At 36.5% G+C, this 115,343-nt stretch carries 108 protein-coding genes, 3 pseudogenes and 2 riboswitches (2 of these 113 cut by a window edge); of the genes and pseudogenes, 80 read left to right on the top strand and 31 right to left on the bottom strand.

From position 1 onward, the window contains the following. The 4 genes from ACIQ2D_RS09820 to ACIQ2D_RS09805 form a co-directional block, all read left to right on the top strand. A protein-coding gene (locus ACIQ2D_RS09820; RefSeq protein WP_402863096.1) for a hypothetical protein crosses the window boundary here: on the top strand, window positions 1-222 show its 3' end. It extends 390 nt beyond the left edge of the window; the window shows 222 of its 612 coding nt (coding positions 391-612); its start codon lies beyond the left edge, outside the window; the stop codon is at window positions 220-222. A 163-nt stretch (window positions 223-385) separates the two neighbouring features. Then, entirely contained in the window at window positions 386-736 is a 351-nt protein-coding gene (locus ACIQ2D_RS09815) for a lipoprotein (protein ID WP_402863093.1), read from the top strand. 163 nt (window positions 737-899) lie between these two features. Then, window positions 900-2,144, top strand: coding sequence for a M1 family metallopeptidase (locus tag ACIQ2D_RS09810; protein WP_402863318.1), 1,245 nt, complete (start codon window positions 900-902; stop codon window positions 2,142-2,144). A gap of 199 nt (window positions 2,145-2,343) precedes the next feature. Next, the gene (locus ACIQ2D_RS09805) at window positions 2,344-3,246 is read left to right on the top strand and encodes a hypothetical protein (protein ID WP_402863090.1); all 903 of its coding nucleotides are present in this window, start codon (window positions 2,344-2,346) and stop codon (window positions 3,244-3,246) included. Between the two features lie 153 nt (window positions 3,247-3,399). On the opposite strand, the gene ACIQ2D_RS09800 is transcribed toward ACIQ2D_RS09805, so the two are convergent. Then, window positions 3,400-3,675 carry a DUF1450 domain-containing protein gene (locus tag ACIQ2D_RS09800; RefSeq protein WP_402863087.1) on the bottom strand — a complete coding sequence of 92 codons (276 nt, stop codon included), beginning with the start codon at window positions 3,673-3,675 and terminating at the stop codon, window positions 3,400-3,402. Window positions 3,676-3,915: 240 nt separating this feature from the next. On the opposite strand from ACIQ2D_RS09800, the gene ACIQ2D_RS09795 reads away from it, so the two are divergent. Together ACIQ2D_RS09795 and ccsB are read left to right on the top strand one after the other, a co-directional pair. After that, complete coding sequence (locus ACIQ2D_RS09795; RefSeq protein ID WP_402863084.1) at window positions 3,916-4,416, top strand: HXXEE domain-containing protein; 501 nt, start codon at window positions 3,916-3,918, stop codon at window positions 4,414-4,416. Between the two features lie 147 nt (window positions 4,417-4,563). Beyond that, complete coding sequence (gene ccsB, locus ACIQ2D_RS09790) at window positions 4,564-5,754, top strand: c-type cytochrome biogenesis protein CcsB (protein ID WP_402863081.1); 1,191 nt, start codon at window positions 4,564-4,566, stop codon at window positions 5,752-5,754. A 562-nt stretch (window positions 5,755-6,316) separates the two neighbouring features. Here ccsB and ACIQ2D_RS09785 read toward each other — a convergent pair. The 4 genes from ACIQ2D_RS09785 to ACIQ2D_RS09770 form a co-directional block, all read right to left on the bottom strand. Next, entirely contained in the window at window positions 6,317-6,517 is a 201-nt protein-coding gene (locus ACIQ2D_RS09785) for a cold-shock protein (protein WP_053583238.1), read from the bottom strand. 852 nt (window positions 6,518-7,369) lie between these two features. Next, complete coding sequence (locus ACIQ2D_RS09780; RefSeq protein WP_402863078.1) at window positions 7,370-7,585, bottom strand: hypothetical protein; 216 nt, start codon at window positions 7,583-7,585, stop codon at window positions 7,370-7,372. A gap of 165 nt (window positions 7,586-7,750) precedes the next feature. Continuing rightward, window positions 7,751-8,377: a response regulator gene (locus tag ACIQ2D_RS09775; protein WP_402863075.1), complete on the bottom strand. Its 627-nt coding sequence runs from the start codon at window positions 8,375-8,377 to the stop codon at window positions 7,751-7,753. Then, window positions 8,370-10,565, bottom strand: coding sequence for a sensor histidine kinase (locus tag ACIQ2D_RS09770; RefSeq protein WP_402863072.1), 2,196 nt, complete (start codon window positions 10,563-10,565; stop codon window positions 8,370-8,372). The genes ACIQ2D_RS09775 and ACIQ2D_RS09770 overlap by 8 nt, the downstream gene beginning before the upstream one ends. A 213-nt stretch (window positions 10,566-10,778) precedes the next feature. Here ACIQ2D_RS09770 and ACIQ2D_RS09765 point away from each other — a divergent pair, with 213 nt between their 5' ends. From ACIQ2D_RS09765 to aspA, 5 genes are all read left to right on the top strand, one after another. Further along, complete coding sequence (locus tag ACIQ2D_RS09765) at window positions 10,779-11,705, top strand: hypothetical protein (protein WP_402863069.1); 927 nt, start codon at window positions 10,779-10,781, stop codon at window positions 11,703-11,705. Window positions 11,706-11,749: 44 nt separating this feature from the next. After that, a complete protein-coding gene (locus ACIQ2D_RS09760; RefSeq protein ID WP_402863066.1) occupies window positions 11,750-12,727 on the top strand; it encodes a thymidylate synthase in 978 nt (325 codons plus the stop codon). A gap of 414 nt (window positions 12,728-13,141) precedes the next feature. Then, window positions 13,142-13,357, top strand: coding sequence for a hypothetical protein (locus ACIQ2D_RS09755; RefSeq protein ID WP_402863063.1), 216 nt, complete (start codon window positions 13,142-13,144; stop codon window positions 13,355-13,357). 44 nt (window positions 13,358-13,401) lie between these two features. Then, window positions 13,402-13,608, top strand: a complete 207-nt coding sequence (locus ACIQ2D_RS09750) for a thymidylate synthase (RefSeq protein WP_402863060.1) — start codon at window positions 13,402-13,404, stop codon at window positions 13,606-13,608. Window positions 13,609-13,921: 313 nt separating this feature from the next. Then, window positions 13,922-15,340, top strand: a complete 1,419-nt coding sequence (gene aspA / locus ACIQ2D_RS09745) for an aspartate ammonia-lyase (protein WP_402863057.1) — start codon at window positions 13,922-13,924, stop codon at window positions 15,338-15,340. Window positions 15,341-15,524: 184 nt separating this feature from the next. On the opposite strand, the gene ACIQ2D_RS09740 is transcribed toward aspA, so the two are convergent. Next, the gene (locus tag ACIQ2D_RS09740) at window positions 15,525-16,907 is read right to left on the bottom strand and encodes a vWA domain-containing protein (RefSeq protein ID WP_402863054.1); all 1,383 of its coding nucleotides are present in this window, start codon (window positions 16,905-16,907) and stop codon (window positions 15,525-15,527) included. A gap of 339 nt (window positions 16,908-17,246) precedes the next feature. Here ACIQ2D_RS09740 and ACIQ2D_RS09735 point away from each other — a divergent pair, with 339 nt between their 5' ends. After that, entirely contained in the window at window positions 17,247-17,489 is a 243-nt protein-coding gene (locus tag ACIQ2D_RS09735; protein WP_402863051.1) for a hypothetical protein, read from the top strand. Beyond that, complete coding sequence (locus tag ACIQ2D_RS09730) at window positions 17,476-17,958, top strand: hypothetical protein (protein ID WP_402863048.1); 483 nt, start codon at window positions 17,476-17,478, stop codon at window positions 17,956-17,958. Before ACIQ2D_RS09735 ends, ACIQ2D_RS09730 begins: the two co-directional genes overlap by 14 nt. A gap of 126 nt (window positions 17,959-18,084) precedes the next feature. On the opposite strand, the gene ACIQ2D_RS09725 is transcribed toward ACIQ2D_RS09730, so the two are convergent. Continuing rightward, window positions 18,085-20,025 carry a GTP-binding protein gene (locus ACIQ2D_RS09725; protein ID WP_402863045.1) on the bottom strand — a complete coding sequence of 647 codons (1,941 nt, stop codon included), beginning with the start codon at window positions 20,023-20,025 and terminating at the stop codon, window positions 18,085-18,087. A gap of 186 nt (window positions 20,026-20,211) precedes the next feature. Next, window positions 20,212-20,398, top strand: a riboswitch (cobalamin riboswitch). Between the two features lie 121 nt (window positions 20,399-20,519). Here ACIQ2D_RS09725 and ACIQ2D_RS09720 point away from each other — a divergent pair. Genes ACIQ2D_RS09720 through ACIQ2D_RS09705 form a run of 4 tightly spaced genes read left to right on the top strand, consistent with a single transcriptional unit; the run spans window position 20,520 to window position 24,139 of the window. Then, window positions 20,520-21,578, top strand: coding sequence for a FecCD family ABC transporter permease (locus tag ACIQ2D_RS09720; RefSeq protein ID WP_402863042.1), 1,059 nt, complete (start codon window positions 20,520-20,522; stop codon window positions 21,576-21,578). Further along, window positions 21,579-22,352, top strand: coding sequence for an ABC transporter ATP-binding protein (locus tag ACIQ2D_RS09715; RefSeq protein WP_402863039.1), 774 nt, complete (start codon window positions 21,579-21,581; stop codon window positions 22,350-22,352). 60 nt (window positions 22,353-22,412) lie between these two features. Beyond that, a complete protein-coding gene (locus ACIQ2D_RS09710; protein WP_402863036.1) occupies window positions 22,413-23,411 on the top strand; it encodes an ABC transporter substrate-binding protein in 999 nt (332 codons plus the stop codon). Window positions 23,412-23,464: 53 nt separating this feature from the next. Continuing rightward, complete coding sequence (locus tag ACIQ2D_RS09705) at window positions 23,465-24,139, top strand: precorrin-3B methylase (protein ID WP_402863033.1); 675 nt, start codon at window positions 23,465-23,467, stop codon at window positions 24,137-24,139. A 267-nt stretch (window positions 24,140-24,406) separates the two neighbouring features. Here the strand turns inward: ACIQ2D_RS09705 and ACIQ2D_RS09700 are convergent, their stop codons facing one another. Together ACIQ2D_RS09700 and ACIQ2D_RS09695 are read right to left on the bottom strand one after the other, a co-directional pair. Further along, on the bottom strand, window positions 24,407-25,603 hold the full coding sequence (locus ACIQ2D_RS09700; protein WP_402863030.1) for a class I SAM-dependent rRNA methyltransferase: 1,197 nt from the start codon (window positions 25,601-25,603) through the stop codon (window positions 24,407-24,409). 126 nt (window positions 25,604-25,729) lie between these two features. Then, window positions 25,730-26,659, bottom strand: coding sequence for an alpha/beta hydrolase (locus tag ACIQ2D_RS09695; RefSeq protein ID WP_402863027.1), 930 nt, complete (start codon window positions 26,657-26,659; stop codon window positions 25,730-25,732). Between the two features lie 171 nt (window positions 26,660-26,830). Here ACIQ2D_RS09695 and ACIQ2D_RS09690 point away from each other — a divergent pair, with 171 nt between their 5' ends. After that, the gene (locus tag ACIQ2D_RS09690; protein WP_402863024.1) at window positions 26,831-27,307 is read left to right on the top strand and encodes a dihydrofolate reductase; all 477 of its coding nucleotides are present in this window, start codon (window positions 26,831-26,833) and stop codon (window positions 27,305-27,307) included. 33 nt (window positions 27,308-27,340) lie between these two features. On the opposite strand, the gene trhA is transcribed toward ACIQ2D_RS09690, so the two are convergent. After that, complete coding sequence (gene trhA / locus ACIQ2D_RS09685) at window positions 27,341-27,976, bottom strand: PAQR family membrane homeostasis protein TrhA (protein WP_402863021.1); 636 nt, start codon at window positions 27,974-27,976, stop codon at window positions 27,341-27,343. Window positions 27,977-28,394: 418 nt separating this feature from the next. On the opposite strand from trhA, the gene ACIQ2D_RS09680 reads away from it, so the two are divergent. Further along, window positions 28,395-28,760, top strand: coding sequence for a cupin domain-containing protein (locus tag ACIQ2D_RS09680; protein WP_402863018.1), 366 nt, complete (start codon window positions 28,395-28,397; stop codon window positions 28,758-28,760). A 1,247-nt stretch (window positions 28,761-30,007) separates the two neighbouring features. On the opposite strand, the gene ACIQ2D_RS09675 is transcribed toward ACIQ2D_RS09680, so the two are convergent. Beyond that, window positions 30,008-30,364, bottom strand: coding sequence for a hypothetical protein (locus tag ACIQ2D_RS09675; protein ID WP_402863015.1), 357 nt, complete (start codon window positions 30,362-30,364; stop codon window positions 30,008-30,010). A gap of 766 nt (window positions 30,365-31,130) precedes the next feature. Continuing rightward, window positions 31,131-31,922, bottom strand: a complete 792-nt coding sequence (locus ACIQ2D_RS09670; protein ID WP_402863012.1) for a metallophosphoesterase family protein — start codon at window positions 31,920-31,922, stop codon at window positions 31,131-31,133. 387 nt (window positions 31,923-32,309) lie between these two features. On the opposite strand from ACIQ2D_RS09670, the gene ACIQ2D_RS09665 reads away from it, so the two are divergent. The 7 genes from ACIQ2D_RS09665 to msrB all read left to right on the top strand — a co-directional run bounded on the left by ACIQ2D_RS09665 (window position 32,310) and on the right by msrB (window position 37,301). Continuing rightward, complete coding sequence (locus ACIQ2D_RS09665) at window positions 32,310-32,738, top strand: hypothetical protein (protein ID WP_402863009.1); 429 nt, start codon at window positions 32,310-32,312, stop codon at window positions 32,736-32,738. Between the two features lie 67 nt (window positions 32,739-32,805). Then, entirely contained in the window at window positions 32,806-33,126 is a 321-nt protein-coding gene (locus ACIQ2D_RS09660; RefSeq protein WP_402863006.1) for a hypothetical protein, read from the top strand. A 680-nt stretch (window positions 33,127-33,806) separates the two neighbouring features. Further along, entirely contained in the window at window positions 33,807-34,649 is an 843-nt protein-coding gene (locus ACIQ2D_RS09655) for a DegV family protein (protein WP_402863003.1), read from the top strand. Window positions 34,650-34,819: 170 nt separating this feature from the next. Then, window positions 34,820-35,749 (top strand): GDSL-type esterase/lipase family protein, encoded by a 930-nt coding sequence (locus ACIQ2D_RS09650; RefSeq protein WP_402863000.1) that lies wholly within the window; start codon window positions 34,820-34,822, stop codon window positions 35,747-35,749. 4 nt (window positions 35,750-35,753) lie between these two features. Further along, window positions 35,754-36,332: a YpmS family protein gene (locus ACIQ2D_RS09645; RefSeq protein ID WP_402862997.1), complete on the top strand. Its 579-nt coding sequence runs from the start codon at window positions 35,754-35,756 to the stop codon at window positions 36,330-36,332. A 13-nt stretch (window positions 36,333-36,345) separates the two neighbouring features. Further along, window positions 36,346-36,876, top strand: coding sequence for a peptide-methionine (S)-S-oxide reductase MsrA (msrA, locus tag ACIQ2D_RS09640; protein ID WP_402862994.1), 531 nt, complete (start codon window positions 36,346-36,348; stop codon window positions 36,874-36,876). Further along, the gene (gene msrB, locus ACIQ2D_RS09635; RefSeq protein WP_402862991.1) at window positions 36,873-37,301 is read left to right on the top strand and encodes a peptide-methionine (R)-S-oxide reductase MsrB; all 429 of its coding nucleotides are present in this window, start codon (window positions 36,873-36,875) and stop codon (window positions 37,299-37,301) included. Before msrA ends, msrB begins: the two co-directional genes overlap by 4 nt. A gap of 106 nt (window positions 37,302-37,407) precedes the next feature. Here msrB and ACIQ2D_RS09630 read toward each other — a convergent pair whose 3' ends face one another. After that, a complete protein-coding gene (locus ACIQ2D_RS09630) occupies window positions 37,408-39,129 on the bottom strand; it encodes a methyl-accepting chemotaxis protein (protein ID WP_402863315.1) in 1,722 nt (573 codons plus the stop codon). 396 nt (window positions 39,130-39,525) lie between these two features. On the opposite strand from ACIQ2D_RS09630, the gene ACIQ2D_RS09625 reads away from it, so the two are divergent. Both ACIQ2D_RS09625 and deoD read left to right on the top strand, forming a co-directional pair. Further along, window positions 39,526-39,753, top strand: coding sequence for a YozE family protein (locus tag ACIQ2D_RS09625; RefSeq protein ID WP_402862988.1), 228 nt, complete (start codon window positions 39,526-39,528; stop codon window positions 39,751-39,753). Between the two features lie 109 nt (window positions 39,754-39,862). Further along, a complete protein-coding gene (gene deoD, locus ACIQ2D_RS09620; protein WP_402862985.1) occupies window positions 39,863-40,570 on the top strand; it encodes a purine-nucleoside phosphorylase in 708 nt (235 codons plus the stop codon). Between the two features lie 420 nt (window positions 40,571-40,990). Here deoD and ACIQ2D_RS09615 read toward each other — a convergent pair whose 3' ends face one another. Then, entirely contained in the window at window positions 40,991-41,230 is a 240-nt protein-coding gene (locus ACIQ2D_RS09615) for a hypothetical protein (RefSeq protein ID WP_402862982.1), read from the bottom strand. Window positions 41,231-41,723: 493 nt separating this feature from the next. Further along, window positions 41,724-42,002: a hypothetical protein gene (locus ACIQ2D_RS09610; protein ID WP_402862979.1), complete on the bottom strand. Its 279-nt coding sequence runs from the start codon at window positions 42,000-42,002 to the stop codon at window positions 41,724-41,726. Window positions 42,003-42,350: 348 nt separating this feature from the next. On the opposite strand from ACIQ2D_RS09610, the gene ACIQ2D_RS09605 reads away from it, so the two are divergent. Both ACIQ2D_RS09605 and ACIQ2D_RS09600 read left to right on the top strand, forming a co-directional pair. After that, a complete protein-coding gene (locus tag ACIQ2D_RS09605; protein WP_402862976.1) occupies window positions 42,351-43,226 on the top strand; it encodes an alpha/beta fold hydrolase in 876 nt (291 codons plus the stop codon). An 88-nt stretch (window positions 43,227-43,314) separates the two neighbouring features. Further along, the gene (locus ACIQ2D_RS09600; protein WP_402862973.1) at window positions 43,315-43,770 is read left to right on the top strand and encodes a GNAT family N-acetyltransferase; all 456 of its coding nucleotides are present in this window, start codon (window positions 43,315-43,317) and stop codon (window positions 43,768-43,770) included. 421 nt (window positions 43,771-44,191) lie between these two features. Here ACIQ2D_RS09600 and ACIQ2D_RS09595 read toward each other — a convergent pair whose 3' ends face one another. Further along, window positions 44,192-44,839, bottom strand: a complete 648-nt coding sequence (locus tag ACIQ2D_RS09595; protein ID WP_402862970.1) for a pentapeptide repeat-containing protein — start codon at window positions 44,837-44,839, stop codon at window positions 44,192-44,194. Window positions 44,840-45,378: 539 nt separating this feature from the next. Here ACIQ2D_RS09595 and ACIQ2D_RS09590 point away from each other — a divergent pair. The 6 genes from ACIQ2D_RS09590 to ACIQ2D_RS09565 all read left to right on the top strand — a co-directional run bounded on the left by ACIQ2D_RS09590 (window position 45,379) and on the right by ACIQ2D_RS09565 (window position 51,784). Further along, on the top strand, window positions 45,379-46,119 hold the full coding sequence (locus ACIQ2D_RS09590) for an N-acetylmuramoyl-L-alanine amidase (protein ID WP_402862967.1): 741 nt from the start codon (window positions 45,379-45,381) through the stop codon (window positions 46,117-46,119). 304 nt (window positions 46,120-46,423) lie between these two features. Then, window positions 46,424-47,950 carry a lmo1851 family serine protease gene (locus ACIQ2D_RS09585; RefSeq protein ID WP_402862964.1) on the top strand — a complete coding sequence of 509 codons (1,527 nt, stop codon included), beginning with the start codon at window positions 46,424-46,426 and terminating at the stop codon, window positions 47,948-47,950. 70 nt (window positions 47,951-48,020) lie between these two features. Next, window positions 48,021-48,923 (top strand): CobW family GTP-binding protein, encoded by a 903-nt coding sequence (locus ACIQ2D_RS09580; RefSeq protein ID WP_402862961.1) that lies wholly within the window; start codon window positions 48,021-48,023, stop codon window positions 48,921-48,923. 64 nt (window positions 48,924-48,987) lie between these two features. Next, window positions 48,988-49,542, top strand: coding sequence for a hypothetical protein (locus tag ACIQ2D_RS09575; RefSeq protein ID WP_402862958.1), 555 nt, complete (start codon window positions 48,988-48,990; stop codon window positions 49,540-49,542). A gap of 205 nt (window positions 49,543-49,747) precedes the next feature. Further along, entirely contained in the window at window positions 49,748-50,338 is a 591-nt protein-coding gene (locus tag ACIQ2D_RS09570; protein ID WP_402862955.1) for a CAP domain-containing protein, read from the top strand. Window positions 50,339-50,857: 519 nt separating this feature from the next. Next, window positions 50,858-51,784, top strand: a complete 927-nt coding sequence (locus ACIQ2D_RS09565; protein WP_402862952.1) for a CAP domain-containing protein — start codon at window positions 50,858-50,860, stop codon at window positions 51,782-51,784. A 67-nt stretch (window positions 51,785-51,851) separates the two neighbouring features. On the opposite strand, the gene ACIQ2D_RS09560 is transcribed toward ACIQ2D_RS09565, so the two are convergent. Further along, window positions 51,852-53,201 (bottom strand): MATE family efflux transporter, encoded by a 1,350-nt coding sequence (locus ACIQ2D_RS09560; protein WP_402862949.1) that lies wholly within the window; start codon window positions 53,199-53,201, stop codon window positions 51,852-51,854. Between the two features lie 266 nt (window positions 53,202-53,467). On the opposite strand from ACIQ2D_RS09560, the gene ACIQ2D_RS09555 reads away from it, so the two are divergent. Continuing rightward, window positions 53,468-54,544 (top strand): undecaprenyldiphospho-muramoylpentapeptide beta-N-acetylglucosaminyltransferase, encoded by a 1,077-nt coding sequence (locus ACIQ2D_RS09555; protein WP_402862946.1) that lies wholly within the window; start codon window positions 53,468-53,470, stop codon window positions 54,542-54,544. An 86-nt stretch (window positions 54,545-54,630) separates the two neighbouring features. On the opposite strand, the gene ACIQ2D_RS09550 is transcribed toward ACIQ2D_RS09555, so the two are convergent. After that, the gene (locus ACIQ2D_RS09550; protein ID WP_402862942.1) at window positions 54,631-55,179 is read right to left on the bottom strand and encodes a GNAT family N-acetyltransferase; all 549 of its coding nucleotides are present in this window, start codon (window positions 55,177-55,179) and stop codon (window positions 54,631-54,633) included. Window positions 55,180-55,770: 591 nt separating this feature from the next. On the opposite strand from ACIQ2D_RS09550, the gene ACIQ2D_RS09545 reads away from it, so the two are divergent. The 9 genes from ACIQ2D_RS09545 (at window position 55,771) to ACIQ2D_RS09505 (ending at window position 68,238) form a co-directional block, all read left to right on the top strand. Next, on the top strand, window positions 55,771-57,795 hold the full coding sequence (locus tag ACIQ2D_RS09545; RefSeq protein ID WP_402862939.1) for a diguanylate cyclase domain-containing protein: 2,025 nt from the start codon (window positions 55,771-55,773) through the stop codon (window positions 57,793-57,795). A gap of 110 nt (window positions 57,796-57,905) precedes the next feature. Next, window positions 57,906-58,580 (top strand): response regulator transcription factor, encoded by a 675-nt coding sequence (locus ACIQ2D_RS09540; RefSeq protein ID WP_402862936.1) that lies wholly within the window; start codon window positions 57,906-57,908, stop codon window positions 58,578-58,580. Further along, window positions 58,577-59,959 (top strand): ATP-binding protein, encoded by a 1,383-nt coding sequence (locus ACIQ2D_RS09535; RefSeq protein ID WP_402862933.1) that lies wholly within the window; start codon window positions 58,577-58,579, stop codon window positions 59,957-59,959. Before ACIQ2D_RS09540 ends, ACIQ2D_RS09535 begins: the two co-directional genes overlap by 4 nt. Window positions 59,960-60,194: 235 nt before the next feature. After that, window positions 60,195-63,002 carry a 2-oxoglutarate dehydrogenase E1 component gene (locus ACIQ2D_RS09530; RefSeq protein WP_402862930.1) on the top strand — a complete coding sequence of 936 codons (2,808 nt, stop codon included), beginning with the start codon at window positions 60,195-60,197 and terminating at the stop codon, window positions 63,000-63,002. Window positions 63,003-63,191: 189 nt separating this feature from the next. Further along, on the top strand, window positions 63,192-64,421 hold the full coding sequence (gene odhB / locus ACIQ2D_RS09525) for a 2-oxoglutarate dehydrogenase complex dihydrolipoyllysine-residue succinyltransferase (RefSeq protein WP_402862927.1): 1,230 nt from the start codon (window positions 63,192-63,194) through the stop codon (window positions 64,419-64,421). A 552-nt stretch (window positions 64,422-64,973) separates the two neighbouring features. Then, window positions 64,974-65,159: riboswitch (Lysine riboswitch) on the top strand. A 118-nt stretch (window positions 65,160-65,277) separates the two neighbouring features. Continuing rightward, a complete protein-coding gene (locus ACIQ2D_RS09520; protein ID WP_402862924.1) occupies window positions 65,278-66,129 on the top strand; it encodes a transporter substrate-binding domain-containing protein in 852 nt (283 codons plus the stop codon). A gap of 81 nt (window positions 66,130-66,210) precedes the next feature. Further along, window positions 66,211-66,936 (top strand): amino acid ABC transporter permease, encoded by a 726-nt coding sequence (locus ACIQ2D_RS09515; RefSeq protein ID WP_402862921.1) that lies wholly within the window; start codon window positions 66,211-66,213, stop codon window positions 66,934-66,936. A gap of 12 nt (window positions 66,937-66,948) precedes the next feature. Further along, window positions 66,949-67,680: an amino acid ABC transporter ATP-binding protein gene (locus ACIQ2D_RS09510; RefSeq protein WP_402862918.1), complete on the top strand. Its 732-nt coding sequence runs from the start codon at window positions 66,949-66,951 to the stop codon at window positions 67,678-67,680. Window positions 67,681-68,040: 360 nt separating this feature from the next. Continuing rightward, window positions 68,041-68,238 (top strand): DUF6501 family protein, encoded by a 198-nt coding sequence (locus tag ACIQ2D_RS09505; RefSeq protein ID WP_402758476.1) that lies wholly within the window; start codon window positions 68,041-68,043, stop codon window positions 68,236-68,238. Between the two features lie 66 nt (window positions 68,239-68,304). Here the strand turns inward: ACIQ2D_RS09505 and ACIQ2D_RS09500 are convergent, their stop codons facing one another. Both ACIQ2D_RS09500 and ACIQ2D_RS09495 read right to left on the bottom strand, forming a co-directional pair. Then, the gene (locus ACIQ2D_RS09500; RefSeq protein WP_402862915.1) at window positions 68,305-69,378 is read right to left on the bottom strand and encodes a toxic anion resistance protein; all 1,074 of its coding nucleotides are present in this window, start codon (window positions 69,376-69,378) and stop codon (window positions 68,305-68,307) included. Beyond that, entirely contained in the window at window positions 69,375-70,025 is a 651-nt protein-coding gene (locus ACIQ2D_RS09495) for a 5-bromo-4-chloroindolyl phosphate hydrolysis family protein (RefSeq protein WP_402862912.1), read from the bottom strand. Before ACIQ2D_RS09495 ends, ACIQ2D_RS09500 begins: the two co-directional genes overlap by 4 nt. Window positions 70,026-70,808: 783 nt before the next feature. On the opposite strand from ACIQ2D_RS09495, the gene ACIQ2D_RS09490 reads away from it, so the two are divergent. The 7 genes and pseudogenes from ACIQ2D_RS09490 to ACIQ2D_RS09460 all read left to right on the top strand — a co-directional run bounded on the left by ACIQ2D_RS09490 (window position 70,809) and on the right by ACIQ2D_RS09460 (window position 77,351). Beyond that, complete coding sequence (locus ACIQ2D_RS09490; RefSeq protein WP_402862909.1) at window positions 70,809-71,243, top strand: DUF6526 family protein; 435 nt, start codon at window positions 70,809-70,811, stop codon at window positions 71,241-71,243. 50 nt (window positions 71,244-71,293) lie between these two features. Next, window positions 71,294-72,571, top strand: a complete 1,278-nt coding sequence (locus ACIQ2D_RS09485) for an MFS transporter (protein ID WP_402862906.1) — start codon at window positions 71,294-71,296, stop codon at window positions 72,569-72,571. A 149-nt stretch (window positions 72,572-72,720) separates the two neighbouring features. Continuing rightward, entirely contained in the window at window positions 72,721-73,095 is a 375-nt protein-coding gene (locus ACIQ2D_RS09480) for a PH domain-containing protein (protein ID WP_402862903.1), read from the top strand. Window positions 73,096-73,646: 551 nt separating this feature from the next. Continuing rightward, window positions 73,647-74,507: a DMT family transporter gene (locus ACIQ2D_RS09475; protein ID WP_402862900.1), complete on the top strand. Its 861-nt coding sequence runs from the start codon at window positions 73,647-73,649 to the stop codon at window positions 74,505-74,507. A 324-nt stretch (window positions 74,508-74,831) separates the two neighbouring features. After that, window positions 74,832-75,487, top strand: a pseudogene (locus ACIQ2D_RS09470) (uridine kinase family protein). Window positions 75,488-75,516: 29 nt separating this feature from the next. Beyond that, window positions 75,517-75,945 carry a hypothetical protein gene (locus tag ACIQ2D_RS09465; RefSeq protein ID WP_402862897.1) on the top strand — a complete coding sequence of 143 codons (429 nt, stop codon included), beginning with the start codon at window positions 75,517-75,519 and terminating at the stop codon, window positions 75,943-75,945. 287 nt (window positions 75,946-76,232) lie between these two features. Then, window positions 76,233-77,351, top strand: a complete 1,119-nt coding sequence (locus ACIQ2D_RS09460; RefSeq protein ID WP_402862894.1) for a serine hydrolase — start codon at window positions 76,233-76,235, stop codon at window positions 77,349-77,351. Between the two features lie 107 nt (window positions 77,352-77,458). Here the strand turns inward: ACIQ2D_RS09460 and ACIQ2D_RS09455 are convergent, their stop codons facing one another. Then, on the bottom strand, window positions 77,459-78,145 hold the full coding sequence (locus ACIQ2D_RS09455; RefSeq protein ID WP_402862891.1) for an ArsR/SmtB family transcription factor: 687 nt from the start codon (window positions 78,143-78,145) through the stop codon (window positions 77,459-77,461). A gap of 569 nt (window positions 78,146-78,714) precedes the next feature. Between ACIQ2D_RS09455 and ACIQ2D_RS09450 the strand changes: the two are divergent. The 4 genes and pseudogenes from ACIQ2D_RS09450 (at window position 78,715) to ACIQ2D_RS09435 (ending at window position 82,627) form a co-directional block, all read left to right on the top strand. Further along, window positions 78,715-80,944, top strand: a pseudogene (locus ACIQ2D_RS09450) (ATP-binding cassette domain-containing protein). A gap of 206 nt (window positions 80,945-81,150) precedes the next feature. Then, window positions 81,151-81,468, top strand: a complete 318-nt coding sequence (locus ACIQ2D_RS09445) for a PadR family transcriptional regulator (RefSeq protein ID WP_402862888.1) — start codon at window positions 81,151-81,153, stop codon at window positions 81,466-81,468. After that, window positions 81,465-82,178 carry a DUF2812 domain-containing protein gene (locus ACIQ2D_RS09440; RefSeq protein ID WP_402862885.1) on the top strand — a complete coding sequence of 238 codons (714 nt, stop codon included), beginning with the start codon at window positions 81,465-81,467 and terminating at the stop codon, window positions 82,176-82,178. The genes ACIQ2D_RS09445 and ACIQ2D_RS09440 overlap by 4 nt, the downstream gene beginning before the upstream one ends. Before the next feature lie 164 nt (window positions 82,179-82,342). Next, window positions 82,343-82,627, top strand: a complete 285-nt coding sequence (locus ACIQ2D_RS09435; RefSeq protein ID WP_402862882.1) for a DNA-binding protein — start codon at window positions 82,343-82,345, stop codon at window positions 82,625-82,627. Window positions 82,628-82,921: 294 nt separating this feature from the next. Here ACIQ2D_RS09435 and ACIQ2D_RS09430 read toward each other — a convergent pair whose 3' ends face one another. Both ACIQ2D_RS09430 and ACIQ2D_RS09425 read right to left on the bottom strand, forming a co-directional pair. Beyond that, window positions 82,922-83,560 (bottom strand): nitrite reductase, encoded by a 639-nt coding sequence (locus ACIQ2D_RS09430; protein ID WP_402862879.1) that lies wholly within the window; start codon window positions 83,558-83,560, stop codon window positions 82,922-82,924. Between the two features lie 130 nt (window positions 83,561-83,690). Beyond that, complete coding sequence (locus ACIQ2D_RS09425) at window positions 83,691-83,912, bottom strand: heavy-metal-associated domain-containing protein (RefSeq protein WP_402862876.1); 222 nt, start codon at window positions 83,910-83,912, stop codon at window positions 83,691-83,693. 443 nt (window positions 83,913-84,355) lie between these two features. On the opposite strand from ACIQ2D_RS09425, the gene ACIQ2D_RS09420 reads away from it, so the two are divergent. The 9 genes from ACIQ2D_RS09420 (at window position 84,356) to ACIQ2D_RS09380 (ending at window position 93,407) form a co-directional block, all read left to right on the top strand. Next, a complete protein-coding gene (locus ACIQ2D_RS09420) occupies window positions 84,356-85,309 on the top strand; it encodes a cation diffusion facilitator family transporter (RefSeq protein ID WP_402862873.1) in 954 nt (317 codons plus the stop codon). Window positions 85,310-85,458: 149 nt separating this feature from the next. Then, on the top strand, window positions 85,459-85,791 hold the full coding sequence (locus tag ACIQ2D_RS09415; protein ID WP_402862870.1) for a metal-sensitive transcriptional regulator: 333 nt from the start codon (window positions 85,459-85,461) through the stop codon (window positions 85,789-85,791). 225 nt (window positions 85,792-86,016) lie between these two features. Beyond that, the gene (locus tag ACIQ2D_RS09410) at window positions 86,017-86,334 is read left to right on the top strand and encodes an ArsR/SmtB family transcription factor (RefSeq protein WP_402862867.1); all 318 of its coding nucleotides are present in this window, start codon (window positions 86,017-86,019) and stop codon (window positions 86,332-86,334) included. A gap of 144 nt (window positions 86,335-86,478) precedes the next feature. After that, window positions 86,479-86,808: a metal-sensing transcriptional repressor gene (locus ACIQ2D_RS09405; protein ID WP_402862864.1), complete on the top strand. Its 330-nt coding sequence runs from the start codon at window positions 86,479-86,481 to the stop codon at window positions 86,806-86,808. A gap of 97 nt (window positions 86,809-86,905) precedes the next feature. Then, complete coding sequence (gene copZ / locus ACIQ2D_RS09400) at window positions 86,906-87,112, top strand: copper chaperone CopZ (RefSeq protein ID WP_402862862.1); 207 nt, start codon at window positions 86,906-86,908, stop codon at window positions 87,110-87,112. Between the two features lie 76 nt (window positions 87,113-87,188). Further along, on the top strand, window positions 87,189-89,600 hold the full coding sequence (locus ACIQ2D_RS09395; RefSeq protein ID WP_402862859.1) for a heavy metal translocating P-type ATPase: 2,412 nt from the start codon (window positions 87,189-87,191) through the stop codon (window positions 89,598-89,600). 522 nt (window positions 89,601-90,122) lie between these two features. Beyond that, a complete protein-coding gene (locus tag ACIQ2D_RS09390; protein ID WP_402862856.1) occupies window positions 90,123-90,860 on the top strand; it encodes an urease accessory protein UreH domain-containing protein in 738 nt (245 codons plus the stop codon). A 73-nt stretch (window positions 90,861-90,933) separates the two neighbouring features. Then, window positions 90,934-91,644 carry a cytochrome c biogenesis CcdA family protein gene (locus ACIQ2D_RS09385; RefSeq protein ID WP_402862853.1) on the top strand — a complete coding sequence of 237 codons (711 nt, stop codon included), beginning with the start codon at window positions 90,934-90,936 and terminating at the stop codon, window positions 91,642-91,644. 260 nt (window positions 91,645-91,904) lie between these two features. Then, window positions 91,905-93,407, top strand: a complete 1,503-nt coding sequence (locus tag ACIQ2D_RS09380; RefSeq protein WP_402862850.1) for a multicopper oxidase family protein — start codon at window positions 91,905-91,907, stop codon at window positions 93,405-93,407. A gap of 212 nt (window positions 93,408-93,619) precedes the next feature. On the opposite strand, the gene ACIQ2D_RS09375 is transcribed toward ACIQ2D_RS09380, so the two are convergent. Together ACIQ2D_RS09375 and ACIQ2D_RS09370 are read right to left on the bottom strand one after the other, a co-directional pair. After that, window positions 93,620-94,219 (bottom strand): DUF2812 domain-containing protein, encoded by a 600-nt coding sequence (locus ACIQ2D_RS09375; protein ID WP_402862847.1) that lies wholly within the window; start codon window positions 94,217-94,219, stop codon window positions 93,620-93,622. Further along, complete coding sequence (locus ACIQ2D_RS09370; protein WP_402862844.1) at window positions 94,206-94,529, bottom strand: PadR family transcriptional regulator; 324 nt, start codon at window positions 94,527-94,529, stop codon at window positions 94,206-94,208. The genes ACIQ2D_RS09375 and ACIQ2D_RS09370 overlap by 14 nt, the downstream gene beginning before the upstream one ends. A gap of 627 nt (window positions 94,530-95,156) precedes the next feature. Between ACIQ2D_RS09370 and ACIQ2D_RS09365 the strand changes: the two genes are divergently transcribed. From ACIQ2D_RS09365 to ACIQ2D_RS09340, 6 genes are read left to right on the top strand one after another with little or no spacing between them, the layout of a single operon-like run. Then, window positions 95,157-96,470, top strand: a complete 1,314-nt coding sequence (locus ACIQ2D_RS09365) for an NtaA/DmoA family FMN-dependent monooxygenase (RefSeq protein ID WP_402862841.1) — start codon at window positions 95,157-95,159, stop codon at window positions 96,468-96,470. Further along, window positions 96,467-97,459: an ABC transporter substrate-binding protein gene (locus tag ACIQ2D_RS09360; RefSeq protein ID WP_402862838.1), complete on the top strand. Its 993-nt coding sequence runs from the start codon at window positions 96,467-96,469 to the stop codon at window positions 97,457-97,459. Before ACIQ2D_RS09365 ends, ACIQ2D_RS09360 begins: the two co-directional genes overlap by 4 nt. 17 nt (window positions 97,460-97,476) lie before the next feature. Then, on the top strand, window positions 97,477-98,478 hold the full coding sequence (locus tag ACIQ2D_RS09355) for a FecCD family ABC transporter permease (protein WP_402863312.1): 1,002 nt from the start codon (window positions 97,477-97,479) through the stop codon (window positions 98,476-98,478). Continuing rightward, window positions 98,471-99,505 carry a FecCD family ABC transporter permease gene (locus tag ACIQ2D_RS09350; protein ID WP_402862835.1) on the top strand — a complete coding sequence of 345 codons (1,035 nt, stop codon included), beginning with the start codon at window positions 98,471-98,473 and terminating at the stop codon, window positions 99,503-99,505. Before ACIQ2D_RS09355 ends, ACIQ2D_RS09350 begins: the two co-directional genes overlap by 8 nt. A 19-nt stretch (window positions 99,506-99,524) precedes the next feature. After that, window positions 99,525-100,301, top strand: a complete 777-nt coding sequence (locus tag ACIQ2D_RS09345; RefSeq protein WP_402862832.1) for an alpha/beta hydrolase — start codon at window positions 99,525-99,527, stop codon at window positions 100,299-100,301. Between the two features lie 41 nt (window positions 100,302-100,342). Continuing rightward, complete coding sequence (locus ACIQ2D_RS09340; RefSeq protein WP_402862829.1) at window positions 100,343-101,134, top strand: ABC transporter ATP-binding protein; 792 nt, start codon at window positions 100,343-100,345, stop codon at window positions 101,132-101,134. 130 nt (window positions 101,135-101,264) lie between these two features. Here the strand turns inward: ACIQ2D_RS09340 and ACIQ2D_RS09335 are convergent, their stop codons facing one another. The 3 genes from ACIQ2D_RS09335 to ACIQ2D_RS09325 are packed head-to-tail and all read right to left on the bottom strand — an operon-like array spanning window position 101,265 to window position 102,348. Then, the gene (locus ACIQ2D_RS09335; protein ID WP_402862826.1) at window positions 101,265-101,612 is read right to left on the bottom strand and encodes a hypothetical protein; all 348 of its coding nucleotides are present in this window, start codon (window positions 101,610-101,612) and stop codon (window positions 101,265-101,267) included. A 47-nt stretch (window positions 101,613-101,659) separates the two neighbouring features. Beyond that, on the bottom strand, window positions 101,660-101,989 hold the full coding sequence (gene crcB, locus ACIQ2D_RS09330) for a fluoride efflux transporter CrcB (protein WP_402862823.1): 330 nt from the start codon (window positions 101,987-101,989) through the stop codon (window positions 101,660-101,662). After that, window positions 101,986-102,348, bottom strand: coding sequence for a fluoride efflux transporter FluC (locus ACIQ2D_RS09325; RefSeq protein WP_402862820.1), 363 nt, complete (start codon window positions 102,346-102,348; stop codon window positions 101,986-101,988). The genes crcB and ACIQ2D_RS09325 overlap by 4 nt, the downstream gene beginning before the upstream one ends. A 742-nt stretch (window positions 102,349-103,090) precedes the next feature. Between ACIQ2D_RS09325 and ACIQ2D_RS09320 the strand changes: the two genes are divergently transcribed. After that, window positions 103,091-104,833, top strand: a complete 1,743-nt coding sequence (locus ACIQ2D_RS09320; RefSeq protein ID WP_402862817.1) for an ABC transporter ATP-binding protein — start codon at window positions 103,091-103,093, stop codon at window positions 104,831-104,833. After that, complete coding sequence (locus ACIQ2D_RS09315; protein WP_402862814.1) at window positions 104,830-106,566, top strand: ABC transporter ATP-binding protein; 1,737 nt, start codon at window positions 104,830-104,832, stop codon at window positions 106,564-106,566. Before ACIQ2D_RS09320 ends, ACIQ2D_RS09315 begins: the two co-directional genes overlap by 4 nt. A gap of 42 nt (window positions 106,567-106,608) precedes the next feature. Here the strand turns inward: ACIQ2D_RS09315 and ACIQ2D_RS09310 are convergent, their stop codons facing one another. Continuing rightward, window positions 106,609-106,986 (bottom strand): hypothetical protein, encoded by a 378-nt coding sequence (locus ACIQ2D_RS09310; RefSeq protein ID WP_402862811.1) that lies wholly within the window; start codon window positions 106,984-106,986, stop codon window positions 106,609-106,611. A gap of 209 nt (window positions 106,987-107,195) precedes the next feature. Between ACIQ2D_RS09310 and dacB the strand changes: the two genes are divergently transcribed. The 6 genes and pseudogenes from dacB to lepB all read left to right on the top strand — a co-directional run bounded on the left by dacB (window position 107,196) and on the right by lepB (window position 113,983). After that, entirely contained in the window at window positions 107,196-108,629 is a 1,434-nt protein-coding gene (gene dacB, locus ACIQ2D_RS09305) for a D-alanyl-D-alanine carboxypeptidase/D-alanyl-D-alanine endopeptidase (RefSeq protein WP_402862808.1), read from the top strand. A 135-nt stretch (window positions 108,630-108,764) separates the two neighbouring features. Beyond that, window positions 108,765-109,444 (top strand): annotated as a pseudogene (locus ACIQ2D_RS09300) (SDR family NAD(P)-dependent oxidoreductase). Between the two features lie 28 nt (window positions 109,445-109,472). Next, complete coding sequence (locus tag ACIQ2D_RS09295) at window positions 109,473-109,913, top strand: MarR family winged helix-turn-helix transcriptional regulator (RefSeq protein ID WP_402862805.1); 441 nt, start codon at window positions 109,473-109,475, stop codon at window positions 109,911-109,913. A gap of 171 nt (window positions 109,914-110,084) precedes the next feature. After that, window positions 110,085-111,782, top strand: a complete 1,698-nt coding sequence (locus tag ACIQ2D_RS09290) for a methyl-accepting chemotaxis protein (RefSeq protein ID WP_402862802.1) — start codon at window positions 110,085-110,087, stop codon at window positions 111,780-111,782. 146 nt (window positions 111,783-111,928) lie between these two features. Beyond that, complete coding sequence (locus ACIQ2D_RS09285) at window positions 111,929-112,861, top strand: LCP family glycopolymer transferase (RefSeq protein WP_402862799.1); 933 nt, start codon at window positions 111,929-111,931, stop codon at window positions 112,859-112,861. 567 nt (window positions 112,862-113,428) lie between these two features. Next, window positions 113,429-113,983 (top strand): signal peptidase I, encoded by a 555-nt coding sequence (gene lepB, locus ACIQ2D_RS09280; protein WP_402862796.1) that lies wholly within the window; start codon window positions 113,429-113,431, stop codon window positions 113,981-113,983. Window positions 113,984-114,035: 52 nt separating this feature from the next. On the opposite strand, the gene ACIQ2D_RS09275 is transcribed toward lepB, so the two are convergent. Further along, the gene (locus tag ACIQ2D_RS09275; RefSeq protein WP_402862793.1) at window positions 114,036-114,275 is read right to left on the bottom strand and encodes a hypothetical protein; all 240 of its coding nucleotides are present in this window, start codon (window positions 114,273-114,275) and stop codon (window positions 114,036-114,038) included. 505 nt (window positions 114,276-114,780) lie between these two features. Beyond that, a protein-coding gene (locus ACIQ2D_RS09270) for a DNA alkylation repair protein (protein ID WP_402862790.1) crosses the window boundary here: on the bottom strand, window positions 114,781-115,343 show its 3' portion. 265 nt of this gene lie beyond the right edge of the window; the window shows 563 of its 828 coding nt (coding positions 266-828); the start codon falls outside the window, past its right edge; the stop codon is at window positions 114,781-114,783.

The raw sequence follows: 115,343 nt of genomic DNA, 5'->3' as shown, positions 1-115,343 counted from the left end.
GTTCACAAATCTTCTCGCAATCATTTTGAACTGTTTTTAGGCGAACAATACGAGTGTCGGAGGGATGGTGGTGGTGGTTCAACCGGGCATGAAAGTACAAACTTTATTGTTTTACCGCCGTTACCTGAAGAAATCTCAGGGCTAAAACTCACTTTTAAAGAATTTAGTGACCATTTTGGAGACGAACCAACCGGTCTAGAAATCATAATGCAGGTGGAATAACTTCATGTCCAGCGTCTAGATAGGGGTATTCATTATAGATATAGATATGTCTAGTTCTTTTAATCATTGGAATGCTATTTTTAAAAAAGTAGTAGGATTTTGCATATGATTCACTTAATAGGAACATTTATTATTTTTTGTTGTTTTTAATGGAGGAAAATGAATGAAAAAAATAACTTTATTACTTTTAATACTTATTGTTCTTGCAGCATGTAATACAGCGAAACAGGAAATACACTATGTGGCGAAAAGTGAGCATTGGAAGGCCGTTTATCATAGCAATACTGATGATGGCTTACAATTAATTTACCTTGATGATATAGAAGAAGCTGGGGATATACAAATCAATATTGAGGGTAAGGAGGATAGTTTGGACATTTCGCATGCACGTGTAAATAAAAAAGGAAAAATCATCATAAAGAAAAAAGATGTTGAAAAAATATTTAATCAGGATCCTTTGCCTATCATTCACATTAAACGGCAAGAGCAAGATGAAACCTTAGTTGTTCAATAGGACGTTATTTTTATGATTTGATCATAAAGTGCAATCAGAATGATTTAACTAGGAGAGTGAATTTTCGATTTAATCTCGTTTGAAAGATTATTTTATCTAACTAACTATGAAACCTTGGTGGTGAGTCTTTATAAAAAAATTGGGTGCTGTCTGTTTGGTGTTGATGATTATTACTTCAATTTGGATAATGGGAAAAGGGGATAATGAAAAAATGCTTAACCCAGAAATGACCTTACAAGATAAGGAAGACTTTCTACCAAGAGCGATTGAAGCCGGAAGTAAAGCAAAGTACGCCATAGATTTAGAAATGGATGAACAAGATAATTTTAACATCCATTCTAAAGCATATATTCAAAACGACTCCACAGATCCGTGGGGGGAGTTAGTTTTTTACTTTATGCCAAATATCTTTACTGAAACACAGTCTCCTCAGTTAAAGAAATCAGCTTTTGTGGAAATTGATAGCATTAAAGTTGACGAGGAAACTGCTGAATATAGTTTAGATGGGGATACGCTATCAATCATGCTAAAAAAAGAAAAGCTACCTAAAGAAGTTATTGCTGTTGATATTAAATATAAATTCACACTTCCTGAAAAGGGTTTTAGATTTTCGAAAAGTAGGGGGAATTACATCTTAGCTCAGTGGTATCCGATGATAGCTACGTATAGAAATCATCAGTGGAATAAAGAAGATTATAGAGTAAAAGGTGAAACGTATCATACTTCATTTAGTGATTATGAAATAACCTATAAGCTACCAGAGGGGCTAACCATTATTTCATCGGGTGAGGATACATTACCGAGCAAACAATCGGGTGTTTTAACTGCGGAAAATATAAAAGAATTTTATATAGCTTTGTTAAAAGAACCTAATATTGTCGAAAAGCAGGTAAATGATATCAATCTTAGAATAATAGGTGTGGATGATCGAACTGCATTACTCAATGAAACGTTAGATGTTGCAGGTGAAGCTTTAACATATTTTCAAAGTAGTATTGGTCCCTATCCTCACAAGCAATTAGACATTATTTTAGACGAAACAGGAATGGAGTATCCTGGTGTTGTCACGGTGGGTGCGAGTGACCACCGGTTGAGTTTACCAAGTACTATCACGCATGAAATAGCGCATCAATGGTTTTATGGTTTGGTTAATAACGATCCTTATCATGATGCGTGGCTAGATGAAGGAATAACAGCGTTTGCGACAAACTTGTTTATTGTACACCAAAAGGATAAAGGGATAAATGTAAAAGGTGATTACCATAAGGACTTTCTTTTGCCGGTTAACTTGTCATTAGATAAATATAAGTTAGAGGAGCAAAGTAGGTATATTTATGGAAAATCATCTGAAATGTTGTGGAATCTTTTTGTGGGGAAAGGAGGAAAAAACAGGCGGAGGATTTTTTAAAACATTATTATGAAATGTACCAATATAAAGAATTAGATACGGATGAATTTGTTCGTTTTTCGAAGTACTATTTAAACTTGGATGATGATGATTTTACTGATTGGTTGCAGTTTGATGTATCTCAATAACTGTAGAAAAATTATATGCGCCTCCCCTGAAAAGGGAATAGTGAACGAGGGAGAAAGGGGAAATATTTAATATGAAGGCAATCAGTTTACTATTTGTTTTATGTTCATTTTTAATAGTTGGATGTGTTGAGGAAAGAGAAACGGATTGGACGCAGTCGCCAACATTTATACACGATGAAATGGTTCTCTATGGAACCGAAGGAAAGTTTGGCATGACTAGAGTGAATGGGGAAGAAAATGAACCGGATTTCCCTGTAGGGCAAGGACGTTTGTATAAAATGTATTTTTTAGACGCCTCCCAAAATAATGACGGTAAAAAGTTTAAAATGACCGCTACTCATCAAGATACAAATGAAACGATTGAACTTTACGAATGGGACATTTGGAGTAACAAAAGTGAAGCGAAATTTGGCTTTAATCAAGAAGGGCTCTGGAAAGTTACAGTAACAATTGAAGATACACTTGTTACAGACTTCATTGTTCGAGCTGAAGAGTTCACCCCGGTGGCTTCGAAAATAGATAGGGATTATGATTTTACGTATCTAGAAGATTTACCAAGTGATAAATTAGAAAAATATCAGGAGTTTTTAGAGAATGAAAAGACTAGTAGTTTAATTGGTTTTACGCCAGAAGAAATAGTGTTAATCCATATGAATTTAGTATTTGAACATAACATTGGTAAACTATACGCCATCATCTATGATGGTGGTCAACTACCGCCTTTGGAGCAATTCAAAAATGAGTATGATCAATATTTATCTCATGATTTTATGGACGATTATTTAATATATAGGTTCTATGATTCCATTACGATTCATCAGGAAACCAGTACTGAAAATATAACAATTGTTCAGATGGATAATAGAATTGGAAGTAGCAAATATGTTAAAGCATTTGCGTTAGTAAAGGAAAATGATATTTGGAAAATAGATGTGTATCCTCTAATTGAAGATTTAAAGAACAAAAAAATTTGAACTGAAAAAGATTTTCATTGATAAGAGCTATAGAGAGTTTAGCTTAAGAGGTGCCTAAAATGGAGCAATGGAATCTTCAACAGAGATTACAATTGAGTGGACAAAAAGGCTCCGTACTTAGTTACAAATAAAGAACGGAGCCTATATTAAAACTTAAAACAATGGATTATTTTTGATTTCTTCGTCAATCGAAGCGACAAGACTTTGTGCATCTTCGCCAGTGATAACTTCTCCGTTCACCACAGCAAATAATTGTTCGACACAGAGCTCACAGTTTGACGTACAGCCGAATTCTTCTACCTCGACATCAGTTCTGTTTAACATTTCGTCATAGGCATCGGAAGAGCCTTGAGCCATATTAGACACGCAAAATTCAATCTGACACTTCATCGGTGCCTGTTCCTTCTTCTTGAAAAATGAAAAAGCCATTTCTTTTCCCCCTATGTATATGTGAGGTCTATATGTAAACGCTTAAAAAACTCACATTTGTTCCATGATAAATATGCTTCTTGTAAGAAAATCACTGTACTTATCTAGTTGCAAATATAATTGTTTTATAGAAAATATGCAAGTGAACAAGTACCGAATGAAAATAAATAGACTAAAATTAGGATTTCTAAAGACTTATAAAGCAATAACATAAACATGACATGAATCAGAGGTGTACATATGTTGTCATCAACGGTGAAAAAGTTAATCTTGTTCTTTCCAGTTATTTTTTTAATTCATGATATAGAGGAAATAGTAACAATCGAACAGGTACAGCTTCCGTTCCAACTGCCATTTACTATTTCAGCTTTGGAGTTCACAGTGGCTTTTATATTTCTATGGCTAATAGTGTCTGTAGGTTGTTTATATGCAGCGAGTGGAAGAAGATTTCTTTGGATCAAACCACTTCCGTTTTTCTCCTTACTTGTTGCAGGGGTGTTTTTAGCTAATGGCATTGGACATGTCCTACAAGCAATAATATTTCAAAAGTATGTGCCAGGTGTCATAACAGCTGTTTTACTTTTGATTCCTTACTGTATAATGGCAGTCAAAAAACTCTACGATGCAAAAGTTCTTACAGTGAAGCAAATAGCAGGGTATTTAATAGCGGGCTTTCTATTACAAACACCAGCAGCATTACTGGCATTGCTTACAGGAAAAAGCGTAGTTGCACTATTTTAGAAGGTGGAATGTGTGGAACTAGCAGTGATATGTCACATATATGTAACAATTCTGAAAAATAAGTGAATTTAATGGTGAAAAATGGCACCTATTTTACTATTCGGCGTTCTGATTATGGAAGACTATTTTTACTGGTTCTTCTAAAAAATGACGTTGGAGGAAATCAAGTTGAGTACAGAGAAGTTATTAAGTATCAGTAGTAATTCATTATTTGTAGCATTTATTTTACTGTTAATCGCTATATTGCCCTTAGGACTTGCGGTGAAGTCAAAAGGCAAGGTGTTTGAGAGACTAGGCCTTGTTCTTACAGGTGGAGCTTTTGTGTTGCAGTTAAGTTATTTCTTCCAAAGATGGAGGGCTGTCGAGCATGCACCGGTGAGTAATATGTACGAGTTTATGACGTTTTTTGGTATTATGCTAATCGGTAGTTTTTTAATTATTCATCTTTTGTACAAGCAAATAGTTGTAGGTCTGTTTGTTATTCCTGTTTCGTTAATCATTATAGGCTATGGCAGCGTGTTTACGAGAGAAGTAACACCTCTTATTCCATCTCTGCAAAGTAACTGGCTGACAATCCATGTTATTACAGTGGCTTTTTCGAGTGCAATCCTATCAATATCATTTGCGACAGGGATTATTTATTTACTTCGAACATTAGATGTAAATAAAAAAACTATTAGTACACGTGCTTTGGAATTTGTTATGTACTGTTTGATTGTCACAATAGGATTCATCGGTGCGTCGACTGTTTTCAATCTTACGACAGAAGAAGTAAGTGTTCAATTTGAAAATGCTCAAGAAGAAGTAGAAAATGCAACTTATACAATGATACCGCTTGTTGTTAATAAAGGGGCTGTAACAGCTGGCGGTGAATCTATTTATGCTTTAGAGATATCTAATTCGATTGATGCCAAGAAGCTCAATTCCATTGTTTGGGCATTTATCGTTGGTACGATATTGTACGGTAGTATTCGACTCTTAACAAGGAAGAAAATAATCGTCTTATTAAAGCCATTGACAACTCGTGTAAATGCTCCGTTAATGGATGAAATATCATACCGAGCGGTTGTCATTGGGTTTCCGTTATTTGCTTTAGGTGGATTATTATTTGCGATGATTTGGGCACAAATTGCTTGGAGTAGATTTTGGGGATGGGATCCAAAAGAAGTATGGGCTCTTATCACGTTTTTATATTATGCAGCATTCCTTCATTTCCGACTTTCAAAAGGATGGGAAGGGGAGAAAACGGCTTGGCTATCCATAATTGGATTCGGCATTATCGTCTTTAATCAAGTTTTCGTGAATTTAGTCATTTCGGGATTACATTCTTATGCTTAATTTCTAGGAGGGGAGAACGGTCATGAAGTGTTCTATATAGCTGAATGTCGTTAGTGTGATTTAAAGTTTTATGCTTTTTGCATCAATTGAGCTTTAGCTGAATTATTACCATATTTGACGGTTTGTGAACTGGGATAGAAAGAAGTTAGAGCTTGTAATGCCAGGAATACAGAGAATTGTATTGATTGCTTTGAGCTTGCTACTCAATTTTCTGTCGAGGAGATGGCAAGTAGGGAAGTGGACACACTATTGGACAATGATTCTTTGGCTATCCGATATGGAGTTACTAATTATGATTTTTGCATATTTATATCCTATTACAGATTGAGGTGATCGACCAACTTCTGTTCAAGGATTGGTAATTATAGCACAGCTTATTTGCTTTCCTTTTCTATTGGTTTCTTGAATCTAATAAGTCAACTTCGACACCGATATAGAAGAATAGAAAAAGCTTAAAGTGGCTTTGCAGATAAAGAATTTTATGATCTATAGTATAATAAAAAGAGACACCCATAAATGGATGTCTCTTTTTTAAAGTTCAAAAATTAATTCAATTTAAGAATTAAAGTTTAACAACGTTAGTAGCTTGTGGGCCACGGTTGCCTTCTTCAACGCCAAATTCAACTTTTTGACCTTCTTCAAGTGATTTGAAACCTTCACCTTGGATAGCTGAGAAGTGTACGAATACGTCATTTCCGCCTTCTACTTCGATGAAACCGAAACCTTTTTCTGCGTTAAACCATTTTACTGTACCTTGTGTCATTTAAACGACCTCCAAAAAAATAAATTAAAAAACTAGTACTACAACAAGTAAAAAAATCACTTATAAAAAATGCTCGTACTAACACGATCACTTTTTTAATAGGTGATTTCATTGTTTACGATTGAAGTATTACATTTATTGTACAACAGAATTTTACACTTGTCTAGTAAAAAAACAAAAATAATGCCAACAATTAGTTCACTCTTATTTGTTGCATATGATTGTATGGGAGTTACTAATGAAATAGTGGCGTTATCGAGAAAAACGGTAATACAGCTGATAACTACAGCTGCTGCTACGGCTTTTTTCAAAAGGTTTTTGGAACTTAATTTTCTATTTGGTCATCATTTTGGTTAGAAGATATGAGTTCATTGGTTCGTGAAGTGAAACTTGGGGGTGAATGAGAAAAAAGGAGTGATGATGAAGAATGGATAGAGGGGGAATCTTCAATTTTGTTCTGAAGATTGTACAATTGAGGAGTAAATTAGAAAAGAAGAGCCGTTTGCAGTAGATTTTTAACTGAAGAAAGCTGCTCAATAATATTTAACCGAGCAGCCTTTTACATAGCGAATTTTATAGATTGATGGTCATGTTTTGGCTATTGATACAATTAAAAGAATACCTTTCTGGATAAATCCGTTTTATCTTTTCCTCTAACAATAATTTCATATCCTTTACCTTCATGTAATAGCAAAGGTAGATTATTTGTAATGATCATTTCATTAGTGATATTCACTAGCATTTCTACCTCTTCACCAGAATGTTCACCATGAAGCGATGTTTTTATAATTATCTCAAAAGGATTGGAAGTGTAGTCGAAAGATATACCTGTATAACAAACACTTACTTCTTTTAGTACTTTATTTCAGGAATAGTCATCCACCAGCTAGATTCGGAATTATCCAATTTTTTTATGGTTATTGAAGGATTGTTGGTATTCCATAAAGTTGGCGCAAATATAAATGTTAAAGAAAACAAAATAGTCATGATGATAATCCAAGATAAATTCTTATTGTTTTTGTATTCTATTTGTTCTCTATATTGTTGTTGAATTCTTCTTTTAGTCATACTCATGCCCCCCTCGTTGCTACCAAATACGATCAAAGTAAAGCAGTATTTACTTTGGTCACTATATACTATAGATTTGGTGAATATTCCGAAATATCCTTCGATTCGCACTGTTTCATTCAACCACTTTTTAAGGGATGGAACTACTAGGGGGTGGGGGCTCAATTAGTCAATCCAAGCATTTTCTTTGGCTACAATGACGGCCTCTGCGCGCGATTCTACATGGAGTCGCACAAAGAGCTTCGATAAATAATTTTCTACGGTGCGCTGCGTTACGCCTAAATAAGAGGCAATGGCTTTATTCGTGCAGCCCTGTGCGACATACTGTAATATTTCCTGTTCTTTGTCACTGAGTAAGACGTCTTGTTTTGCATCCGACCGATGTGTGCGTCGTTGTACAAAATCTAAAAAGTCAGTTGGTAATAAAATTTCCCCACGAAACGCTGCTTGAATCGTATGAATGACCTGCTCTTTAGTGGCAAGTTTAGATAATAACCCATCGACTTTTTTTTCTACGAGTAATTCATAATAGTCTGCTAATTCATAACCTGTATACAATAAAATAATTGCTTCAGATTGTTTCTTTTTAATCATTTCGGCAAGTTGAATACCGTTAATTGGTTTCATATTAATATCGATTAAATAGAGCTGAAATGTTTTTGTTTCCATAAGCGAGAGTACGGAAGGTCCGTCCTGTTCAGTTTCAATATGCACATTCGATAAGCTTTGTAAAAGAGTCTTTGTACCATCTAATACGACAGGGTGATCGTCAACAATAAGTAACTCAATCATATTTGTCCTCACCTTCTTCTTGTATTTGAATATAAATATGCATGCCCTCATGTGGCATTGAACGTATATTCATGTCACCGCTAAAAGCACGTACACGTTCACGAATACCTTTTATGCCCATAGATGTTGTAGATTCCAACATCTCGTCGATATTGCAACCGATTCCGTCATCATTGTACTTTAAGGCAAAGCCACGATCGATAGCGATAAGATGAAGTGTGACCCCAGTAGCTTCAGAATGTTTAATGGCATTATTGAGTAGTTCTTGTACAAGTCGGTACACAACAAGATGAAGTGTTACATCTTGAAAATTAACACGTTCAATTTGTGCATCAAGTAAAAAGTTCGCACGGATTTTCACTTTTTGTATAAGTTTTTTTAATGCAACTTGTAAGCCAAATGTATCTAGCAATGGGGGGCTTAAGTTTTCACAATACTCCCGTAAATCGTGTGATGCATCGAGTAGTTGCTCGCGAATCTCTAAAACTCGTTCTTTCTTTATAATAGGGTTGCTTGCAAGAACATCAAGCTCTCTCGCCAAATGGAGCTGCTCCTGTAAAATCGTGTCATGTAATTCCTGTGCCAGAATTGTTTTTTCTTTTTCGATAATATTCCATAGTAATTTATCTAGCCAAGGAAGTTGTGTATGGCTTGCTACCTTCATGTGATGTATTTCTTCTACTAGATCCTCGATGAGTTTTAAATTTTCTACAAACATGGAGAAATAGAGAGAAAGTAATTCTAGCCATAAAAGCTCCTTTTTTTGGAGTGTGTTTGAAATGGTTAAGACTATCTTTTCGTCTGCAGTATCATGTAAAACTAGCTGAATTACCTTATACTCAATTACCATTTCACCACGTGATAACGGCAAATCATCTTTAATTGTTTCTATCGTAAATGCGGTTGTACCGAGCTTATTGGCAATTTCATGCGTGAAACGGGCTTCTAGTTCCAGCTGATTTTTTGCTTTTCCGATGCGGTTAACTGCCGCATATAAATTATGTACATAGTCGCCGTTAGAAGAAAAAATAATTTTTCGATGTTTAAAATCGAGGTGCTCTTTTACGTAGAATCCTGCTAGAATACCGATGAAAAGTAAGCTGAAAACACCTATTATTTTTGCTGCTGATTCGAGTTCGTTCAATAAGAGTAAAATCCCGATTGTCAATATCAAGGAAATCGAAAAAGCTAGGGCAGAGTAATAACGAAAACGAGATAACTGATACTCAATGTCTAATAATCGTTCATTTACTTGAATAAAGATAAAAGAAAATGGAATGAATAGTAAAAATAATGCGCTAAACTCTCCAGATAGGATAACTGGCCGACCTAAAATTTTTGGTACGACAAACAAAAGTAAAAATGGCATAAACGGTATTATTAATGAAATTGCAATTAATCTTATTTTTGGTGAGTGAGTTTGTAAATAGCTCACCAGTAAAATGCATATGATACATAGGACAAAAATACCGAATAAGCCAAGAACCATATTAGCTGTAATGATACGGACATCAGGATTTAGAACATAGTTGAAATCACTACAAAGTACAATTAAAGGGAAAAAATAGAGCCAGCGAGAATTGATAAATGGCCACTTAATATGTAAATAACTAAAGTATTGTTGCAAAAAATGAATGAGTATGACTAAGCATGAAATAATCAAAAAACCAATTAATAAAATCCCTATACTATTATCTCTACTAGACGCGATACTACTAATATATGCGAGGGAAACTGTTAATAAAAAAAGTATAAGTAATATGGTTAGAAAATTATCTCTATTTTTTTTCCATAAATAGAGTGTTACAAATATTGTTAATACAAAGTAGAGCATTGGGAAGATAATAAAGATAAAAAGCTGAGCTGGCAAATCTCTATGAGTAATAGTTACTGTATGAATGGTTCCGTCTTCTTTTAAAATGCTTAACTCTTTTGCTTCGATAATGTAAGGATATTTTTGAACACCTGGATTTTTAGCAGGGTCCTGCTGATCTATACTCAATAAAATATCGCCTTTTGCAATATTTTGCTGCTGAGCCCATTTTGGATAATAAGGCTTGTTAATGACTAGCTGTCCATTAACTTCATTTAGATCGATGTTGATAAACGGTTTTTGAATGGCTAATGAGAGAAAATAGATACCAAGAACTATGTAAATAGCAAAAATAATTGAGGTTAGTTTACTCATATAAATCTCTTTTCTATAGATAGTAAATAGCAATTAAAATACTTTGTTTTCAATTACATACTTATTCTTATTATCCTTAACTTCTAGTGAATATGGAAGTCCGAAATAGGGACTTTCGGAAAACCACTAGCGTTTTTTCGGAATAACACAATGGTTGTTTCGGTAAGAATTATGCTAGTGTAAAAATAACAATATGCTAGAAAGGGTGCGCACATGTTAAAAAAGAGACTTGTTCGAATTATACTTTTTTGTATATTGCTATTCACTTTGTTTTCGGTTGAGACGATAGCAAAGACTACTGACTCTGTTGAAGTGGATGTTTGTATTATCGGTGGTGACAATCATTTTGTCTATAAAATTCCTAAACAGCTTCATAATTCAACTGCTTATGATGAGATGAAGGTTAATATAGAGCAGTCCCTGTCATCACAATGGGAAATTCAAACGGCGCATTATGAGGTGAATAATTCTGTCGTGGAGTATACTTTTTTCATTGAGGACTTATTTCAGCTGAAGAAAAAAGGGCAGATCCAACTAGAAATTCCGTATAGCATTTTAATTGGTATGTTTGGTGAGGATGAAGCTATTCAATTGCGAATTATGGCGAGTAAGCTGACTGATTGGACGGTCAATGCGAAAGAGTGGGCAACATTTGGCTTTGTACAGCCACTGACTTTTTTTAGTGAAAGTGAGTATGTATATGAGGGTCCAGTGAATGAGCTTTTACAGCAGCGGATTGGCAATTTTGATGGAAGTATTGATAAAGTACAGATGTTGGTGCGAAGTGTCATTTATATTAGTTTCATTTTGTTACAAGTGATGACATGTCTATTTTTAGCAGGACGGTTAAAAAAGAGGCTTTTACAGTGCCCTGAGGAAATGCATCAATATAGAAAACTTAGTTATACGTATCAACTCATTCCAGTATTAATTATTATTGCTCAAATAATCTTTGTCGTAATGTCAGGATTACTTACAGCATTTGGTCTATATTTTAGACCGGGTATAGATCTACTACTAATTGTTACCCCTGTTTTACTTAGTATTATTGTAATGCCAATGGTCTTTGTCGCAACCGAGAATAAGGTTTCAAAGGAATCGTGGGAAAATATGGACGTGATTTCACCGGAGCGTAATTGATGTTATAATGTTCAACAGCATAATTGAAGGAGCTGTTAATTGAGATGACGCATCCAGAAACCGCGTATTTAAATTTACTACAACATATTTTAGACAACGGTGTGAAGAAGGAAGACCGCACCGGAACAGGCACATACAGTGTTTTTGGCTACCAAATGCGCTTTGATCTAAGCAAGGGGTTTCCACTCTTAACGACGAAGCGAGTACCATTTAAACTCGTGGCAAGCGAGTTGCTTTGGTTTATAAAAGGCGATACGAATATTCGCTATCTATTACAAAACAACAATCATATTTGGGATGAATGGGCGTTTAAAAAATGGGTTGAATCTGATGAGTATACAGGCCCTGATATGACAGATTTCGGTCGTCGTTGCCTAGTAGATGAAGAATTTAATGCTTTATATAAAGAGGAATTAGCTGCGTTTTGTAAACGTGTTTTATCAGACGATGTATTTGCAAATAAATATGGTGAGCTCGGCAATGTTTATGGCAAGCAGTGGCGAAATTGGACAACATCAACAGGTGAAAGTTTAGATCAGCTGCAAGATGTGATTGATCAAATTAAAACGAACCCGGATTCTCGTCGTTTAATCGTCAATGCTTGGAACCCTGAGGACGTTATTGATGCAGGGAAAAAGGGCAGTAAGGCTGCATTGCCACCATGTCATGTCATGTTCCAATTTTTTGTTGCGGATGGTAAGTTAAGTTGCCAGTTAATGCAAAGAAGTCTTGATACATTGCTAGGATGTCCATTTAATATTGCGTCGTATGCGCTATTAACACATTTAATCGCCCACGAATGCGGGCTGGAAGTCGGAGAATTTATTCATAGTATTGGCGATGCACATATCTATTCAAACCACGTTGAGCAAGTAAAAGAACAGTTGTCACGTGACCTTAGGGACCTACCAACCTTAAAAATAAATCCAGAAAAAACTTCGATTTTTGATATTGAATTAGAAGACTTGACGATTGAAGGATATAATCCACACCCAGCAATTAAAGCACCAATCGCAGTATAAATATAAAGAACTGCCTCAATATACTGGAGACAATTCTAGCCTGCATTATTAACAGGATTTCATGACTGAAACTATTTTACAAACGTAAAAAGACAGAAGTGAAATTTTGTTTATCAAATTTATGGATCATCGTCAAATTATGTGCTTGATATAGAGGAACCGCCGCAATAGCTAATCTCATGGAACGGAAGGCGGCGGCTCAAGGCTCGCCCCCTGGAAAGCGTCCGCATGTAGTGGAATGTGCAGTCAAGTACAGATTTTAGTGTAGAGCCAAATTTAAAAAAGATATTAGTTCAAAATATTCTTTTTTGAACAATTGGCTAGTTGTGTAATGAGTGAATCCATAAATGTACTATAAATTTTATGTAGTAGCTATAGTACTATTTTCTAATTAAAATGATAGGGGGGATTGTTGTGAGAAGAATGAGGGTATTTCATATGGGTGGAAATAAGAGGCATCTACGTTTGATGGAGAATGATACTGTAGAGATTTCGATGCAACAATTAATTAATATGAGAAAACAACATGACAAATACGCAATCTCGCCTAAGTTATCCAAAGAACAGCTACATCAAATGATGCAAGTTGTTGAGGATATTCGACTTAATAGTAACAAAGAGCTACTATAATGCAAACGCCTTCTAAGCTATAATAGCTTAGGAGGTGTTTTTTTATGAACGTAGTATTTGTCGAAACCTTAACAGGTACAGACCTTTTACAAATGGTCTCACATGATGTAGCGGGCATTTTAGCAGCTGCTCAAGGTGAAAGTGTAACGTTTCCAGTTGGCCATTTTAAATATGAATTTCATAACTTAGATTTTTATGAAGAAAACGGTGAAATTCGCCAAGAACTCGTGATCTATGTCACGAAAATATAAGCTAATTAAGCGTTACAGATTTTTTCGATTGCAGTGAAGGGTGAATTAGAAATCCAGAACATGTAAATGGTCGACTTACTGTAACGTCAAATAAATGGGTATGCAATATTATGGCTTGGTACGTAATGTTGTACCAGGCCTATCATGTATTAGTAGATATCACTAAAAATTGATTTATTTCACATAATTGCCCGAAAAGACGGGAAATACAGCTGTTTTGCTATAAGATTCCTTTGAAAAGTTGCGGAGGTTTACATTACACCTTTAATTAGCTACTATACATAAGGAGTATACATAAAAGGAGATTACATCTATGCCCACACTACGTATTGAAAAAGACTTTTTAGGGGAACGCACATTACCGAAAGAAGCATACTATGGTATTCAAACGCTTCGTGCAACAGAAAACTTCCCAATTACAGGCTACACAATTCATCCTGCATTGATTACAGCAATGGGGGTTGTTAAAAAAGCAGCTGCGCTTGGTAATATGGAAGTAAATCTATTACAAACAGACATCGGTAATGCGATCGTTGAAGCCGCTCAAGAAGTTATTGATGGGAAATGGCATGGACAGTTCATCGTTGACCCAATTCAAGGGGGCGCAGGTACTTCTATTAACATGAATGCAAATGAAGTCATTGCAAATCGTGCACTTGAAATTTTAGGGAAAGAAAAAGGCGACTATCAAACAATTAGTCCAAATAGCCACGTCAATATGTCTCAATCGACGAATGATGCATTCCCGACAGCGATTCACATCGCCGTACTTAACTTAGTAGATGAATTACTGGGTACGATGGAGACAATGCAAGCAGTGTTCCAACAAAAAGCGGAACAATTCGCACACGTTATAAAAATGGGACGTACGCATTTACAAGATGCTGTACCAATCCGTCTTGGGCAAGAATTTGAAGCGTACAGCCGTGTCATTAACCGTGATATCCAGCGCATTCGCCAAACACGTCCGAACCTATACGATGTTAATATGGGCGCAACGGCTGTTGGTACGGGGTTAAACGCATTCCCAGATTACATTAAATCCGTTGACGAACATCTAGCTGAAATTTCTGGATTACCACTAAAAGGCGCTACACATTTAGTTGATGCTACACAAAACACAGACGCATATACAGAAGTATCAGGTGCGCTGAAAATTTGTATGATTAACATGTCTAAAATTGCAAATGATCTTCGTTTAATGGCATCAGGTCCACGTGCAGGTTTAGGTGAAATTGTATTACCAGCCCGTCAGCCAGGATCATCTATTATGCCTGGGAAAGTAAACCCAGTTATGCCTGAAGTATTAAACCAAGTAGCTTTCCAAGTCATTGGTAACGACCAAACAATTTGTCTTGCATCAGAAGCAGGTCAATTAGAGTTAAACGTTATGGAGCCAGTACTTGTCTTTAACCTAATCCAATCACTTAGTATTATGAAAAATGTATTCCATGCGTTTACGGAAAACTGTTTGAAAGATATCGAGGCAAACGAGTCACGCATGAAAGAATACGTTGAGAAGAGTGTAGGGGTATTAACAGCAGTAAATCCACATATCGGATATGAAATTGCAGCACGCATTGCGCGTGAAGCAATACTATCAGGTCGCTCGATTCGAGAGCTTTGTATCGAAGAAGGGGTATTAACAGCTGAGCAATTAGATTTAATCCTAGATCCTTATGAAATGACGCATCCAGGTATTGCTGGTGCAAGCATTATGAAATTTAAATAATTATGATGATGAAAGTGCTTCTGTTTTATACGGAAGCACTTTTGTTTTATATAGATTTGAAATCAAGTGGGGGAGTTTTAGGGAATTCGAACGGAAAGCGTAGGCATTATTATTCTCCAAAAGATGCAGAAAAACTTTTTAGTAGAGAGATATTAGGTTGTTCATTAGCCTATAGGTGGATTATTTATTGGTCCTTAAATTGTTCTTTCCACTCATCGACTTTTGTTTTGATTTCGTCTGCTGCTAAATCCGTTTCATTCTTTTTCGTTTCATAAATGCTCGAAAAATTTTCATGTTTAACTTCATACATATCATTAGTTAGAGTAAGGAGTTGTGTCTTTTGATCAACTGAAATTAACTCTTCCTGATGAAGGATGGAAATAGCGCTATCAATGCGCATTTTTTCCCGTTCAGCGGGATACGTCAAAAGATCTTTGAGGCGAAATAAGCTTTCCAGAACGTCAAGATATTCGCGCCCACTTGGCCCATTGATAAATACGAGCTGGCCAATTGTTGGTTTCCACTTCTTTGTGATGTATGTTTCCAGTTCATCTTTATTTTGGACTGTGACAAAATCGCCGTTTCCAGCATCTGCAACTTTCTTCAATTCTGCCTGACCTTTGTCGTCAACATCGAAGCCGATAATATTTACTTTTGCTTGAATATTAGAAGCTTGTAAGAGCTTGGCAGCATCGATAGGGTTTCCGTCGCATGTTTCGACACCGTCACTGACGATATAAACAATGTTCACGTTTTCATTTTCAGGATATGCTTTTAAAAGGTCATGAGCTTTTTCTATAGCTCCTGCAAGGGGAGTCCAGCCGCTTGCTTGGAAACTATTTAGTGAAGCGGTAAAAGTATTTTCGTCATATGGTTGTAACGAATAGACATCTTCTATTGTTCCACAGGATTTTGTTTTATCCTGATCGGTACCTGCACCAACATGCCCATAGGCAAAGAGGGCGACATTGGCTTCTGGTTTTAATTGTTTGGCAAAGGAGTGAACTGCTTCCTTTGCAAGCTCCATTTTCACTCCGCCAGGTACTTCTGCCTTCATACTTCCACTTGCGTCGAGCAGAAGTATTACGTTCATAGACTTTTCTACAGTTTCAGTGGCATTAGGACCTGTAGGAAGTGCGGGCATTGTGAAACCATGCTGCCAGTTTTGAAGGTCTTCGTAATAGTCGATATACTTTCCAGAACCAAGCAAATAGACGAGATGATCATATAGCTCATCAGTCGTCAACTCTGCTTTATCTTTGAAGTATTTTGGGAGCTCTTCCTTTAAAATAGGTGTGAATTCATTTTGATGAAAGCCCAAATAGCCTAACACATTAATGCCGCGTCCGAGTTCCGTTTCTTTATCGATATATTTATCTGTCCACAGCCCTGATTTTTGATGAATCATTTCATCCAAAGTCCGTGGTGCGCTCGGTATACTGTTGTCAATAGGAGCTGTTATTTCTGATTCATTCGGTTTATTTTTCATATCAGTCGGGGACGAACATCCACTTATTAGAAAACCTGCGCATATGACCAAGTTGAGTACTGAAATTCTTAATTTCATACCGACTTGTCCTCCTTTTATTTCCTCTTCTCCATTTTCCCATTCTTTTCAAATTGTATATATAGGGAAAAAAACCTTTTGATATTTGGTGAATTGGAACTATTCTAATATATAAGTTGATGTATTGAATTTTGTATGTGAACTTACTCTAGGTTGGGTTTCATTCCACTTCACTTCACTTAGTGCGAGGTGGGTATTTTCACTTCATTGAACGTTCCAGCTACTACAAATGGATACTTATTTGATAAATTGCGTTAAACCGTTTCATAGAGGCCCCTTTTTTGTATATCGATGTTGGTTTAGCCGTTTAACATCGTATCAAATCGGGTGTCTTTATTTATGTTTTCACTGGAAACAGACCAAACAAGTAAAAGTATTATGATAAGTGATTTAAAAGAGCAATTTGAATGTGACTTGATTTTAGTGAATTGTAAGGAAACATTAGAGCAAATGCAGATTTTTATCGAAACCAATGGTAAGACAGGTAACAAAAAAGGTGAAGGCAACCATGATGACAATGTAATTGGTCTTGCGTTAGCGGTACAAGCGAGAAAAAGGAATAAGTGGTATGTTTGGGGTTGATATAGTATCATTCTCCATATTAGGAATAATTGGAAGGGGAATTGCAATGAAAAATAAAAAAGATGAGATGAAACTATCTGAAATTTTTAATAAAATTGGTGTCAATAACCCTAATGAGATTATACAGTATGAAACATTTGAAAAGTTAGTTGATAATTTTTCTAAATTACCAAAAGAATCTTTAGAAGATGTTTTGAGAAACATACCTAATTTTCAAGAACTTGTGAAACAATATATGGAGAATCTTAATCTTTCATACAATAAAATCATAGATGATTTAATTGAAGAGAAAAGAAAAGTAGAAATTTTGAATGAAATAAAGTCAATTAGAAAGACAATAATATTGAAAGATACAATCTATAATATACAGAATAATAAAATTCTCCAAATTGGAGCAGGGGTAGTTGTTACTATTGTAGGGGTAGTTGTTACTATTGCAGGGGTACTACTTGCAAAAGGTAAAAGGTAAATTAAATAATATTTTTTTAAAAGCATCCTTTTCTTTTTTGGAGGGCTTATTTTATCTGGTAGTGTTTTATACTACCTAAAAAAACAGACTCAACCCTAAATATTGAGTTAAGTCTGTTTTTTTATTTTAGCGTAAGCAGTGCATGGCCTCTTGTGCTTCTTGCCATGGTACTGAATAGCCCTTGCCCTTAGCGCAAAATATACTAGAGGAAGTATATTCAGTATCGGCATTTTTATCATAGCCAATTTGTGCTAAAATCTCATCTGCATTATGACACACATCATAACCATCAAACTGCAGTGACAGTGAGCCTTTGCCATTTGTGTAAGCGGCAAAACTAGTGCTATAGCTCATGAATGTTGCGACAGGGGCACGACCAGTTAGTATAACGTGCTCCTCTGTCAAAATGGGCGTATCAAAAGTGCCTGCTGCTTGTTGAATATCAGTCATCATACGACCAATAAAATCGTTTGGTGCCTTAAGCTTGAAGCGGTAATACGGTTCAAGCAATACATTTTCAGCTTGTTCGAGTCCTTGACGTAGTGCTCGGAATGTTGCCTCACGAAAATCGCCACCATCTGTATGTTTAATATGCGCCCGTCCGGTAAGTAGGGTAAAACGTATATCTGTGACAGGGTAACCTGTTAATAATCCATGATGCTCGCGCTCAAATAGATGTTTTTCAATAAGTCGTTGATGTCCGACTGATAAGTCATCAGCATGGCATGCATTGACGAATGTATTTCCCGTCCCACGCGTGTTCGGCTCCATCAATAAATGTACCTCGGCATAATGCTTTAACGGTTCAAAATGACCGTAGCCCGTCACAGTCGTCCTAATTGTTTCCATATATAAGATTTTCGGCTCACCAAATGCAATGGCTAGAGAAAAGCGATTAGCTAGCACTTCACAGAGAACCTCAAGTTGAATAACCCCCATAATATGTACGTAAATCTCTTGGAATTTCTCGTGCCACACAACTCGTAACGTAGGCTCCTCCGCTTCAAGCAAACGGAAGATTTTTAAAACATCTTTTATATGCTGCCCGCCATCATATTGCACCTTTGCTTGTAATGTCGGTATAAGTTCAAACGGTTGCGGACTAATTGAACTACCTAGGATATCACCGATTTGAGCCTGGCTTAGTCCTTTAACTGCAAATATTTCCCCAGCACATACTTCTTTTACAGTTTCAAATCGACTACCGTTATATATACGGATTTCTGTTACCTTCTCTGTAAACTCACCAAACGAAAAATCATCACGAACATGTAATGTGCCTTGCAATGCTTTTATAAATGTGAGGCGTTGATGGCCGTCATGACGAATTTTGAATACCTCGCCTTCAAACGGTAACTCATTGTCATAATGTGTAGCGGTAAGTAGGGGGATTTGCGCTATAAACTCCTTGATGCCAATATCTTTTAATGCAGATCCCATAAAGCAAGGAAAGGCTTGTTCTTCTTTAATCATTGCTTGCAAGCTTGAAAGGCAAGTAGGGGCATCTAGTGATTCAGTAAGAAAAGATTCGAGTAGTAGTTCGTCTCGTTCCGCAAGCCATTCGGCAACATGGCTTGATACATAGTCCGAACGAAGTGGCTCCTCTATAAGTAATACGTCATCTGAACATTCCTTCTGAAGCTGAGCCATAACCACTTTTACATCGGCACCTTCACGATCAATTTTATTGATGAAGAAAAATGTAGGGACATGATATTGACGTAGTAGTTGCCACACTGTTTCGGTATGTCCTTGCACTCCTTCAACCGCGCTCACGATAATGATTGCGTAGTCCATGACACGTATAGCACGCTCCATTTCTGGTGAAAAGTCGACGTGACCTGGTGTATCGATAAGTGTGTATGTATCATTACCGATTTGCATGCGACCTTGCTCTGCAAAAATAGTAATACCACGCGCACGTTCGATCGCATGATTATCTAAAAAGGTATCTTGGTGATCGACACGCCCTCTAGCTTGAATACTATTTGTATGGTAAAGAAGCTGCTCGGAGAAAGTTGTTTTTCCTGCATCGACATGAGCGAGCACGCCAATTGTTTTAAACATAAAAATCCTCATTTCTATCTTTCATTGTCTATTATTGTAACAGAAAATTTTCTAAAATTGATTTCTTGTAACATAAATAGGCTTTATGATTAAGTAGTGCTAATATATTAATGATTATTGTTAAATGGATAATTTTGTTTGATTGCTAGAATGAAATAGTTCTGCTATTCTAAATTTTATAACTAAATATGAAATAAATTTATTGGTGCACATGTCTTTGGGCATTTGCTTAAAAGGGAAATCGGTGTAATTCCGATGCTGTCCCGCAACTGTAAATGGGGAGTCTATACATTATGTCACTGTAGCTAAGCTATGGGAAGGCGTTTAGATGTTGAACCTAAGCCAGGATACCTGCCAATAATAGCAACACATTTACATAGAACCACGAGGATGGTTGTAGTGACAGGGAAGAGACGCCCATTATTTCACTATGACATCCTCTTGTAGACAAGGGGATTTTTTTTATGCCCTTTGTTTTAAGAGGGGAGAGCGTTTTGAAGAATCAAACAACAAGAAAGATAGCTCTACTACTAGTAGTACTAATTGGTGTCGTCTTTGTATCGACGACGATAGCAGTCATGGTGGGCTCTGTATCGATCACACCAAGTACAGTGTGGCGAGTAATTTTATCCCATGCGCCTTTCAATATGTTTGGCATTGAAGCGGACTGGAGTCGCTCACAAGAAATTATTATATGGCAAATTCGTACACCACGTGTATTACTAGCTATGATCGTTGGCGCTGGTCTAGCAATATCGGGTGCAGCTATTCAAGCACTAGTTCGTAATTCCATTGCAGATCCATATATTTTAGGCATATCATCAGGTGCATCCGTAGGGGCAACCTCTGTAATTTTACTTGGAGCTTTTTCCTTTTTAGGTATGTATGCGCTGTCATTCGCGGCATTTATTGGGGCGACAATTGCAGTGATAATTGTGTTTTTCCTAGCACGCGTACAGGGGCGAATATCAGTTATCCGTCTATTATTAGCTGGTATTGCTGTGTCACTGGTGCTATCGGCGATGACGAACTTTATGCTCATGATGTCGAAAGAAGAGGGCGGTCTGAAGGCAGTAATGTATTGGATGATGGGCAGCTTGGCTGGTGCAAAATGGGCGAATTTATCAATCCCATTCTTCGTATTTATTGTTGTCTATCTAATTTTACGACTACACTCGCGGCATTTGAATTTACTCTTACTTGGAGAGGAATCTGCAGTTACGCTCGGAGTAAATTTAGATAAATTTCGACTGCTTCTTATTCTATTAATCTCTCTGTTAACTGGTGTGTTAGTGGCAGTAAGCGGGGCAATTGGCTTTATCGGCCTTATCATTCCGCATATCGTACGAATGCTTGTTGGCTCTAATTATAAATTTGTATTACCAGTAAGTGCATTACTTGGTGCGATATTTTTAATATGGGCTGACGCTGTAGCGCGTATTGTCATTGCCCCAGAGGAAATGCCGATTGGGATAATAACGGCTTTATGTGGTTGTCCATTCTTTATTTGGATGCTACGCAAGCAAACATATTCATTCGGGGAGGGCGATTAAATGGTATTCGTTGCACAAAATCTTTCTTTTGCTGTGCAAAAGGCGAAGATATTGGAAAATGTTTCGATGCATATTCATGAGCGAGAGTTTGTTGGTTTAATTGGTCCTAATGGTAGTGGGAAATCCACGCTTTTAAAAAATATGTACCGGATGCTCAAGCCACAAGCAGGAGATGTGTTTTTATTTAATGAAAACATTTATAAGCAATCTGCAAAGGAGATGGCCAAACAGCTTGCTGTTGTAGGGCAGGAAACACCAGTGTTATTTGAGTTTACAGTAAAGGACCTTGTGGCTATGGGGCGTACGCCGCATAAACGACTCATTGAAGGCGATACGAAAGAAGACCATGATATTATTGAGCAATCGATGCGCCAAGCAGGCATTGTTCATTTAAAGGATCGTAATTTTAGCTCCTTATCCGGTGGTGAAAAAAAACGTGTCATTGTCGCAAGGGCATTAGCGCAGCAGGCAAAGGTCATGGTATTAGACGAGCCAACAAATCATTTAGATGTTCAGCATCAGCTACAGCTAATGGATTTAATACGAAGTTTACCTATTACAGTAGTGGCTGCTTTACATGATTTGAATATTGCAGCGACTTACTGTGACAAAATTTATGTGTTGCAAAACGGAGAAATCAGGGCCTACGGGGCACCACAAGATATATTAACACCGGCATTATTAAAAGATGTATTTGGTGTACATGCAGAGGTCAGCGTGCATCCTGTTACGAAAAAACCACATATTTTCTATATACCAGAGCAATTCTTGTAGTTAGCAAAGGGATCATAGATTTCTTTCTATATAATTTTTATCATTAAAGGAGAAATAGACATGAAGACATTAAAAAGAACGTGGCTTGTTCTTACAATTGCAACGTTAAGTATTCTAGCAGCTTGTGGGAACGGTGAAGAGCAGAAACCAGCAACACAAAGTGAACAGTTAGACCCAGCAAAAGCGGCAGCAACAGAGGTAATGATTGAAAATAACGATACGACACAGATTTATACAGAAGCACCTAAAAAAGCGATTAGTTTAAACCAGCATGTCACAGAAATTATGCTTGCATTAGGGTTAGAAGATTCAATGGTCGGAACAGCGTATTTAGATGATGAAATCTATGCACCTCTAAAAGACGTCTATGATAAAGTTCCAGTTTTGGCTGAGCAGTACCCTACAAAAGAGCAGGTGATTGACGCAGAAGCGGATTTTTTATATGCAGGTTGGAAGAGTGGCTTTAGTGAAAAGGGTGTCGGTACACCAGAAGAGCTTGAGGCACTAGGGATTCACACATATTTACATACATCTTCGAGCATCACAAAGCCTTTATTAGAGGATATTTTCACGGATATTCGTAATATCGCAAAAATATTCCAAGTAGAAGAGCACGGGGAAGCATTAATTGAACAGATGTCAAAAGAGGTAGAAGACATTCGAGCGAAGCTACCTCAGAGCGAGGATGAATTACGTGTCCTTATTTTTGATAGTGGTAAGCAAGATGTTACTACAGCAGGGCAAAATTTCATGAATGAGCTTGTCACTGTGGCAGGTGGTAAAAATATTTTTGGTGATGTTGAGTCTGGATGGACAACTGTTTCAAAAGAAGACACAGTAGAGCGCAACCCTGAAGTTATTGTTGTTATTGACTACGGGACTACTAGCGCAGAGGGAAAAATTAATTTCTTGAAAAATGATCCAGCGTTAAAAGAAACAGATGCGGTGATGAACGAGCGTTTTGTTATTTTACCATTATCGGCAGCATCAGAAGGTGTTCGTGCAGCTGAAGCCATTCAAATTTTAGCACAAGGATTTTATCCTAAGAGTTTTCAATAAAGAAGTGGGGCTGGCAATATGCTGGCTCCTTTTTCATAAGGGGAGAGGTAACCATGTCGATAAATGCATTTAAACATAATATTCCTGACAAAACATTTGCAAAGTTAAATACGGAAGGTGAATTTACTCGTCTTGCAGTAAGTCCTGGTATTATCAATAAGCATTATACACCGCTGCAATTTCAAAAAATCGCGGAAGTAATCGGAGAGAATGGGGCGATTAAATATTCTGCGTCCTATAGTATTCTGCTATCCGTGCCAACGATTGAGGTACCGAGAATGAGACAGGAGCTGGAAGAGGCAGGCTTATATATTGCCCAGCAAGGTCATATTGTGTCGATGAAAGCATGTGATTTTTGTGATGGGGATAAGATGGAGGCAGCAATGATTACAGAAGAGCTGTACGAACGGCTAGAAGGTACAGAGGTACCGAAAAGACTGCGCGTCAATATGAACGGTTGTGCATCAGCTTGCTACAATGCAGTTTATGACGAAATAGGGCTTGTTTATCAGAAAGATAGTTTTGATGTTTATTTAGGAGCTGTGCCAATGGGAAGACATGCACAGGCAGGGGAGTTATTTGCCAAAAAAGTACCTGTACAGTTTATTGAACAACTGTTACAGGCAATTATTGCGGGCTATCAAGCATATGCTCGTCAAGACGAACCATTTCACAAATATTATCATCGAACGAAATCTGCTGATTATTGGGAGCGGCTTATACAATAATGGGGCTGTCCTAAAAGAAAATAGTTTGCTGAGAGTATCTATTTTTTGATATACAGATAAAAATCCGCGTATACTCCTGCGGTAACATAATTTGCGACGAAAGCGTGAGTGAACGTAGCGGCAGGAGCACGCACAAGACGTAAGACGCAATAAACCGCTCGTAGCGAGGATTGCGACTTACGCTGTGCCCGCGGAAAGCGAAGCGGATTTTTACCATATAGAAAGCAAATTGTTCTGCTCAAAGGGACTTATTGGATAGCCTCTTTTTTAGTTTAACTTTTGAATGAAAACAACTTTTAGGTAATTAAATTCAGGGAACTCACGTGGTACTCGGAAATCCTTTGGTAGCCCAAATTCCTCAACGATTTTGTAACGTGTATTTGTTTCTTTAAATGCTTGGTCGATAAAGCCTTTGAATTTCTTCATGCCAAAGCTTGCATTGTTTGTTGAAGCGACAATGACACCATTTTTCTCGGTAATAGCGATTGTATCTATTAAAAGCTTTGGATAATCTTTCGCAGTCGAGAACGTCATTTGCTTCGTACGAGCAAAGCTAGGTGGATCTAATACAACCAGGTCAAATTTTAAGTTGTGGCGTTGTGCATATTTGAAATATTGGAACACGTCCATCACTTTGATGTCCTGTGCCTCGTAATCAATTGCGTTGACACTAAACTGTTCAATAGTTTTAGATAAACTGCGCTTTGCAACATCTACACTCGTTGTCTTCGTAGCACCACCAAGTGCTGCTGCGACTGAGAATGCGCCAGTGTAAGAGAACGTATTAAGCATGTTCGAACCTTTTGCGTAGCGCTCACGAATTGCAAGACGAACCTCACGCTGATCAAGGAAAATGCCTGTCATCGCACCGTCATTTAAATTGACTGCATAGTTCATACCGTTTTCTTTCACGATTAATGGGAATTCACCGGGTGTACCCATGACAAAATCATCTTGTTCTATATACTGCCCTTTACTATCAAAGCGTTTCTTCTCGTAAATCGCTTTATAATTTACAGTTTCAGAAAGTGCTTCATAGACAGCATCCTTGAAAGAGTATATGCCTTCACTATACCAGCTCACCATATAGTAGCCGTCAAAAAAGTCTATCGTTAAGCCACCGATGCCGTCGCCCTCACCGTTAAAGGCACGAAACGCCGTAGTGTTAGGATTGTTAAAGAAGCCTTCACGGTTTTGAATGGCTTTTTTGAATTTTTTTGCAAAGAATGCCGTGTCAATTTCTTCTTCGGCATCTGTTGTTAACAACCAGCCAATCCCTTTATTTTGTAAGCCGTAATAACCAGTTCCAATAAATCGATTGTGAATATCTAGTATGCGTAATAGAGCACCTTCCTCGGCAGGGAGTTTACGTGCATCGACTGCATCTTTTGAAATTAGTGGGTAGCCTTTTTTTAATGGGCCTGCAAATTGATTGTTGATTTGTAGTGCAATTGTTTGTGTCATGTTGTCATCCTTTAAAATGCATTTTGCTCTATTATCGCATTGTTTTAGGAGGATAGACAAATAATTTTATCTTTTTTCAGCAAATGGCATGACATCAGCTGAAAAAAGATAAGTCTCAGGACGTAATTACGATAAAGTGTAATTGATAAACGTTGCAATTTTTTCGACTGTTTCAATCGTAGCTTCCTCAAAATACTCCATTTTACTGAAATAACTGTGGATTAAACCAGGCATAACGATATGTTGGACCTCTACACCAGCTGCGGATAGTTTTTCTGCATAGCTTATGCCTTCATCGAACAGCACATCTGCTTCAGCCGCGAGTAAAATTGTTTTCGGTAAATCTCTAAAATCTTCTGCTTGAAGAGGTGACACTAAAGGATTAGATAGGTTATCTTCTGTTAAATAATGTCCTGTAAACCACTCCATTCCCACTGTGTCTAAACCGAAATGTGCGCCGAATTTCTCATAGGAATCCATTGTGAAATTGATGTTTGTCACTGGATAAATCAGGGCTTGTGCAGTAATTTTTGGTCCATTTTCTCGTTTTGCAATATGTGTCATAACCGTTGCTAAATTACCACCAGCACTATCACCAACGACGATTAAATGTGCCGGATCTCCCTGTAATTCTGCGGCATGTTCATATACCCAAATTAGCGCGTCGTATGCGTCATAAACAGGCGTTGGGAATGGGAATTCTGGTGCTAGTCGGTAATCAACCGATACAACGATAGCTTGTGATTTCTCAGCTAGTAGCTGACAACCGGCATCTGCTGACTCTAAATCTCCAAACACCCAGCCACCGCCGTGGTAGTACACAATGATTGGTAGTGTTTTTCCGTGGATAGGTGTGTAAATACGAACATTAATTTTTGCGCCATCGCGTACTGTTATTTTTTTATCTTCGATGGAAGCAAGAGTTGGTGTAAGCGAAGATTGCCATTTTGGAACAGTGCGTGAAGCTCTAGCCTCTGCTGGTGTCATTTCGTAATAATGTAACCCTGTATCATTTGCTTCTATGTAGCGAATTGCTTCGTTTGTTAATTGTGTCATCTTCATCATTCCTTTTTCGTAACGTTTGTAATTTTTATTATAAACTATTCTTATGAAAATACTAGGGATTAATATTGGAAAAGAAAATTATTTTAAAAGAAGGGAAATATTTCAGTTAGTATGCGAAAATATGTTTATAATATAGGGATATATCCAACTTGGAGGGACAAAATGATTTCATTAATTGTGGCACATGCCGAACAGCGCGTAATTGGCTATGAAAACGATATGCCTTGGCATTTGCCAGGGGAACTACAATATTTTAAGGCGCAAACGATGGGCAAGCCTATTATTATGGGGCGTAAAACGTTCGAATCTATTGGACGACCGTTACCTGGACGCCGTAACATTGTTATTACACGAAATGAAAGTTATAAAGCAGACGGTATAGAAACAGTGGCAAGTTTAGATGATGCACTTAAGCTTGCTGGGGATGTACCTGAAATTATGATTATTGGTGGGGAGCAAATTTTCCGACTTGCTTTGCCAATAGCAGATCGACTTTATGTAACAACAATTCATCATTCATTTCCTGGGGACACATATTTCCCTGAATACGAAGCGGATTTTGTTGAAGTTTCGGCACAAGAGCCAATAACAACACCAGAAGGCTACACATTCCAATATCGTATTTTTGAACGAAAATAAGAAATGCACGGTGTCAAAAGCACCGTGCATTTTTTATAAATAGAGATACACACAAGCATACATCGAGCCGCAGCCCGCTAATACGAAGAGATGCCAAATCATGTGATTGTATGGTAATGTGCGCCAAGCGTAGAATAACGCGCCAATGGTATAAAAAAGTCCGCCAGCTAACAGCAACGTAAAGCCGTTAAATCCAAGATAAGCATAGATAGGCTTTATGGCAAAAATAATGAGCCATCCCATCCCGATATAAAAAATTAAAGAAAGAATTTCAAAACGATTGATAAAGAAGCATTTAAAGGCAACCCCAAGAATCGCGAGGCTCCAAATAGTTATAAGTAATACGGTGCCCAATGTACCACCAATAGCAATCAGTAAAAACGGCGTGTACGTACCAGCTATTAGAATATATATCGATGAATGATCGAGAATTGCAAAAATGTGTTTGTATTTTTCCGGCATGCTATGTAGCAGGGTGGACATTAAAAACAGGATAATAACAGAAACTCCGAAAATACTAAATGTTGTGATTTGCAACGCACTGCCATTTTGAATGCCTGTTAAAATAAGCACAACAAGAGCCGGAATACTTGCAATAAAGCCTATTCCATGCGTAATTGCATTCCAAAGTTCCTCTTTCCAAGTTTTATAATCAAATGATTCAATCATAAATTCCACTCCTTTCGTTCCTAATATTACTATACCCCAATAATATGTATTCTACTATTTACATTTGTCATATGTTTTATGTGTTTTCTGTAATCTATACATACCAAGGTTTGAAGGGCTATTCGTTAAGAATTCGCCCTAGCATCCTCTAAACTACGACTGAACACAGCTACAGACTCTTGTTCCATTTCTTCTAACAGGTGTGCGTAAACTGTATGATAAAAGTCGCCCTCATTACGAGTTGCGGCTTTTTATTAAGTCTAGTACAAGATGTACCAGACCTTATTCAGACAGTAATCAGGTAATAAAAACAAAATAAAGGTAAAACCTATTAAATGTATGGATTAATTTACGTGATACTGTTCACAGCATTTGTTATGTTATACTTTAATTTACTAATTGTTTTGGAGGGATAACAGTGATTGAAAAAGTAAATCTTATGTCCAAATTTGACCTTATTCAAGAGTATTATCAGCCTAAGAACATTGCAAATGTAAATGATTCAGCATTTAAAATAGTTAAACTAAAAGGTGATTTCATTTGGCATCATCACGACGAATCTGATGAATTATTTTTAGTTATTAAAGGACAAATGAAAATAAAATTAAAAGATCAAGATGATATACATTTGGGTGAGGGTGAATTAGTTGTTATTCCAAAAGGAGTAGAACATATGCCGGTAGTTGAAGAAGAAGCTTATGTTGCTCTCATTGAGCCTTATGAATTATTAAATACTGGTAATGTACAAAGTGAACGATCTGTATATAAGGTTGAAACAATATAATATCTACAAATCAAAAAGGTTTCTAGTCACGATCAAACGAGCGTAGCATTTTGTTATTATCAAAATTGTATTACATACTTTTGTTCCCATCCTATATAAAATAGTAGTCGAAGTATTATAATGCAATATAAGGAGGTAATAACAATTTGTGCAGTAAGAGTTGATATGATTAAATACACAACAAAAGAAGATTTGGAAAAAGGAATATTAGAAAAGCGGGAGTCATATAATCCTAACACTCCATCTTTCGTATTAGTAGAGTTGCAAGAAGATATTAATAACTTAGTATTCGATGGTACTCAGAAAGTAGTATTAGTGAATGTAACATACTGATATTAAGGCATCCAGAAATGGGTGCTTTTTATTATGCTTTGTAGTCCAAAAGGTTACAATTATATCCATTTGAATTATGATTAGTTTGGGGGGGAATATATGACTTTGAAAAACAAAAAGAAAATTCTTAATATTTTTAGTGTAGTAAGTATGATAGTATCAACTTACTTTTTTATAAGACTTGTTCAAAAAAGACAGGATTGCACAAGTTCACTTTCTAATAACAGTATTGTATGTGGGTGCCGTAGTATTATCAATTGCGGGTGTTGTAACGCATTGGAAAAATAAATGAGACAGAATTTAGAATTAGCACGGATAGGAAGTTATCAGAAGTTATGTTCAATATGAGCATAGCTTTTTATTATGCCTAGAGAGGAAGTTTGTTTTCTTATAAAAAAATTATTTTTAAAGAGATAAATTACATATGTATATAAGCAGCCAATGATAATAGAACTTCACAGTCCCTTAACATATTTTTATTTTTTAATCTGTCTACCTAATAGGGAGCATATCAATTAGCCTAGCTGGTCTTATTTGTATTTGTTCGGATGAATTTGTCTATGTAAAGTATTAGCTCCAAAGAAAAGAAAGATAGCACCAGCTATTCTTAAAATTATGTTTTTTATCAAAGCATCATCGATAGTTATGGCTATAAGTGAACTTCCAAATAAAATCATCATGAATCCAAACAAACCTTTTTTGAACCTCAATGTTTAGCCCCTTCCTCGCCGCATGCTGTTAGCAATAATGCTGATAGTGCTCCGATTTAAAATGATTACTTCTTCTGTAAATACCTCCCTTGATATAACCATTTTAGGAAAATATGTAATGAATGTATACATAAAAAAACAGACAACATTAATTGTTATCTGTTAATCCATTTTTAATGGAAAAGTAAAACTGAAAGGAAAATATTATTTAATAGAAATTTTGTGCTTCTCACTAAGAAGTATTGTATCGTTTACTTTAACAACAATATTTAAAGTTAAGAATCCGCCGATTTTTACATTTATTTTTGACACAGTACCATCAGTTTCTATAATTTCACCCTTTAATTTTATATAAGGGGTAATTTTTTTGAACATATTGTCTCTGCTTTTTTTATCCACTACTTCATTATTAATATAAAGAACTTCTTCATTCATTGCATTTATTATTCGAATGATGTGTCCTTTATATTCTATTTGCCACACTTTAAACGCTTCTTTTTCTAAATCCTCTGTTGCATTTTTCCATTCATCTCTTAGTTCTTCTCGTAAATTTTTAAACAAGATATTGCCTCCATAAAATCTATTGATTATTTCATAGTTTAAGTTCTATATTTTCAAGGTATGTGCGAGTGTCCATTTAGAACCTTGATTAATATATGTAGTTTCATTTTATAGAAAATACTTACAATAGTACATAGAAAAAGACATAAAACCATAATTTAGTTATCTACTTTAAAATAGTTTTTTAATTGTCAGTTTCAATGACGGATAACGTGGCTTCATAATTAATGGTTTAGGTTTTTTATTTTAATAGGTTTAACTCCAGCTAAATAAAGTTGGATTATCAACAAAAATGAACGATCTACTCAATAAAAGAAACTGTTTACTGCGTTATAAGAAATCTGCATAATTAGAAGAGGTATTAACAAATGTAACAGCTTAGCTTTCTAAATAATCAAAAGGATTTTTGATGAAAACTTCGATGAAATTTTCGAAGGAGTAAGCGACGATATTAAAGATGACTTTTATGACCGCAATTAAAGCATGAAAACCTGAAAATTATTAAAACAAAGTCAGAAACAAAAACCCTATCCCTTAAAGGGGGAGAGGGTTTTCGTCTTGCTCGAATTTATTAATTTCAGCTAAAAGTATAAAACGATTCATATCATCACTTTCCGGTTTATACTTACCGGAAAGATAATCATCCATAATCTCATCTTTTTCCTTAATGAAGGCATCTTTAAATTGTTTAATTCCACGACTTCACCTCGATTGCACATCTATTTCATTTTGTTCTTCACGGTCCCAAATAATTAACAGCAGCTATTTAGTAAGATGCTTTTCTTTTCAGAACGTTTTCTATTACGCTCAAATCATTACTTACTGAATAGATAGTTTCTTGATTACCTTGAGTTGATAAAGCATGTAAAGAACCGCCGAATACAGCTCCGCCATCAATTCCGATTTTAGTACCACATGGGGATATCCACACCTTATCACTTCCATCTTCATTCAGTTTATCAGTAGTTGTATGCCCAAATACGATTGTTTTACCGGTTTTGTTTTTTGCATTGTGGAAGGGTCCGCGGATCCAATAGAAGTCTGATTCATTCGTGTCCTTCCAATTATCCAATAATAAATTAACACCTGCGTGAACAAATATGTAATCTCCCCACTCTAAACAAAGAGGGCGACTTCTAAAAAAGGCAAGTTCATCCTTAAATTTTTCACGAACCATATCTGCGATTTCTTGAGGTCTGTATTTACTTACTACATCTTCACCGAAGAACGAACGTAACGTATCCTGACCGCCATGTGGATGATGGTTAATATAGAATTTGATAGGCTCTTCATCCGAATCCAAAGGTTTGTCGATAGAATCTACAGGTTCTTCAAGCCACTCTAAGAACATTTTTTCGTGATTGCCACTTAACACAATTGCTCCGTATTTCTTTTGTAATTCTTGAGCTAATTTAACAACAGCATAAGAGTCTTCACCTCTATCGATTAAATCCCCAAGTAATACTAATTGCTGATGATCTGGATTCCATTTTTTTAATAATTCTTCGAACATCTTAATTTTTCCGTGAATATCACCAATTACAAATACATTTTCCATTATGTCGTACCTCTCTGTTTTAATTCGATTTATCTGTAGCAATTATATTATATTTTTTCCGGCTGAAAAACCGATTTATGAATGTGGAAATTATTTAGCTATAAAAATGAAAGATTGTCAATTTTCATTCTATAAAACGTGTTTTAGAAGACGGGTTGGCTAAAGATAATTACTTATACATTGGTATGTATTATCTATCGGTATATTGATTTTTAGCTTCCACTGTGAAAAAAGGTCAATCAAAATCATATCATCTCTAATATTTTAGAGTAGAGAGGATTTATTTTTTTGATATATATGATAATCTTGCTAAGAAGATTGTGAAGAAATCTACTTAAAATAAACAATAGAAGATATATGAAGTATCTGCTGAAATAGGAGACTGAAATGTTCACTATACAAACATATTTATTTAATCCGGAATATGACGTAGACAAAATGCACTTAAAGAAATATATATTACTTGATGAAGTAGATTTCAACGATGAAGCGCAAAGTCTATACGGCATTGTTAAGATTTCTGATGGACAACAAACATTCACCAGTTCAAATGAGTGGATGCCGCAATATTGGTTTATCTTCTTACAAGTGCTAAACGGGGCTTTTCGTGACGGAGAAGACCATTGGGAATTTCCATCGTTATTACAGATGTCTTTAGATGGTGAGCTGATTACGCTTCAACAAGACGATGAAATATTTATATTTCCTGCTCAACCTTTTGCACAAGCTGTGGCAAATTATCTTGAGGGCTTTATCCAAGTCTGTCCAAATTATTTTTCTCATACATATCCTGACAATGCAGTTGCAGTAAAATAGGGAGAGCCTACATCAATTTATTAACTATTTTCTATAGAGGTACGGTAGATGGAAAAGGAGAGGTTTTATGCATAGAGAAATATTAAAACAAAGAATATTAAGTGAACCATCTAAATGCATTTCTTATTTGGAGGAACTAATTAGCGCAAATAAATTTAACGATGGTGAAGCGTTGGGAATATCGCTGCTTCTCATTAAAAATGGGCCCGAAAGATTAACGGATGAACAATGGTATGCCTTTATTGAAAATGGTTTATTACCACATAATTATGTAGAGAAATGCGAAAGATGTACTGACCATATTCATTGGTCAGATATGTTCAGTGCTATTTTTATAAATAAAGATCATCTATGTGCTTACTGTAGTTATTTAGAAAATAAAGATTAAGTCTTTTGCCTTCCACATTCATCTGTGAAGGGCTTTTATGTTCTTTGAAATGCACTGTGTCAAGAAGTGCTTTTTAATGTAAGGATATATTTTTATAATTGACCAAAAAAAAGATTGAAGCTTATTAGCTGCAATCTCACTCACACTCGATATTTATTAGCCCTCAAACAGCCCGATTTCGCCCTCAATCAGCCTTGAAACCATGCTTTTCTATGCATATCTTGCATCGACGTGTTGATATTCAAGTGAACTGGTTAAGGGAAATTGGTTTCAAGCATGCTGATTGTTATTTCAAATGGATGGAAATCGCCGTATTTGGGGTAGTAAAATAATTTACTTCGGTACATACCGGTTGTTGGAATTTGATCCCATATTATGATTTATTGAAAGGACACCAGAGGAACAACAAGGTTTAGTATGATTAGGGTGTATTATGTATATATTATACTAAGCGTAATAAAAATAAATTTGTAATAAATTTCAAGTTAAAAGTGTCATGCCGAATTCCCAACTGCCATTGAGTTATTTATTAGACAAGACGAACAGAAAAAGCTATAGTATCAAAGGAAAAGACTACGGTAGACACTCAAAATGTACTTGGCAAATGACAAATGTCATGTTTACAGATGGAAACTATTGTCGATATAATAATATTTAATGAAGTAAAAGGATGTGTCAACATGGGACGAATTCATATTGTAACAGACTCAACTTGCGATTTGACCAAAGAAGAAGTAGAAAAACATGGTATACATATCGTGCCGTTAACGGTTCAAATCGATGGGAAAACGTATACGGACGGGGTTGATTTAGAGCCTCAATCATTTTTAGGCTTAATGAAGGGTTCTAAAGAATTACCAAAAAGTTCTCAACCAGCACCAGGTAAATTTAAAGAATTGTATGATGAACTTGGAAAAGATGGCGATCAAGTTATTTCAATTCATATGACAGGTGGCATGAGTGGGACAGTGGAATCTGCTCGTCAAGCTGCACAAATGACAGATGTAGATGTCACAGTTGTGGATTCTCGTTACATCGCATTTGGTCTTGCTTTTCAATTACGCGAAGCGATTAAAATGCGTGATGCAGGGGCAAGTGTGGAAGAAATTATTGCACGACTAGATGAGGTACGTGCAGGTACACATTTATATGTCATTGTAGATACACTTGAAAACCTAATTAAAGGTGGACGTATTGGTAAAGGTACTGGTTTTATCGGTTCACTTCTTAATATTAAAGTTATTGCGAACTTGGAGGGTGGCGTGTACAATCCGGTTACAAAAGTGCGCAGTCATAAGCAAGTGGTCAATTACTTATTTAAACAATTCCAAGCGGATACTGCTGGCAAAACAGTGAAGGGTGTTGGAATTTCACATGCTGACGGTATGACGACAATGGGTAGTCCGTTGAAAACACTGATTGAAGAAACTGGCTTTAAAGATGTCGAGATTGCCTTTACATCGCCGATTATTTCTACACATACAGGTCCAGGTGCTATTGGCTTTATTTATTTCGCAGAATAATTTGATGAGAGCTAGTACATCTTGTTATGGATGTACTAGTTTTTTTATGAAGCTCACTAAATTACGATTACCCTTTAGAAATTATTCAATTTCTAAAGGGTAACAAGCTTTTCATACGTTCATAAACTATTTATAATGAAGATAACAGCAAATAGATGGAAGGTGGTCAAATGAACATTTGGCGAGTTTTCTTGTCATGTTTGATCGTCTTAGTACTAAGTGGTTGTACCATTTCAATTGATGAACCGGATCCGCAAGCTGAACGAGTTGAAGAACAGACAGATACAGAACAAGAAACGACAAATGATGTAGAGCAGACGCAAGAAGAGGGTGAGCCCTCAAAGAATGCATTGACGAAATTTTTTGAGCATTTTTTTGACCCATCAACAGAGGATTCCCCGAGTGTGGATGTTGAAAAAGCGAAGCCACTGCATTACTTGGCGCTAGGCGATTCTTTAACGGATGGTGTCGGTGATGAGTATAATCAAGACGGTTATGTTGGAAGATTAGCTGGCACACTGCAAACTTGGTCTTCGATTTCAGAAGTTGAAATTGAAAATCGGGGAAAACGTGGTCGTCGCAGTGATCAGCTACTAAAATTAATCAAAAAAGGGCATTATGATGAGGAATTACAACAAGCGGGGCTTATTTCGATGACGATGGGTGGCAATGATGTCATGAAGGTCGTCAAACAAGACTTATTCAACTTGAAGCGTGATGCCTTTGATGCGGAATTACTTGCTTATAAGGAACGCTATAGTAAAATTGTAGACAACATTCGAGCAAAAAATCCAACGGCACCATTGTTGCTTATAGGATTTTATAATCCTTTCTCGATTGTGACAAGAGAGGCAAATGAATTCGATACGATTATTACTGAATGGAATCGAATTATCGAGGAAATTGCGAGTAAAGATACCAATGCTTGTTATGTATCAGTGGAAGATTTATTTGATTCGAATGAAGAGCTTGTCTATCATACAGATTTCTTCCATCCCAATGCAAAAGGATATGAAAAGATGACGGAGCGCATCGTTGCAAGTATGGAACTATGTGGTATGGAACAAAAGATCAAACAGGAAATAGGCTTCGAGGAGTGACATAATGAATAAATGGAAAATCGCATTTTTTGCGTTAGCAGGCACGATACTTTTTGCGATCATCCTCGTCGTATATTTAGCTACGAAACCAGTAGATGATGTAAATTTAACGAAGAGTTCTGAAAGTGATGCAACGGAAGGAAATGTACTTGTTGTCCAAACAACAACTAAGGAATTTGAATCCATTTCGAAAAAATTCTTAAAAGATGCAGCGAAGGGTTCGCCATTACCAATTGATTTTTCAGTTGGCGATGATATTCAACTAAAAAGTAAGTTAACGGTTTTTTATACGGAAATCCCAATTACAATGAATTTTGAGCCTATTGTCGATGAGAGTGGCAACATTACGTTGAAACAAACGGGGATGAATGTTGGTTTACTAAATATTCCACCGGAGACTACGATGAAAATAATGAAGGATACGGTGGAATTCCCTTCATGGATTACAGTGAATCCGAATAAGGCAGAAATATACGTTGACTTATCACGTATAAATATTGCCTCGGGTTCTCGTGTTCGTGCGAAAGAATTAGACTTAGCGAACGATAAAATTTTACTTGAAATCATTGTACCAGCTGAATAGGGAGTGAAGATAAATGGCAACAAAATACGCAACATTTGCGGGTGGCTGTTTTTGGTGTATGGTCAAGCCATTTGATGAAACACCAGGTATTGAAGCAGTCATTTCAGGCTATACTGGTGGGCATGTAGAAAATCCAACATATGAACAAGTATGCTCAGAAACAACAGGGCATCTAGAAGCGGTTCAAATTACGTTTGATGATGATATTTATTCGTACGAGCAGTTACTAGCAACGTTTTGGACATTGATTGACCCAACGGATGCCGGGGGGCAATTTTTTGATCGTGGAGAATCCTATACAACTGCGATTTTCTATCATGATGAAGAACAACGTGTACTGGCTGAGCAGTCGAAAGCTGATTTAGCGGCTTCTGGTAAGTTTGATAAGCCTATTGCAGTGAAAATTTTACCTGCGGACAAGTTTTATCCGGCAGAAACATATCATCAATACTACTACAAGAAAAATCCGACGCATTATAATCGCTATTCTGTTGGCTCGGGTCGTAAGGCGTTTCAAGAAAAGCACTGGGGGCACAGAAAATGAATAAAGAAGAGCGTTTAAAAGAATTAACTGAAATGCAGTATTATGTCACACAAAAAAATGGGACAGAACCACCATTTCAAAATGAGTTTGATCAGCAATTTGCCGATGGAATCTATGTAGACATCGTATCTGGGAAACCCCTTTTTAGCTCACTCGATAAATTCGATGCAGGCTGTGGCTGGCCAGCTTTTGCAAAACCTATTGCTAAAGAAGAAGTGATAGAACATTTTGATACGTCACATGGAATGCGCCGCGTGGAAGTGCGTAGTAAAGAGGCTGATTCGCATTTAGGACATGTCTTCCCAGACGGACCAAGAGAGCTTGGAGGCTTACGTTACTGCATTAACTCTGCAGCACTGCGTTTTATCGCAAAAGAAGATTTAGAAAAAGAGGGCTATGGAGAGTACTTAGCGCTTTTTAAATAATTATGGACTCCCAGAGTGTTTTGCTCCGGGAGTTTTTTTATGTGAAAATTGAATTAGGGTCAATGCAAAAAAGAATGCCCTCCAAAAGAGAGACATTCTTTCATTACTAAACTTTAAATTCACTTACGACACTGTGCAAACTATCAGCTTGATGAGCTAGTTCAGTTGCTGCAGCATTAATTTCTTGCATCGAAGCTGAGCCTTGTGTTGCAGCCGCGGCAGATGTTACCGTATTAGCTGCTGTTTGCTCTGCAAATGCATTAACCTTGACGAAATCACTCGCAACAGCATTGCTATATTCAAGGGTCATAGCAATTTGCTCAACCATTGCCGCGATAATTTTCGTTGTTTCGTTTGTTTGCGTTAAGATGTTGGACAATGATTGATTCGTTTCGTTTGTTACTTCAACTCCTCGTTGAACAGACGATACACCTTCATGGTTTTGTTCGATAATTGATGACACTTCATTTTGAATGGATGTAACTATAGTTGTGACTTCCTTTGCGGCTGTTTGTGACTGTTCGGCAAGCTTACGAACTTCATCAGCGACAACAGCGAAGCCGCGTCCATGTTCACCTGCACGGGCTGCTTCAATCGCAGCATTTAACGCAAGGAGATTTGTTTGTTCGGAAATAGCGGTAATCGTTCCAATAATGGATGTAATATCTGCTGATTTAAGACCAAGTGCCTCAACAGTAGAAGTTGTAGAAGCCATCGTAACTTCAATTGATTGTATAACTGCAGTAGACTGCTGAACTGAGCGACTACCTTTATCGGCAGCTTGTTGCATGGCTAGTGAAGCTTGCTGTACAGCATTGGCATTTTCGTTTAGGGTATGCATTGAGTGCTCTAAATCATTCATTTTTTGCTGCGCACTATTCATACTAAAAATTGTATTTTCACTATCACTTGCAATATCTGCTGTTGCATCCGCAATATTTTGAATTGTACGAGCATTATCTTCAGCAAGTGCCATTAATTCTTGACTACTTCCTGAAACGTTGTTTGCAAGCTCACCTACACGTTTTATCAAGTTGGAAATAGAAACTATTAATGTGTTCGTTGACGTAGCGATTGTTGAGAACTCATCATTGCTACGAATAGGTACTCGACGAGTTAAATCGCCACCTGCCTGAGCTATATCAAGGATTGAATCGTTAATGGCGCGCGTATTATTTTTTAATGATTTAAATAATATAAAGCCAAAGATGATTGTTGCAATAAGGCCAAACAATGTTAATACAAAAAATGATGTGATTGAAAGATTAATTTGAGTTTTAAGTGTACTTAATTTTGTTTTGTTGGACTCGTCCATTAGTGAGTTGATGGATTCAATGTTATTATCAATATGAGTTTTCATGGATTCCCCAGTACCATTAATCATGAGTTTGCGAGCTTGTTCGAGACCGAGTTCATCACGCATGACCATGATATTTTCTGAGTACGTTAGGTAGTTTGTATAATACTGATCTATTGCTTGTATATGACTAAACTCAAGATCTCGGTCTTCGAAATTGTCGTGTAACGATTTTATTTTCTTATTAATAGTGTCTATTTTCATATTATAAGATGTAGAGTAGCTTCCGTTTCCTGTAATTAAGTAAGCTTGTTCTAAGGTTGTTAACTTCGCAATTTCGTAAGCAAGTTGGTTAAGAGTTAGTTGCTCTTGGACATTTTTCTCAGTAAAATCCTTCATTTGCTGCTGAAGATTTATAATATTGACGTAAGATAATACACCCATTGCAGCATTAATTAAAATAAGAAGTGTAAAGATAATAAGTACTTTCCCTCGAATTAAATGATAAAAGCGTTGTTGCTTTTTTTTCATAGAAGGGGGATTGGGTTTAGTCGTTTCTTGATCATTGCGGGTCTTTTTTCTGAATTTTTTCGATCCAAAGATAGATGAGCTTTTCTTCTTTGCGATATCTTTGCTATTTAAGTTTTCCACCGCCATCACCTTCCTGTTATTTTTGAATTGTCGAATTATATTTTACCCTATTATGGTAGTATAATCCATTGAAAATTCACAAAATTTTCATTTTTTACTTAAAAAGCAGACTTTTTTAGTATGGTGAATGACAAACTACGTAGTAATAATAAGATAAGAAATTTACTGTTAGGTATTTCTTCATATGGAAAATCAACTTTTTTTTGTGACGAACACGCTTTTTTTTGATAAACTAACGAAAAGTATATTGGTAATGAAGGGTGGCACTTTTCTTTTATGAAAAAGAGCTTTTATTTATTTGTTTTAACATTTCGTGGAGGGGATTGGTCAGATCCAAAAGTACGTTTTGCCGAGGAAGTTTTCTACGAACATAATTTTCCTAAGCAATGCATGGATTTCAATGAGCTTTCATCCTATATTGAAATGTATGCTACGGAAAATTTAACGACAGAAACATTTGATAATCTTTGGGATTTATATGAAGAGTATGTAAAAAGGGCTTAAAAAGTAATTTTGTTCTTTTCTTTCTAGATGCTAGACGTCTATCATTGCTAAAAAGTTAGAAACAAAGTATCATTTACAATGATAAATTATAGAGATGAGGGATTGCGGTATGAGTATTCATATTAATGCAAAAAAAGGCGAAATCGCTGACACTATTTTACTTCCAGGAGATCCACTACGTGCGAAATATATCGCTGAAACTTTCTTAGAAGATGTTACTTGCTATAACGAAGTACGTAATATGTTTGGTTATACTGGTACGTATAAAGGGAAGCGAATTTCTGTACAAGGTACTGGTATGGGTGTACCATCAATTTCCATTTATGCAACTGAGCTTATGCAAGAATATGATGTACAAAAATTAATCCGTGTAGGAACTTGCGGGGCAATTCAAAAAGACGTAAAAGTACGTGACGTAATTTTAGCGCAATCAGCGTCATCTGATACACGTATTAATCAGGTTATCTGGGGCGGTAACATTGACTTCGCACCAACTGCAAACTTCGATCTATTACACAAAGCATATATGGCTGGACAAGCAGCAGATCTTAACTTAAAAGTAGGGAACATTTTCACAGCGGATATGTTCTATTCAGAAGAAAATCAAAACGAAAAATTAGCAAAATACGGCGTACTAGCTGTCGAAATGGAAGCAGCAGCACTTTATACGTTAGCAGCGAAATTTGGTCGTAAAGCGCTTGCAATTCTAACAGTAAGCGATCACATCGTTACTGGCGAAATAACTACGTCAGAAGAGCGCCAAACTACTTTTAATGACATGATAGCTGTTGCATTAGAAGCGGCAATTCAAGAGTAAGCGTAGCAAGGGTTTTAGTGTTGGGGATTTTTGAAAAGTGTCCAAAAGTGTTCGAACATAAAATTTAATACCTGAAAATACTCAATGAGTGACTAGATAAACTAGAGCTTGTTGGGTATTTTTTATTTACAGTGAGATTAACAAAGTACTCGCTTGTTCCTTTTGTTCTTTGGCAACATGAGAGTACGTATTGATAGATGATAGGTGATTTGACAGACAGCCCTACCACTTCGATTCCCACACCAAGAATTAAAAATATAGTGATTGTCTAAGTTTACAAGCTTTTATTTTTTTGTCCAACTTAGTGTAGCCTACTCACGATTGTGAGAGCATAACAAAAGGACTTGGGTATATGAGGTTTTAAACGCACAAGCCCTAGATTAAAGCGTGATGGTTATTGTTACGAATGTCAAAAATGACTCATAAAATTATTTTTTCTCCAAGATTATCTAAATCTCTTTTGCAGTTAAAAATAATAAGTATTCTATGAGACCTTTCTGTAACTCGACCAAAGTCCACAACTTGATGAACCTCAATTACATCATTCGCATATTGTTTTGCAGTGTTTCTTACTTCGCCAATCTTTTCACTAATACTGTCAATAGATTCCCAATGTACAATATTAAGCTCGGTGAAAATTTGATATGTTTCAATGTTCAAGTCATCATCTCCCTATATTATTAGTTATCGTTTTTGGATAGAGCATTAGAAAATTAATCTCTATTATTACGGGCTCTTTCCTTAAATAACTGAAAATTTCATCTATAGGGAATCATAACATAGCTGTGAGTTAGTTGGTAGATAAATGGTAAATGTGTATTGATAGAGATTGGCTGTTACAACAGGAGTTAAGGGCTAAACCACTAAGTTTACATGAGCAGCTTATCAAACTCTTAAAGGGGTTTAACGAGCCAGTGAAGTTTGATAGTGGAGCAGAGGAATCATTCGCTCAAGTTGTCTTATTGTTGCTTCAAAACCATGTGAGGAGCTAAGGAAGTATTATTGTGAAAGTGCGAGAGCATAACAAAAGGACTTGCAAATATGAAAATTAATCATAAAGACAAGTCCTTGGATTGATGGTTTTGTAAAAATTCGTTGTTGTTTCGAGAATTGAATTTTTTAAAATTGCACCCTTAATAATTCAAGAAAATAATTATTGATTAATATGTTTTATAACTTCCCAGGTTGCTGTTCCTTCAGCGTCGTCAAGTTTTTTCCATATTTGACCGTCTGTTTTGTCGTATAAATAAAGCCAACCATCATTCACGACTAATTCATATTTTTCATTAATAACATCCCCTGAATTAATTGAACTAGATATATATAAACCTGAACTATCAATAGCACCTGATATTTTATAAGAGCCAAATAAAAAACAGCCCCCAAATATAATGCTTGATAAAATAATTGCTATACTCTTATTTTTATCCATGTAATTCCCTCACTTCTTTAACAACTGAATAATTAATCATTTATTAAAGTGTATCATACTTACAAATATTGGCACGGAATGAATGTGTATGACTAACAAGAATAAATTGCTTAAATTGAATGACAGCTCATCAGCAGTCTTTCATAGAAGTTGTCTGTTATAGTGTTGGCATTTCAAATTTACCGAAGTTCTTTTGCTTCACTATAAAAAATCCTCTAAATTTCACCTGCCCAAACATAGACTTAATTGAATTAGATATCTTCTTTGCTAGTAACATATTATTATTAATCGGCTTTGTGGTTAATATTTCCTTTAAGTGGTGTAAGATTGTATTTAGGGGGTGAGCGCATGGAGAAAACGATTTATAAAAATGAAGAGGGTAGACTGAAAATATTAGGGCATTATGAAAATTACTTAAAGTCCTTTGAGTTTGAGATTGAACGTGTTCAGGTAAATACTTCTTTTGGGGAAACGCATTTGCTAGTAGTTGGTCCAGAAACAGGTAAACCATTGTTTATATTTCAAGGAGGTAATTGTATAAACCCCATGACATTATCATGGTTTAAACCTTTATTTGATCAATATAGAATTTATGCGCCAGATACTATTGGTCACCCAGGACATAGTGTTCAAAATAGAATTTCTGGTAAGGATGATAGTTTTGCTCGATGGACAACGGAGCTAATGGATTATTTTAAGATCGAGAGATGTGCTTTTTTGGGTCCGTCCTTTGGCGCTGGAATAATTTTAAGATTGGCTGCTTTTATTCCGAATAGGATAGAGTGTGCTATTTTAGTTTCGCCAGCAGGATTAAAGCTAGGATCTAAAGTAGAGATGGTTAAAGATATCTTAATTCCAATGCTCATGTATAGAAATACTTCTTCAGAAAAATACCTTGAAAAAATCACGAATAATATGTCGGCTAATAGTATGGAGGAAATAGATAAGTTAATTATTGGGGATATTTTTCGTTATGTAAAACTTGAGCAAGAAATGCCTAAATTAACAACTAAAAAAGAATTGCAACACTATCATTCTCCCACGCTAGTTATTGCTGGTGAACAAGATATATTCTTTCCTGAAAAGGAGGTTAAAAAGAAAGCTGAAGAGGTAATTCCAAATTTAACAGTTTTTCAATCTTTCAATATGGGACATTTTCCTTCTGAGGATCATTTAACAAGAATAAACAATGTAATCAGAAAATTTTTAGGTGATTATTACTAAACAAGCTTTTTTGTTAAGAGTCAATTTTAAGTTTAGAAAGTACATCACATTTAAATGAAATATGAATATAGCATTGGAGGTTGAGAGGATGAATGTTGAATTAGTAAAAATGGAACTAAGGGATGTCCATTTACTTCAAGCAATGCAAAAGAAGGCATTTCAGCCACTGTTGGATAAATACAAAGATTATGAAACAAACCCAGTCAATGAATCGCTTGAACGTTTGACTGAAAAAATACTGTCTAGCTCTTTCTTCAAAATTACAGCGGATAATGAAGTTGTTGGTGCAATACGAATTGTTCAACGTAACAATAGTAATTGGATTAGACCTATCTTTATTCTACCAGAATACCAAGGGAAGGGAATTGCACAAAAAGCTATGATATTAGTAGAGGACCTATTCTCAGAGTACAAAACATGGCAACTCCAAACGATATTACAAGAAAAAGGGAACTGCTATTTATACGAAAAAATGGGTTATAGAAGGACTGATTTTGAGCGTCCTATTAACAGTAAAATGACTATAATTGGTTATAAAAAATAGAGTTGGTGTTTTGGACCAACTCTATTTAATATCGATTATTTAAATTTATTAAAACATGATCATCAGCACTTTTCCTTGAACATTTACTTTTGGGATATGTTGTTGTAAGAAAGAGATGATGTGAGGATCCTCACTATATACTTGAAAATCACACTGGATATATTGAGTATTTATTTCTTTGAGATAGTCGAGAAGTAATGAATAGTTTTTTCCATTTGTCTCAACGTTAACGAAGAAGGGGAGTGTAATTTCCTTGGGGCAGTGAATGCCTCTTGTAAAATATATTTGATGTAATGGAAAATAGCGAATGGGTAACTGCCTATTGCAAGCTATAATACATCTCATTAGATCATCACCTTAGTTCTGTTTTCGATTATAACTAGTATAACCTGCTTCAATTTGTTTATTTAATGATTAGCACTTATTGCTTCACTTGCAAACCTAGTAACTTTGAGAAACCAATTGCTTGGTCAGCTGAAACTACACATCCGTCCAAACTTTCTGGTGTCACATTGAGTACTTCATATGTACTAGTACTAAGATCTATCCCTTTAAGAGATGTATGATAAAAGTCAGCTTTGTTAAGATCACAGTTGTCAAACTTTATCTTGTTAAATTCACAATCATAGTAATTGGCGCTTTGTAATGTTGTTTGATTGAAAATTACTTGTTTAAAACGAGCTTCTACAAAATTACTGAAATTCGACATGCAATTTTCAAATGAAACATTACCAAGAGTGGCTGCCGAAAAATCTACACCCATTAATTTGCAACCTTTAAAAGTAACTCTGTGTATGATGCCCTCTTTAAAGCAAGCATTTGACAGATCACAGTTTTCAAAAACAATATCTACCATGTCGATTTTCTCAAAACGACTATTTATGAACGTTGCATTTTTAAAAATGATTGTTGATAGCACGGCTTTATCAATCTCTACATTATCAATTTCTGCATTGGAAATTGTACAGTTTGATAAATATGGTTCGTCTTCTTGATAAATATCTTGGAAATCTCTATTTGGTAAATTAGCTTGGGTTTTTGGAAGTTCAATTTTGAAATTTTTGGTCATAATATCACCTATCGCCTTCTATATTTATTAAAAGTAATAAAAACCATTGTATGTTAGATAAGACTTTTTAACAATTCAAAGCCTATGAGTATTGTTTTGCTAAGCAAAAATGTAGTGATAGGTACTATTAACGATTCAATTTATGTGATTAAGATATGGAATGAACGTTGTTCTAAGATGATTGTCACTCTTTAGGTGAGTAGTCAACCTTACAATAGGACATTAGAGTAGATACATAAAAATCACATAGATGGTCGCCTTCCTAATCTGTATTTAGCTGCTTATAAAAGTACAGTACAAGGGTATTAAGGTGCATAAAATAGAATTATCGACAATTTTTATATGTATTATAAAGATTGTTGTTAAGATTACGGCTGTGACGAAGGGGGTATAGAAAAAGTTAATAGTGGTATTCGTTACATGCCGATTACAATACTTGTAATCGGTTTTATTTATGAGAATAATTGTACTTCATCGTTATTATAACAGTGATCTAACCAGCCGAATCTAAAAAAACTAATATGAAAGGAGGAGGGGAATTGGTATTAATACGTAAAAAATTAGTAACAGTTGCACAAGCTACAAAAGTGACGAATGGGAAAAATAATGCAAAAAAATTTATAGTTGTCCATGAAACCGATAATACAAATGCAGGGGCCGATGCAGACGCACATGCCCGATTACAAATTAACGGTAATAGTAGGGATGCAAGTTGGCATTGGCAAGTAGATGAAAATGAAGCGGTACAATCTTTCGAACATTTTTGGGCTTGTTGGGCTGCTGGAACTTTTACAGGTAATAACCAAGGCATTCATGTTGAGATTTGTGTGAACAGAGATGGAGATTTTAACAAAGCGTTACAAAATGCCGCAAGCCTCGTTGCTAAAATCATGAAAGAAGAAAACATCCCAATAAGCAAAGTTGTCCAGCATAACTATTTTAGTGGGAAAAATTGTCCGCGCAATATCCGCGCTGGAAAAGTATCTTGGTCGACATTCTTACAAATGGTTTCAAATGCAAATTCTGTACAGCCTGAGAAACCGATAACAGATTCTAAGAAGTATCGCATTCAAACAGGCACATACAGCGATCGGAAGGTGGCAGAAAGTGTGGTAGACGTCTTAAAGACTCGTTTTGGCTGGATTGCTTACGTCGAGCAGGATAGGAACAATTTTCGCGTAAAAACAGGTACATTTGCGGGTATAGCAGCAGCGCAAAATGCCGTAAATAAAATAAAAACCGCAAGATTAGCGCAAGTGACGTATATTCTTGAAGCATAAGGAATAAAAAATTAACGATTCTGTCGAACATTGTTTGAAAAAGTTTGACTGTTGCAATTAAATGCGTACAATAGAGTGGTAGGAAGCGTGCAAGCTAGACTTAAAAAGGTATTTATATAGTAGAAGTGGCAGGACAATTATTACTTAAGTAATAGTGATTCTAGACTAGTATTTCATAGTTAGTTGAAAGAAAAAGACTGTCGTGAAATTTTGACAGTCTTTTTCTTTTCGTCTTCTCTATAACCTGTTAAGATGGTAGTAGTGTGACAACAAGTTAGTGTATATGAGAGTGGTGACAATCAAGATGGATGAACAGAAAAAAGATAGCTTAGAACAACAGGAGCATACGCCGCAGGAAGAAGTAAAACCAGCGGGGAAATTTATTCAGATCAAACCGTTTAAATTTATTATGCTTATGTTTCTAACGATCTTAATTACCGCGGGCTTAACGATTTTTGCGTTAACTTTCGGTGAGAAGAAAGTAGTAGAAGTAAAAGTACCAATTGAACGTGCAGAATTTGCGACACTATATGAAGCATTTGATGAGCTTAAAAGCAAATACTACAAAGATATTGATGATGAAAAAGTGATTGAGGGTGCCATCAACGGTATGTTCGATGCATTAGATGATCCATATTCTGATTTTATGGTGAAAAATGAAGCAGATGATTTTAATACTGGCTTATCGTCTAGTTTCCAAGGAATCGGTGCAGAAATTCAGGAACGTAACGGCTTTATTACAGTCGTGTCACCAATAAAAAATTCACCTGCAGAAAAGGCAGGGTTATTACCAAAAGATATTATTTTAACAGTTGATGGTAAGAGCATTCAAGGATTTAGTGCATCTGAAGCAGTTGCATTAATTCGTGGAGAAAAAGGTACACCTGTTAAGTTAACTGTAAAACGTGGAGAAACAGCTGAGCCAATTGCAATGACTATTGTAAGAGATGAAATTCCTGTTGAAACGGTTTACGGTGAAATGCTTGAAGGGGACATTGCGCACATTCAAATCACATCCTTTAATGAAAGTACGGCAAAAGAGTTAACAACTATTTTAGCTGAGTATAAAGGAAAAGGGATGAAGGGTATTGTCTTAGACCTTCGCCAAAATCCTGGCGGTTATCTGGATCAAGCTGTTGAAATTGCGAATTTATTTGTAGCTGAAGGAAAAACAATTGTACAAGAAGTAAAAGGGAAAAACGAAGAATCAGTTGTGATTAATGCAGCTGGCGGTGAAAAATACAATTTACCTATGACTGTGCTTATTGATGGCGGAAGTGCATCGGCTTCTGAAATATTAGCAGCTGCGTTAAGTGAATCTTCTGGTGTTAAAATTATCGGTGAAACTTCATTCGGTAAAGGGACAGTTCAACAGATAACTCCACCATTGAAGGATGGATCTACCTTAAAATTCACAACGGGTAAATGGTTAACGCCAAATGGCAACTGGATAAATGAAAAGGGAATTAAACCAGATGTTGAAGTTGCATACCCAACATATGCCTCTCTTCCTTACCTAGATGCTTCTATCGAAATGAAAGAAGCATCAGTATCCGAAGCAGTGAAAGCTGCGGAGGAAATGCTAGAAGTTCTAGGCTATGAACCAGGTAAAGTGGATGGCAATTTTGATAAATATACTGTGCGTGCAGTGAAGAAGCTACAAGCGGCAAATGACTTAGAAGAGACTGGCGTGTTAACAGGCGACACAACGTATGCTTTAATGGATGCATTACGTGCAAAAATAAAAGCTGACGATCCTCAAGTTGTTAAAGCTAAAGAACTTTTAACAAGTACTAATAAAGAAGAAAAAACTGAGGAAACAACAAATTAACACTGTAGCTGTCGCAGCAGTCGTCTTGTACGGCACGCTCGCGGCAGCTTTTTGTGTAGGAGGATCTTAGATGAAAGACGTATATTTATTTAGTGGTTTTTTAGGTAGTGGGAAAACATCAATGTTAACGGATGTGATTCGTCAATTGAAGGAAAAGGGCTTAAAACCAGCTGTCATTATGAATGAGCTCGGTAAACTTCCTTTTGACTCACAAGCAGTTGAAAAAGATGTTCCATTAAAAGAAATGTTAGAAGGTTGTATTTGCTGCACAGGTGCTGAGAAAACAGAAGCACAAATCCAATCTCTCCTATTAGATAGTGAATTTGATGTACTTATCATTGAGACAACCGGTGCAGCACATCCAGTAGAGGCATTAGATGCTGTATACTCTCCATTATTCGCTGAAAAATTAACGATTAAAGGGATCGTGACGGTAGCAGATAGTAAGCTATGGTTAAACCGAGATACGTTAACGCCGCAAGTACGTTCTTTATTTATGGAGCAAATACGTCACGCACATTTACTTTTAGCTAATAAAATGGATTTACTTTCTGAAGAAGAGCAGGGGAAAGTAGTATATGAGCTACAAGGCTTTAATCCGGGAGCATTTATTTTGCAAACGACAAATGGCCGAGTGCCTCTTCATTTGCTAGAGAGCTTAGAAGCGACTGCACCAGTGGATAAAGCGGATGTTGTGAAAGCACCGATTGCTTCGATGCAATTAGGATCACGCTTAGTGGAATTTGAAAATTGCACGTTTACACAAGAGCAATTTGAAGATTGGGTACGTCAATTACCGGATTCAGTGTATCGAATGAAGGGCTTTGTACCAATTGAAGGTGTGAAAAATCCGATACTGTTCCAATATGCATATGGGATGGTTCAGTGGATGCCAGAGTTTGTGAAAATGCCAGCTAAATTAGTCATCATCGGTGAAAATGTTGGCAGCGTGCAGGTAATTGGAATGGAATAAAATGCGTAGCTAGAAATCGACAGTTGATTTCTAGCTCTTTAATTTGAAAGGCAGGTTTCAAGGATTGAAGAAGGTTTTAACTATAGTGCTAGGGGCACTTATTGTAATAGGTGGATGGTTATTGTATCAATTTTATTCTGATTCAGAAGCCATTAAAAAGAGTGTAATGGCTAGTGATGGTTATCGGTCTACTATCGGTGAGGAATATAGAGCAGTAAAATTTTTTGTAAAGCCTGATTGGTACGACTTAGACACTCAAAAACTACAAAACGTGAATAAGGTCGTTGCGCAAGTAGGTAATTCAAAAATTGTACTTAAAGAAGTATCTGTACGCGATGAAGTAAAAGATGTCTATTTCACATTTGTAGTAGAAAATAAGCTGTCGAGAAACAGTGGCTATTTTTTAACGCAAAATTTAACTAATTCTACAGATGAATTAGCGATGCCAACCATTGAGTTACTGACTGTGGATGATCAAGAAATAGCGCTTGGCCAATTTGGACAAGGTCCAGATGAGTATTTTAGCTTTGGCATCAATCTTGAAGATGTAGATGAAATTAAGAATGGATTTTCTGTTGTAGCGAGTATTTATTATGGTGTTCAATATGATAAAAACTAGTAGTGATATTTACGAGTTTTAGAGAAGTGTCAACCCTATTTCAAACGTAAGTATTTCATAGACTGGTTAATGATACAAAAAAACAAGAATGTTAAACGCCTATATCAACTGAAACTCAAACCTAAATGGTGATGGAGGAAGATGTTGGTAGGATTCTTCGACAAATCTTCCTTTACGATAGGTTGCAGAGAGGAGGAATTGCAAAATGAAAAAAACACTCATTGCAATTTGTGTAACATTTCTATTAGCAGCTCCAATTCAATTGGCTTCTGCTGCAACTACATCAGAGGGGTCAACAGTCAAACAGACGTCAAAATATACGAATGATCAATATAAATGGACGGGGAAAAAATGGCCTTCGAAAAAGCCGTCTACAAACAATTCTCAAAATAACAATTCATCGACTAATGTGTCTGATGTAAATGCTTTTGAACAAGAGGTAGTAAAATTAACGAATGCAGAACGTACAAAGGCTGGTTTAGCACCATTACAAACGGATACAAAATTAATGGCAGCCGCTCGTGAGAAGTCACAAGATATGCAATCAAAAAATTACTTCTCACATACAAGCCCAACATTCGGTTCACCATTTGATCGATTGAAAGCACTTGGTATTTCATATAAAGCAGCAGGTGAAAATATTGCAAAAGGTCAACGTACACCACAAGAAGTAGTAAAAGCTTGGATGAATTCACCAGGCCACCGTGCGAATATTTTAAACGCAAACTTTACACATATCGGTGTTGGTTATGTTAAAACAGGCAACCACTGGACACAACAATTTATTAAAAAATAAGAAATGTAAGAGAATGTCTCTAGAATATTGGAGACATTCTCTTTTTTTACGTAGCAGGTGTATTGATTAGGAGGAGATTAGGCTGTAACTTCCTTGTAAATTGGGTGTTGTATTAACGCTTGTTACATACATTTTAGTTGATTGTAGCGGAGGTGCTTGCCCGCGGAAAACGAGCATCCCGTAGCGGAAATCAACCTCCCACTATAATAGTCGTAGTCAAAATGGGTTAACCAACATACCTTTTTATGTAGATTCTATATTAAACGTATGCATTGATTAGAATGATATTGGGTTGTTATTAGTATATTCAATTTTTAATTGTGAAACGCTCATTTTCACGTACTGTCAACCCCTTATAAAACGTAAAAGTTTGTTAGATTGGTATAAAAATCAAAAATATTTTACTGAGAATTGCAGTTTAATGGGAAACCCATGCCTGTTGGTAAAGGTAACAAATTGTGGTGAGCTTTTAATAAGATTTCTCAGTTACGATAGATTGCAGAGAGGAGGAATTGCAAAATGAAAAAACTACTCATTGCAATTTGTGGAACATTTTTATTAGCAGCTCCAATTCAAATGGCTACTGATACTACTTCAAATACTTCAGAAGAGATATCGGTCAAACCTATTTCTTTCGAACAGGCTTCAAAATTTTTAACATATAATAATAGATTGATGACTAATATATGGACTGCGAACAATAGTGATTTAGAGTCATTAATTAAACAGGATCAAAGTAAAGTTGAGGGTAAGGCGGCGTCATCAAAACCAACAATTCCTACGCAAACAGAGGATAAGGTGACACCAACACAAAAACAGGATAAGGTGACACCAACACAAAAACAGGATAAGGTGACGTCAACAAAGCCAACGACACCTACACAAACAGAGAATAAGGTGACGTCAACAAAACCAACGACGCCTACACAAACAGAGGATAAGGTGACGTCAACAAAACCAACACCACCTATACAAACTGAAGACAAGGTACCACCAACTCGACCAACACCACCATCACAATCACCGGATAAGGAGCCACCATCAAAGCCAACGACAACACCTTCTAATGTCAGTGCATTTGAACAGAAGGTGGTTGAATTAACAAATGCAGAACGTACGAAGGCTGGTTTAGCTCCGTTTCAAACAGATGCAAGACTAATGGCAGCCGCTCGTGAGAAATCACAAGACATGCAAACAAATAACTATTTCTCACATACGAGTCCTACATTTGGTTCCCCATTTGACCGTTTGAATGCATTAGGTATTTCATATAAAGCAGCAGGTGAAAATATTGCTCAAGGTCAACGTACACCACAAGAGGTAGTACAAGGTTGGATGAATTCACCAGGGCATCGCGCAAATATTTTAAATGCTAACTTCACACATATTGGTGTTGGCTATGTGAAAACCGGTAATTACTGGACGCAACAATTTATTCAAAAGTAAGAACCAAAATACACCCTGTCGCTACTGGCAGGGTGTTTTTGGATGTTTTGAAGTGACTCTCTCTTTTTTATGCTATTTTGTATTTTCTTTGGACAAGTAATAATCTTATTGATAGTGTAATGGCGCCTGCAGACAGCCCTGTAACAAGACCAATCCAGTAGCCGAACGGGCCAAAGTCGGTATAGGTTGCGAGCATATAGCCCACTGGTAATCCGATTACCCAATAAGAAATAATCGCCATAATAAATGTTATCGTGACATCCTTGTATCCACGTAGAGCACCTTGAACAGGCGCCTGGATAGCATCAGACAATTGGAAAATCGCTGCAAACACTAAAAATTGCACAGCATATTCGAGTACATATACATCAGTCGAATATAAACGAGCTATTGGTTCTCTATACAAGAATAAAATCAGCGCTGAAATAAAACTGAACATCACAGCAGTACCTACACACAAGTAACTGTACACTTTTGCACCGTGCAAACGACCCGCACCAATTTCGAAACCAACCAATATCGTAACCCCCATTGAAATGCTTAACGGCACCATATACAACAGTGAGGTAAAGTTTAGTGCAATTTGATGTGCCGCAATAATTTCTGTACTAAAGCTACTCATCATCATGGTAACTGCTGAAAAAATACTTGTTTCAGCGAAGAGAGAAAGTCCGATAGGTACACCAATGAGTAAAATTTCCTTCCAACGTAGCCATTCAAGTTTTGGCCATTCGTTGAATATACGGAAGCTTTCAAATGGCACTCGTTTCGCAACAATCCATACCGTAATAAAGAAAATTAACCAATAAGTAATAGCTGTTGCAACACCAGCACCTATTCCTCCAAGCTCAGGTGCACCAAATTTTCCGAAGATAAAAATATAATTCAAAAAGATATTAATAGGTGTTGTGAGCAGTGTAATGATCATCGTCACACGTGTTTTTCCGAGTGCATCAATGAAGCATCGTAGGACAAAGAATAAAAATAAAGGTACTAGGCCAGCACACATTGCATAAATATAGGTTTTGGCAATCTTATGTACGGAGGCTTCTAACTGCATATTGCCAAGCATCCAATCAATACCTGTTAATAGTAGAATGAAAATAATGGCGGAGAGCAATAAGGATACATATAATCCCTGTTGCACAGCTTTTTTTGCATCCATCTCCTTTTTTGCACCGACAAGTTGAGAAACTATCGGTGTAATTGCTAGTAAAATTCCCGACAGCCCTGTATAGATTGGCATCCAAATTGATGAACCTATCGAAACCCCAGCCAAATCAGTCGTACCGTAACGACTTGACATTAAGATATCAAAAAAAGATATCAAATAAATAGCAACTTGTGTAACTAAAATTGGCACGATCATTTTTAACAGTAATACATATTTCTCTTTTAACGTGGTTGTTTCATACATGATGACTTCTTCCTTTTTTGCATAATAAGACAATAGTATATCATAATTGATTTGCTTAACGGAAAAAATTGTCGAGTGCTTCATCTATATCTTTTTAGTAGCATATAGTAAAATAAATGACTGTATAGAAAAGTAGTTGTCTTAAACCGATTTTAAGACAACTATTTTCTATGCGAAAGCGAAGCAACCGCAAAAAAGCATAGTATTATGCACATAATGTAATGAAATATGCTATGCCAAATGCTTTTTAGAATAGGAGAATTTACGTGAAACAACAAACGATCATTTTAACCGGTGGTGGGACAGCTGGCCATGTATCGCTCAATCAAGCGATAATCCCGTCTTTACTTGAACTTGGTTATGATGTCCACTATATTGGTTCTGAGCAAGGAATTGAAAAAGAATTAATCGGCGAGGCCTTTCCACAAGTACCGTTCTACGGTATTTCAAGTGGAAAACTGCGTCGTTATTTCTCGATGAAGAATTTTACAGATCCATTCCGTGTGCTTGCTGGTGTGATGCAAGCTTTTCGCATCATCAAAAAAGTAAAACCACAAGTGATTTTCTCAAAGGGTGGTTTTGTGTCGGTGCCAGTGGTGATGGCAGCGAAAATGACAGGCATTCCAGTCGTCATCCATGAATCAGATGTCACACCAGGTCTAGCCAATAAAATTGCACTGCCATTTGCCTCACATGTGTTCACAATTTTTGAGGAAACATTACAGCATTTACCACAAGAAAAAGCAACATGTACGGGCTCGATTATTCGTCAGGAGTTGTTTTTAGGGGATAAAGCAAAAGGACTGGCAGCGTGTGGTTTTACTTCACAAAAGCCTGTTCTTCTTGTGATGGGTGGTAGCCTAGGTTCAGTTGTATTAAACGACGCACTACGTCATAATTTACCTGAGCTTCTGCAATCATTTCAAATTATTCATTTATGTGGGAAGGGGAATGCAGACAAAGCCCTTGATGCAATGACAGGCTATAAGCAGTTTGAGTACGTAACGACAGAGTTGCCTAATTTATTGCATGCAGCAGATTTAATCGTATCTCGTGCTGGTTCAAATTCGATTTTTGAATTTTTAGCTTTGCATAAGCCAATGTTGCTTATTCCACTCTCAGCACAGAAAAGCCGTGGCGACCAAATTTTAAATGCAAATTTATTTAAAAAACAAGGTTATGCAGAAGTGTTGGAAGAGGAGGCATTAACGAAGGAAACATTTATGAAATCACTTCATACGTTAGTGTCACGCAAATCAGAAATGATTACGACAATGGAAAAAACACAAACGCCAAAAACGCCAGATGAGATGGCAAAATTGATTTTAAAATATAAGAAATAACAAAAAGCTATCTTCGAAGTCACTATAACTTCGAAGATAGCTTTTTCGTTTTAATTATAGAAACGATAATTTTTTACCAGGATTTATTACATTGCTTGTTCTTCGCCATCTTCCGATTGATGGGCTGTCGTCAAGTAGAATAGATCACGTGTAATTTTATATAAATTAAATTGAGCTTCGCTATTGTTTACTTGTTCAAGTAATGTTGGATGACTATCATTTGCACATACAACATAAGGCAACTTCAACGCAGCTCGCTCAGATTTATGATTTTCGTTTCGAATTCGTAAAAATACCGTATGAAAGTTATACTCGAAGAATAGTTCATTTAAAAAAAGCATCTTCGCTTTTTGATTATACCCTTTACCTTGATAAGGGAGGCCGATCCATGTTCCGAGGAAGCCAGCGCCGTCCTGCACATCATGAATGCTAATGGTGCCGATTGGTTGCCCCCAATCATCGGTAATTGTCCTAGAAATAGCGAGTCCTCTCGCTTCTTCTTCAATTAGTTGTTTTGTCATAAACCAGTATTCATCTGCGGAAGTGGCTTTTTGACGAACAAATGGAAAAACAGTAGGGTGTGATAATAGCTCATAAAGCTCTGTACATTCATGTAGGTCTCGATGTCTAAGCATACGAAACGCCTCCTTTTCTAGGGTAGTAAAAAAATTCCGATACCACCAAATAGTGGTGATAGTAAAGAAGTAAACTCAAATTCGTGCTGGAATTAAAAACCCAAAGAGCTAGACGTTAATACTATGAAATCCATAATCTCCCGCTGTCTTACTGATTTTCCCGCCATACCGAAAAATGGTTATTTTTTTAATATATTATAACGAGCTAACTACTTGATGCAACATATTTGCTCGTTTAAACGTTAAATGTGTAAAGTTATCAGTTAATTCAGAAAATAACCGGCTGATTACTATTTTAAGTTTATGTTCTGTGAGAAGTATTTAGTCTAAAATAGTAAACTTGTATGGTGTGAATCGGCAAGGTGGAGATTGATGTTAATTTGTTTAAATTAAGAATTATTATTAAAAATTTAACTAAAAATAATTAAATTATTCCCATTCTAGGAATTTATGCATATAAATATATGTTATAATTAAATTTACTGAATTTGAGAAACTTATCGAGGTTTTTAGCTCATGTGTAAAAATGGAAATTTATATCGATCACTAGGCTACATATTAACAATTAATTTATAGGTGAGGGGCGATCGAGTGGAGCACCTTTTAACAGAAGAACAATTTACGCAATTATTTATGGGAAATGATTTTGTCTTTCTATTAAAAAAAGACGACAATGATTATCGATACATTCGATTGAATGAGGCTGCACAATCGTTGTTAACTCACGATGTTATTGGGCAAACGATTACTGCTATTGTGTCAAGTCGAAATGTGGATATTATTTTAGAAAACTACGATAAAGCGATTCTATTAAATGAACAAGTAGACTATGTGGATTATGCATACTACGAAGCAGAAGTAAGAAAATATGAAACGTCTGTTCGACCAATCACTATGAACCATGAGAAATATATATTAGCCATTACAAAAGAGATTCTGTACGACCGTAATATTGAAGATAAATTTCTTTTTATGCGTTCAATGTTCGACCATGCCTCTTTCTCTACAGTAATCCTGTCTGAGATGGGCGAAATTTTCGAAGTGAACTCTAGCTTCATGGAGGATTTTGGGTTGTGTAATGAACAAGTTAAACTGCAATCTTTTGTGAATTTACCAATAATCCCTAAAGAAGAACTCGGTAAAATAACTGACTATATAAAACGAGCTTCAATGGGAGAAAATATTACAAAAAAAATACTTACATTTCAAACACTAGAAAAGTGTAAGTGCTATTACCTAGTTTCATTATCACCTGTTATGCAAGGAGACAACTCTGTTGCCATTTTCCTAATTATGCATGACATTACTGAGTTTGCAGAGCAAAAGGCGGAACTTCGAATAAAAACGCATGGTTTCGAAGTTTTTAGAGAAGCGCTGAATTCTGCGGCAGGTATTGCAATTTTTGATCTGGATGGCCGCATTATAGATATTAATGAAATGTTATTAAAAGTAATAGGTTATTCGAAAGAAGACTTGATAGGCACGCCATTTGATTTTATTGAGTCACGGTATCATCCGGTGAATTATTTAACTAATATGAAACAAACACTTGTTGCAGGCGAGATTTGGCGAGGAGAGCTGTGTTATCATACAAAATATCATGCCAATTACTGGATGGATGTAACGATTATACCTTTGAAAAATGAAGAAGGTATAACAGAACAATTTTTATCCATTAACTATGATATTACAGATAAGAAGAGAATGTTAACGGAATTAAAAAATATTGAAAGAACTTTTCTACTTATTACAGAAAACACAAATGATTTAATCGTTATTACCAATGAAGATGGTATTATCATGTATACATCGCCCTCTTATACTAATTATCTAGGCTTTGAATCAAGTGAACTCCAAGGACGATTTTATAGTTCAATTGTTGCGGATAGTAGTAAAAAAGCATGGCAAACTTTTTTAAATAATTTTGAATGCCAATCTGATTCGCAATTTGAGTTGTTATTAGAGACAAAAGATGGCTTACCTGTATGGACAGAGGGAAATGTAACAGTTGTCAATGATCCAGAGCGGGAAAAGATTTCACAAATAATAATGGTTTCTCGCGAAATTACGCATCGTAAAGAACGAGAAAATGATTTGATATATTTAGCGTATCATGATAGCTTGACGCAGTTGCCTAACCGTCGTTTTTTACTAAAAGAATTTCCTAAAGTGTTAGCGGATGCGAAAATGGAAATAGAAAGTTTAGCGATGATTTACATTGATGGTGACAATTTTAAAGAAGTCAATGATCAATTTGGACATGAAATAGGGGATGCATTTATCCGAAAGTTTGGCAGTGTGTTAATGAAATCCATTCGTCATCAAGATTTGGTCATCCGTATTGGTGGCGATGAATTTATCATAGTTCTTACAGGATTATCACGTGATTATGTAGCAAGAACAGCACAAATGATGCAAATTATTAGCCGTATCCGAAAAGAATTGCAAATTGGTTGGACAATTGACCACCATCATTTTTCGCCGACCGCTTCGATGGGGATTGCTTACTATCCTGACCATGCGAAAACGTTAGACAAGCTAATGGATTTAGCAGATCAAGCACTCTATAAGGCAAAAGAATCAGGTAAAAATAACTTATATATTATTGGGTCATAATTTAATAAAATAAGAAGGTCTGTACTATCGAGTATCTACTTGTAGTACAGACCTTTTATTTGATGTTATTCTATAAGAAAGTAGATTTAAAAGAAATAGAAGGTGATTAAGTGCCTAAAAAAGTATTGTTGGTTGAAGATGAAAAAAATATTGCACGTTTTGTCGAATTAGAATTAAAGCACGAGGGTTATGATGTCACAGTTGCTTTTGATGGGCGAGAGGGTTTGGGATTTGCGCTGTCTAATGATTTCGATGTGCTATTGCTGGACGTAATGCTACCGAGTTTAAATGGTATTGAAATTTGCCGTCGTGTTCGTGCACAGTCACAAGTGCCTATTCTGTTATTAACTGCTCGTGATGCGGTAATGGATAGAGTAGCTGGCTTAGATGCAGGAGCGGATGATTATATGGTCAAACCGTTTGCAATTGAAGAACTGCTTGCCAGAATTCGAACGATTTTACGACGAGTAACGCAGGAAATAAAGTCAAATGCCGTACTAACTTGTCGCGATATTGAAATTGATGTTGCAGCATATGAAGTGCTAGTACAAGGAGAAAAGTTAGATTTAACGAAAACCGAGTACGATCTACTAAAATTATTAATGGAACATAAAAATCGTGTATGTACACGTGAGCTAATTTTAACGTCCGTGTGGGGGTATGAGACGGACATCGAAACAAATGTCGTGGATGTGTATATTCGACATTTACGCATGAAGCTACCTGGAGGGATGAATGATTATATTGAGACAGTCCGTGGCGTAGGATACGTGATGCGCGAATGAAGAAGATTGAAGAGCTATTATTTCATCAGTCACTGCAACGAAAATGGATGCTGACCTCAAGTGCAGTAATTTTTATTAGCTATGCCATTATATGTATTGTTGTCTATGTATCGCTACATGCATGGTTGTTAAACGAGGAAGAAAGTAAGGTAAAACGAACGAGAGATGATTTGACATCATTTTTAGCAGAGCAAGGACCGAATGTTACAATTCAGCAAATACAACAAAATACTGGACTCATGAATTCCATTGTAGACCGTGAGCAAACTGTCCGCCTCTTTAATATTGATGGTGTAGAAATTTTACGTATTAATAATGCTTCGAAGAGGGCCCCGATAACAGAAGATCTAGAAATTTTTCAAATGACGATTGATAAAACTAAGGCATTTGTTGCGAATGAGCCGATTCGAGTTGGGTTATTTTATGGCTATTTACAAGTCGTTCATCCACTCACAAAATATCAATCACTTATGAATTACTTGTTGACGGCTATGCTCATCGCAGGTCTTGGGGCACTTCTGTTGTCAGCATCTATAGGCTATTACTTAGCAAACTATTTAATGAAGCCGCTACAAGAACTACGAACATCGATGAAAACAGTGATGGACAAAGGGTTCAATGAGCCAATACAACTATCGTATACATCACATGATGAAATTGGGGATTTGCTAAAAATGTATAATGCGATGATGAATGAACTGCAAATTTCATTTACGCAACAACAACAGTTTATCGCAGATGCCTCGCATGAACTACGTACACCGATTCAAGCGATTGAAGGCCATCTTTCTTTGCTAAAAAGGTGGGGCAAGAATGATCCGGAAATTTTGGAGGAGTCGATCGATACATCCCTTACAGAAATTGTGCGTATGCGGAAGATGATTGAGGAACTACTAGAACTTGCACGTCGAGAGGAAAAGAGTGAAGATAGCCAAGCGAATGTAGAGGATGTAATAGAAGATGTCGTAGCTGATATGGAACAACTTTATCCAACAGCACGAATCACAGTGTCGAAATCTGGCGATATTGGTCCGATTTTTATGACGGAAAATGCACTAAGACAAATCGTACGTAATATAATAGAGAATGCCATTCGTTATTGTGAAAAAACGCCTGAAGTAAAAATTCAGATTGAAAAGGATGGAGAATTGGCATCAATTCAAATTGAAGATAATGGGATTGGTATTGCCGAAGAAAACTTACCTTATATTTTTGACCGCTTTTATCGAGTGGATGAGGCGAGAAATCGTCAAATCGGTGGAACGGGCTTAGGGCTCAGCATTACAAAAATGTTAATTGGGAAATATAATTCCTCAATAGAAGTCAAGAGTGAAAAAAATATTGGAACCGTTTTCTTTGTGAAAATACCGCTAAAATAGTAAGAAATGTACGCGCTTTATTTAATAATTCTATCCTTCATGAAAAAAATTGCTTAATTTGCTAAAAAGAGTTGTATTTTTTGTGAAGAGTAGTAAGATTGAGATGGAAAAAACGTTCTTTAAATTATGGATAAATTGTGTCGAACAACCTTTTAAAGAGCGTGGAAATATTATATAATTAATTGTAATTTAATTAATGGAACTGCCTATAGGCAAAATTTGGAGGTTATTTTTCATGTCGAACAACGTTACAACTGTAAGTTCTCCATGGTCAGCTTTCTCTGGTCCTAACTTAGGATATGTGATGGAGCAATATGACTTATTCTTACAGTCTCCTGATGAAGTAGAAGCTGAACTTGTTACTTTATTCCAACAGTTTGGTGCGCCTGCATTAGCTACTGGTGAAGTAAGCGAAGCAGTGAATGTCGAACCAGGTAATTTCAAAAAAGTTTTAGCTGCAGTACAACTTGCAGATGCTATTCGTAACCAAGGGCATTTAGCTGCTGATATCTACCCATTAAAAGATCGTAAATTAGACGCATCGCGTATTGAATTAAGTGCATATGGCTTAACTGAAGCAGATTTAGTTGAAATGCCTGCAACGCTTTTCTTTAACGAAGTGCCTGTAAGCGTTAATAATGGTAGAGATGCAATTAATTACCTTAAATCTATGTATACTGACAAAATTGCTTTTGAATTTGCACATGTTGTGCAACCTGAAGAACGTGCTTGGATTCAAAGTAAAATTGAATCTGGTTCTTTAAAAGCTAAACTTTCTGTTGAAGAGAAAAAAGCGATTTTAGATCGTTTAACTCGCGTTGAAGGCTTTGAAAAATTTATCCATAAAACTTTTGTAGGGCAGAAACGTTTCTCTATTGAAGGTTTAGATACACTTGTAGTATTAATGGACGAAATCGCAAATCAATCTAGTGCGATTAACATGAAAAATCTCCAAATTGGTATGGCTCACCGTGGTCGCTTGAACGTATTGACACACATTGTACGTAAGCCGTACGATATGATGTTCGCCGACTTTGCACACGTTTCAAATGAACACTTCTTACCGAAAGATGGTTCATTAGAGATGACAAAAGGTTGGACGAATGACGTGAAGTATCACATGGGTGCAACTTATACAAGCCCAACAGGTATGCAAATAAAACTATCATACAACCCATCCCACTTAGAAGTTGTAGCACCAATTGTTGTTGGTCAAACACGTGCAGCACAAGATGATACAACAAAAGCGGGTGCACCAACACAAGATGCATCTAAATCATTAGCGATTTTAGTGCATGGTGATGCTGCATTCCCAGGTCAAGGGATTGTAACAGAAACATTAAACTTTGCAAAAACAAATGGTTTCTCAACAGGTGGTTCAATCCATGTTATTTCAAATAATATGATTGGTTTCACTACGGAACACTTTGATTCTCGTTCTTCTGTGTATTCTTCTGACCCTGCTAAAGGCTTTGAAGTACCAGTTGTACACGTGAATGCGGATGCACCTGAAGCAGTCGTGCAAGTAGCGCGTTTTGCATTTGAATACCGTCAAAAATTCGGTAAAGATATTTTAGTGGACTTAATTGGTTACCGTCGTTATGGTCATAACGAAACTGATGATCCAACAGTAACAAACCCACAAACTTATGCAATCGTACCGAAACACCCAACAGTTCGTGTTCTTTACGGAGAGCAATTAGCGACTGAAGGTGTTGTGTCGAATGACGAAGTTGCAACATTAGATGCAACTGTTTATGCTGAACTGCAAGCTTCTTACGATCATGTTAAAGAAGTAGGGGAAACAGCTGAACATATTATCACTGAAATGCCAGACGCAGTAAAAAATGGCTTCCCAGTAGTAGAAACTGGTGTAGATAAAGAGCGTCTGAAAAAAATCAACGAAGAATTACTTGCTTGGCCTGAAAGTTTCGAACCACAAAACAAATTATCTAAAATTTTGAAAAAGCGTGAAGAAGCATTCGAAACAGGTAAAATCGACTGGGGTCATGCAGAAACATTAGCTTATGCAACGATTCTTCAAGATGGTCGTTCAGTACGCTTCACAGGTCAAGATGCACAACGTGGTACGTTCTCTCAACGTCACTTAGTGTTACATGATAAAAATAACAATAGCGAATTTACGCCGCTTCACAATATTTCTGATGCCAAAGCTTCATTTGCTGTCTATAATTCACCACTTACTGAAACAGGTGTTGTAGGCTACGAGTACGGTTATAACATGGAAAATCCAAACAACTTGTCTGTTTGGGAAGCGCAATTCGGTGACTTTGCTAATATGGCGCAAGTAATGTTCGATAACTTTATCTCTTCAAGCCGTGCTAAATGGGGCCAAAAAACTGGCTTAGTTATGCTGTTACCACACGGTTATGAAGGGCAAGGTCCAGAGCACTCATCAAGCCGTATGGAACGTTACTTACAACTTTCGGCAGAAAATAACTGGACAGTAGCATATTGCTCAAATGCAGCAAACTACTACCACTTGTTACGTCGCCAAGCAGCAATGCTAGGCACAGAATCGATTCGCCCATTAGTTGTTGTAACACCTAAATACTTACTTCGTCACCCACTTGCTGGTGCAACTGCCGAACAGCTTTCACAAGGAAGTTTCGAAACAGTGCTTGAGCAAGCTGGTCTTGGTGGCAATCCAGAAAAAGTGGAACGTATCTTATTCGGTTCAGGTAAAGTAGCGATTGACTTAGCGGACCAAATTGGTGACGGTTCAGAGTTTGACCACTTACACATCGTACGTGTAGAACAACTTTACCCATTCCCAGAAGAGAAAATTGCAGATATCGTGAAACGTTATCCAAATGCAAAAGAACTTGTATGGGTACAAGAAGAACCGAAAAACCAAGGCTCATACTTATTTGCAACACAATATATGCTTGATATCGCAAACGATAACGGTAAAAAATTAACATACGTTGGTCGTCCAGCAATGTCTTCAACTGCAGAGGGTGACGCAGACTCACACAAAGCTGCACAAGCAAAATTACTAGCAGAAGCATTAGCAAAATAATTCACTATATTCATTGGCAATCAAATGAAAATTAAAGGCTAAACGTCAATTCTTTCCTTTACTTTATACAAAGGAGCAGTAGCAATTACGTTGAAGCAATTTAGATATAACTATGGCATGTAAGGCTACAAATATGGTAGCCTTACAAGTGAAATAAGATGTTTGTAAACATCAAAGGAGGAAATGAAAGTGGCTGAAATTAAAGTCCCTGAATTAGCAGAATCGATTACAGAAGGTAGCATCGCTCAATGGGTTAAAAAAGTGGGCGACCGTGTAGAAAAAGGTGAGTTCATCGTTGAACTTGAAACTGATAAAGTAAATGCAGAAATCATTTCTGAAGAAGCTGGTGTGTTAACACAAATTCTTGCTGGCGAGGGTGATACTGTTCTTGTAGGACAAGTAATCGCAGTAGTAGAAGCTGGCGAAGGCGCAGCTCCTGCACCAGCAGCACCAGTTGAAGCGGCAGCACCAGCACCACAAGCGGCTCCTGCACCAGTGGCAACAGCTCCAGTTGTAGAAGAAACTTCTGGCGAACGCGTAATTGCTTCTCCAGCAGCACGTAAGCTTGCTCGCGAAAAAGGGATTGACCTTGCAGCTGTATCTCCAGTAGATCCACAAGGTCGTGTACGTGTACAAGACGTTGCAGCGCACGGTACGGCACCAGTAGCAGTAGCAGCTCCTGTTGCGGCAGCACCTAAAGCAGTTGTTGCAGTCGACGAATCACGTGTAACAGTTGAAAAAATGAGCCGTCGTCGTCAAACAATTGCAAAACGTCTACTTGAAGTTAAACAATCAACAGCGATGCTAACTACTTTCAACGAAGTAGACATGACAAATGTGATGGCACTTCGTTCACGTAAAAAAGACCAATTCTTTGAGTCAACAGGTTCTAAACTTGGTTTCATGTCATTCTTCACAAAAGCAGTAGTTGCTGCTCTTAAAAAATATCCATACGTGAACGCTCAAATCGTTGGCGATGAAATCCACTTAAACAACTTCTTTGATATCGGTGTAGCTGTATCAACTGAAGAAGGACTAGTTGTCCCAGTTGTGCGTGATGCTGACCGTAAAAACTTCTCTGAAATTGAAGATTCAATTGCAGACTTAGCGAAAAAAGCACGCGACAAAAAATTAGGGCTAAGTGACTTATCGGGTGGTTCATTCACAATCACTAATGGTGGTGTATTCGGTTCATTAATGTCAACACCAATTATGAACGGTACACAAGCAGCTATCCTTGGTATGCACTCTATTAAAAAGCGTCCTGTTGAAGTAGATGGTGAAGTAGCAATCCGTCCAATGATGTACTTAGCATTATCTTATGACCACCGTATTATCGATGGTAAAGATTCTGTAGGTTTCTTGAAAACAGTTAAAGAGCTTCTTGAAAACCCTGAAGATTTATTGTTAAATTCATAATTTTAAGTTACAAAAAAGCCTTACGAAACTATCTTGTTTTGTAAGGCTTTTACTTGCATTAGAATTTAATTCAGAGAGTTCTGCCAATAGAGTTTTAATTATTACTATATTTACACAAATGATCATCTTCACAACCCATGTGATAAGCGCAGATAATTTTAGGTGTAATATCAAATACATTTAATGGTGTGAATAGGTTTGAAAGCTTAGTAAGCCTTATGGGGACTAGAGAAGTTGTAAGGAAACTACTCTGTAATTTACATGTGGTTTAATATTTTGCATAAGCATTAAGTTAATAAATTGGCTCGTAAAGGAACTTGGATTGAAAAAAGAAGACAAGCTAAACTACATTGTTGATTTAGATAATTGTAGTAAATATAATTCTACAAGGATTTTACAAAAAGTTAACCTGTTATCAATCGTTATCAAAAATATAATAATTATTCATTATTATTTTATCAATAGTCAGAATAATGACGAAATTATCTTGACTTAAATGTCTACTCTATAGTAGTATCTATGTATCAATTAAATATTTTCACCTCACGTTCTGTGTGAGGTAGAGGCGCGATATTTATTAGTTCATTGTTGAGTATAAGCAAGCGAAGACGCAATGAAGAAGGAAATGTCGCCGAAGTATAAAAGGAGCTCGTACTTTTATGCTGGGCTTGCAATAAATAGTTGCAGGACTGTCCTAGTAAATATAATTCCAGTTTACTAGGTTGTGCTATCTCGGAAACATGGAAGTTATAGTGAGGATTTGGGCAACTGTTGATAACGTACGACCTAAGTTCTAAACTTGGGTCGTTTTTTCATATAGTTGCTTTTATTTTTTTACAGAAAAGGGGAGATTTACATGAAAAGAAAATGGCTATTATTCATGTTGACAGTAATGACTGCAATTATGCTGGCTGCCTGTGGCACTGGCGACAAAAAAGAGGAAACAACAGGTGGAAGTGCTACACCTGAAGAAGGCGGCGAGTTCCGTATTGGGATGGAAGCAGGGTATGCTCCGTTTAACTGGACACAACAAGATGATTCAAATGGTGCAGTCAAGATTGCTGACAATGCTGAGTATGCAGGTGGTTATGACGTTCAGATGGCGAAAAAAATCGCTGAAGGCTTAGGAAAAGAATTAGTTATCGTAAAAATGGAATGGGACGGCTTAGTACCAGCCCTACAATCTGAAAAAATTGATGCAATTATTGCTGGTATGTCTCCAAACGAAGAACGTAAAAAAACAATTGATTTTACTGATAACTACTATACTTCTGATCTAGTAATGGTTGTGAAAAAAGGTAGTCAATTTGAAAATGCCAAGTCAATTAAAGACTTCTCAGGTGCTAAAATTACAGCCCAGTTAAATACTTTCCACTATACCGTGATTGACCAAATTGAAGGTGTTGAAAAGCAAACAGCAATGGAAAGCTTCCCTGCGCTTCGTGTAGCGCTACAATCTGGTAAAATTGATGGTTATGTATCAGAACGTCCAGAGGGGATTTCAGCGCAAGCTGCAAATGAAGAGTTCACATATGTAGCGTTTGAAGAAGGTTTTGACGTAAAACCAGAAGATACATCAATTGCAGTCGGTGTTCGCAAAGGTGATGCAAGTATTGAAAAAATCAATGAAATATTAAAAGGTATTCCAGAAGAAGATCGTCAACAAATTATGGAAGACGCAATTTTACAACAACCTGCAGCACAATAATCTGAAGATGCACGGGCTACATTGGTGGTCCGTGCAGTCTTTTACATAAGACGAACAACAGTCGTTGTTAGGAGGAACTACATGAGTTTTGAATGGATACTTTCAATTATAGAAAACAACTGGCAAATGTTTTTACGAGGGGCGTATTATACGCTACTAATTTCTACAATTAGTACAATTATTGGTGCATTTATCGGATTTTTTATCGGAATTATGCATACCATTCCTACGCGTAAAAAGAACGTTAAGCATTATATTTTAAAGCTTTTCAACTTTATACTGACATGCTACGTTGAATTTTTCCGTGGTACACCAATGATTGTACAAGCGATGGTTGTTTACTACGGATTAGACATGGCATTTGGTATAGATATGCACTTTATTACAGCAGGTATATTAGTAGTTTCACTTAATACAGGAGCGTATATGGCTGAAATTGTGCGTGGTGGTATTGTTTCCATTGATAAAGGACAATATGAAGCCGCTTCAGCAATAGGTATGAATCATTTGCAAATTATGATTCACGTAGTATTACCACAAGTTGCACGAAACATCTTACCGGCTACAGGTAACCAGTTAATCATGAACATTAAAGATACAGCGGTATTAAGTGTAATCGGCGTAACGGAGTTATTTTTCCAAACTAAGTCTATTTCCGGAAATAACTTCCGCTACTTTGAATCATTCTTCGTAGCTTGCGTACTATACTTTATCATGACATTTACTGCATCTCGTATTCTATTGTATGTAGAAAAACGACTTGATGGACCAGATGCATATAAAAAAGAACAGAAAGAAATAGTATAGGGGGACGAACAAATGGCAATCATTCAAATCGAACATTTAAGTAAATCATTTGGACGTAACCAAGTGTTAAAAGATGTGAATTTCCAAGTGCAAAAAGGAGAAGTAGTTTGTTTGATCGGCTCTTCAGGCTCTGGTAAATCCACACTTCTACGCTGTATAAATTTACTCGAAACGCCAAGTGGTGGTCAGATCATTTATAAGGGCGAAAATATTTTAGATGAAAAGCATAATATACAAGAATATCGTACACATTTAGGGATGGTGTTCCAGCAGTTTAATTTATTTAATAATCATGATGTGTTGAAAAACTGTACAGTTGGACAAGTGAAAGTATTGAAACGTTCGAAAGTGGAAGCTGAAAAAGTGGCGATGAAATATTTAGAAGTCGTAGGTATGTCGCAGTATGTCAACGCAAAGCCTCGTCAGTTATCGGGCGGTCAGAAACAGCGTGTCGCGATTGCACGTGCACTGTCCATGAATCCTGAAGTAATGTTGTTTGACGAACCGACTTCAGCGCTTGACCCTGAAATGGTGGGTGAAGTGTTAAAAGTTATGCGTCAGCTTGCCAATGAAGGAAATACAATGCTCATTGTAACGCATGAAATGGAATTTGCTAAGGAAGTAGCAGACCGTGTTGTCTTCATGGATAAAGGTGTCATCGTAGAAGAAGGAGTACCTTCAAAAGTATTAGTAAATCCAGAGCATGAACGTACGAAAGAGTTTTTAAAACGTACTTTAAAATAAACATAAAGAAGGTGAGTCCGATTATTCGCACTCACCTATTTTCTAGAATTCCATTCTGCATATAGAACGAAGCAAATTGCAAACGCAACAGCGATTATGAAAAACCATTGCGGTACACCACCAAAACTCATTTTAACACCTCTTAAAGTTATTGTAACATTATAAATAGATACAGTGGAGTCTAGACACTCAATAAATCAGATGAATGTGTAATTTATTGTAAGTTGATAAGAGCTTGTAAACCACTTTTTTAGGTTAAATATGAATTAGTATGGTTTTTTTCTCCACAAAAGCTCAGAAATCGTATAAAATAGACTATAAGCGGTTAGCTTAGTGCTAGTAAAGAGAGGTAGATATACGATGTTACATTTAAAATGGAAAGATGCACCGACAATTCGTACGGTAACTTGCAAACATACGAATGCATCAAAATATTTGGTGTCAAACGTGTTAACAGTAGGTAAAGAATACGAAGTGAAAAATGAAACGGAAGAGTTCGTTTTCATTATCGACAACACAGGTAATGTTGGCGGTTACTATAAAGACTACTTTGAATGAGTTAAAGAAAGAGCATGTATAGGATAGATTCCTATGCATGCTCTTTTGCGTTGTTTAGGATATCACCTAAAGAGTTTTACTAAGCTTTAATTCTGCTACTTCTTGTAAGAGCTCTTTTTCTTTTTCTGTGGTAGTATGCAGCGTGAATAAATCTTGAAGAGTTGTTTTTAGTTCATGCTGTGTTTCTTTGAATTTTGTTAATTGCACTTCGAAGGAAGGGCTTTGTATAAACCGGTCATTTGCACGGGTAAGTTTTTCTTCTAGCTGAGAATAGTGCTTATCCGCATTCATAGACAGCATCATGGCTAATTGATTTTTCCATAGAGGGATCAGAGTAACAATTGAAAATTCGATTTTTTCAGCGAGAGTCTGATTAGCCTTTTGAATCATTCGGATTTGAGGTGCTGTTTGTAAAACTACTTGCTGCGAAACTTGTAAGTCATAAATGCGCTGATCGAGTCGTTCAATTTGAGCTACAAAGTCATTAAGCTGCTGGATAGCGAGTGGTTGATTATTCATTTGTACGACATCGACTTTAGCTGGTAATTCGACTTCAATCGATTGGTGCTTCTTCATCTGTCCTGCAGCAATAGCAATTGCCAGTTCTTCGAAAAAGTCATTATTATGTGTATAAAGCTGTTCTAACATCTCAACATCATTTAGTAACTGAAATTGAGCTCGTTCTAGCTGTATGCCGATACGTTCGACCTGTATGCTAATGCGTTCAAAATCTGTTAGCGTTTGTTTTAAGTTTGGGCTAGTTTTTCCAAGTAATTTGTTAAAAAATGATGGTTTTTTTTGCTCTAATTCGCTTGGATCCACACGATCGAGTGTTTGCATTAATGTATCTAACATTTGTCCAATTTTAGTAACATCCTTGCGTTTCATTTGTGCCAACATTTGGTCAGCAAATTGAGAAAGGGCACGTTGAGAGCGTTGTCCTAAGGTAAGGACAGATTCAAAATTTGACACATCAATTTGACTAGCGAGTAACAGTGCACGACTTTGTGCAGGTGGCGATAGCGTTTCATATGTTTTCATCGCCTCCTGAGTAGTAGGCGCTACTAAATATGTCTGGACAAGAGGGGACACACCATTTAATGTTTCTAGATTAATTGCCCTTTCTCTATTTACTGTCACTTATTATCGCCTCGCCATTCTAGCTGTTCTTTTTTTCTCGTATTCGAGCGGTTTGCGAACTCTATTTCCATTTGTAGATGGTCAATATCGTTCGAAAGCACATCTTTTAAGTCAATTTGAATAGTATCGTTTAATCCTGTTAATGTTTCACGTGTTTGTGATAGCGTTAATTGGATTTCTTTGTCCTTTACGGGCTGTTTTGTTAGCATCGTATATTTTTCCGTCAATTGCACAGCTGAAGGTAAGTGTGCATAGAAAAACTGTTCCACACTATAAAACTTTTGTGGGTCGGTCTTGACGATTTTGACAATATTTTTTGAAATACGAGTCATTTCAAGTAACTGTTTAAATGTACTAATAGAACGCACACGTAAATAGTTTTGACTTAAAGTTTGAATATGTTTTTGGGCTGTTGAAAGCTGTGATTCAATATGTTGATATTCTTCTTTTGAAATACCTGCTAATTTCATCACTTTCTTTTTCTGATTAATTTTCAGCAACAATGTACTTGCTGTATAAGTTCCGGCGAACAGTAAGCCACCAAGGAAGAATCCTGGGTTTGCTACAATGGCTGCTATTGAGACACTGGAGAGTGATATAAAAAAGCTAATTGTATGTCGTGAGAAAAATTGTCCGACACTAAGCATAGTCTCTTCCTCCTTACTTTAAAAAATATGTCTATCTTTTTATACGTAATGGACGATAAAAGGTTTCATTAGATTTATATCGTCATTACTTAAATTTTACTGCTAAATAGCAAGTTTCTCAATGATTATCCACTTAATAAAAAAAGAAGTCGGACTATACGGGACTTACCACCAACAGAATAGACAAATAAGAAAGTATCTTCGACTGAATTCGGGTTTAGATACCGAAACTTTAATTAGGAAGCGTTGATATAAAAATGGAGAAATACATAGATTTTAACTACCTGTAGGCATTTAATATTCCTTTAATATAGGTCCTAATAATGAAAACGAAAAAACCAAATTTGCATTGGAAAACCGTTTTTTAAAGCAATAAAAAGAGGTTTTAAAAAAGTACGAAGAGTTGAAGAAATCGCTAGGATGTATAAAGAACGCTGGACAATTGAATCGTTTTTCCGCTAGATCAAACAAAATTTGAGCTTACTCGTATTATTTGGCACAAAAAAATGCCGTGTTTAATCAGCTATTCGCGGCCTTGATTGCTTAAGTTTCGCAAAAAAAATTTACATGTAAAAGGTCACACGCTTGTTACTTTGGGATGCCCTGCCACTTGATGAGGCTAGTATGAAAGAGAATTAATTAAACGCTGTATAATTCTGGTTAATCTAAACGTGTGATAAAATATGATTAGTAGTTCTATGTTTTATACAAAGGGCAAACAAAGTAATCGCTTCTACAGGTTGTATTGTGTATAATACCCCTAAAGGTATAGGGGGTGATGGAATGAAAATACAATCAGCAAATAATCATAGTCGTTTTCATCCGCTACAGCATTTTGTTTGGTTGCCATTAAGTTTTGTGATGCTTTTATCTACTTTAACGTACATAGTGTATAGTATTATAGATGGAACATTCTCGATAGTATTGCTAATTTTAATGGGAGCGGTATTACTTGCTATAATTCCAGGGATGTTAGCTCGTATGTATGCACTTAAGTTGCAAGATCGCTTAATTCGAACAGAAGAACAATTGCGTTACTATATGTTAACGAACAAACGTCTTGATCAACGAATTACGACAAAACAACTTATTGCACTACGCTTCGCTTCAGATGAGGAGTTTGTGAATCTAGTTGATAGAACAGTAGATGAAAACTTATCTCCAGCAGACATTAAACAAGAAATTAAAGCGTGGCGAGCAGATTATCATCGAGTATGAATCGATTTATACCTAGTTGGGTATAAACGCTATGGAAGAAAGGTGAACCTATGAAAAGTAATAACTCTTCTACTATCGAACAGTATGTTCATTCAACAGATGAACAGCAAAAGTTATATAAGCGTTCCTTAATAATTGTAATGCTGTCTCAAGTATTCGGTGGGGCAGGGCTTGCTGCGGGTATTACCGTAGGGGCTCTTCTTGCAAAGGATATGTTAGGGACAGAAAGTTTTGCAGGGTTACCTGCAGCACTATTTACACTCGGCTCTGCACTAGCAGCATTCGTCGTAGGTCAGCTTTCCCAGCGATACGGGCGACGTTATGGTTTATCTTTTGGATTCATTGCAGGTGGAATCGGTGCTATTGGGGTAATAATTGCCGCCAATATTAACAGTTTAGCGTTATTATTCATTTCATTATTTGTGTACGGTGCGGGAACTGCAACCAATTTACAAGCACGTTATGCCGGTACGGATTTAGCGAATGAAAAGCAACGAGCTACAGCGACAAGTATCGCAATGGTTGCCACAACATTTGGAGCAGTCGCTGGCCCAAATTTAGTGACACCGATGGGCAAGGTTGCTACAGCAATGAATATGCCAGCGCTAGCGGGTCCTTTCATTCTGGCGGCGGTAGCGTATATTTTGGCAGGACTTACATTATTCATTTTTTTACGTCCAGATCCGTTATTAGTAGCTAAAGCAATAGCAGCTGAGCAACAGAAGCAACAGCATACAGTAGCTGAGAATGTGAATGTCTTACAAAATAAAGCGAATCGCATGGGTATTTTTGTAGGGGCGCTTGTCTTAATTTTATCGCATGTGATTATGGTCTCCATTATGACAATGACACCGGTACACATGCAAGGGCATGGCAGTAATTTAAGCGCAATTGGTATGGTTATTGGACTACATGTTGCATCAATGTACTTACCATCATTGGGTACAGGCATACTTGTCGATAAGATTGGTCGTACGTTCGTGGTAGTTGCTTCAGGTATTATATTGGCAGCAGCGGGCTTAGTAGCTGCATTTGCACCTGGAGATTCAATGGTTTGGATAACACTTGCGCTCATGTTGTTAGGGCTAGGTTGGAATTTTGGATTAATTAGTGGAACAGCTATTATTATCGACTCGACAAATATACAAAACCGCGCAAAAACACAAGGCTCCGTAGATGTTTGGGTAGCGTTAGCAGGATCTGCAGGCAGCATTTTATCAGGTGTTGTTGTGGCCTACTCAAGTTATGCCATGTTAGGTTTTATCGGTACTTACTTAGCCTTACTATTAGTACCGGTAATGATATGGGTGAGATTTAAAACAAAATAAGCCCCTTGCCACTCACATAATTATGAATGCTGAATAAGCTAAGTGAACACTGAAAAATCTCTATGCTTGCTGATGAAATCACAAAACCATATTATTCACGCCAATTTTCAGTGATTAACAATAATTATGTTATAAGGACGGTGTGTTTAATGGGTTTTTTTGATGGATTGATAGGAAATGCCTCTGAAACTAACTTAGAAGCAGTAGAAAGTGAGATTAAAGATTTATTAACGAAGACGGAACACGTAGAACATGCCTATAAAGTAATACGCGATTTATTTGTTTTCACAAACAAACGTCTTATTTTAATAGATAAGCAAGGCGTGACAGGGAAGAAAGTCGAATACCATTCTATTCCGTATAAAAACATTGTACATTTCTCAGTAGAAACAGCGGGTAATTTTGATGTAGATGCGGAAATGAAAATATGGTTATCTGCTGGCGGTATTATTGAAAAAAGATTTAATAAATCGCTCAATATTTTTAAAGTTCAAAGTGTTTTGGCAGAATATGTATTGAAATAATAAAGGTAGGGCACAGGGCTATACCATTATCACAGAAGAAGTTACCTCGAATTATTGAGGTAGCTTCCTTTTTTTGTATAGGCACGTACAGGATTTAAAGGAATTGAGTGCAGGGAAAGTTAAATTGAATTTTACCTACTAATATTTGTTCACTCACAAGTGAATCAATTTCATAATTCATATTTCCATCAACAAATACGAACATTATAAAGATAAAAAATATGATTATTCGCATCGTTACGCTACAGGCGGACGCTTTCCGCGGGCAAGCACCGAGCCGCTTCCCTCGCTACGCTCAGTCCAGGGTCTCGGTTCGCTTGTTGCTGGCGCTTCGCTTTCGCACATAAAACATCTGCTTTTCCCGCTGGAGTCGCCGCCTTTCGCTCCACTTAAATGTTCGTGGTTCTTCTTAGAAAAACTATTTATGAAATTGACTCAAGTAACAATATAATAAAATATTTTTGATTGTATTCCATACTTCGATGAGAACTGAAGTAATCCCCATTTATAATTACCATAGATTGGTCAATACATATAAGGGGGAGCTATTAATGAATATTTTCAAATTTATACCGTTGTTACTTTTAACAACCTTTCTGATGGGTTCTTCTTTTGCAGTTGTGAAAATTGGTTTACCTTATTCATCGCCATTGTTATTAGCTGCATTGCGGTTTTTACTTGCTGGGGTCATTATGGCTTTAGTAGTTATTGTTTTAAAAAGACCTCATCCTACAACGAAAAAAGACTGGCTAAAGATATTTGCGATTGGTACATTCCAAACAGCCGGAGTAATGGGGTGTATTTTCTTAAGTTTACGAACGATTACTGCAAGTGAATCATCAATATTAACATTCACGAACCCATTGCTTGTAGTAATCTTTGCTACAATCTTTTTAAAAGTACGCTATAGACTCTATCAATGGGTTGGCGTTGTACTAGGTATTATAGGTGTAGTGATTACGATGGGAGCACAAATAGAATTTAAGATTGGTATTGTTTATGGCATTCTTTCTGCTGTTTTTTGGGCGACGGCTACATTGTTAGCCAAAAAATGGGGCGTACTGTTCGATACTTGGGTGCTATCAGCTTACCAAATGCTTTTTGGAGGATTACTGCTATTACTCGGTAGTTTTGTGCTTGAAGAACCATTTTTCATTGTAAACAGTCATTCAATAGTTATTTTACTATGGTTAAGTATCCTGTCATCCATTGTTCAATTTGCGGTTTGGTATTATCTTTTACAAAAAAGTGATCCAGGAAAAACGAGTGCCTTCTTATTTTTAGCGCCTTTCTTTGGTGTATTAACGGGATGGCTTTTACTAGACGAGCCGTTATACCCTTCACTACTACTAGGAGGCTTGTTCATTATAATGGGTATCTTCTTAGTCAATCGTAATTTTCAGCCGAAATAATGATTGATTAGTTCTTAGTGCATAAATTGGCTTTTAGATTAGTAATAGTTATTTCGTGTTGACGAATAATGAAAATGACTAAAAATCACAATAAGACTTATGTGAATTAGTATCATATTTTGTGTTTCGTATATAATGAAAAAGAAGTTTATTCTGATGTTTTTTTATTAAAATATGGAAGAAGAACAAGGGAATAGGCATGAGATAATAGATGATTTGATGAGAGATTAGTTACTCAGCTAGCTTAAATATTTCTTTTTCACTATTCCCAATGGATTTCAAATTAATCTAATGGAAAGAAAATTAGTAAAAAGGGAGCGAATGATGGATAAATTATTGCAAGAAATCGTAAATTGGGTAAGTAAGACTGATAAACAAATTATTATTGGCATTTCCGGACACGGAGCTGCTGGAAAAACTACGTTTGCCAATAGGCTTATAAACTTTCTAAAGCATAATGAAGTAAATTATATTAATACTGATCCGTATATCGTTAGTTCTGATATTCGAAAAAACGTAGTTATCAACTATACATATCAAAATGAAAGCATCAATATAAAATGACCGCTTGTCATCCGGCAGCACATCATTTGCCTTCTTTAGAACGAGACGTTCAGATGGTGAAAGCTGGTTTAGATTTTTATACGATTGATACGACTTATCTAAGAAGTGAGTTTATTTCTTCAGAAAATAAAGTGACCATCGTAGAAGGTATGAGTGTTGCATTTATAAATCCAGATTTATTTGATTTGAAACTTTACTTCTATACAGATAGCGATACGGAATTATTTAGAAGATCAAGTCGTGATATTGTGGAAAGAGGAATCGATTTCTTATATTTAAGGCAGTCACATGAAGAGCGTAGAATTCAATACGAACTGTTTATGCATCCGTACAGTCAGAATTTTGATATTATTATTTACAGTTCCGAGGAAGCAACAACTCTTGAAAAAAATGCAATTGCATATTTTAAACTTTAAATATGGACTTGATGGAGGTTCCCATAATAATGATGAAACAACTCAACATTAATGGTTTTATTGTAAATGTTAATGTAGAACGAACAAAAGAGCTTTACGAAGCATTACCTCTTATATCAGATAAAGAACATTGCGGCTGTGATGATTGTACAAATTATACAAAAGCTACCGATCATTTTTCACCAGCAATTAAACAATTTTTTGAACAATTTGGTATTGATCCTAGAAAAGAAGCAGAAGTCTCACATGCTTGTAGTGAAAATGGTATGAATCATTATCTCGTAGACTATCATTTTATCGGTGAAATAGAAGATGTAAAAGAATTAGATTGGATTAACGTCGACGGAGCATTGTTTGGATTAACAAATTATGATGGACAATTATCTTCTCCTATGATTCCAAATACATTTTCGAAACCGATTATCGAATTGATTGTGCAGATCGATCTTCATTTGTAAATAAAGTTCAGTTAGAGTGATATATTTTGAATTAGGCATCAGCAAAAGTGTAATGTAAACTTTTGCTGATGTTTTTCACTTTTTAAGGATAAGTCATATAGCAAATTCGGTGTTTTCACATATGTCATCCGAAACAATTATTGATCGATTTTTGCATAGTAATTTTCGACAATGTTAGTTAGATTCATTTATACTGCATTAGTATATTTTATGAATAATATCCTTAATTTTGAAACTTAACTACTTATTAATCGTATATATATTAACAATAGAAAGGGGCAACCAATTTGAAAATTATATTCTTTATTATAGCAGGTATCTTATTTATTCTTGGTTTGATTATGGCTATTGGGTTTTGGATGTTTCAGAAGGAAACGAACAAGGAAGATCCTGACTATATTGTACAGTTTATAAAGAAAAATGCGGGAAATGATAATGTCTCGCTGTCAATAAACTATAATGGTCAAAAGTGGGTTGAGGTTAACGAAAAAAATCAACTACCTCTCGCGAGCACAGTTAAAATTATTGTGGCAATTGAATATGCTCAACAGGCAGCAGAAGGAAAAATTAATCCGGAACACGAAGTTAGCTTAGAGGAACTAAATACTTTTTATGTTCCCCCAGATGGTGCACATGACGCATGGATTTCTCAATTAAGCAAAGGCAAAGAGATAGAGAAAGTTCCTTTAAGTGAAGTAGCGAATGGAATGATTGCTTACAGCTCAAATGCTAATACAGATTACTTGATGAAAGTACTCGGAATTGAAAATATCAATCAAGTTCCAGAGAGTTTAGGTATTTCAAATCATCAACCTATTTATCCGATTGTAAGTGCGCTGTTCATACCTAATCAGCTTATGCAAGAGAAGAACTTAACAAAAAAAGAGACGCTAGAAGCTTTGAAAAGCATGGACTTATCAGAATATCGTTATAGAGCAATTGAAATTCACAAAAAGTGGCTCAGCCATCCACCAACGAATCAAGAAAAAGAGCAAACAAAAAAAATGATGGACATGGATTTCCAAAAAATTTGGTCCGATCGATTGCCTGGTTCTACTACAGAAGACTATGTATTAATTATGGACAAACTAAATAGCAAAGAATACTATAATGAAAATATACATAAATATCTGGATCCAGTAATGGAGCAGTTGATGAAAAATCCAGCTAATCGCGAATGGCTTGTTCATGCGGGGCAAAAGGGTGGATCGACTGCATTTATTGTGACAAATGCGATGTATGCCACAGATAAAGATGGCAATAAAACAGAGCTTGCATTTTTCTCAAATGATTTAAACTTACTAGAGCAAGCAAAACTAACTCGAAAATTGAACGGTTTTCAACTGAAGTTCCTGACAGATGCGGAATTTCGCACATATGTAAAAGAAGAATTGTCTAACCTATGAAAAGCTGTTGAATAGCTTGGATATGGTAAAGACTTAGCATTGAGAAGATGAAAAATAAATAGTAAGGTTAACCCCCGAGATAGTCTAGCTTCTCGGGGGTTTGACTGTTAGACATCGATATGAAAAACTTGTTTAAAGCCAACTTTTCCAACTTCAGTGATTTTAATAGCTCGTATAGAGGGTACTCTCGTAATCCAACCCAAATCCAAAAAGTGTGTAAGCAGACCATGTCCTAAAGCACCAGCTAGATGATGGCGACGTTCACTCCAATCTAAACAAACGTTAGAAAATGAGCGGCGCTTCTTTTTTAATGCTTTTAAATCAATACCGAAATCAGTAAAGAAATGTTCTCCTGAAGATGTCACGATAAACTCTTTTTCTACTTTTTTTAAATAACCAGATTCTAACATTGAATCAGTTAATGCGACCCCTAATTTTCCTGCTAAATGATCATAGCAGGTTCTAGCCTCTTGTAGTAACTTCATTTGACTAGATTGTTTTAAAGAACGTACTTCAGGAAGCGGGGAGATGGCTAAAAAGGATTCTATAAACTGTGCGATTTCTTCATTGGCTAGCTGAAAATAGCGATGACGTCCTTGTTTTTCGACGGTAACGAGTTTACCCTCTACTAATTTAGTAAGGTGAAAGCTAGCTGTTTGAGGTTTAATAGCTGCCATATAGGCTAGTTCGCTAGCAGTATGAAAACGTCCGTCCATCAAGCTTGCTAGAATGGTTGCCCGTGAGGTTTCGCTCAATAGAGAGGCTACTTCTGCCATATTAGGATTAATGCTCATGATATTCCACCTTTTTTGCATTCTATACTTCGATTATAGATGTAATGTTAATTGCTTACAATGACTGAAAATGAAAGGGAGGCATTAGGATGGATACATATTATGCAGTAATCTGTATGTCCCAAAGAATAGAAAAAGATGAAGCAGGCTATAAAAGAGTGTCGGTCGTAAGGGGGGGCCTGGATTTATTCGCTTGGAAGGAATGAGAAATCAATTAGGGGAAGGGATTACGGTTTATTATTGGGAAACATTAGAGGCTATTGAAGCACGGAAAGAGCATAGGGAGCATTAGACAGCACAACAAGAAGGCAAAGAAGCATGGTACAGCCAATACGTTGTGGAAATATGTAAAGTTATTCGGGCTTAATCGTTTTTGATATTGTAAAAGAGAGTGATAAAGTTATGAAGAGCATTTTCTTCTAAATTTATAAAGGGATAATGATTTTCTTTTAACATTTTGGGTCATTACCAAAATGTTGTTTGCAATTTTCAATTGGCTACTGATATGATTGGAATTCCCGAATCGGACAGGTCGATTCGTTTTAAAAGCTAGGAGAGAGAGGGTATCTATGAACCAACAATTTATCGAACTTATCAATGCAAGAGAGAACAATCTAAAAAATGTTAATCTACAAATTCCAAAGGGGAAAATTACAGTTTTTACAGGCGTATCTGGTTCAGGAAAGTCTTCCATTGTGTTTGACACAATTGCACAAGAAGCGGGACGTCAATTGAATGAAACATACAGTAACTTTATTAGAACATTTCTTCCTCGTTATAGTAGACCGGAAATTGATGAGATTCGAAATCTCTCGACAGCAGTTGTTGTGGATCAAAAACGATTAGGCGGTAATGCTCGCTCTACGTTAGGAACAATATCGGATATTCTTCCATTATTCAGATTGCTATTTTCACGATTCGCTACGCCACATATTGGTGCTGGCCATAAGTACTCATTTAATGATCCAAATGGTATGTGCCCTACGTGTGAGGGAATCGGAAAAGTTATCACATTAAATATCGATTCTGCTATTGATCGTCAAAAGTCATTAAAAGAAGGGGCAATTCTCTTACCAGGCTATGCACCAGATTCTTATCAATGGAAGACATACGGTGAATCTGGCTTCTTTGATATTGATAAAAAAATAAAAGATTATTCGCAAGAGGAACTGCAGAAGTTTTTATATGCGGAGCCTGAGAAAGTTAAGGTGCAATATGATGGTAGTGATATTAATGCAACCTATGAAGGTTTGGTCGTTCGATTCATGCGACAAGCGATCAATACAGAAAAAGAAGCCTCGAAAAGAAGTTTGAAAATAATAAAAGATTTCACTACTGCTTGTACATGTCAAGTTTGTGATGGCAAACGTTATAATGAAATCGTCCTTTCCTCTAAGCTTTATGGTTACTCGATTTATGATGTAACGGCAATGCAATTAACTGAGCTTATTAATGTCCTAAAAACATGGGAAGAACCAAAAGCTAAACCGATTATTGATAGTATTCTGGAGCGTTTAACGAATTTATGTGATATCGGCTTAGGCTATATGAGTTTAAACCGTGAAACATCCACACTATCAGGTGGGGAGTCACAACGTGTGAAAATGGTGAAATATTTATCAAGTGACTTAACTGGTCTCCTTTACATTTTTGACGAACCAAGTACAGGATTGCCTCGTGATGTTTATCGCCTAAATGACTTGCTTGTAAAAATTCGGGATAAGGGCAATACTGTCCTAGTTGTTGAGCATGATCCGGATGTCATTCAAATTGCAGATTATATCGTCGATGCAGGGCCACATGCTGGTTCCAAGGGCGGTCACATTATGTATAGTGGGGATTATCAAGGTTTATTACAAACCGATACATTGACTGCGAAATTTTTGAGTGAGCAATCACCAATCAATACGAATCCCCGACCTGTATCAGAGTTTCTTGAAAGTCAAAAAAGTAGCCTTCATAATTTAAAAGATGTTAGTCTTCGTGTGCCAAAAGGAGTGTTTACCGTAGTAACAGGTGTAGCTGGTTCAGGGAAAAGCACGCTTGTGAACCAAGTGTTTGCTAAGGATTTCCCAGAAGCGTTACGAATTGATCAAAACTCCCTACATGCAACGAGTCGATCAAATGCTGCGACATTCTTAGGAATTATGAACAGCATTCGAAAAGTGTTTGCTCAAGCAAACCAAGCGGATAGTAGCTTATTTAGTCATAATTCAACTGGGGCTTGCCCAACATGTAATGGAACAGGAACTGAACTTATCATTTATGGATAAAATGGAGACGGAATGTAGTGACTGCGAGGGCAATCGCTATCGTCAAGACGTTCTTGGCTACCTGTATAAAGGCAAAAATATTGTAGAAGTAATGGATATGACTGTGTTAGAAGCTTTAGACTTTTTTGAGGCGAGGGATATTCGAAGCAAATTGAAAAGTCTTGATACAGTTGGACTTTCCTATTTAACGATAGGTCAACCGTTATCAACATTGTCGGGTGGGGAATGCCAGCGATTAAAGCTAGCAAAGGAACTAAAAACAGACGGCAATATTTACATTCTCGATGAGCCGACAACAGGTCTTCATTTATCCGATATATCGAACATTATTCGTATTATTAACGAATTGGTTGAAAAGGGCAATACGGTAATTGTAATTGAACATAATGTAGATGTGATTCGTCAAAGTGACTGGATTATTGATATCGGACCACAGGGTGGTTCAGAAGGTGGACAAATCTTGTATGAAGGCCCACCCGCTGACATCAAACAATGTACACAGTCAATAACAGCGAAATATATTTAAATGAGATAGCGGGTAGGCGACTACCTGCTATCTCATTTTTGTTTTAAACTCTTATACCTTGGTGGTTTTTTTGATTAAAATGAAAAATATTTGGATGTATCAAATTATGATATAACTCTAGACAAGTGTATCACATCATGATATATTGTTTTTAGATATATGTATCATTTTATGATATATCTTAAAAAGATATAGAAGGTGATTGGTTGAAGAAAACTGAGCAATTAACAGATTCCATGTTCTATATTATGGCTGCTTTAACTAAACCAAGGCATGGTTACGCTATTATGAACTTAATTGAAGAAACAACAGAAGGTGTTATTACAATAGGTCCTGCTTCGATGTACACGATTATTAAAAAGTTATTAAATCAAGAGTGGATTTATTTGTATGATGGTTCGGATTCAAGACGTAAAACTTATCTGCTTACTGAAAAGGGCAAAGAAGTTTTAGAAGAAGATGTGAAGCTAAGAAAACTGATGATTCAATTAGCGGAAACAGGACTAAAGGAGGTTGAAGAATGAGACAAAGAAAGTATATTACGTCAGGTGGGTTAGCTTTTTCTGAGGAAAAGGACATGGAAAAATTACACCGATTTTCTTTGAAGGGGTGGCATGTCAGTGATTTTAAGTTAATGGGGTATACGCTTGAAAAAGGGGAATGCACAGATTATATCTATAGTGTAGATTATCGTTCAGTAAAAAAGGATGAAGAAGAGGAATACTTTGACTTTTTTGCATCTGCTGGATGGTCGCATATTACCTCACAAGGAGATATTCATTTATTTCGTGCAAAACCCGATACTAAACCGATTTATAGTGATCGTGACACATCGGTTGAAAAGTATGAGAATTTAATTAATTCCATGAAACGTCTAGCTATTCCGTTAGCTTTAATAACAGCACTCGCATGGATTGGAGCAATGATTAGCTCTGGTATCTTAAAATCATCACTTCAGGTAATAGCTAATATTTGTACTGTAATTGTTTTCCCAACAGCCTGTACTGTAATTGCAACATATAATAACAAATGGAAGGCAAAAGAGAAAAAAGGATTAGTTAATCTATTGAAAACTTTAACAATCCTCTTTTTAATAACTGTAATTGTTTTGTTGTATGTCGATGGCAGTACAGTTTATTCCTTAGCGTATATGACAATTGGAGCAATTGCATTTCCAACTGCTATTTGGGTCATCATGTCTCTTTATCATAAAATAGGGTGGAAGAGTGCTTAGCATTGGGGGGAGAATAAAGTTTTTAAACACTGGTATTGAGCAAAACAAGGTTGGATGATGAACTAATTAGTTAGAGGTACTAGAAAACATATTCTTAAACTTATACTAGCTAAAGTGTTTTGAAAGATCGGGCGTAAGAAAAAATTCGAAAACAGGAGAAGAGAATGGAGAATATATTTTGGATAGGTGTGGGATTAGCTGTTTTAGGATATTTTATAGCTGATGGTTTAAGAAATTTTGGTAACCCTAAAAAGGGCTCGAATTATTTTTATTTCTTAAAAGAAAATGAATTACATTACTATGTAAATCTTAGTGAAAAGGAAATTGAAGAATTATTACGTGAATATCCAGGTGCACCTAAGGTAGTATTGAATGGCAATACATACTATCCAACAAGACAGTTTCAAGATTGGCTACACTCTATAGAGCTGAATAAGAATAATAAGTAAATGAGCGGATATGTATAGCAGTTTCGATTCAAGAAATAACAAAACAAAAAGACAGAATTCATTCTACACATATTGTAGATTAATTCTGTCTTTTTGTTTTAACAGCAACGATTTTGACAAGCAGAAATAGGCATTAGTTCGATACGATTTTCAAGCGCTTAGATTCTACCTAATTCAAGGCAATGAAGAACAATAAATCAGATATTCTATATTTAAAATGCCTGGATCCTGTTTTATGTGCAATCATTTCCCATTATGCTCTTGTGCCACAACAACGGCCATTCTAAATGATTCTTAAACTTGTTCTGCCATCAATATCTGTTCTGTTAGCGTATCAAAACCGTAACGATTTACAAATTTAAAAAAGGATTCACGTTTTTTCCCATGCTCGGAATAAACCGCTACGATTTTGTCAATCAGGGTATAGAGTTCTTCGGGCTGTAGTTGGGCTTTCACTAGCTTGCCAACTCGTGCATCTGCTCCTTTAGGATAGCCGCTAATATACAGATCGTAACCATTTTTTACTTTTAACACACCAATATCATTTACAAGAGGTTCTCCGCATCCGATAGGGCAACCTGCGTAAGCAGGGCGAAGTGTGAAGGGGACAGGCTTACCAGCGATTCGACGGTTGATTTCTTTTGCGACTGGCATTCCTTCTTGTTCTTCTCCTTTGCAGAAGTTACAGTGACGTAGACTTTTAACGTAATTACCAACAGGGTATACAGATAGTCCAACTTCATTAAACTTTTTCGTGATAAACTCGACATCATTTTCAGCGACTTCTATATAAAGTTGTTGAAACGTCGTCAGTTCCAATTCTTGATCACCTAAATATTCGGCGAGTAATACCAACTGTTTGGCATTAAGCTTTGAACCAAAGCCAATCCCTCCATTAACAGCTAATTTGATTTTTTTTTCTGTTTCAGACATAACAACATTACCTTTCTATTGAAAAAGCACTTTCGGAAGCTTGTAGGAGCCGAAATTTATATTTGTCGAAAGTGCTTTTTCAGTTTGAATAATAAATTGACTAGCTATACATATTTCTATTCTATAGTGACTATTTGCTTGTCGTATCGACTACTGCATAACCGTGTTGCTCAATAGCTTTAATCATTTGATCGGTTGTTGCTTGGCTATCATCATATTCCACTGTCACAAGACCTTCTGCTACATTGACATCCACTGTTATAATACCTTCAATTTTGTACACGCTTTTGCCAACTGTGTTTACACAACTACCACATGACATTCCTTGTACGTTAAATATAATTTTTTGCATATACTTAAAACTCCTTTTGTTTTTATTTAAATACTTATAGGGGGTATATGGCAAAGAAAAAAATTTCACTTACACCAAATAAAGGTGAACATAATTGCAGACACTGTACATAAGGGTAGAACGTGTATATAAAAAGTGATCGAATCACCTAATTAATGGTTGTTCCATTTGTGTAAGTGAATTATGTGCATCTGTTCCCTATAGCCATTATATTACTATACCCTTGTAAGGTATGTAAATAGTAAAAATTATTTTTTTTAAGATTCCTTAATTATAAGGGGTTTCTTTCATATTAAATGTTTTATTTATTGAGAAAACCAATATACCCCCGTAAATTATAGGTATTGACAATAAATAAAAATGGATATACGATTCGTATATGAACATATAATCATATAGTGATTGTGTGTTAAATTTATTAATAAATAGTTGGAGGGATTATTATGTCGGGTCATCATGATCATAATCATGCACATGGTGCGAATAAAAAAGTATTACTGATATCTTTTATCATTATTACTAGTTATATGCTTGTAGAAGCAGTGGGGGGGTATTTGACGAACAGTTTAGCTCTTCTTTCGGATGCGGGGCATATGTTAAGTGATGCTATTTCACTTGGAATCGCATTACTAGCCTTTACGCTTGGAGAAAAGGTAGCTAATTATGGTAAAACATATGGCTATAAAAGATTTGAAATTTTAGCGGCTGTCTTAAATGGTGTAACACTTATACTCATTGCTCTTTTCATTTTCTATGAAGCAATTGAACGCTTTGCGAATCCACCAGAAGTTGCAACTTCAGGGATGTTAATCATTAGTATTATTGGGTTAGGGGTAAATATACTTGTAGCTTGGATTATGATGCGAGGCGGAGACACAGAAGAAAATTTAAATATGCGCGGGGCATATCTTCATGTTATTAGTGATATGCTAGGCTCAGTTGGTGCCATTATTGCAGCCTTACTGATTATGTTCTTTGGATGGGGCTGGGCAGATCCATTGGCAAGTGTCATTGTAGCTGCACTTGTTTTACGTAGTGGTTACTATGTAACTAAAGCTGCGCTACACGTATTGATGGAGGGCACACCTCAAAATGTTAATGCTGAAGATATAGTGAAAACGATTAAACAGACAAAAGGAATTAAAGGTCTGCATGATCTTCATATTTGGTCGATTACTAGTGGGTTAAATGCGCTTTCTTGCCATGCAGTTGTGGATGATCAAATGACAATTGCAGAGAGTGAAAAACTACTACGTAAAATCGAACATGATTTACAACATCAAAATATCCAACATGTAACGATTCAACTTGAAACAATGGCTCATAAACATGATAATTCAATTTTATGTACGGCTAAAGCAGAAGCTCAAGATGCACATGCACACCATCATCATTAACTGAGTAACTAAATAGTTAGAATGATCTTTACCACCTTCGATTTTTAAGTCGGAGGTGTTTTTGTATTTTGGATAGCGTAGAGTCTGTTACTATTTTATCTACTATATTTGTGTATAATAATGATAATAGCAATTTAGGAGGCTCTATTTTGGAAAAGAATATAGAAGAATTGAATCAGTCGACAGAAGAAACTGGCCCGTGTCGTAAAAGTCATCACCCAGAACGCGTGAAGAAAAATCTAACTGTTCGTTTAAATCGAATTGAAGGCCAAATTCGTGGCATCAAAGGGATGGTAGAGAAAGATGTGTATTGCGATGATATTATTACACAAATTTCAGCTACACAGTCTGCATTGAATAGTGTAGCGAAAATTTTACTGGAAGGTCACTTAAAAGGCTGCGTGGTCGATCGTTTAGCTGAAGGCGACGAAGAAGTGCTAGACGAATTACTTGTAACAGTTCAAAAGTTAATGAAGAAATAATGCATATGAGTGTGAGCCGTCTAGCCATTCAATAAGCAATATAAAACTTATTCGTACAATTAATACAGGTGGAGAAAACGGTAAAGTTTTTCCACCTGTGCTTTTTATTGTCCGCATATAAAAGGTAGTTAACTTTGACTATCTATGGTAAAGTTTTTATGTTAATTATTACATGAACATATTCTCATATTAAGAGTTCGTTAATAACTGGAGGCGTCGTATATAATGGAAGAAGAAGTACAAACTAACACACATGAATTAGATGAAGAAACGTTATTTGTTGTATCGCAGACATTCAAAGCGTTAAGTGATCCAACACGTATCCGTATATTAAATTTATTATGCTGCGAGGAACATTCAGTAAATGAGATTACAGAGACACTAAATCTAGGACAATCTACGGTATCTCATCAATTACGCTTTCTAAAAAATTTACGTTTAGTTAAATTCCGCCGTGAAGGCACGACTTTATTTTACTCAACTGATGATAACCATGTGATGAATTTATTGCATCAAGCAATTGACCACGCTAAACATCAATAGAATGAAGTCATATGTAAACGTATAAAAGGCTGTTATATCAAGTAAGGTAATGAAGGACTAAAAAAACTTTGTGAAAAAAGTTTTTTCACTTTACATACCCTGCTTAGGTATAGTATTATAAAAGCAAGGTTAGGAGGCGAGTAGTTGGAAAACAAATTAGAAGTTGTTACTTGTCATGCTGAAGAAGCATCTTGTCGTAAAAGTCATCACTCGGAAAAAGTCAAAAAAGATTTATCGAATCGTTTAAACCGTATCGAAGGTCAAATTCGAGGCATTAAGGGCATGATTGAAAAAGATGTATATTGTGATGATGTTATCACGCAATTATCTGCTACTCAGTCTGCATTAAATAGTGTAGCGAAGATTTTACTTGAAGGTCACTTAAAGGGGTGCGTAGTCGATCGTTTATCAGAAGGTGACGAAGAAGTGTTAGACGAGTTGCTCGTGACGATTCAGAAATTGATGAAAAAGTAAGTGAGTTATCTTATATAGCACGGAGTTTTTTTAGATTCTATATACCCCGGTGTTGTATAAATTAATCTATAATAATAAAATTAAGGGAGAGAATTATATGCAAAATGTAACATTAAATGTAGAAGGAATGTCTTGTGGACATTGTGTCAAATCAGTTGAAGGTAGCGTTGGTGCACTAGCTGGCGTTGACCAAGTAAAAGTAAACCTAGAAGAAGGTTTAGTGGAAGTTGCTTTTGATGAAGCACAAGTATCACTTGAACAAATTAAAGAAACAATTGATGATCAAGGCTACGATGTAAAATAATAGGAGTGCTCTCGTAGCACTCTCCTATTTTCAAAAATATATACCCCTATAAGGTATAAAAGAGGTGGAAAGCAACATGAGTTCAGAACTAAAAGAAGCAAATCTGCAAATTACTGGCATGACATGTGCAGCGTGTGCGACACGTATTGAAAAGGGCTTAAATAAAATGGAGGGTGTCGAAACTGCAAATGTCAATTTAGCACTAGAGAAATCCTCAATTAAATATGATCCTTCAAAATTGAGTGAAACTGATTTTGAGAAAAAAATCGAAGCACTTGGCTATGGTGTCGTGAAACAAAAAGCGGAGTTCAATATTACTGGGATGACGTGTGCAGCATGTGCGACACGTATTGAAAAAGGGTTAAATAAAATGGAGGGTGTTGCCACAGCGAACGTAAACTTAGCGCTCGAAAAAGCAACGATTGAATTTAACCCTTCGGAAGTAGCCATTGCAGACATCATTGCGAAGGTTGAAAAATTAGGGTACGGTGCACATCAAAAGCAAAATGACAAAGAAACCGTCGACCATCGTGAGCAAGCAATTAAAAAACAACAAAATAACTTTATTTTATCTGCAATTCTTTCATTACCATTATTATGGACGATGGTAGGGCATTTCTCGTTTACATCGTTCTTATACGTACCAGATTTTTTAATGAATCCGTGGATACAAATGGTCTTGGCAACACCCGTGCAATTTATTATTGGTAAGCAATTCTACGTAGGTGCCTATAAAGCGCTTCGTAATGGTAGTGCCAATATGGATGTTTTAGTTGTGATGGGGACGTCCGCAGCATACTTTTACAGTGTCTATCAAGCCATCATAACGGTTGGTACACATCATGGACCGCATCTTTATTTTGAAACAAGTGCAGTACTGATTACATTGATTTTACTAGGTAAATTATTTGAAGCCAAAGCAAAAGGTCGTTCATCTGATGCGATTAAAAAATTAATGGGCCTTCAAGCTAAAACAGCAATTGTTGTACGAGATGGCGTAGAAAAAGAGATTCCATTAGAAGAAGTAGTCATTGGTGACACGATTTTAGTAAAACCAGGTGAAAAAATCCCAGTAGATGGTGAAGTATTAGAAGGTACAACAGCTGTCGATGAATCGATGTTAACGGGTGAAAGTTTACCGGTTGATAAAGTATCTGGTGACGTTTTATATGGTTCAACGATTAATAAAAATGGCTTTATCAAAATGACAGCAACGAAAGTAGGGCGTGATACAGCCTTAGCTCAAATTATTAAAGTAGTTGAAGATGCGCAGGGCTCCAAAGCGCCAATCCAGCGATTAGCGGACCAAATTTCAGGTGTGTTCGTGCCAATCGTTGTTGGGATCGCCGTAATTACGTTCCTTGTATGGGTTTTATGGATCACTCCTGGGGATTTTACAAAAGCACTCGAAGTGTTTATAGCAGTATTAGTTATTGCTTGTCCATGTGCGTTAGGTCTTGCTACGCCAACATCCATTATGGCAGGTTCTGGTCGAGCAGCTGAATTTGGCATTCTATTTAAAGGCGGCGAGCACTTAGAACAAACACGCAGCATCGATACTGTAGTCGTTGATAAAACAGGGACTGTTACACATGGTAAACCAGTATTAACGGACGTTGTCGTAGTTAATGGGGAAGAAGAAAAATTCTTATCGCTGATTGGTGCAGCAGAGAAACAATCAGAGCATCCATTGGCAGAAGCTATTGTGGCAGGCATAGTGGATCGTGGCATCGAACTTGGCGAAGTTCAATTTTTTGAAGCGATTCCAGGGTATGGCGTACAGGCGACTGTTTCTGGTCAAGGAGTTGTCATTGGAACACGTAAATTAATGGCACAATACAACATTGATATTACACATGTATTACCGACTATGGAAGAACTAGAACGTAACGGGAAAACTGCGATGCTTGCGGCGATTAATGGCCAATATGCAGGTTTAGTAGCTGTTGCCGATACGATTAAAGAAACATCAAAAGAAGCTATTCGTCGTCTGCAAGACATGGGGATTACAGTCATTATGATGACTGGTGATAACGAACGTACAGCGCAATCAATTGGAAAAGAAGTTGGTGTAGATGCTGTTATTGCAGAAGTATTACCAGAGGGCAAAGCAGAAGAAGTGAAAAAACTGCAAGCTCAAGGTAAAAAAGTAGCGATGGTTGGTGATGGTATTAATGACGCGCCTGCACTAGCGACAGCCAACATCGGTATGGCGATTGGTACAGGGACAGACGTGGCGATGGAGGCCGCTGATATTACGCTAATTCGTGGTGATCTCAACAGTATTGCTGATGCGATTTTAATGAGTCGTAAAACGATGCGTAATATTAAACAAAACCTATTTTGGGCATTTGCATATAACGTAATGGGAATTCCAATTGCAGCTGCAGGATTATTAGCACCATGGGTAGCGGGTGCTGCAATGGCATTCAGTTCAGTATCTGTTGTGTTAAATGCTCTTCGTTTACAACGTGTGAAACTAAAATAATAATAAAAATAACTAACAAAAATAACTAACAAAAAACTCTTAGTCAAGCTGTGCCAAAATAATACTTTTTGGTACAGCATTTTTTTTTGCAGATTCTTCATTGGTTACAAGTTTTATTCCTATAAACGAACCTAGAATTGGAACCACTTAGACGATAAGAATTGAAAAGTACTCCCAACAAGGTGACTCCTTAAAATGTATTCGAAACCAAGAAAACTACCGGATAAAGAATGAAAGGGAATTTAAGCTATTACAAGTTTATCAGGGTGATTAAATAATGAATAACATAATTTCTTATCAGCATATCTGCATACTTTCTTCATATTTATTGTTTATACTCATTTTCAGAAGAGAGGGAGTATGATGAAAAAAATGTCATATATTTTGGTTTATTAGTAGCAGTTATAGTAATAGCCACTAATAATCAACATATTTATCTGACGAAAGAGCAGGGGTTTTCCGGGAATCGACTTACTTCCAATTGAGTACTAACGAAATAAGAAAATAGAAGGTGTTTCAAAGATGTATAGTTTGATGTCAGAAATCAGTCAAATAATTAGCGAACCAGTAACTGTTTTTCTAAACTCCTTTGAACATTCTCCGATGATTGTTGCGTTGCTTCTCGGTTTGATAGGGGCTGTAGCACCGTGCCAACTGACCGGGAATATGAGCGCGATTACTTTTTATGGATCTCGTACGATTCAAATGAAGAGTAATTGGGGAGTGATTGTATCTTTTATTGCAGGGAAAGCTGTTGTCTATAGTTTAATTGGCTTGTTTGCATGGATGTTTGGTCAATCCTTTGAAACAAAAATGACCGAATATTTCCCGATTTTTCGGCAATTAATTGGTCCATTAATGATTTTGACGGGACTCGTACTGATTGGAATTCTAAAGCTTACATTTCTTAATCGATTAACAACGCATATTCCGCTCGTCCTAAAAGAAGGGAAATTAGGATCCTTTATGCTGGGGGCGAGCTTTGCATTAGCTTTTTGTCCCACTATGTTTGTTCTCTTTTTTGTCTGGCTTATGCCAACAGTCATGTCAACTTCTTATGGTTTAATCCTACCTGCAGTTTTCGGTCTCGCGACATCAGTGCCACTAATTATTTTGTTCGGTTTAATATGGTTCTTTGATGTGAAACGCTTAATTATGAAAAAAAGTATGAAAATAGGGAGAATTGTACAATTTATTGCTGGGATTATTCTTATACTGATAGGAGTTTTTGACACGATGACATATTGGGATTATGAATAATCATGTGTTAGGTAGCATCAGCTTAAAAAAGTTCGGATCGTTTGGTGCTATAGGGTAAAGGGAGTTGTATTATATGTTTTCAGATTTGAATCTTTTATTAGCATTTGGTGCGGGTTTTTTGAATTTTGCGTCACCATGTACGTTACCGTTATATCCAGCATTCATTTCGTATATTACGGGTATGTCATTAGATGAGTTAAAAGAAGGAAATACAAGGTCTAAGAAGATAGGAATGTTGCATACAATCTTTTTCCTACTAGGCTTTTCGATAATATTCATTTTCTTAGGTTATAGTTCGTCTTTAGTAGGGTCATTCTTTTATCAATATAAAGACTTACTCCGACAAGTGGGGGCAATTTTTATAGTCATCTTTGGATTAATGATTATCGGAATGTTCACACCAAAGTTCCTAATGAAAGAGAAAAAGTTGCAATTTAAAAATCGCCCAACAGGTTATTTTGGATCTTTTCTGATTGGTCTTGCATTTGCAGCTGGTTGGACCCCCTGTACTGGACCAATAACTGGCGCCGTATTTATGATGGCTTCTCAAAATCCTAGTTCTGGAATGCTGTATATGATTGCCTATGTATTAGGGTTTGCGTTACCATTCTTAGTGCTGTCGATCTTTATCACAAGGGTTACGTGGTTTCAAAAGAATAATCGTACCATTACAAAATTCGGTGGTTATATCATGATTGCATTTGGCGTTTTGCTCTTTTTTGATGGCTTGACGTACATAATTATCTGGATAAGTCCTCTTTTTGATGGCTTTACAGGGATATAATCATGTAGGGTTAGAAAATTTTTTTCAAAACAAAGTGTCGAAGTATTTTGTTGAATACTAGGATAGGGTATGGATTTTTTGAACAAAATAATAGATGAGAATGCACCAGCCGAAAATGTATTATTTTCCCTGTGTCAAAGGTCTTAAAACAAGAGATTTGAAAGTGTTGTAAATAGAAATGAAGAGTGCTTAAAGGGCACTCTATTTTTCACAATGTTTTATACCTATGGTGGGTATGTAAAAATAAGGAGGAAATAAATATGAAATCAAGAATATGGATTACGTCATTATTCGCGAGTATTTTAATTATCGGAGGTTGTAGTTCGAGTAAATCGGAACCAGATGACAACATGGATCATTCAAATATGTCACATGATGATATGAAAATGGAAGAAGCCGATAGCCAAACAGAAAATGGTCATATGAGCCATACGAACCCTTTAGCATTAACGGATTCTATTGGAGAAAATGAGCTTGCTCTTCCTGCATTACTTGAACCAGAAAAAGAAAAAGGAAATGTTTATAATATAGTGGCGCAAAAAGGGACAGTTGAATTTTTTGATGGCTATCAAACAGAGACCTTAGGATATAATGGTTCATTCTTAGGTCCAGTAATTCGTGTGAATAGAGGAGATACAGTGAAATTTAGAACGGTCAATGACTTATCAGAAGAAACGACATTTCATTGGCATGGGCTAGACTTACCCGGAGAAGGCGATGGAGGACCACACAAAAGTATTAAGCCTGGTAAATCAGAAATAGTGGAGTTTACAGTAGATCAACAAGCAGCCACATTGTGGTTCCATCCTCATCCTGAAGGGAAAACGTCAGAACAATTTTATAAAGGGTTGGCTGGTTTAATCTATGTCGAAGATGAAAACTCTAAAAATCTGGGTTTACCGAGTGACTATGGTGTGAACGATATACCATTGATTTTCCAAGATAGACAATTTGATGGTGGGAAACAATTGAATTATCAACGATTTAAAAATGATGACGGCACAATTGGCGATACATTATTAGTCAATGGCACACTAAATCCGAAACTAACGATTAGTAAAGAAAAAGTTCGACTACGTTTGTTAAACGGCTCAAATGCACGCAATTATACGTTCAAATTGAATACTGGAGACTCATTTGAACAAATAGCAACAGATGGAGGATTTCTGAACACACCCGAAACAATGAATGAAATTACTTTAACGCCTGGTGAACGTGCAGAAGTCATAGTGGATTTTTCAAAGTATGATGCAACAAGCAACGTTGCTTTGATCAATGAAGATAACACAATCCTTTTACCATTTAAAATCAATGAAGTAGGGACAGAAACAAGTGACATGCCACAAAATATGAATGACTTTGCTGTAACGGATGAAGAAAGAAGTTTACCTGTGTCAAAAAAATTAGAGCTTTTCGGTATGGGGAATATGGTTACAATTAATGGTAAACGATTTGATATGAATAGAATCGACTTCACACAAAAACAAAGTGAAACTGAGATTTGGGAAATTTATAATAAGCCAGATATGATGGGTGGCATGGTACATCCATTCCATATTCATGGTACACAGTTTAAAATCGTTTCAATAGATGGGAAAGAACCTCCAGTAAACGAACAAGGGTGGAAGGATACAATAGCTATTGAACCTGGGGAAACATTTAAATTAGCGATAAAATTTAATAATAAAGGTATCTATATGTACCATTGTCATATTCTTGAACATGAAGATAACGGTATGATGGGGCAAGTATTGGTAGAGTGAAAATTTTGGATGCCGCTGCCGAAATATTGTTAAACAAGTCTCCGAAAAGTAAAATTTACGGAGACTTGCTTACAATTGTGGAAAGGGAGCATTTTTTTATTGCAGAAATTGATGGAGTAAATATGGTTGTTTTTACGGTGGCAGGTTTCATTTAACTATTTTCGCATCATTAAATAATAGTATATAAATAAGATTGATTTATACTTGAATTGTTAAGCTGTTTTTTTAAACTCTTTCATGTGCTTCATATACGTTTTCATAAACACTATGCCACAAATGATTATAAACCAGGGAGTACTAAATCTTAAAAGTGCAAATGGTGTTTCAAATAAAAAATCAATAAAAAAATCTATACCTTCTTTGTCCCATAGACCAGGAGTAAAATAAGCTGATTTTAGACTGGTATATTGTAAAGTATTATCAAACAAGCATATGGTTAATATTATAAAAAAGAATGTAAAAGCACCGTAGTAATTGATTAGACGTTGCAAATAGGATTTTTCTGATACATTGTCTGAAAACAACTCATCTAGTCCATCGGTTGATTTGCACCAATATTGTGATGAAGACAAACGTGATCCTCCTATATGTTGCCAACCATAGTCCACATGTAATTGTGTATATTGCTGATACATCTCTGTCGACTTGAACGATTGGAAGTCAATGCGGATGACTTGTTCGGGGGATTTTGTTTTTTCAAAATAATATATCCCGAGTGTATTGACCTTCTGGCAAATCCATCCTTTTTGAATCATTTCATTTAACCATTTCTCTTCTTTTTGTACATCAATAAACATTCTAAACTTCCTCATTATACTCGCCTCCTTCATAAAGTGAGAGAATGTGGCTTAAACGTTCTTGTTCAATCCGTAATATTTCAAGTCCCTCGCTTGTTAGCCTATAAACTTTTCTTCTCGAATCATCAGTAGGTACGAGCACAATCCACTTGGATTTCAATAAGTTCTCAATTGCCCCATATAATGTACCTGCAGCTATTCGAACTTGCCCCTTACTCATAACTTCTACTTTCTGCATAATTGCGTAGCCATGTAACGGTTCTCTTAACGCCAACAGGATGTAATGCATTGTTTCAGTTAAGGGAAGTAACGTATGTCTTCTCATTTAACTATCCTCCTTACCATTCAACTATACAGTCAGGCTATATAGTTAGATTATATATAGTTTAACTATACATCTCAACTTTATAATGGTATTTATGGAAATTTTTTTAAATATTCCTCAATAAGTTAGCAACCAGAGATTTTTTTTATAAAAACTTGAATCAATATGATAATGAACTTTTAAAATAAACATTAAGAAACCGAAATTTCAATGATCTCTTAAAGAAATGAATGAAATAGCGCATTATGCAGTAGAACGTTGAAGTTAAGAAATCCGAACAACTATTGTGTTTGAGTGACTTACGGGCACCTTTTCATAAGATAACTGTTCGATGCGCGCTAGAAGGAAATAAAAAAGTAATAGTTACTAAACTCGAAATAATTATAGGGCGTCGAGGATAACTTTACACATTCCATTATTAAGACTAATTGACAATGATAATCATTCTCGGTATAATCCGATTGAGATATGTTCTGAATAGTGCGATATGTAAAAATGCTTTTTTTCGTAGATTACATATTTACTAGAGTAAATGGAGGGGAGGATTACAAGTCGAAGGATGAACATTTATCTCAAATGAGTTTATAAATAAAGATAGATTGCGGTGGTAATGAAAGGAATGTGAAAATGCAGAAAAGAAAGCGATTGTTAATTGGACTCACATTGGGCAGGCGTCAATCTAAAGTCACTGTTAATGACCGACAAATAGCGCTGGAAGAAGAGTATGCAAGCAGTATTCAAGAACAAGTTGAAATTGCTCAACAAGCGGAGCGTGCAAAATTAGATTTTTTGTTTAAGGCGGATTACATAGTGGCTCACCCTGCTTTTATGAAAAAAAGTAAAGGAATTGCTACAGATCCTACTTTATTATTCAGCATTATTAGTCAACATACAGAGAAAATTGGACTTGTCACAACAGCTTCTACCTCATTTGTTCCTCCTTACTTATTAGCAAGACAATTACAGTCGTTGCAATGGTTAAGTGCTGGAAGGGCAGGTTGGAATGTCGTGACCTCAATAGAAGGGTTTGAGAACTTTAACTATGAGGAGCGTCCAACATCGAAAGAACGTTATGAAAAAGCTGCCGAGTGCACGCAAGTTGTGAAGCGTTTATGGACGAGTTATCCTCACGAAAAATTCACGGGAGGTCCTTCTGAAAGGTCCGTAGAAGAATTGAATCACAGAGGTTCTCACTTCGCTGTAAAAGGTCCCTTAAATGTCATTTCTCACCCAAAAGGAATGCCTCCTATATTTCAAGCAGGTGCTTCTGATGAAGGAAGAGCGTTCGCTGCGGTGACTGCAGATGCCATTTTTGCTGCGACACCTGAATTATCGGTAGCCGTTGAATTAAGAGCGGATTTAAGGTGCCGTGCAGTAGCGGAAGGGCGTAAAGGTGATGATATACGTCTTTTACCTGGTTGTTATTTCTTTGTTGGAAAGACAAGAGAAGAAGCCGAAGAGATGCACCGTCAAGCCCATGCCCACATCACGATGGAACAAAAATATCATGCGGCAGAGGAACTACTACGTGTTTCTTTACGAGATTATGCTTTAACGGACGTTATTACTGAAGAATTCTTGCCTGCTCTCGATTCAACAATTCGCAGTCGCACACATAGTGAATTGTTATACCAATACATTGAAAAAACTCATCCGACTGTTGAAGAGATCTTGAATCGACCAGAAGTGATGAACTCCGCCCATTGGGTAGTCGTCGGAACTGCGGAAGATGTGGCAAAAGAGATCATTCGGTGGTACGAAGCGGAAGCGATAGATGGAATAATTGCAGTACCTGGTGGATCAGATAGTTCATTAACGTTATTTTTAGAGCAGGTTATACCACAACTTGCAGAGCACGGTTTGTTTCGAAAAGAATACACTGGTTCAACATTACGAGAACATTTAGGAATGGATAAACAATCCAAAGGAGAAGATGAATGATGAAAAAACGAATGAGTTTATTACTATTTGCATTAATGGCAATTTTAGTTCTTGTTGCATGTACAGATACAACCAAAGAAAAAGAAACTCCACAGGATGGAGAGAAGGAGACTAATGTTGAAAAAGAAAGTCAAACTGAAAATGGAATGAAAGAAATAACGTACTTAGGCAATACATACCAAGTGCCAGAAAACGTAGATCGTATCGTAATTGCAGGTACGATGGAAGCGATGGAAGATGCGACAGCTTTGAAAGTAGAGCCAGTAGGAGCTATTACTCTTGCAGGAGAGTTTCCAGAAATTTTTAAAGCAGCAATGGGAAAAGCAGAATCTATTGGTGAGAAGCAACAACCGAACTTTGAAAAAATCCTAGAATTACAACCAGATGTTATTTTAGGAACGACTAAATTCCCAGAAGAAGTGGTGCAAAAATTAGAAGAAATCGCGACTACGATTTTAGTGTCTCATATCTCATCAGATTGGCAAGATAACCTGATGCTAATGGCGCAATTAGGAGATAAAGAAGAAGAAGCAAAAGCGCTTTTAGCTCAGTACGATAAAGATCTCCAATCTGCTAAGACGACATTAGTGAAAGAATTTGAAGATGACACAGTAATGACGCTTCGTATTCGTGGTGGTCAAATGTTTGTTTATCCAGAAGATGTATTCTTCAACCCTTCTCTATACAATGAGCTTGGGCTAGACGTTCCAGAAGTAATCCAAAAAGCAAAAGCACAAGAAGCGATTTCTATTGAGCAATTAGCACAAGTCAATCCAGATTATCTCTTCATACAAGTTCAACAAACTGGAAACCAAGAAAATGAACAAGCTTTTGAAGAGTTGAAAAAGAATCCAATTATGCAAAATATCACAGCCTTCAAAAATGATCATGTCTACATAAATATTGTAGATTCATTGTTAGAAGGAGGCACAGTATTTAGTAAAATTGAATTTTTAAAAGCGTTAGAACAGGATGTATTAAAGAAATAGAGGGAAGCTAAATGAACATGATTCGACAGAATAAGATTTTGATAGCTCTCTTCCTATTGAGTTTATTTATTATTACAATTGCGTGTTCGACGATGTATGGTGCTACTAATTATTCTGTTTCTACGATTTGGAAAGCATTTGTTCATTTTGATCCGACGAACATGGATCACTTAATCATTCGCTCGTCAAGGATTCCTCGTGTGCTAGGTGCCTTATTAGTCGGAGCTTTCATCGCGATATCAGGGGCACTTATGCAAGGGATGACTAGGAACTACTTAGCTTCACCTGACATTATGGGAGTAACGGATGGTTCGGTCTTTATCATTACAATATCTATGATATTTTTACCGAATCTCCAACCTCTCACACTAATTTTCTTTTCTTTTGTAGGCTCAATTATAGGAGTAGCGTTCGTTTTTGGTATCGCCAAAATCATTCCAGGTGGACTGACTCCCATATCGCTCGTGATTATTGGAACAATTTTAGGGATGTTTCTAAACGGTATTTCTCAAGCTTTAGCTACTTACTTTCAAGTCTCTCAAAACATTAGCTTTTGGTATAATACGAGACTTCATCAAATTGACCCAGTCATGATTCAGTGGGCTGTGCCTTTCGCGATAATCGGGCTTGTTATTGCGCTATACGTTGCAAAGTCTGTTACTGCGATTTCACTAGGAGATGAGGTTGCACAAGGTTTAGGTATTAACATTGTAGTGATGAAAGTATTGACATTAGTGAGTGTTGCATTGTTGACAGGTGTATCCGTAGCTTTAGTTGGTAAAGTAACATTCATTGGTTTAGTGATTCCACATATTACTCGCTTTTTGATTGGAGAAGATTATAAGAGGATTATTCCATTCGCTGGCTTGTTCGGAGCACTATTTTTTGCATGGGCTGACGTACTAAGCCGCGCGATTAATCCACCTTTCGAAACACCAGTTGGCGTCATTACCGCACTCGTAGGCGTCCCTTATTTCCTTTATCTCATTCGAATAAAGGGAGGGAAGCAGCATGCTTAACCGGAAGCAAAATACTCGCTTTTTTATAGTGGGGAGTATCGGAATCGCTTTTGCGATACTTATTTTTTATTTCAGTTTAACAAGTGGTACGTACCCTTTGACAACGTCCGAAACATTTCGAACGTTATTTGGCATAGATCATATCTCTAATCATGAACTTGTTATTTTCGAGTTTAGGATGCCTAGAATTGTAATTGGTGCATTAGTCGGTTTAGCACTCGGAATAGTTGGAGCCATATTACAAGGTGTAACTAAAAATGATTTAGCTGATCCAGGGATTTTAGGTATCCAGTCTGCTGTAGGGCTCGCAGTGGTACTTTATATGTTCATCATTCAAGGCAATATTAAAGAAATGTCGAGTTTCGGTATTGTAGGGATGTCTGTATGGGGTTGGATTGGTGGAATGATGGCAGCGTCTTTACTCTTTGTGCTTTCAAGATACAGGGGAGAGCTTGATCCGAAACGTTTAATCTTAGTAGGAATTGCGTTGAATGCTGGCTTTGGTGCTCTTACTCTTTTTATTTCACTAAAGATGAACCCTCAAGACTTCGAGATGGCTACAGTATGGTTATCGGGTAGTATTTATAGTGCATCATGGCAACAAGTAATTTCTATGTTGCCGTGGATAATCTTTATCATTCCTTTATTAATTTGGAAAGCACCCATTCTCAATGTTTTACAGCTCCATGAGGTTGCGATTATCGGCTTAGGGGTTCGAACAAACCGAGAACGTATGATTTTATTAGTAGGGTCGGTTGGTTTAATTAGTGCAAGCGTTATCGTTTCTGGAAGTATATCATTTGTCGGATTACTTGCTCCACATATTACGAGAAGATTAGTTGGTATTCATCATCAACATATCATTCCGATTAGTGGGATTGTCGGTGTGATTCTTGTTTTAACAGGAGATTGGATCGGAAAGACGATATTTGCACCTGCAGAATTACCAGTCGGGATTGTCATTTCTATCATTGGAGTGCCGTATTTCATCTATTTATTAATCCGAAAAAGTCGCAAAGTGACATGATAAAGAATTGAGGTAAGTTATGAGTTATACACATGTAGTGAAAACAATGCGTCACCCTTTGTCGCAGACTGCATATCGAATTACAATAGCAATTCCTAAGAAGCAAGCACCGAGAGATGGATATCCAGTTCTTTACGTTCTGGACGGTAACGCTTATGGAGGCCTCTTTGAAAATATTGTGACAATGCAGTCACGCCGTACTGAAAAAACAGGGGTGCATTTGTCGGTAATTGTATCAATTGGATATGAGCAAGAAGAAGTCTTTAATTCTCTACGAGTATATGACTTCACACCGCAAAGTGAAGTTGTCAACTTACCAGAACATCCTTCTGGAAAGCCTTGGCCTAGTTCTGGAGGAGCGGAGCAGTTTTTAGAAATATTAAAAGAAGTGAAAGAAATCGTTCGACAAATGCTCGATGTCAATGATGAACAGCAACTTATTTTCGGGCATTCTTTAGGTGGTTTATTTCTCGTTCATACGCTCGTTCAAGAACCACAATTATTCTCACACTATTATATCTGTAGTCCGTCACTCTGGTGGAATCAAGAGCAAGTATTACAAGAAGCTTTGCATATCTCACAATTAGAATGTGCGATTTTCATAGCAGTGGAGCAAGAGTCAAAACATCAAATGTATGAAAATGCGTGGTCTTTATTTCGTCATTTGGAAACATTACCTTTACAATCGGTGCAATTTTATACATCACCAGATGAAAATCATATGTCAATCGTTCCAACGAGTATAAGTCAAGCATTACGATATTTAATGAATACAAAGTCTTTCTCGCCAGAGTAACAGAAGATAGAAGATAAACTTGAGAAGATGAGGTGAGAGAAATGATAGCTGTTGAACAGATTACGGTCGGTTATGGACCGACTATCGTCATAGAAGAATTAAGTGTCACGATTACGAAGGGGCAAATTACAACCATTATCGGACCAAATGGATGTGGCAAATCTACTTTACTCAAGACAATCGCTCGTATTTTAAAAGCGAGTCATGGTGCTGTCTTTATCGATCAACAAGCGATTCACGAGACAAGCACTAAAGAAATTGCGAAGAAGATGGCGATTTTACCCCAAACGGCTGAAGCACCTACAGGATTGACGGTGCGTGAGTTAATCACATATGGTCGATTTCCACATCAATCTAGTTTCGGGCGTTTGAAAGAAGACGATCTACGAGCGATTGATTGGGCTCTGGAAGCGACAAACTTAAGCGAATTTCAAGAGCGACCGATCGAAGCGTTGTCTGGAGGGCAGCGACAACGCGTTTGGATCGCGATGGCTCTCGCCCAAGATACCGATATATTAATTTTAGATGAGCCAACGACTTATCTAGACATGGCACATCAACTCGATGTTTTACAATTGTTGGAGCGGCTTAATCAAGAGCAAGGGAAGACAATTGTCATGGTATTACACGATTTAAATCATGCATCTCGTTTTTCTCACTATTTAATTGCAATGCGTGATGGCGCAATGATAACAGAAGGTACACCAGAACGAGTGATGACTTGCGAACATTTACAATGCATCTTTCAAATTCAAGCGATGTTAACGACTTGTCCCTTCAGCCAAAATCCGATTTGCTTATCATATGGAAAATTAGAGGAGAGCGTATCATGAATGATTGGTATGATGTGAAGATTATAGGAGAATGAAAATACAAAATACGATAACCACCGTACGTTAGGGGCAACAGGTGAAATTATAAAAAGAGGCGTCTTCCGATTTGACAGGAAGGCGCCTTTAACAATTAAAACATTTGCGGTAAATATTCATTCGTAAAGCGCTGATTTTTGCGAAGCCATATTTTTAAAATCATGCGATGGGTTAACAACCTATGTCGATTATTTGGTCGTGTTTTTGCCTCAATCAAACTTTTAAGTAAAATTTGTGTCTCTGTTGCAAAAAGCTCAGGGTTTACAAGTACATCTAGTTTATAGTCAATTAGGTTGGCAGCTTGAACAGAGGCGAGGAGTTTAGCAAATTGTGTACTCATTTCGGAATAGGCCTCTTCGAATTCTAAATCTATTAAAGTATGTAAGGTATGTGTGATTTCAGCTTCAAGTGCTTGTAGTTGATCAGTTGTTGGATGTGTCAAAAAATCACCTCATCTTAGTAGTGTAATAAGAGTTTAAATGTTAGGATCTATGCCATAAATAGGCCGAGTGCTGCACAAAGTATGCCGAGAATGACTGAGCTGAAAATATAAGTCACCGTGTTTAGCCACTGATGTTTTTCAAGTAACTGCAATACCTCAAAGCCAAATGTAGAAAAAGTTGTGTAGGCACCTAAAAATCCTATGCCTAAAAGTTGCCAAAGCCATTCAATTGGCTGTAATCCATATAAAAAACCAAGGGCAAAGGAGCCACTACAATTTATCATAAAAGTAGCCCACGGATACGAACTTACGATATATTTACCAATGCTAAATCGGATAAGGGCACCAAAAAAACCACCAATACCTACGAGTATCATTGTACTTGCCTCCTTGCAAAAAAGACACCTAAAATAGCAAAAAGAAGACCGCCTCCAACACTGCTAGCAATGTAGCTACCGGCAAGGAACCATTTACCTTGCTCAACTAATAATAGTGCATCCACTGTAAATGTAGAAAACGTCGTAAATGCTCCGAGAAAACCAGTCCCAATAGCAAGAATAACAGGTGTTCTCTTCGTATATTTTGTGAAAAGCCAAGCTAGGCAAAAGCAACCGATACTATTGATACATACCGTAGATAAAGGAAATCCATTTTCTTGAGGAATGATCTTACTAAATCCATAGCGGGTCATGGCTCCCAAAAAACCTCCCACCCCAACTGCGAAAAACTGCTTCATTTAAGAAACGTCCCTTCGTCAAAATAACTTATTTTTTGTTTCCTATCATAAAGCGGATTCAGCCAAAAAGCGATTAATAAATTAGTAAATAAAAATTATGTTCTTACCATCTTTAAATTCTTTGTGATTGCAACTAGTGATGTTGGCCACCATTTGATCGATCTTTACCCAGGTATCTATTAACAAAAAGAATTAGCTACGGCTATGACGCTAATCCCGCAATTAACGTTTTCAACGGATCATCCTGGCTCATCTATGCGGGCTATTCGTTTAGTGTTAGAGGTAACGGAATAAAATTAGAATTTAGTAATTTACCGATTTAAAGCGCTAATTATTTCCTGAAAAACGTAAAAAATAACAATTAGATTGTTGACATTTATTTCTAAGGTGTGATAATCTTCAAGAACACTATAACAAATTGTACAAAGGAGGGCATGACAATGATTACTTTACCAGCACATTTACAAAACACAGCTGCATACATTGTCCATGTCTAAAATTGTAAAAATTATTTTGCAATGAAGGGTATGGGCTACACCTTACCTTTTATAAGAGACACATGCTCTTTTCTAGGGGATGTGTCTCTTTTTTTATTGCCTAATTACACAGTTTGTAGTGAAAAAATAGGAAGAGGAGTGTATGTAGTATGTGGAACACAATGATAAAGATGATTTTCAACACGGAGTTGCTAGATAGTGGGTAGCTTTGCACCAGAGCAAAAGGCGAAAGAAGGTTTTAAATTATGTTTGATGTCTTAAGGAAATTAAGTTGGTTTTTTAAGCTTTACTGGAAGCAGTATACAGTCGCAATTGTGCTACTTATCATTGCCAGCGTATTAGAAGTTATTCCGCCATATTTACTAGGAACTATCATTGATATTCTTACGGTAGGCGAAATGACTGCACCAGTTTTAACGAAATATATACTGATTTTCATAGGTATTATTATTAGCGGGTATGTTCTTAATTTTGTATGGCAATTCCGTCTGTTTGAGGGAGCCATCAATCTTGAAAAGATTATGCGTCGTCGGTTAATGAAACAGTTTCTACGTATGACACCGACATTTTATGAAAAAAATCGAACGGGCGATTTGATGGCTCGTGCGACAAATGATTTAAATGCCGTGTCTTTAACAGCCGGCTTTGGCATTATGACATTAATCGATTCGACGATTTATATGGGCTGTATCATTTTTGCGATGGGCTATATGATTTCTTGGAAGTTGACGTTTTTTGCGATGTTGCCGGTACCGATTATGGCAGTGCTCATTCAATATTTAGGGAAAATCGTACATGAACGATATATGAAAGAGCAGGAAGCGTTCGGGGAATTAAATGATAACGTCTTAGAATCCGTTGCCGGTGTTCGCGTAGTGCGTGCTTATGTACAGGAGAAGAAGGACGAAGCAAATTTTGCGGCAATGAGTGAAACAGTTTATGAGAAAAATATGCATACGGCAAAAATCAATGCGCTTTTTGGACCGATTACAAAGGTCGGAACAGGGATTAGCTATGTCGTAGCACTTGGTTACGGAGCGCACTTAGTGTCGACTGATGCAATGACAGTTGGGCAGCTGGTGACCTTTAATGTGTATCTTGGGCTAGCAGTTTGGCCAATCTTTGCAATTGGGGAATTGATTAATGTGATGCAACAAGGGAATGCCTCGCTTGATCGTGTACAAGAAACGCTAAATTATGAAGCAGACGTTCAAAATACTGCTGAACCCAAAGCGGTAGCAACGCCAAATGCTATAGGTTTTGAGGATTTAACGTTCCAATATCCGATGAGTCATGTAAAGAACTTACAGCGCATTTCTCTATCACTGAAAAAAGGTGAAACCCTTGGTATTGTCGGGAAAACAGGTGCTGGGAAGACGACATTTTTACGTCAATTATTACGAGAATATCCATTAGAACAGGGGCAACTATCGATTGATGGTATTGATATTACCGCGCAATCAAAGGAGCAACTGTTGGATTGGATTGGTTATGTACCACAAGATCACGTGCTGTTCTCTCGTACGATCCGTGAAAATATCCTATTTGGAAAAGAGCATGCGACAGAAGAGGAAGTAAAACAGTCTGTTCGAGCTGCGTATTTTGAGAAGGATTTAGAAAATTTACCAATGGGTTTAGAAACACTTGTTGGTGAAAAAGGTGTATCGCTTTCTGGTGGACAAAAACAACGTGTGTCAATTGCGCGTGCGCTCATTAAGGATCCTGAAATTTTGATACTTGATGATTCTCTTTCAGCAGTGGATGCAAAGACCGAAGCGAAAATTATTGAAAATATTCAGCAGGAACGACAAGAGAAAACGACGATCATTACCACACATCGTTTGTCTGGTATTCAGCATGCCAACCTAATTATTGTGTTAGACGATGGGCAAGTGGTTGAGCAGGGCACGCATGAACAACTCCTTTCACAAAATGGCTGGTATAAAGAACAATTCGATCGTCAACAGCTAGAAGGAGGTGCCTCATGAGTACAAGTAAACGATTGTATCACTATGCGATGTATTTTAAGCGACCGATTTTTCTTGGGCTATTTTTCTTAACGATTGCTGTATTTACAGAGCTAGTAGGTCCTTTTATTGCCAAGCATATTATTGATAATTATATGACTATCGGCAACATCGAGATAAAACCTATTGCTTGGTTACTTATTCTTTATCTAGGATTAGCAGTAGCAACCGCGATTTTACGTTATTTCATGTATATTTATTTGCAGTCTGGTGCCAACCGTGTCGTGCAGAAATTGCGAAAAGATGTATTTGAACATCTACAAACATTGCCAATCCACTATTTCGATAATTTACCAGCAGGGAAGATTGTCGCACGTGTGACAAATGATACAGAAGCGGTGCGGAATTTATACGTACAGGTACTATCAAACTTCGTAACGAGTTTTATTTCAATTTTCGGGGTTTATGTGGCACTCTTTATCTTGAACTGGAAAATGGCGCTACTAGCATTAACAATGATGCCAGTAATCTACTTATGGATGATTTTATATCGTAAGTTCGCTTCACAATATAATGATGTTATTCGAACGAAAATAGCTGATATCAATGCCATGATCAATGAATCGATTCAAGGTATGACAATTATTCAAGCATTCCGCCGTGAACAGCAAATGAGTAAGGAATTTGATGACATGAATGATGAGCATTATGCGTATCAGCGTAAGCTACTATTCCTAGATTCGGCTACGTCCTTTAACTTAGTTAATACGCTACGACTCATAATGTTTACTATTTTCATTTATTACTTTGGAACGCAATCAATGACTATGACAGAGGTCGTTTCTGCAGGTACGTTATATGCATTTGTAGATTATTTAACAAAACTGTTTAATCCAATAACGAATATTGTCAATCAGTTTTCGCAACTTGAACGCTCGCTCATTGCAGGGAAGCGTGTGTTTGAGGTGTTAGATATGAACGGAGAGCCAGTTTCGCAGGAAAGTTTACCGAGATATCAAGGGAATGTTGTGTTTGAAAATGTTTCGTTTGCCTATAAAAATAATGAGTATGTGTTGAAAAATTTATCATTTGAAGCACATCAAGGAGAAACAGTTGCATTGGTGGGCCATACGGGTTCTGGGAAAAGTTCGATTATGAACTTACTATTCCGTTTCTACGATCCATCAAAAGGCAAGATTTCGATTGATGGGATTGACGTAACATCTGTTTCACGTCAAACGATGCGTGAGCATATGGGGATTGTATTGCAGGACCCATATCTATTCACTGGTACAATTGCATCGAATGTAAGCTTAAATAATCCGAATATTACGCGCGAGAAAATTGAAGCTTCATTAAAAGCAGTAGGTGCAGAGCAAGTGCTCAACAACTTAGAAAATGGCTATGATGAACCCGTGATTGAAAAAGGCAGTACTTTGTCTTCGGGACAACGCCAACTTATTTCCTTCGCGCGTGCTCTCGCCTTTGACCCAGCCATTTTAATATTAGATGAAGCAACATCTAATATTGATACTGAGACAGAGGAAATTATTCAACATGCAATGGATGTCCTAAAAAAGGGACGTACTACCTTTATTATTGCGCATCGACTATCTACGATAAAAAATGCCGACCGTATTTTAGTGCTTGACCGTGGAGAAATTGTTGAGCGAGGGACACACGACGAGCTATTAGCACAAGGTGGCATTTACGAAAAAATGTATCAAATGCAAGCGAAATCTTTAAAAGAATAAATGAGAAGACCCACTTTGATAAAAAAAGTGGGTCTTTCTAATTTAAGAAGTAGATTTTACATGTTTGAATACATTGATGACAAATAAGACAACTGAAAGAGCTACAGCAATACCGCCACCGGATACACAAACTTCAAGTAACCAACGAGGTACATCTAGATAAATCATCATCATGCCTGCAAAGAGGAAGGGTAATCCAATATTGTATAGCCAGAATTGTGCTTTTGCGAGTGATGTTTCAGCTGCTTCTTTATAAAACGAATAAATTACACCGATGAGACCAGTTGACAGCCAACCCACCACATTAATGTGAGCATGCGTCGCTTTCCATTGCAAATCAATTGTATAATGCATAAAAAGTCCAAAAGCCAAACCAATCGCGAAATACACGACCGAAATTTTAATCCACTTAGCACCCATTGAAATCAACTCCTTTATTGTAGGATGTGTTGCTACTATAGTCTATTCTTGTCGAAAGAAAAAATGACCTACAACTTTTGACTGAAAATTAACTATATATTTCATGGCGTACGTTGTAAAATAATAGGGAAATAAGAAAAAAGTGTTGAAATCACCATCTATATACTATGTTTTATAGATGATAATTTTTAGACATCATTGGGGGCCCTATGAAAAAGAGAACTATTGCATTCACGATTATGGTTATGCTTTGCTTTTTTCAATTCTTATTAATAGAAGATGTATCAGCAAGCACTCAAAAATTAACAACGAGTATTAACAGCATTATTGCTAAAAATTGGACCACAAATGAGCATAGTATTACCATACGGGATATGGAAAATGGAAAGGTACTATATAGTAAAAATGGCGAAAAGATGATTCGACCTGCGTCGACACACAAGCTGTTAGTTAGTGCAGCAGCTTTAGATTTACTAGGTGCAGATTACCGCTTTATGACGAGGGCTTATATTGATGGACCAATCGAAAATGGTGTTTTACAAGGTAACATATATTTGCAGGGAGGGGGAGATCCAACACTTCTACCTGTTCATTTGGAATCCTTTGCAAGTGGCCTAAAAAAGATGGGCATTACTAAAATAACTGGGGCATTAATCGCTGATGATAAGTGGTTTGACGCTGACGAATTATCAAAGGGTATTGTACCTGAAGATGAGGCATTGTCGTTTGCTTCAAGGATATCTTCTTTGACCTTATCGCCTAATGATGATTACGATATTTCAACTGTGCAGGTTAAAGTGACAGGTTCTAAGGTTGGAGCTACAGCAAACGTTCAGCTAGAACCATATACGAGTATAATTCCGATCGTAAACCAAACAAAAGTTGTCAAAAAGGGTGCTAAAAGTTCACTAAGCATAACACGCGAATATGGCACTGATCGTATAATTGTCAAAGGGAATTTACCTGCGGGAACACAGCACAATACAAAAGTAACAGTGTACAATCCAACTCTATATACACTTGATGTATTTAGAGAAAAATTGAAGGCGAAAGGTATACAAGAAATGCCACTTGAAACGGGGCAAGTGCCTACAGATGCACAAAGAGTAGGTGTTTTATATTCAAAGCCATTACAGGACATTAACTTCCGTTTTTTAAAACTAAGTATTAACGGTATGGGAGAAATACTCACGAAGCAAATAGGACGTGAACAGCTAGGTGAGGGTAGCTGGTCAGCAGGTATTCAAGCAATTCGCGCATACGGCATTGATAGTGGCCTTAATATGGAGCAGTGGTATTTTGAAGATGGCTCAGGCTTAAATCATCAAAACCGCGTTAGTAGTATGCAAGAAAGCTTGCTGTTACATAAAGTACGTAGTAAATCATGGTACTTTTCGTATTTAGATGCTTTGCCTCACGCTGGGAGAAAAGGCAAGCTTATAGGAGCCACGTTAGAGAATCGACTAGAAGGGTATAGTGTATCAGCTAAAACTGGTTATATCACAGGTACATATGCATTAGCAGGTTATGTGCAAGGGAAAAGCGGAAAGTGGTATATTTTTAGTATTTTGACACAGGCAAATAAATCGTCTGCGATGTCAACTATCGATCAAATTGTCACGCAAATTGCGAAGGGAATGTAAAGGGTTTCATTCTATAAAGCAATTAGATTCGGTGTCAAATAGTTTAGTATAAAACTAAATGTGATATCTATTCATGGGAAATTACAAGATAAAGTTATTAATTTTACAGGCGTTGCTGGAGGTATCGGTAGCGGGATGGCTATAGCAATGGTCAAAGAAGGTGCAATCGTGACGATTGATAACTTAAATGAAGAAACAGGTAAAGCCTTAAAACAAGAATTACAACAATGTTCTCTAAAATCTGTGTTTTTACAAATTATTTAGTGGATTGTACTAATTTTTCTAAAAATATTGATACAGTTGTAGAAAAATACGGTAAACTAGATGTATTGAATAACAACGCTCATGCTTCTAAACAAGCAACTTTAGAAGAAACAACACTAGCTGATTAAGATTTATCATTTGATGCAGGGTTCTATCCCACTTTCTATATAATGCAAGCAGCGTTATCACATTTAAAAGAGCTAAAGGAAATGTTATTACCTTTATAGCTGATGCCGGCTTAAAAGGTCATGAATCACAGGTTCTTATGCGGTTACCAAGAAAGCGATTCATGGTATATCACCTGTATATGCAATTGAATGGGATTGTTATTGGTATCAATGTAAACTTAATTGCGTACTCAGCTGGGGTAGAGGTTTGGGCAAAAGCACAACCTGAATATTATGAAGCTATGAGAAATAACATTCCATTAGGACGTTTTGGAGATGTTGAAGAATATTGGCAGTGTAGCAGTATTTTTAGCGTCTAAAGACTCTCAGTATATCACGGGTCAAATAATTTGGGTTGATGGTGGTTCTATAATGCTTCGCTAATATTCTCGTATGTTCGAGGAGGATTTTTTTGGCACAAACTAGTATTTTTAAACTCATTCATATGATTGAACAGATGAATAATGAAAACATTGTACGTTTTACCAAAGCTTTTCCTTATCCGCTAGGTATTTCACCGATTTTAGTCCTAAGCGAATTACGTACAAAAGGCCCGCAAAAGCAAGCAGAATTAGCTGAAACAATTGGCTATACAAAAGGTGCCATGACGAGCATTTCGACGAAGTTAGTAGACCTTGGTCTTGCACAAAGGTTGTATGATGAAAATGATCGTCGTACAATTCGTATGGAAATAACTAATGAAGGTGAAATCGCATTAGGAAAGGCGCAATGTATTGGTAAAGATGTCTTTTTACAACTTTTTGAAGTTTTAGATGACGAGGAAATTGCTCAATATTTATTGATTCAAGAAAAGTTAGTAAAAAGCATACAAGAAAAAAAGTTACAAGCTTAATATCAATTACACACATTAAAAAAAGGAACTCAGCTATTGGAGTTTCTTTTTTTTACATAAAATTCAAAATATCGACAAAAATAACTTTATCATTTACTGAATATTTGATACTCTTATTGGTATGCAAGGAATTTTTTCGTATAAAATCCGGAATATTGTCCTAGAAGGAGAATGACAAAAGACATGTCCATAAAAGTAAAATTATTTTTAGCATTTACAATATTATTTTTCAGCATTATCGGTTTATCCATCAATGGATATATGGATTTAACGAAGATGAAGAATGAATATAACGCTATTCTTGATAAAAATGTAGAACAGATTTACTTAGCTTCAGATTTACAAAGCAATACAAAACAACAAAGCATTTATATTCAACACTATATCGAAACTGGTAATTCTGGTACTTTAGAAAGTTTTAGGAGTGTGCAACTTAGGATAGGTACTGGTGTTGGTTTGTTAAAAGACCTAATTGTAGATGAACAACTAATAGAAATTAATAACAAAATGATAGAAGGTAAAAAGTCATTTGATCAAGTGGCTGAGTCAGTTATTTCTGCTGTTGATAATGGTGACGCTGTGGCTGCGCGTGAAATATATGATACAGAGTTATCACGATTGAATAGCCTAATGAGTAGTGTTGCTAACGAAATGTTAGCATTCAATAAAATGCAATTTGCTGAAATTGCCGACAATGCTGAGAAAGAAGTACAAAAAAGTGCCATTATAACTGTTATTATAGGAATACTAGCTACAGTTGTTTGTACATTTTTAAGTATATTAATGACGATGAAAATCGCAAAACCATTAACTGTTATGGCGAGCTCGGTACAACGTATTTCGCAAGGCGATCTAACGATTGACGACATAAAAGTAAAATCAAAAGATGAGCTTGGTACTTTAGCGAACGCTTTTAACGAAATGAAGCAATCAATTCGTTCATTGATTCGAGATTCTAGTGAAACAGCCAATGATTTATCAGCTATTGCTGAAGAGTTAACTGCTAGTACCTCACATGTTGCTGCTTCTTCTAATACGGTTGCACGTAATGTTGAAACTATTGCAGCTGGGACTAGAGTTTCTTCAACTGTTGCAAATGAGGCTACGCAAGCGATGGCGGAAACTAGTGAAGGCATCCAGCAGATTGCTGATGCAACAAATACAGTCCTAGCTAAGGCACAGCAGACGAAAGATACAGCTGATGAAGGACAACTTACAATTGAACATGCGAAACAACAAATGAATGTTATTTATGATTCATCAAAGCAAACAACTGCACTTATTTCAAGACTCAGTCATCAATCAGTTGAAATTCAAAGTATTACAAAAGTAATTACGGATATTACAGAGCAAACAAATTTATTGGCATTGAATGCGGCGATTGAAGCGGCACGAGCTGGGGAGCATGGTAAAGGTTTTGCTGTTGTGGCGGATGAAGTACGTAAATTGGCAGTTCAATCGAAAGACTCTGCCAACCTTATCGTCCAACTTACGACGGATATTTTACAAGAAACAAAAAATGTAGAAGCTTCGGTTACACAAGGTCTAACGACTGTCGAGGAAGGTGTCAATATTATCGCTCAAGCTGGAACTTCATTTACTAATATAGTGGAAGCTATTGAGGATATGACGGAGCAAATTTCTACAGTAACGGCGATTACACAAGAAATGACAGCAGCTTCAGAAGAGATTACAGCATCGATCCATGAGGTAGATGGACATGTTCGTGTCACAGCTGAGGGTACGGAGGAAATTGCGCAGAAAGTAGTGGAGCAAGTGGCTTCAATACAAGAAATTAATAATATTTCTGAAAATCTAAGTGAAAAAGCAGTAGAATTAACGAATGGAATTGCAAATTTTAAATATTAATGCATATTTTGGCGTACATTTAGCGAATACTAGTGTACGTCTTTTTTTCGTACATTATGCATATTACTATACTATATGAACTTTTTTTCAAGCTGAGACGTCTAAAGGAAGAGTAAATCTGTGGAATCGCAAGAGAGGACTCTAGAATGGAACATAAAATGAAGAAATCACAAGAAAAGAAAAGTAAAAAGAAAATATGGCTCTGGATAATAGGTAGCTTACTATCACTCATCCTAGTATTTGCGGGTACTGCGTATTATACAGTCCATAAAACAATGAATAAAATGAACACGCCACTATTGGAACCAACAAACACAGTAGAAAATGAACAAAAAACTGTTATTAAAAAAGATCCTTTTTCTGTCCTATTGTTAGGCGTGGATGAACGAGAAAACGATAATGGGCGCTCAGATACGATGATCGTCATGACTGTCAATCCTGAGAAGAAGTCGATGAAAATGTTGAGTATTCCAAGGGATACACGAACTGAAATTGTTGGCTATGACACAGTGGATAAAATTAATCATGCATATGCCTTTGGTGGTATACCTATGGCGATGGCGTCAGTAGAAAATTTACTGGGTATTCCACTTGATTATTATGTCTTTGTCAATATGGAGGGCTTCTTGAAAATGATCGATACGCTGGGTGGCGTAACGATTCAAAATGATATGGAATTGACATATGGTAAGTATCATTTCCCAGAAGGTGAAGTGACTTTAAATGGTGAGGAGGCACTTATTTTTACACGTATTCGCTATGAGGACCCACGAGGGGATTTTGGGCGTCAAATTCGTCAACGTCAAGTGATCGAAGCTATTTTGAAAAAAGCCTCGTCACCAACCACTTTGTTAAAAGCGAGTGACATGTTAGAAGTTGTTGGCGAAAATGTACGGATGAATTTCACAATGAAGGAATTGATTCAATTACAAGGGATTTATAAAAAAATGGATAGTGAAATTGAACAATTATCATTTGAAGCTGGCTCAGGTACAAGGATTGATGATATATGGTACTACATTCCAAATGAAGAAGAACTACAAAACATTCAAACAGAATTAAATGAACATTTACAATGATTTCTATATAAATATGTAAATACGCATAATTTTTCTGATGATTCGAGTAAAATAGCAGTAATTAATCTAACTATAAAGGGGGGAGAAGAATGAATGGGAGGACCCAGGTACTTAGATATACAGCTATTAATAATTGCATGGAATGTTATACACCCAGGCGGAAAGTGCAAAAGAAACGAAACAAGTCACTATTGTTACAATTACAGCTATTTTGCTTGAAGATGTTTAGATAATCTTTACTGTATATATTTGAAATATCAGAAAATTCTATGTATAATAAAGTCAACGAAATTGTTTAGGAAGTGGTTGTTATGATTATTGGTATAATTTTACTAGCATTGGCATTGCCAATAGGTATATATTTAGTAGCAGATTTACTCCGTGAACAACATCGCATAACTACTCAAAATTACCAATAAACTTCAATAACAACTAATAGACAAAGGTGAAAATGCCTTTGTCTATTTTTCTTGAAAAATTAAAAAAAGATGACAAATAATTAGCTTTTGTCGTAAAGATGCAATGAAAAATGTTATACTTAAGAAAAAATAGTATCGGGGAATGAGCATGCAAGAAGAAAAAACTGATTTTAAAAAAGAGATAATTTCTTACATTAAAATTATCGTCATAACGGTTCTAGTTGTACTTGGCTGTAAACAATTTTTATTTGCTCCTATTAAAGTACAGGGTGCGTCTATGTACCCGTCCTATGAGGATAAAGATATTATCATTGTTAGTAAGACAAGTAAAATTGAACGTTTTGATCAAATTGTTTTCCAATCACCAACTGAAGATGAGCTATACATAAAGCGTGTGATTGGCTTACCAGGGGATACAGTGGAAATGAAAGATGATGTACTATATGTCAACGGTAAGGCGTACGAAGAGAGTTATGTCAATCGTGAAACAGATGATCCCAACCTACGAATTACTGAAAACTTTACGCTAGAAGCATTACTTGGAAAAGCTACTGTTCCTGAGGACTCCTATTTTGTATTAGGGGACAATCGCCTAAAAAGTTACGATAGCCGCCACTATGGATTTATTTCTACTGAAGCTGTATATGGGGAATCAAAATTAACTGTTTATCCATTCAATCATTTCCATATTGGTCGAGAATAATATAAGAGATCTATCTACATGTCATTTTGTGTAGATAGATCTTTTTGTATTACTAATCATTTTCTTCTAAAGAAGAGTAGGTAACTTGTTTTGAGTTTAAATCTGTGCACATTTTATAAGTAGTGTAATAGGCACAAACAGATGAATCTTCGATAGATTCTTTCAATGCTTTTTGATGTTCATAGTTCGAGACATAATTTGTTGGTGCCGTTTCGTTTGAGTCACCATCAAAAATTAACTCTCCCCCATAAAATAGTATTAAAAAGTAGAAAACACAAATTAATATACGCAAACGATCACCTCTTTAAATTTGTATCTACTAACTTATTTATGGTCAAAGGAAGTAAAATATAATCAAAAATGGTAATAAAGATGAACGTATTTATGAGCTTGGTAGTCTAATTATTAGCAAGAACGTGACTTGTTGGATGAAACTATATATCAATGTGCTCTAAAAAAAGAGAAAGAAGCTTTTTAAGCCGTAATGCAGGAATTAGAAACAATTTGTGTTTAACGTCCAAAGTGAGATCATGGAGCGAGGCTTGTAGGGGAACGAAGGCTAAAAATGTCACGTCCTGTGACAATTTATCTATGCTAAAGCGAAGCGACAGCAGCACACGCCTCCTACAAGAAAGTTCTGCTAGACGACACTATGAATGGCTCGGTTTTAAAGGTGAGAGTGAGGACGATGTGGGTGTATATATGTATTCGGCTTATCAATAAGATACTTTGCTAAACGTATAAACAACATAGACCAGATACTCATTTTACTCATGAGCCTGGTCTATACTAATTCATTATTTATTTTTCATAATTGTTCTTGTAGCTTTTTTAATGATTTTTGTCGTCGCCTGTACATCACTTTCATTTTCCCATCTATCACATAAGTCAAGCACCCATAGTGGCTGTGTTTTACTAGCATCATTTAACCAATTACCTACAGAATCTTGAACATATTTGGATGGATCAGCTTTTAGTATGTCTAAAATAGGCATTGCTATTTCGGGTTGTTGTTTTAATTTGTCAATATGTTTCGTCCAAACACCACGAGGTCGAATGGATTCGACTGCAAAGCGACGAATGTTTTCGTCAGGATTACTGGCCCATTCAACTAATAGCTTTACGCTTTTTTCAATATTATCAGAAAGGTTTTCTCTAATTGACATCCAAGCAATTTCTCGAACGCCAAAATGATGATCAGCAGCAAAGGTTTGGATGTACGACAATAGCTCTTCTAGCGTTAGGTTGGAGCTTTTATTCATGAATGCTGCCCAACATCGAACGCTATCGGAAATATGATTAGAGCATTTAGTTATTACATCTGTTCTTTTTTCTTCACTTTCGTTCATCAATACGATAT

It is taken from the genome of Lysinibacillus sp. NPDC097287, from assembly GCF_044761695.1.
GTDB lineage: Bacteria > Bacillota > Bacilli > Bacillales_A > Planococcaceae > Lysinibacillus.
The sequence above is the reverse complement of the archived record's forward strand: the minus strand, read 5'-3'. Positions and strand labels throughout refer to the sequence as shown.

What these genes read in the sequence shown, in the direction of transcription:
- ACIQ2D_RS09815 (WP_402863093.1), top strand. Translation starts at nt 386, where the DNA reads ATGAAAAAAATAACTTTATTACTTTTAATACTTATTGTTCTTGCAGCA.
- ACIQ2D_RS09810 (WP_402863318.1), top strand. Translation starts at nt 900, where the DNA reads ATGATTATTACTTCAATTTGGATAATGGGAAAAGGGGATAATGAAAAA.
- ACIQ2D_RS09805 (WP_402863090.1), top strand. Translation starts at nt 2,344, where the DNA reads ATGAAGGCAATCAGTTTACTATTTGTTTTATGTTCATTTTTAATAGTT.
- ACIQ2D_RS09800 (WP_402863087.1), bottom strand. Translation starts at nt 3,675, where the DNA reads ATGGCTTTTTCATTTTTCAAGAAGAAGGAACAGGCACCGATGAAGTGT.
- ACIQ2D_RS09795 (WP_402863084.1), top strand. Translation starts at nt 3,916, where the DNA reads ATGTTGTCATCAACGGTGAAAAAGTTAATCTTGTTCTTTCCAGTTATT.
- ccsB (WP_402863081.1), top strand. Translation starts at nt 4,564, where the DNA reads ATGACGTTGGAGGAAATCAAGTTGAGTACAGAGAAGTTATTAAGTATC.
- ACIQ2D_RS09785 (WP_053583238.1), bottom strand. Translation starts at nt 6,517, where the DNA reads ATGACACAAGGTACAGTAAAATGGTTTAACGCAGAAAAAGGTTTCGGT.
- ACIQ2D_RS09780 (WP_402863078.1), bottom strand. Translation starts at nt 7,585, where the DNA reads ATGACTAAAAGAAGAATTCAACAACAATATAGAGAACAAATAGAATAC.
- ACIQ2D_RS09775 (WP_402863075.1), bottom strand. Translation starts at nt 8,377, where the DNA reads ATGATTGAGTTACTTATTGTTGACGATCACCCTGTCGTATTAGATGGT.
- ACIQ2D_RS09770 (WP_402863072.1), bottom strand. Translation starts at nt 10,565, where the DNA reads ATGAGTAAACTAACCTCAATTATTTTTGCTATTTACATAGTTCTTGGT.
- ACIQ2D_RS09765 (WP_402863069.1), top strand. Translation starts at nt 10,779, where the DNA reads ATGTTAAAAAAGAGACTTGTTCGAATTATACTTTTTTGTATATTGCTA.
- ACIQ2D_RS09760 (WP_402863066.1), top strand. Translation starts at nt 11,750, where the DNA reads ATGACGCATCCAGAAACCGCGTATTTAAATTTACTACAACATATTTTA.
- ACIQ2D_RS09750 (WP_402863060.1), top strand. Translation starts at nt 13,402, where the DNA reads ATGAACGTAGTATTTGTCGAAACCTTAACAGGTACAGACCTTTTACAA.
- aspA (WP_402863057.1), top strand. Translation starts at nt 13,922, where the DNA reads ATGCCCACACTACGTATTGAAAAAGACTTTTTAGGGGAACGCACATTA.
- ACIQ2D_RS09740 (WP_402863054.1), bottom strand. Translation starts at nt 16,907, where the DNA reads ATGAAATTAAGAATTTCAGTACTCAACTTGGTCATATGCGCAGGTTTT.
- ACIQ2D_RS09735 (WP_402863051.1), top strand. Translation starts at nt 17,247, where the DNA reads ATGTTTTCACTGGAAACAGACCAAACAAGTAAAAGTATTATGATAAGT.
- ACIQ2D_RS09730 (WP_402863048.1), top strand. Translation starts at nt 17,476, where the DNA reads ATGTTTGGGGTTGATATAGTATCATTCTCCATATTAGGAATAATTGGA.
- ACIQ2D_RS09725 (WP_402863045.1), bottom strand. Translation starts at nt 20,025, where the DNA reads ATGTTTAAAACAATTGGCGTGCTCGCTCATGTCGATGCAGGAAAAACA.
- ACIQ2D_RS09715 (WP_402863039.1), top strand. Translation starts at nt 21,579, where the DNA reads ATGGTATTCGTTGCACAAAATCTTTCTTTTGCTGTGCAAAAGGCGAAG.
- ACIQ2D_RS09710 (WP_402863036.1), top strand. Translation starts at nt 22,413, where the DNA reads ATGAAGACATTAAAAAGAACGTGGCTTGTTCTTACAATTGCAACGTTA.
- ACIQ2D_RS09705 (WP_402863033.1), top strand. Translation starts at nt 23,465, where the DNA reads ATGTCGATAAATGCATTTAAACATAATATTCCTGACAAAACATTTGCA.
- ACIQ2D_RS09700 (WP_402863030.1), bottom strand. Translation starts at nt 25,603, where the DNA reads ATGACACAAACAATTGCACTACAAATCAACAATCAATTTGCAGGCCCA.
- ACIQ2D_RS09695 (WP_402863027.1), bottom strand. Translation starts at nt 26,659, where the DNA reads ATGACACAATTAACAAACGAAGCAATTCGCTACATAGAAGCAAATGAT.
- ACIQ2D_RS09690 (WP_402863024.1), top strand. Translation starts at nt 26,831, where the DNA reads ATGATTTCATTAATTGTGGCACATGCCGAACAGCGCGTAATTGGCTAT.
- trhA (WP_402863021.1), bottom strand. Translation starts at nt 27,976, where the DNA reads ATGATTGAATCATTTGATTATAAAACTTGGAAAGAGGAACTTTGGAAT.
- ACIQ2D_RS09670 (WP_402863012.1), bottom strand. Translation starts at nt 31,922, where the DNA reads ATGGAAAATGTATTTGTAATTGGTGATATTCACGGAAAAATTAAGATG.
- ACIQ2D_RS09665 (WP_402863009.1), top strand. Translation starts at nt 32,310, where the DNA reads ATGTTCACTATACAAACATATTTATTTAATCCGGAATATGACGTAGAC.
- ACIQ2D_RS09660 (WP_402863006.1), top strand. Translation starts at nt 32,806, where the DNA reads ATGCATAGAGAAATATTAAAACAAAGAATATTAAGTGAACCATCTAAA.
- ACIQ2D_RS09655 (WP_402863003.1), top strand. Translation starts at nt 33,807, where the DNA reads ATGGGACGAATTCATATTGTAACAGACTCAACTTGCGATTTGACCAAA.
- ACIQ2D_RS09650 (WP_402863000.1), top strand. Translation starts at nt 34,820, where the DNA reads ATGAACATTTGGCGAGTTTTCTTGTCATGTTTGATCGTCTTAGTACTA.
- ACIQ2D_RS09645 (WP_402862997.1), top strand. Translation starts at nt 35,754, where the DNA reads ATGAATAAATGGAAAATCGCATTTTTTGCGTTAGCAGGCACGATACTT.
- msrA (WP_402862994.1), top strand. Translation starts at nt 36,346, where the DNA reads ATGGCAACAAAATACGCAACATTTGCGGGTGGCTGTTTTTGGTGTATG.
- msrB (WP_402862991.1), top strand. Translation starts at nt 36,873, where the DNA reads ATGAATAAAGAAGAGCGTTTAAAAGAATTAACTGAAATGCAGTATTAT.
- ACIQ2D_RS09630 (WP_402863315.1), bottom strand. Translation starts at nt 39,129, where the DNA reads ATGAAAAAAAAGCAACAACGCTTTTATCATTTAATTCGAGGGAAAGTA.
- ACIQ2D_RS09625 (WP_402862988.1), top strand. Translation starts at nt 39,526, where the DNA reads ATGAAAAAGAGCTTTTATTTATTTGTTTTAACATTTCGTGGAGGGGAT.
- deoD (WP_402862985.1), top strand. Translation starts at nt 39,863, where the DNA reads ATGAGTATTCATATTAATGCAAAAAAAGGCGAAATCGCTGACACTATT.
- ACIQ2D_RS09610 (WP_402862979.1), bottom strand. Translation starts at nt 42,002, where the DNA reads ATGGATAAAAATAAGAGTATAGCAATTATTTTATCAAGCATTATATTT.
- ACIQ2D_RS09605 (WP_402862976.1), top strand. Translation starts at nt 42,351, where the DNA reads ATGGAGAAAACGATTTATAAAAATGAAGAGGGTAGACTGAAAATATTA.
- ACIQ2D_RS09600 (WP_402862973.1), top strand. Translation starts at nt 43,315, where the DNA reads ATGAATGTTGAATTAGTAAAAATGGAACTAAGGGATGTCCATTTACTT.
- ACIQ2D_RS09595 (WP_402862970.1), bottom strand. Translation starts at nt 44,839, where the DNA reads ATGACCAAAAATTTCAAAATTGAACTTCCAAAAACCCAAGCTAATTTA.
- ACIQ2D_RS09585 (WP_402862964.1), top strand. Translation starts at nt 46,424, where the DNA reads ATGGATGAACAGAAAAAAGATAGCTTAGAACAACAGGAGCATACGCCG.
- ACIQ2D_RS09580 (WP_402862961.1), top strand. Translation starts at nt 48,021, where the DNA reads ATGAAAGACGTATATTTATTTAGTGGTTTTTTAGGTAGTGGGAAAACA.
- ACIQ2D_RS09570 (WP_402862955.1), top strand. Translation starts at nt 49,748, where the DNA reads ATGAAAAAAACACTCATTGCAATTTGTGTAACATTTCTATTAGCAGCT.
- ACIQ2D_RS09565 (WP_402862952.1), top strand. Translation starts at nt 50,858, where the DNA reads ATGAAAAAACTACTCATTGCAATTTGTGGAACATTTTTATTAGCAGCT.
- ACIQ2D_RS09560 (WP_402862949.1), bottom strand. Translation starts at nt 53,201, where the DNA reads ATGTATGAAACAACCACGTTAAAAGAGAAATATGTATTACTGTTAAAA.
- ACIQ2D_RS09550 (WP_402862942.1), bottom strand. Translation starts at nt 55,179, where the DNA reads ATGCTTAGACATCGAGACCTACATGAATGTACAGAGCTTTATGAGCTA.
- ACIQ2D_RS09535 (WP_402862933.1), top strand. Translation starts at nt 58,577, where the DNA reads ATGAAGAAGATTGAAGAGCTATTATTTCATCAGTCACTGCAACGAAAA.
- ACIQ2D_RS09530 (WP_402862930.1), top strand. Translation starts at nt 60,195, where the DNA reads ATGTCGAACAACGTTACAACTGTAAGTTCTCCATGGTCAGCTTTCTCT.
- ACIQ2D_RS09520 (WP_402862924.1), top strand. Translation starts at nt 65,278, where the DNA reads ATGAAAAGAAAATGGCTATTATTCATGTTGACAGTAATGACTGCAATT.
- ACIQ2D_RS09515 (WP_402862921.1), top strand. Translation starts at nt 66,211, where the DNA reads ATGAGTTTTGAATGGATACTTTCAATTATAGAAAACAACTGGCAAATG.
- ACIQ2D_RS09510 (WP_402862918.1), top strand. Translation starts at nt 66,949, where the DNA reads ATGGCAATCATTCAAATCGAACATTTAAGTAAATCATTTGGACGTAAC.
- ACIQ2D_RS09505 (WP_402758476.1), top strand. Translation starts at nt 68,041, where the DNA reads ATGTTACATTTAAAATGGAAAGATGCACCGACAATTCGTACGGTAACT.
- ACIQ2D_RS09495 (WP_402862912.1), bottom strand. Translation starts at nt 70,025, where the DNA reads ATGCTTAGTGTCGGACAATTTTTCTCACGACATACAATTAGCTTTTTT.
- ACIQ2D_RS09490 (WP_402862909.1), top strand. Translation starts at nt 70,809, where the DNA reads ATGAAAATACAATCAGCAAATAATCATAGTCGTTTTCATCCGCTACAG.
- ACIQ2D_RS09485 (WP_402862906.1), top strand. Translation starts at nt 71,294, where the DNA reads ATGAAAAGTAATAACTCTTCTACTATCGAACAGTATGTTCATTCAACA.
- ACIQ2D_RS09480 (WP_402862903.1), top strand. Translation starts at nt 72,721, where the DNA reads ATGGGTTTTTTTGATGGATTGATAGGAAATGCCTCTGAAACTAACTTA.
- ACIQ2D_RS09475 (WP_402862900.1), top strand. Translation starts at nt 73,647, where the DNA reads ATGAATATTTTCAAATTTATACCGTTGTTACTTTTAACAACCTTTCTG.
- ACIQ2D_RS09465 (WP_402862897.1), top strand. Translation starts at nt 75,517, where the DNA reads ATGATGAAACAACTCAACATTAATGGTTTTATTGTAAATGTTAATGTA.
- ACIQ2D_RS09455 (WP_402862891.1), bottom strand. Translation starts at nt 78,145, where the DNA reads ATGAGCATTAATCCTAATATGGCAGAAGTAGCCTCTCTATTGAGCGAA.
- ACIQ2D_RS09440 (WP_402862885.1), top strand. Translation starts at nt 81,465, where the DNA reads ATGAGACAAAGAAAGTATATTACGTCAGGTGGGTTAGCTTTTTCTGAG.
- ACIQ2D_RS09435 (WP_402862882.1), top strand. Translation starts at nt 82,343, where the DNA reads ATGGAGAATATATTTTGGATAGGTGTGGGATTAGCTGTTTTAGGATAT.
- ACIQ2D_RS09430 (WP_402862879.1), bottom strand. Translation starts at nt 83,560, where the DNA reads ATGTCTGAAACAGAAAAAAAAATCAAATTAGCTGTTAATGGAGGGATT.
- ACIQ2D_RS09425 (WP_402862876.1), bottom strand. Translation starts at nt 83,912, where the DNA reads ATGCAAAAAATTATATTTAACGTACAAGGAATGTCATGTGGTAGTTGT.
- ACIQ2D_RS09420 (WP_402862873.1), top strand. Translation starts at nt 84,356, where the DNA reads ATGTCGGGTCATCATGATCATAATCATGCACATGGTGCGAATAAAAAA.
- ACIQ2D_RS09410 (WP_402862867.1), top strand. Translation starts at nt 86,017, where the DNA reads ATGGAAGAAGAAGTACAAACTAACACACATGAATTAGATGAAGAAACG.
- copZ (WP_402862862.1), top strand. Translation starts at nt 86,906, where the DNA reads ATGCAAAATGTAACATTAAATGTAGAAGGAATGTCTTGTGGACATTGT.
- ACIQ2D_RS09395 (WP_402862859.1), top strand. Translation starts at nt 87,189, where the DNA reads ATGAGTTCAGAACTAAAAGAAGCAAATCTGCAAATTACTGGCATGACA.
- ACIQ2D_RS09390 (WP_402862856.1), top strand. Translation starts at nt 90,123, where the DNA reads ATGTATAGTTTGATGTCAGAAATCAGTCAAATAATTAGCGAACCAGTA.
- ACIQ2D_RS09385 (WP_402862853.1), top strand. Translation starts at nt 90,934, where the DNA reads ATGTTTTCAGATTTGAATCTTTTATTAGCATTTGGTGCGGGTTTTTTG.
- ACIQ2D_RS09380 (WP_402862850.1), top strand. Translation starts at nt 91,905, where the DNA reads ATGAAATCAAGAATATGGATTACGTCATTATTCGCGAGTATTTTAATT.
- ACIQ2D_RS09375 (WP_402862847.1), bottom strand. Translation starts at nt 94,219, where the DNA reads ATGAGGAAGTTTAGAATGTTTATTGATGTACAAAAAGAAGAGAAATGG.
- ACIQ2D_RS09370 (WP_402862844.1), bottom strand. Translation starts at nt 94,529, where the DNA reads ATGAGAAGACATACGTTACTTCCCTTAACTGAAACAATGCATTACATC.
- ACIQ2D_RS09365 (WP_402862841.1), top strand. Translation starts at nt 95,157, where the DNA reads ATGCAGAAAAGAAAGCGATTGTTAATTGGACTCACATTGGGCAGGCGT.
- ACIQ2D_RS09360 (WP_402862838.1), top strand. Translation starts at nt 96,467, where the DNA reads ATGATGAAAAAACGAATGAGTTTATTACTATTTGCATTAATGGCAATT.
- ACIQ2D_RS09355 (WP_402863312.1), top strand. Translation starts at nt 97,477, where the DNA reads ATGATTCGACAGAATAAGATTTTGATAGCTCTCTTCCTATTGAGTTTA.
- ACIQ2D_RS09350 (WP_402862835.1), top strand. Translation starts at nt 98,471, where the DNA reads ATGCTTAACCGGAAGCAAAATACTCGCTTTTTTATAGTGGGGAGTATC.
- ACIQ2D_RS09345 (WP_402862832.1), top strand. Translation starts at nt 99,525, where the DNA reads ATGAGTTATACACATGTAGTGAAAACAATGCGTCACCCTTTGTCGCAG.
- ACIQ2D_RS09340 (WP_402862829.1), top strand. Translation starts at nt 100,343, where the DNA reads ATGATAGCTGTTGAACAGATTACGGTCGGTTATGGACCGACTATCGTC.
- crcB (WP_402862823.1), bottom strand. Translation starts at nt 101,989, where the DNA reads ATGATACTCGTAGGTATTGGTGGTTTTTTTGGTGCCCTTATCCGATTT.
- ACIQ2D_RS09325 (WP_402862820.1), bottom strand. Translation starts at nt 102,348, where the DNA reads ATGAAGCAGTTTTTCGCAGTTGGGGTGGGAGGTTTTTTGGGAGCCATG.
- ACIQ2D_RS09320 (WP_402862817.1), top strand. Translation starts at nt 103,091, where the DNA reads ATGTTTGATGTCTTAAGGAAATTAAGTTGGTTTTTTAAGCTTTACTGG.
- ACIQ2D_RS09315 (WP_402862814.1), top strand. Translation starts at nt 104,830, where the DNA reads ATGAGTACAAGTAAACGATTGTATCACTATGCGATGTATTTTAAGCGA.
- ACIQ2D_RS09310 (WP_402862811.1), bottom strand. Translation starts at nt 106,986, where the DNA reads ATGGGTGCTAAGTGGATTAAAATTTCGGTCGTGTATTTCGCGATTGGT.
- dacB (WP_402862808.1), top strand. Translation starts at nt 107,196, where the DNA reads ATGAAAAAGAGAACTATTGCATTCACGATTATGGTTATGCTTTGCTTT.
- ACIQ2D_RS09290 (WP_402862802.1), top strand. Translation starts at nt 110,085, where the DNA reads ATGACAAAAGACATGTCCATAAAAGTAAAATTATTTTTAGCATTTACA.
- ACIQ2D_RS09285 (WP_402862799.1), top strand. Translation starts at nt 111,929, where the DNA reads ATGGAACATAAAATGAAGAAATCACAAGAAAAGAAAAGTAAAAAGAAA.
- lepB (WP_402862796.1), top strand. Translation starts at nt 113,429, where the DNA reads ATGCAAGAAGAAAAAACTGATTTTAAAAAAGAGATAATTTCTTACATT.